Origin of the sequence: Tenacibaculum finnmarkense genomovar ulcerans, assembly GCF_900239495.1 — a bacterium.
GTDB classification, from domain to species: Bacteria; Bacteroidota; Bacteroidia; order Flavobacteriales; family Flavobacteriaceae; genus Polaribacter; species Polaribacter ulcerans.
Genome location: NZ_OENE01000015.1, coordinates 283,313 through 398,655 on the forward strand (window position 1 = coordinate 283,313; position 115,343 = coordinate 398,655).

Annotated in this window: 104 protein-coding genes and 3 tRNA genes (2 of these 107 running past the window's edge); 55 read left to right on the top strand and 52 right to left on the bottom strand. The window is 31.4% G+C overall.

The window, feature by feature from the left end; all coding sequences use genetic code 11:
- Nucleotides 1–903, bottom strand: partial view of an endonuclease/exonuclease/phosphatase family protein gene (locus DPIF8902391_RS06355; protein ID WP_172505348.1) — the 5' portion only. It extends 84 nt beyond the left edge of the window; only the first 903 of its 987 coding nucleotides appear in the window; its start codon is at nt 901–903; the stop codon falls past the left edge of the window.
- Between the two features lie 96 nt (nt 904–999).
- On the opposite strand from DPIF8902391_RS06355, the gene DPIF8902391_RS06360 reads away from it, so the two are divergent.
- Entirely contained in the window at nt 1,000–1,464 is a 465-nt protein-coding gene (locus DPIF8902391_RS06360) for a hypothetical protein (protein ID WP_172505349.1), read from the top strand.
- Nucleotides 1,465–1,590: 126 nt separating this feature from the next.
- Here DPIF8902391_RS06360 and DPIF8902391_RS06365 read toward each other — a convergent pair whose 3' ends face one another.
- The 3 genes from DPIF8902391_RS06365 to DPIF8902391_RS06375 form a co-directional block, all read right to left on the bottom strand.
- Nucleotides 1,591–2,112 (bottom strand): gamma carbonic anhydrase family protein, encoded by a 522-nt coding sequence (locus DPIF8902391_RS06365; protein WP_172505350.1) that lies wholly within the window; start codon nt 2,110–2,112, stop codon nt 1,591–1,593.
- 133 nt (nt 2,113–2,245) lie between these two features.
- A complete protein-coding gene (locus DPIF8902391_RS06370) occupies nt 2,246–3,055 on the bottom strand; it encodes a glucosaminidase domain-containing protein (protein WP_058885755.1) in 810 nt (269 codons plus the stop codon).
- Complete coding sequence (locus DPIF8902391_RS06375; RefSeq protein WP_172505351.1) at nt 3,055–4,014, bottom strand: 1-aminocyclopropane-1-carboxylate deaminase/D-cysteine desulfhydrase; 960 nt, start codon at nt 4,012–4,014, stop codon at nt 3,055–3,057. The genes DPIF8902391_RS06370 and DPIF8902391_RS06375 overlap by 1 nt, the downstream gene beginning before the upstream one ends.
- 129 nt (nt 4,015–4,143) lie before the next feature.
- Between DPIF8902391_RS06375 and DPIF8902391_RS06380 the strand changes: the two genes are divergently transcribed.
- Nucleotides 4,144–4,920, top strand: coding sequence for an NYN domain-containing protein (locus DPIF8902391_RS06380; RefSeq protein WP_058885757.1), 777 nt, complete (start codon nt 4,144–4,146; stop codon nt 4,918–4,920).
- Between the two features lie 78 nt (nt 4,921–4,998).
- Here DPIF8902391_RS06380 and DPIF8902391_RS06385 read toward each other — a convergent pair whose 3' ends face one another.
- The 4 genes from DPIF8902391_RS06385 to DPIF8902391_RS06400 form a co-directional block, all read right to left on the bottom strand.
- Nucleotides 4,999–5,379 (bottom strand): protein-export chaperone SecB, encoded by a 381-nt coding sequence (locus DPIF8902391_RS06385; RefSeq protein ID WP_101914798.1) that lies wholly within the window; start codon nt 5,377–5,379, stop codon nt 4,999–5,001.
- Between the two features lies 1 nt (nt 5,380).
- Nucleotides 5,381–5,605: a hypothetical protein gene (locus DPIF8902391_RS06390; RefSeq protein WP_172505352.1), complete on the bottom strand. Its 225-nt coding sequence runs from the start codon at nt 5,603–5,605 to the stop codon at nt 5,381–5,383.
- Nucleotides 5,592–6,161, bottom strand: a complete 570-nt coding sequence (locus DPIF8902391_RS06395; RefSeq protein WP_101914796.1) for a hypothetical protein — start codon at nt 6,159–6,161, stop codon at nt 5,592–5,594. The genes DPIF8902391_RS06390 and DPIF8902391_RS06395 overlap by 14 nt, the downstream gene beginning before the upstream one ends.
- Before the next feature lie 72 nt (nt 6,162–6,233).
- A complete protein-coding gene (locus DPIF8902391_RS06400; protein WP_058885758.1) occupies nt 6,234–8,150 on the bottom strand; it encodes an ABC-F family ATP-binding cassette domain-containing protein in 1,917 nt (638 codons plus the stop codon).
- Nucleotides 8,151–8,225: 75 nt separating this feature from the next.
- Here DPIF8902391_RS06400 and DPIF8902391_RS06405 point away from each other — a divergent pair, with 75 nt between their 5' ends.
- A complete protein-coding gene (locus DPIF8902391_RS06405; RefSeq protein ID WP_058885759.1) occupies nt 8,226–8,618 on the top strand; it encodes a DUF983 domain-containing protein in 393 nt (130 codons plus the stop codon).
- On the opposite strand, the gene DPIF8902391_RS06410 is transcribed toward DPIF8902391_RS06405, so the two are convergent.
- The 7 genes from DPIF8902391_RS06410 to topA all read right to left on the bottom strand — a co-directional run bounded on the left by DPIF8902391_RS06410 (nt 8,619) and on the right by topA (nt 18,145).
- On the bottom strand, nt 8,619–9,662 hold the full coding sequence (locus DPIF8902391_RS06410; protein ID WP_058886304.1) for an NAD(P)/FAD-dependent oxidoreductase: 1,044 nt from the start codon (nt 9,660–9,662) through the stop codon (nt 8,619–8,621). It abuts the gene before it with no gap.
- Nucleotides 9,663–9,748: 86 nt separating this feature from the next.
- Nucleotides 9,749–10,612 carry a type IX secretion system ring subunit PorN/GldN gene (gene porN, locus DPIF8902391_RS06415; RefSeq protein ID WP_172505353.1) on the bottom strand — a complete coding sequence of 288 codons (864 nt, stop codon included), beginning with the start codon at nt 10,610–10,612 and terminating at the stop codon, nt 9,749–9,751.
- A 19-nt stretch (nt 10,613–10,631) separates the two neighbouring features.
- A complete protein-coding gene (gene porM, locus DPIF8902391_RS06420; RefSeq protein WP_172505354.1) occupies nt 10,632–12,176 on the bottom strand; it encodes a type IX secretion system motor protein PorM/GldM in 1,545 nt (514 codons plus the stop codon).
- Nucleotides 12,177–12,220: 44 nt separating this feature from the next.
- Nucleotides 12,221–12,874, bottom strand: a complete 654-nt coding sequence (gene porL / locus DPIF8902391_RS06425; RefSeq protein ID WP_058885762.1) for a type IX secretion system motor protein PorL/GldL — start codon at nt 12,872–12,874, stop codon at nt 12,221–12,223.
- 52 nt (nt 12,875–12,926) lie between these two features.
- A complete protein-coding gene (gene porK, locus DPIF8902391_RS06430; RefSeq protein WP_058885763.1) occupies nt 12,927–14,303 on the bottom strand; it encodes a T9SS ring complex lipoprotein PorK/GldK in 1,377 nt (458 codons plus the stop codon).
- A 98-nt stretch (nt 14,304–14,401) separates the two neighbouring features.
- Nucleotides 14,402–15,562, bottom strand: a complete 1,161-nt coding sequence (locus DPIF8902391_RS06435) for a formimidoylglutamase (RefSeq protein ID WP_172505355.1) — start codon at nt 15,560–15,562, stop codon at nt 14,402–14,404.
- A gap of 72 nt (nt 15,563–15,634) precedes the next feature.
- Nucleotides 15,635–18,145: a type I DNA topoisomerase gene (gene topA, locus DPIF8902391_RS06440; protein WP_058885765.1), complete on the bottom strand. Its 2,511-nt coding sequence runs from the start codon at nt 18,143–18,145 to the stop codon at nt 15,635–15,637.
- Nucleotides 18,146–18,344: 199 nt separating this feature from the next.
- On the opposite strand from topA, the gene miaB reads away from it, so the two are divergent.
- From miaB to groL, 6 genes are all read left to right on the top strand, one after another.
- A complete protein-coding gene (gene miaB / locus DPIF8902391_RS06445; protein WP_172505356.1) occupies nt 18,345–19,799 on the top strand; it encodes a tRNA (N6-isopentenyl adenosine(37)-C2)-methylthiotransferase MiaB in 1,455 nt (484 codons plus the stop codon).
- 115 nt (nt 19,800–19,914) lie between these two features.
- Nucleotides 19,915–21,159 carry a sigma-54 interaction domain-containing protein gene (locus DPIF8902391_RS06450; protein ID WP_172505357.1) on the top strand — a complete coding sequence of 415 codons (1,245 nt, stop codon included), beginning with the start codon at nt 19,915–19,917 and terminating at the stop codon, nt 21,157–21,159.
- 30 nt (nt 21,160–21,189) lie between these two features.
- Entirely contained in the window at nt 21,190–21,699 is a 510-nt protein-coding gene (locus tag DPIF8902391_RS06455) for an LptE family protein (RefSeq protein WP_172505358.1), read from the top strand.
- Between the two features lie 102 nt (nt 21,700–21,801).
- Entirely contained in the window at nt 21,802–22,146 is a 345-nt protein-coding gene (gene secG / locus DPIF8902391_RS06460) for a preprotein translocase subunit SecG (protein WP_058885768.1), read from the top strand.
- Between the two features lie 166 nt (nt 22,147–22,312).
- The gene (locus tag DPIF8902391_RS06465) at nt 22,313–22,588 is read left to right on the top strand and encodes a co-chaperone GroES (RefSeq protein ID WP_058885769.1); all 276 of its coding nucleotides are present in this window, start codon (nt 22,313–22,315) and stop codon (nt 22,586–22,588) included.
- 43 nt (nt 22,589–22,631) lie between these two features.
- Nucleotides 22,632–24,260 (top strand): chaperonin GroEL, encoded by a 1,629-nt coding sequence (gene groL, locus DPIF8902391_RS06470; protein WP_058885770.1) that lies wholly within the window; start codon nt 22,632–22,634, stop codon nt 24,258–24,260.
- A gap of 470 nt (nt 24,261–24,730) precedes the next feature.
- Here groL and DPIF8902391_RS06475 read toward each other — a convergent pair whose 3' ends face one another.
- On the bottom strand, nt 24,731–25,708 hold the full coding sequence (locus DPIF8902391_RS06475; protein WP_058885771.1) for a polyprenyl synthetase family protein: 978 nt from the start codon (nt 25,706–25,708) through the stop codon (nt 24,731–24,733).
- Nucleotides 25,709–25,810: 102 nt separating this feature from the next.
- Here DPIF8902391_RS06475 and DPIF8902391_RS06480 point away from each other — a divergent pair, with 102 nt between their 5' ends.
- The gene (locus DPIF8902391_RS06480) at nt 25,811–27,343 is read left to right on the top strand and encodes a toxin-antitoxin system YwqK family antitoxin (protein WP_172505359.1); all 1,533 of its coding nucleotides are present in this window, start codon (nt 25,811–25,813) and stop codon (nt 27,341–27,343) included.
- Nucleotides 27,344–27,418: 75 nt separating this feature from the next.
- Here the strand turns inward: DPIF8902391_RS06480 and rlmN are convergent, their stop codons facing one another.
- From rlmN to DPIF8902391_RS06545, 13 genes are all read right to left on the bottom strand, one after another.
- Entirely contained in the window at nt 27,419–28,459 is a 1,041-nt protein-coding gene (gene rlmN / locus DPIF8902391_RS06485; protein WP_058885773.1) for a 23S rRNA (adenine(2503)-C(2))-methyltransferase RlmN, read from the bottom strand.
- Nucleotides 28,460–28,529: 70 nt separating this feature from the next.
- Nucleotides 28,530–29,579: a tRNA preQ1(34) S-adenosylmethionine ribosyltransferase-isomerase QueA gene (gene queA / locus DPIF8902391_RS06490; protein ID WP_058885774.1), complete on the bottom strand. Its 1,050-nt coding sequence runs from the start codon at nt 29,577–29,579 to the stop codon at nt 28,530–28,532.
- A gap of 66 nt (nt 29,580–29,645) precedes the next feature.
- Nucleotides 29,646–30,887 (bottom strand): 3-phosphoshikimate 1-carboxyvinyltransferase, encoded by a 1,242-nt coding sequence (locus tag DPIF8902391_RS06495; protein ID WP_058885775.1) that lies wholly within the window; start codon nt 30,885–30,887, stop codon nt 29,646–29,648.
- Nucleotides 30,888–30,918: 31 nt separating this feature from the next.
- Nucleotides 30,919–31,167 (bottom strand): hypothetical protein, encoded by a 249-nt coding sequence (locus DPIF8902391_RS06500; RefSeq protein WP_058885776.1) that lies wholly within the window; start codon nt 31,165–31,167, stop codon nt 30,919–30,921.
- Between the two features lie 10 nt (nt 31,168–31,177).
- Entirely contained in the window at nt 31,178–31,504 is a 327-nt protein-coding gene (locus DPIF8902391_RS06505) for a nucleotide pyrophosphohydrolase (protein ID WP_058885777.1), read from the bottom strand.
- Between the two features lie 306 nt (nt 31,505–31,810).
- Nucleotides 31,811–33,016 (bottom strand): MDR family MFS transporter, encoded by a 1,206-nt coding sequence (locus DPIF8902391_RS06510; RefSeq protein ID WP_058885778.1) that lies wholly within the window; start codon nt 33,014–33,016, stop codon nt 31,811–31,813.
- A gap of 267 nt (nt 33,017–33,283) precedes the next feature.
- Nucleotides 33,284–34,036 carry a cyclase family protein gene (locus tag DPIF8902391_RS06515; RefSeq protein ID WP_058885779.1) on the bottom strand — a complete coding sequence of 251 codons (753 nt, stop codon included), beginning with the start codon at nt 34,034–34,036 and terminating at the stop codon, nt 33,284–33,286.
- A gap of 5 nt (nt 34,037–34,041) precedes the next feature.
- The gene (gene hemW / locus DPIF8902391_RS06520; protein WP_172505360.1) at nt 34,042–35,169 is read right to left on the bottom strand and encodes a radical SAM family heme chaperone HemW; all 1,128 of its coding nucleotides are present in this window, start codon (nt 35,167–35,169) and stop codon (nt 34,042–34,044) included.
- Nucleotide 35,170: 1 nt separating this feature from the next.
- The gene (locus DPIF8902391_RS06525; protein ID WP_172505361.1) at nt 35,171–37,240 is read right to left on the bottom strand and encodes a KAP family P-loop NTPase fold protein; all 2,070 of its coding nucleotides are present in this window, start codon (nt 37,238–37,240) and stop codon (nt 35,171–35,173) included.
- Nucleotides 37,241–37,247: 7 nt separating this feature from the next.
- The gene (ruvC, locus tag DPIF8902391_RS06530) at nt 37,248–37,802 is read right to left on the bottom strand and encodes a crossover junction endodeoxyribonuclease RuvC (protein WP_058885782.1); all 555 of its coding nucleotides are present in this window, start codon (nt 37,800–37,802) and stop codon (nt 37,248–37,250) included.
- Between the two features lie 95 nt (nt 37,803–37,897).
- Complete coding sequence (ade, locus tag DPIF8902391_RS06535) at nt 37,898–39,520, bottom strand: adenine deaminase (protein ID WP_172505362.1); 1,623 nt, start codon at nt 39,518–39,520, stop codon at nt 37,898–37,900.
- Nucleotides 39,521–39,663: 143 nt separating this feature from the next.
- Nucleotides 39,664–41,265 carry a phosphoenolpyruvate carboxykinase (ATP) gene (pckA, locus tag DPIF8902391_RS06540; protein WP_058885784.1) on the bottom strand — a complete coding sequence of 534 codons (1,602 nt, stop codon included), beginning with the start codon at nt 41,263–41,265 and terminating at the stop codon, nt 39,664–39,666.
- An 83-nt stretch (nt 41,266–41,348) separates the two neighbouring features.
- Nucleotides 41,349–41,735, bottom strand: coding sequence for a DUF423 domain-containing protein (locus DPIF8902391_RS06545; RefSeq protein WP_172505363.1), 387 nt, complete (start codon nt 41,733–41,735; stop codon nt 41,349–41,351).
- An 87-nt stretch (nt 41,736–41,822) separates the two neighbouring features.
- Between DPIF8902391_RS06545 and DPIF8902391_RS06550 the strand changes: the two genes are divergently transcribed.
- Nucleotides 41,823–43,193 carry a saccharopine dehydrogenase family protein gene (locus DPIF8902391_RS06550; protein WP_172505364.1) on the top strand — a complete coding sequence of 457 codons (1,371 nt, stop codon included), beginning with the start codon at nt 41,823–41,825 and terminating at the stop codon, nt 43,191–43,193.
- Nucleotides 43,194–43,331: 138 nt separating this feature from the next.
- Entirely contained in the window at nt 43,332–43,970 is a 639-nt protein-coding gene (locus DPIF8902391_RS06555) for a WG repeat-containing protein (RefSeq protein ID WP_172505365.1), read from the top strand.
- An 85-nt stretch (nt 43,971–44,055) separates the two neighbouring features.
- On the opposite strand, the gene DPIF8902391_RS06560 is transcribed toward DPIF8902391_RS06555, so the two are convergent.
- Nucleotides 44,056–45,939, bottom strand: coding sequence for a B12-binding domain-containing radical SAM protein (locus DPIF8902391_RS06560; RefSeq protein WP_172505366.1), 1,884 nt, complete (start codon nt 45,937–45,939; stop codon nt 44,056–44,058).
- Between the two features lie 223 nt (nt 45,940–46,162).
- Here DPIF8902391_RS06560 and DPIF8902391_RS06565 point away from each other — a divergent pair, with 223 nt between their 5' ends.
- The 5 genes from DPIF8902391_RS06565 (at nt 46,163) to DPIF8902391_RS06585 (ending at nt 50,648) form a co-directional block, all read left to right on the top strand.
- Complete coding sequence (locus DPIF8902391_RS06565; RefSeq protein ID WP_172505367.1) at nt 46,163–46,699, top strand: transposase; 537 nt, start codon at nt 46,163–46,165, stop codon at nt 46,697–46,699.
- A 144-nt stretch (nt 46,700–46,843) separates the two neighbouring features.
- Nucleotides 46,844–48,175, top strand: a complete 1,332-nt coding sequence (locus tag DPIF8902391_RS06570) for a cytochrome ubiquinol oxidase subunit I (protein WP_172505413.1) — start codon at nt 46,844–46,846, stop codon at nt 48,173–48,175.
- 2 nt (nt 48,176–48,177) lie between these two features.
- Nucleotides 48,178–49,251 (top strand): cytochrome d ubiquinol oxidase subunit II, encoded by a 1,074-nt coding sequence (gene cydB / locus DPIF8902391_RS06575; RefSeq protein ID WP_172505368.1) that lies wholly within the window; start codon nt 48,178–48,180, stop codon nt 49,249–49,251.
- Nucleotides 49,252–49,277: 26 nt separating this feature from the next.
- Nucleotides 49,278–49,583, top strand: a complete 306-nt coding sequence (locus DPIF8902391_RS06580) for a hypothetical protein (RefSeq protein ID WP_172505369.1) — start codon at nt 49,278–49,280, stop codon at nt 49,581–49,583.
- A gap of 213 nt (nt 49,584–49,796) precedes the next feature.
- The gene (locus tag DPIF8902391_RS06585) at nt 49,797–50,648 is read left to right on the top strand and encodes an alpha/beta fold hydrolase (protein WP_058885793.1); all 852 of its coding nucleotides are present in this window, start codon (nt 49,797–49,799) and stop codon (nt 50,646–50,648) included.
- Nucleotides 50,649–50,690: 42 nt separating this feature from the next.
- Here DPIF8902391_RS06585 and DPIF8902391_RS06590 read toward each other — a convergent pair whose 3' ends face one another.
- Genes DPIF8902391_RS06590 through mnmD form a run of 3 tightly spaced genes read right to left on the bottom strand, consistent with a single transcriptional unit; the run spans nt 50,691 to nt 52,273 of the window.
- The gene (locus DPIF8902391_RS06590; protein ID WP_172505370.1) at nt 50,691–51,449 is read right to left on the bottom strand and encodes a tRNA1(Val) (adenine(37)-N6)-methyltransferase; all 759 of its coding nucleotides are present in this window, start codon (nt 51,447–51,449) and stop codon (nt 50,691–50,693) included.
- Nucleotides 51,450–51,581, bottom strand: coding sequence for a hypothetical protein (locus tag DPIF8902391_RS12550; protein WP_256444444.1), 132 nt, complete (start codon nt 51,579–51,581; stop codon nt 51,450–51,452).
- Nucleotides 51,582–51,601: 20 nt separating this feature from the next.
- Nucleotides 51,602–52,273, bottom strand: coding sequence for a tRNA (5-methylaminomethyl-2-thiouridine)(34)-methyltransferase MnmD (mnmD, locus tag DPIF8902391_RS06595; RefSeq protein WP_058885795.1), 672 nt, complete (start codon nt 52,271–52,273; stop codon nt 51,602–51,604).
- Nucleotides 52,274–52,418: 145 nt separating this feature from the next.
- On the opposite strand from mnmD, the gene DPIF8902391_RS06600 reads away from it, so the two are divergent.
- Both DPIF8902391_RS06600 and DPIF8902391_RS06605 read left to right on the top strand, forming a co-directional pair.
- Nucleotides 52,419–53,474: a branched-chain amino acid aminotransferase gene (locus DPIF8902391_RS06600; protein ID WP_101955603.1), complete on the top strand. Its 1,056-nt coding sequence runs from the start codon at nt 52,419–52,421 to the stop codon at nt 53,472–53,474.
- 131 nt (nt 53,475–53,605) lie between these two features.
- Nucleotides 53,606–54,478 carry a TlpA family protein disulfide reductase gene (locus tag DPIF8902391_RS06605; RefSeq protein WP_172505371.1) on the top strand — a complete coding sequence of 291 codons (873 nt, stop codon included), beginning with the start codon at nt 53,606–53,608 and terminating at the stop codon, nt 54,476–54,478.
- Nucleotides 54,479–54,535: 57 nt separating this feature from the next.
- Here DPIF8902391_RS06605 and DPIF8902391_RS06610 read toward each other — a convergent pair whose 3' ends face one another.
- Entirely contained in the window at nt 54,536–54,922 is a 387-nt protein-coding gene (locus tag DPIF8902391_RS06610) for a pyrophosphohydrolase domain-containing protein (protein WP_058885798.1), read from the bottom strand.
- Between the two features lie 118 nt (nt 54,923–55,040).
- Here DPIF8902391_RS06610 and DPIF8902391_RS06615 point away from each other — a divergent pair, with 118 nt between their 5' ends.
- Together DPIF8902391_RS06615 and DPIF8902391_RS06620 are read left to right on the top strand one after the other, a co-directional pair.
- Complete coding sequence (locus DPIF8902391_RS06615; RefSeq protein WP_232119078.1) at nt 55,041–55,274, top strand: hypothetical protein; 234 nt, start codon at nt 55,041–55,043, stop codon at nt 55,272–55,274.
- A gap of 132 nt (nt 55,275–55,406) precedes the next feature.
- Complete coding sequence (locus DPIF8902391_RS06620; RefSeq protein ID WP_058885800.1) at nt 55,407–56,405, top strand: metal-dependent hydrolase; 999 nt, start codon at nt 55,407–55,409, stop codon at nt 56,403–56,405.
- A gap of 144 nt (nt 56,406–56,549) precedes the next feature.
- Here DPIF8902391_RS06620 and DPIF8902391_RS06625 read toward each other — a convergent pair whose 3' ends face one another.
- Together DPIF8902391_RS06625 and DPIF8902391_RS06630 are read right to left on the bottom strand one after the other, a co-directional pair.
- Complete coding sequence (locus tag DPIF8902391_RS06625) at nt 56,550–58,610, bottom strand: dipeptidyl-peptidase 3 family protein (RefSeq protein WP_172505372.1); 2,061 nt, start codon at nt 58,608–58,610, stop codon at nt 56,550–56,552.
- Nucleotides 58,611–58,654: 44 nt separating this feature from the next.
- Nucleotides 58,655–59,215: a DNA-3-methyladenine glycosylase I gene (locus DPIF8902391_RS06630; RefSeq protein WP_172505373.1), complete on the bottom strand. Its 561-nt coding sequence runs from the start codon at nt 59,213–59,215 to the stop codon at nt 58,655–58,657.
- 301 nt (nt 59,216–59,516) lie between these two features.
- Here DPIF8902391_RS06630 and sppA point away from each other — a divergent pair, with 301 nt between their 5' ends.
- Nucleotides 59,517–61,274: a signal peptide peptidase SppA gene (sppA, locus tag DPIF8902391_RS06635; protein WP_172505374.1), complete on the top strand. Its 1,758-nt coding sequence runs from the start codon at nt 59,517–59,519 to the stop codon at nt 61,272–61,274.
- A 77-nt stretch (nt 61,275–61,351) separates the two neighbouring features.
- On the opposite strand, the gene DPIF8902391_RS06640 is transcribed toward sppA, so the two are convergent.
- Together DPIF8902391_RS06640 and metK are read right to left on the bottom strand one after the other, a co-directional pair.
- Entirely contained in the window at nt 61,352–62,137 is a 786-nt protein-coding gene (locus tag DPIF8902391_RS06640) for a hypothetical protein (protein ID WP_172505375.1), read from the bottom strand.
- Between the two features lie 152 nt (nt 62,138–62,289).
- A complete protein-coding gene (gene metK / locus DPIF8902391_RS06645; RefSeq protein ID WP_172505376.1) occupies nt 62,290–63,546 on the bottom strand; it encodes a methionine adenosyltransferase in 1,257 nt (418 codons plus the stop codon).
- A 354-nt stretch (nt 63,547–63,900) separates the two neighbouring features.
- Between metK and trxA the strand changes: the two genes are divergently transcribed.
- The 13 genes from trxA to DPIF8902391_RS06710 all read left to right on the top strand — a co-directional run bounded on the left by trxA (nt 63,901) and on the right by DPIF8902391_RS06710 (nt 71,023).
- Nucleotides 63,901–64,218 carry a thioredoxin gene (trxA, locus tag DPIF8902391_RS06650; RefSeq protein WP_058885805.1) on the top strand — a complete coding sequence of 106 codons (318 nt, stop codon included), beginning with the start codon at nt 63,901–63,903 and terminating at the stop codon, nt 64,216–64,218.
- Nucleotides 64,219–64,298: 80 nt separating this feature from the next.
- Nucleotides 64,299–65,222, top strand: coding sequence for a DUF58 domain-containing protein (locus DPIF8902391_RS06655; protein WP_172505377.1), 924 nt, complete (start codon nt 64,299–64,301; stop codon nt 65,220–65,222).
- Between the two features lie 58 nt (nt 65,223–65,280).
- Nucleotides 65,281–65,354 (top strand) — tRNA-Asp (locus tag DPIF8902391_RS06660).
- A 41-nt stretch (nt 65,355–65,395) separates the two neighbouring features.
- Nucleotides 65,396–65,469, top strand: a tRNA-Asp gene (locus DPIF8902391_RS06665).
- Between the two features lie 38 nt (nt 65,470–65,507).
- A tRNA-Asp gene (locus tag DPIF8902391_RS06670) sits at nt 65,508–65,581 on the top strand.
- A 258-nt stretch (nt 65,582–65,839) separates the two neighbouring features.
- A complete protein-coding gene (locus tag DPIF8902391_RS06675) occupies nt 65,840–66,175 on the top strand; it encodes a hypothetical protein (RefSeq protein WP_172505378.1) in 336 nt (111 codons plus the stop codon).
- Nucleotides 66,176–66,185: 10 nt separating this feature from the next.
- Nucleotides 66,186–66,560 carry a hypothetical protein gene (locus tag DPIF8902391_RS06680; protein WP_172505379.1) on the top strand — a complete coding sequence of 125 codons (375 nt, stop codon included), beginning with the start codon at nt 66,186–66,188 and terminating at the stop codon, nt 66,558–66,560.
- Entirely contained in the window at nt 66,550–66,780 is a 231-nt protein-coding gene (locus DPIF8902391_RS06685; protein ID WP_058885808.1) for a hypothetical protein, read from the top strand. Before DPIF8902391_RS06680 ends, DPIF8902391_RS06685 begins: the two co-directional genes overlap by 11 nt.
- A gap of 290 nt (nt 66,781–67,070) precedes the next feature.
- Nucleotides 67,071–69,017, top strand: coding sequence for a threonine--tRNA ligase (thrS, locus tag DPIF8902391_RS06690; protein WP_058885809.1), 1,947 nt, complete (start codon nt 67,071–67,073; stop codon nt 69,015–69,017).
- 96 nt (nt 69,018–69,113) lie between these two features.
- Nucleotides 69,114–69,632 (top strand): translation initiation factor IF-3, encoded by a 519-nt coding sequence (infC, locus tag DPIF8902391_RS06695; protein WP_083501091.1) that lies wholly within the window; start codon nt 69,114–69,116, stop codon nt 69,630–69,632.
- A gap of 48 nt (nt 69,633–69,680) precedes the next feature.
- On the top strand, nt 69,681–69,878 hold the full coding sequence (rpmI, locus tag DPIF8902391_RS06700; protein WP_058885811.1) for a 50S ribosomal protein L35: 198 nt from the start codon (nt 69,681–69,683) through the stop codon (nt 69,876–69,878).
- A 109-nt stretch (nt 69,879–69,987) separates the two neighbouring features.
- Nucleotides 69,988–70,332 (top strand): 50S ribosomal protein L20, encoded by a 345-nt coding sequence (rplT, locus tag DPIF8902391_RS06705; protein WP_058885812.1) that lies wholly within the window; start codon nt 69,988–69,990, stop codon nt 70,330–70,332.
- Between the two features lie 94 nt (nt 70,333–70,426).
- Complete coding sequence (locus tag DPIF8902391_RS06710; RefSeq protein WP_058885813.1) at nt 70,427–71,023, top strand: hypothetical protein; 597 nt, start codon at nt 70,427–70,429, stop codon at nt 71,021–71,023.
- 262 nt (nt 71,024–71,285) lie between these two features.
- Here the strand turns inward: DPIF8902391_RS06710 and DPIF8902391_RS06715 are convergent, their stop codons facing one another.
- The gene (locus DPIF8902391_RS06715; protein WP_172505380.1) at nt 71,286–72,962 is read right to left on the bottom strand and encodes a formate--tetrahydrofolate ligase; all 1,677 of its coding nucleotides are present in this window, start codon (nt 72,960–72,962) and stop codon (nt 71,286–71,288) included.
- A 207-nt stretch (nt 72,963–73,169) separates the two neighbouring features.
- Here DPIF8902391_RS06715 and secDF point away from each other — a divergent pair, with 207 nt between their 5' ends.
- The 3 genes from secDF (at nt 73,170) to obgE (ending at nt 78,524) form a co-directional block, all read left to right on the top strand.
- Nucleotides 73,170–76,187, top strand: a complete 3,018-nt coding sequence (secDF, locus tag DPIF8902391_RS06720) for a protein translocase subunit SecDF (RefSeq protein ID WP_058885815.1) — start codon at nt 73,170–73,172, stop codon at nt 76,185–76,187.
- Nucleotides 76,188–76,286: 99 nt separating this feature from the next.
- Nucleotides 76,287–77,405 (top strand): adenylate kinase, encoded by a 1,119-nt coding sequence (locus DPIF8902391_RS06725; RefSeq protein WP_083501092.1) that lies wholly within the window; start codon nt 76,287–76,289, stop codon nt 77,403–77,405.
- Nucleotides 77,406–77,534: 129 nt separating this feature from the next.
- Entirely contained in the window at nt 77,535–78,524 is a 990-nt protein-coding gene (gene obgE, locus DPIF8902391_RS06730; RefSeq protein WP_058885816.1) for a GTPase ObgE, read from the top strand.
- Between the two features lie 310 nt (nt 78,525–78,834).
- Here the strand turns inward: obgE and DPIF8902391_RS06735 are convergent, their stop codons facing one another.
- From DPIF8902391_RS06735 to surE, 4 genes are read right to left on the bottom strand one after another with little or no spacing between them, the layout of a single operon-like run.
- Nucleotides 78,835–79,419 carry a C40 family peptidase gene (locus DPIF8902391_RS06735; RefSeq protein WP_172505381.1) on the bottom strand — a complete coding sequence of 195 codons (585 nt, stop codon included), beginning with the start codon at nt 79,417–79,419 and terminating at the stop codon, nt 78,835–78,837.
- Between the two features lie 31 nt (nt 79,420–79,450).
- On the bottom strand, nt 79,451–80,563 hold the full coding sequence (gene lpxB, locus DPIF8902391_RS06740) for a lipid-A-disaccharide synthase (RefSeq protein ID WP_172505382.1): 1,113 nt from the start codon (nt 80,561–80,563) through the stop codon (nt 79,451–79,453).
- Between the two features lie 3 nt (nt 80,564–80,566).
- The gene (locus DPIF8902391_RS06745) at nt 80,567–80,854 is read right to left on the bottom strand and encodes a hypothetical protein (protein ID WP_058885819.1); all 288 of its coding nucleotides are present in this window, start codon (nt 80,852–80,854) and stop codon (nt 80,567–80,569) included.
- Nucleotides 80,842–81,612, bottom strand: a complete 771-nt coding sequence (surE, locus tag DPIF8902391_RS06750) for a 5'/3'-nucleotidase SurE (RefSeq protein ID WP_058885820.1) — start codon at nt 81,610–81,612, stop codon at nt 80,842–80,844. Before surE ends, DPIF8902391_RS06745 begins: the two co-directional genes overlap by 13 nt.
- A gap of 286 nt (nt 81,613–81,898) precedes the next feature.
- Between surE and DPIF8902391_RS06755 the strand changes: the two genes are divergently transcribed.
- Nucleotides 81,899–84,031, top strand: a complete 2,133-nt coding sequence (locus tag DPIF8902391_RS06755; RefSeq protein ID WP_172505383.1) for a carboxy terminal-processing peptidase — start codon at nt 81,899–81,901, stop codon at nt 84,029–84,031.
- A 156-nt stretch (nt 84,032–84,187) separates the two neighbouring features.
- Here DPIF8902391_RS06755 and DPIF8902391_RS06760 read toward each other — a convergent pair whose 3' ends face one another.
- Complete coding sequence (locus tag DPIF8902391_RS06760) at nt 84,188–84,988, bottom strand: DUF2797 domain-containing protein (RefSeq protein ID WP_101903142.1); 801 nt, start codon at nt 84,986–84,988, stop codon at nt 84,188–84,190.
- Between the two features lie 76 nt (nt 84,989–85,064).
- On the opposite strand from DPIF8902391_RS06760, the gene DPIF8902391_RS06765 reads away from it, so the two are divergent.
- From DPIF8902391_RS06765 to DPIF8902391_RS06780, 4 genes are all read left to right on the top strand, one after another.
- Nucleotides 85,065–86,573 carry a GH3 auxin-responsive promoter family protein gene (locus tag DPIF8902391_RS06765; RefSeq protein WP_058885823.1) on the top strand — a complete coding sequence of 503 codons (1,509 nt, stop codon included), beginning with the start codon at nt 85,065–85,067 and terminating at the stop codon, nt 86,571–86,573.
- Between the two features lie 369 nt (nt 86,574–86,942).
- Nucleotides 86,943–88,637, top strand: coding sequence for a lysine--tRNA ligase (gene lysS / locus DPIF8902391_RS06770; protein ID WP_058886308.1), 1,695 nt, complete (start codon nt 86,943–86,945; stop codon nt 88,635–88,637).
- A 505-nt stretch (nt 88,638–89,142) separates the two neighbouring features.
- Nucleotides 89,143–90,207, top strand: a complete 1,065-nt coding sequence (locus DPIF8902391_RS06775) for a type I restriction endonuclease (RefSeq protein WP_172505384.1) — start codon at nt 89,143–89,145, stop codon at nt 90,205–90,207.
- A gap of 497 nt (nt 90,208–90,704) precedes the next feature.
- Nucleotides 90,705–92,729: a ComEC/Rec2 family competence protein gene (locus tag DPIF8902391_RS06780; protein ID WP_172505385.1), complete on the top strand. Its 2,025-nt coding sequence runs from the start codon at nt 90,705–90,707 to the stop codon at nt 92,727–92,729.
- Nucleotides 92,730–92,746: 17 nt separating this feature from the next.
- Here DPIF8902391_RS06780 and DPIF8902391_RS06785 read toward each other — a convergent pair whose 3' ends face one another.
- The 4 genes from DPIF8902391_RS06785 to DPIF8902391_RS06800 form a co-directional block, all read right to left on the bottom strand.
- Nucleotides 92,747–93,265 (bottom strand): thioredoxin family protein, encoded by a 519-nt coding sequence (locus DPIF8902391_RS06785; RefSeq protein WP_058885825.1) that lies wholly within the window; start codon nt 93,263–93,265, stop codon nt 92,747–92,749.
- Between the two features lie 98 nt (nt 93,266–93,363).
- Nucleotides 93,364–95,478, bottom strand: coding sequence for a peptide MFS transporter (locus DPIF8902391_RS06790; protein WP_172505386.1), 2,115 nt, complete (start codon nt 95,476–95,478; stop codon nt 93,364–93,366).
- Between the two features lie 17 nt (nt 95,479–95,495).
- Nucleotides 95,496–96,866: a peptide MFS transporter gene (locus DPIF8902391_RS06795; RefSeq protein ID WP_172505387.1), complete on the bottom strand. Its 1,371-nt coding sequence runs from the start codon at nt 96,864–96,866 to the stop codon at nt 95,496–95,498.
- Between the two features lie 12 nt (nt 96,867–96,878).
- Nucleotides 96,879–99,023, bottom strand: coding sequence for a S9 family peptidase (locus tag DPIF8902391_RS06800; protein ID WP_058886309.1), 2,145 nt, complete (start codon nt 99,021–99,023; stop codon nt 96,879–96,881).
- A 142-nt stretch (nt 99,024–99,165) separates the two neighbouring features.
- Here DPIF8902391_RS06800 and DPIF8902391_RS06805 point away from each other — a divergent pair, with 142 nt between their 5' ends.
- From DPIF8902391_RS06805 to DPIF8902391_RS06815, 3 genes are read left to right on the top strand one after another with little or no spacing between them, the layout of a single operon-like run.
- Nucleotides 99,166–100,437: a hydroxymethylglutaryl-CoA reductase, degradative gene (locus DPIF8902391_RS06805; RefSeq protein ID WP_172505388.1), complete on the top strand. Its 1,272-nt coding sequence runs from the start codon at nt 99,166–99,168 to the stop codon at nt 100,435–100,437.
- Nucleotides 100,438–100,441: 4 nt separating this feature from the next.
- On the top strand, nt 100,442–101,371 hold the full coding sequence (locus tag DPIF8902391_RS06810; protein ID WP_172505389.1) for a GYDIA family GHMP kinase: 930 nt from the start codon (nt 100,442–100,444) through the stop codon (nt 101,369–101,371).
- 48 nt (nt 101,372–101,419) lie between these two features.
- Nucleotides 101,420–102,640, top strand: coding sequence for a BaiN/RdsA family NAD(P)/FAD-dependent oxidoreductase (locus tag DPIF8902391_RS06815; protein WP_172505390.1), 1,221 nt, complete (start codon nt 101,420–101,422; stop codon nt 102,638–102,640).
- Between the two features lie 359 nt (nt 102,641–102,999).
- On the opposite strand, the gene DPIF8902391_RS06820 is transcribed toward DPIF8902391_RS06815, so the two are convergent.
- From DPIF8902391_RS06820 to DPIF8902391_RS06835, 4 genes are all read right to left on the bottom strand, one after another.
- Entirely contained in the window at nt 103,000–103,446 is a 447-nt protein-coding gene (locus tag DPIF8902391_RS06820; protein ID WP_058885831.1) for a KTSC domain-containing protein, read from the bottom strand.
- 131 nt (nt 103,447–103,577) lie between these two features.
- On the bottom strand, nt 103,578–104,198 hold the full coding sequence (locus DPIF8902391_RS06825) for a hypothetical protein (protein ID WP_058885832.1): 621 nt from the start codon (nt 104,196–104,198) through the stop codon (nt 103,578–103,580).
- Between the two features lie 87 nt (nt 104,199–104,285).
- Nucleotides 104,286–104,588: a hypothetical protein gene (locus DPIF8902391_RS06830; RefSeq protein WP_058885833.1), complete on the bottom strand. Its 303-nt coding sequence runs from the start codon at nt 104,586–104,588 to the stop codon at nt 104,286–104,288.
- 21 nt (nt 104,589–104,609) lie between these two features.
- Entirely contained in the window at nt 104,610–104,843 is a 234-nt protein-coding gene (locus tag DPIF8902391_RS06835) for a hypothetical protein (protein WP_058885834.1), read from the bottom strand.
- 438 nt (nt 104,844–105,281) lie between these two features.
- On the opposite strand from DPIF8902391_RS06835, the gene DPIF8902391_RS06840 reads away from it, so the two are divergent.
- The 9 genes from DPIF8902391_RS06840 to DPIF8902391_RS06880 all read left to right on the top strand — a co-directional run.
- Nucleotides 105,282–108,371 (top strand): SusC/RagA family TonB-linked outer membrane protein, encoded by a 3,090-nt coding sequence (locus DPIF8902391_RS06840; RefSeq protein WP_172505391.1) that lies wholly within the window; start codon nt 105,282–105,284, stop codon nt 108,369–108,371.
- A 9-nt stretch (nt 108,372–108,380) separates the two neighbouring features.
- Entirely contained in the window at nt 108,381–109,952 is a 1,572-nt protein-coding gene (locus DPIF8902391_RS06845) for a SusD/RagB family nutrient-binding outer membrane lipoprotein (protein WP_172505392.1), read from the top strand.
- A 21-nt stretch (nt 109,953–109,973) separates the two neighbouring features.
- A complete protein-coding gene (locus DPIF8902391_RS06850) occupies nt 109,974–110,837 on the top strand; it encodes a hypothetical protein (protein ID WP_058885837.1) in 864 nt (287 codons plus the stop codon).
- A 9-nt stretch (nt 110,838–110,846) separates the two neighbouring features.
- Entirely contained in the window at nt 110,847–111,779 is a 933-nt protein-coding gene (locus DPIF8902391_RS06855) for a hypothetical protein (protein WP_172505393.1), read from the top strand.
- A 126-nt stretch (nt 111,780–111,905) separates the two neighbouring features.
- Nucleotides 111,906–112,991 carry a diphosphomevalonate/mevalonate 3,5-bisphosphate decarboxylase family protein gene (locus DPIF8902391_RS06860; protein WP_172505394.1) on the top strand — a complete coding sequence of 362 codons (1,086 nt, stop codon included), beginning with the start codon at nt 111,906–111,908 and terminating at the stop codon, nt 112,989–112,991.
- Nucleotides 112,992–113,004: 13 nt separating this feature from the next.
- Nucleotides 113,005–113,328, top strand: coding sequence for a toxin-antitoxin system YwqK family antitoxin (locus DPIF8902391_RS06865; protein ID WP_058885840.1), 324 nt, complete (start codon nt 113,005–113,007; stop codon nt 113,326–113,328).
- Between the two features lie 51 nt (nt 113,329–113,379).
- Nucleotides 113,380–114,306 (top strand): mevalonate kinase family protein, encoded by a 927-nt coding sequence (locus DPIF8902391_RS06870; RefSeq protein WP_058885841.1) that lies wholly within the window; start codon nt 113,380–113,382, stop codon nt 114,304–114,306.
- Nucleotides 114,307–114,317: 11 nt separating this feature from the next.
- Nucleotides 114,318–115,235 (top strand): geranylgeranylglycerol-phosphate geranylgeranyltransferase, encoded by a 918-nt coding sequence (locus DPIF8902391_RS06875; RefSeq protein ID WP_058885842.1) that lies wholly within the window; start codon nt 114,318–114,320, stop codon nt 115,233–115,235.
- A gap of 44 nt (nt 115,236–115,279) precedes the next feature.
- Nucleotides 115,280–115,343, top strand: partial view of a pseudouridine synthase gene (locus DPIF8902391_RS06880; RefSeq protein WP_172505414.1) — the start only. Its footprint extends 959 nt past the window's final position; 64 of the gene's 1,023 nt are visible here — the first part of the coding sequence; the start codon lies at nt 115,280–115,282; its stop codon lies beyond the right edge, outside the window.

Below are 115,343 nucleotides of genomic sequence, written 5' to 3' on the forward strand. Positions count from 1 at the left end.
TATGGTTTTTTCGGTATAAAAAATATAATCGATGCGTTCGTATAAATCTTTGGTATCGAAAGTATTTTCAGGGTTATTTGCCGTAAAAGCAGCGTTTCCAATTCCTTTCATTGTAATTAATTGCTGAATAATTGCCGTATTATCTCTTGCTTTCGAATTAAAATCGCCCAATAAAATAGTTGGATATTTGTCTTTATAAGAATTAAAAACAGCTAAAACCTGTTCAAATTGTGCTATACGAGTTTTGGTGTCAAACGCCTCTAAATGTACATTTAAAACAACCGCTTCTTTGCCGTTAATTAGCACTTTTACAACTTGTAAAAGCCTGTCTAAATACAGGGCGTCTCTATAAAAAGGGCTGTCAGGAACACGTGCTAAAACGATACGTTCATAATTTTTTAATTCATATTTACTAAGAATCGACTGCCCTGAAACAATCTGCCCAAAGTGCATGCTTGGCGGCCAATATGGAAACGGCACGTAGGTTTCGTCCCAATTAACGCCTCTTGCGGCATATTTATAGCCTAATTTCATAAATTCGGCTTCTTGATTTACTTTGTAAGACCTTGAAGCCTTGTAATCAATTTCTTGAAAAGCGATAATATCAGGGGTTATTTTTTGAAGCTCAGTTTTAACTTTATTGAAATTATCGTCAAATAATTTTTTTGATTTTGCTACGGGTAAATTATTGGTCATTCCGCTTAAATACCCAACATTATAGGTAATAATGCTATGTATAGAGTCGTTATTTTGATTCGTATTTACATTATTATTTTCTAATCTGATCAATTTAGCATACTCTTCTTTATTAATTGTTGGGGATGATGCCCAGTAAAAAAACAAGAAAAAAGCGACTATTAATACCGATATTAGCTTAAAAAAAAGGGATATTATATTTTTCATAAAACGTTAAAGAATGTTAAAATTATAATCAAATTTAAACTTTTTAAAAGAAGCGCAGTCATAGATGTATAATTAAAAACTTAAATTTTTATGAAGATGAAAAAAATAATAACCGTATTGGTTTTAGCCCTTGGATTTACTTTAACAACTCATGCTCAAAAAGGAAAGCATCATAATTTAGAACAATTTACCACAGCACAACAAACAGAACTTGCAGTTAAAAAAATGACTTTAAAGCTAGATTTAACCACTACGCAGCAAGGTCAAATAAAGCCTTTATTAGCTGATAAAATTGCAAAACGTAAAGTGATGCATCAAAAGAGAAAAGCAATGAAAGAAGCTGGTAAAAAGAAAGGTAAATTATCAGCAAACGAACGTTTTGATAGAGAAATGAAAATACTAGATGCTAAAATTGCTTTTAAAGCCAACATGAAACGTATTTTAAATGAAAAACAATACGAGCGTTTTGAAAAAATGAGTGATAGAATGATGCAAAAAAAGCATAAAAAACATAGTAAAAATGGCAAAAAAGAAAAAAGAGACAAGAAAAGAAGAAAGTAAACAGCAAGAAAAATAATGGTTTTATATAAGAAAATCCTGATTCTAAAAATAGAATCAGGATTTTTTACGGCTATTATTTAGCGAAATATCTAGTATTTAAAATACGTATTAAAAGCTATAAATTAACTATTCATCCTCTTTAAACCAACTAGAATACTCTACATAATTATTAGCGATTCTATCAATTTCACCTGAAATTAATTCTTTCGAAATATCTTTTACTTTTTTAGCAGGAACACCCGCATAAATACTTCCACTTTCTACGCGTGTATTTTTAGTAACTACAGCACCCGCAGCAATAATTGAGTTTGATTCGACAACACAATCATCCATAATAATACTTCCCATACCGATTAAAACATTGTCGTGAATTGTACAGCCGTGTACAATCGCATTATGCCCAACCGATACATTATTACCAATAGTTGTTGGCGATTTTTTGTAGGTTGCATGCACTATTGCACCATCTTGAATATTCACTTTATCGCCCATTTTAATATAATGCACATCGCCTCTAATAACGGCGTTAAACCAGACACTACACTCTTTACCCATTTGCACATCGCCCACAATTGTAGCATTTTCGGCAACATAACAATCGGCAGGGATTTGAGGTGTTTTTCCGTTTATCGTTTTTATAATTTTCATCTGTTTATCTTATTTTAAAAAACATAATTTTACAGCTTTTTGATTAAATAACAATCAAAAAAAGTCGTTATTCTGAGAAATATCCCGAATAACGACTTTTTAAAGCACTCTAAAATACTAAAAAACAGTATTTTTAATTCACTATTAATTTTTCACCAATACTAATGCTGTTGTTAATAAGGCTGTTAAATTTTTTCAAATCACCTACCGATATTTGATATTTTCTTGCAATTGAATACAAAGTATCGCCTTTTTGTACTTGGTGATGCAGCGTTTTAGTACTTGCTATACTTGTTTGTTTTTTAGGCTTAATTCGATCGTATTTCGTTAAATTATATTTATTGATAATCGAAATTAATTTCTGCGGATAGCGTTTATCGGTTGCATAACCGGCCTTTCTTAATCCGTACGCCCAACCTTTATAATTGGTATGTCCTAGTTTAAATAAACTCGCATAACGACTTCTCGAAATTAAAAACTGCGAATGATCTTCGTACGAGGTTTGCGGATATTTATATTTTCTGAAACACTCTCCTATTTCGTCATCGTCGTGGGTTACACTTTTTCCTTGCCAACCTTTATGACATTTAATTCCGAAGTGATTATTCGAACGAATTGCCAAGGCACTTCTTCCACTACCCGATTCTAAAACACCTTGCGCCAAGGTAATACTAGCCGGAATTTTATGTTCGTGCATTTTTGTAACGGCAATAGGTGCAAATTTTTGAATATAGGCTTCGGTATGATTTTTAGTTGTTTTACTTGTTGTTTTTACCTGCTCTAACTGATAAACTTCAGGAGCAACTTCTTCTTCTTGCTCAAGAATTACTTTTTGTTTAACAAGCACTTTTTTTCGAGGCTTAGAAACGATATTTTTATTTGAACCACAACTTATTAAAAAAGTGGCACTTAGTACGATGTAAAAAACAGACTGTATTCTCATTAAAGTATAATTAATTCTTGGTTTTTATGTTTTAATTTTTTGTTAACCCCAGTAATTCCTTGTAAACCTCCGGTGTGAATTGCTAAAATACGGCTGTTTTTTTCAAAATAATCTTCTTGAATCATTGCTAAAATTCCGAACAGCATTTTCCCGGTATAAATAGGATCTAACGGGATATTTGTTACGGCTTTAAACTCGTTTATAAAACGAATTAATTCTTGATTATATTTTGCGTAACCTCCAAAATGATAGTCGGTTATTAACTGCCATTTTTTGTTGGTATTAGCAATTAAATTGTCTATTTCTTTTTGTAAAAAATCACCTTTTAAGGCAGGGAAACCAAGTGTTTTTTGATGTTTTTCTGCTGAATTTATCAATCCTGAAATTGTTCCTCCCGTTCCTATAGCGCTGCAAATATAATCGAATTTATGGTCTTGTTCACTTAGTATTTCTTGACAGCCTTTAATTGCCAAATTATTTGTGCCGCCTTCGGGGATTAAATAAAAATTTCCAAACTCCTCTTTCAAGCTTTCTATAAATGCTTCGGATGTTTTATTTCGATAAACCTCTCTTGAAACAAACTTAAATTCCATGCCATTTTGATGCGCTTCTCTTAAGCTTGTATTTCCTGCTAATGTTTTTTCAAAATCTTTTGCTAATTCATCGCCTCGGATAACTCCAATGGTTTTAAAACCTGTCAAATTACCTGCTACAGCAGTGGCTACAATATGATTTGAAAATGCACCTCCAAAAGTTAACAAAGTATTTTTTTGCTGATTTTTGGCTTCAATAATATTGTGTTTTAATTTTCTAAATTTATTTCCTGATACAAATGGATGAATTTTATCTTCTCGTTTAATATATAATTCAATATTTTTTTCCTTTAAAATAGGAAGCTGTATTTGTTGGTTTTCGGCAACAAAAACCTGATTAAAAAAAGAAGTATCTTTCGTATTCAAAACCGTAAAATTATTTCGGCAAAAATACTAGAATTATCTAGTAAGTAGCTTGTATTTTAAACTTGATTTTACAATTAAAAAACACGAACTTGTTTGCTTTATAATTCAAATTGCTAAAGATCTTAATATATGGAAAATAAATTTAATATTGCAGTACTTATAGATGGTGACAACGCGCAACCAAAGTTATTAAAAGAAATTATTGAAGAAGTTTCTAAATACGGAAAGGCGACTATCCGAAGAATTTATGGTGATTGGACAACGCCACAAATGAATAGTTGGAAGGCAATTATCAATCAACATTCGATCAGCCCGATTCAAAAATTTTCATATACCACAGGAAAAAATTCTACAGATGGCTCCTTAATTATTGATGCTATGGATATTTTACACGGAAAAAATACCCAAGGTTTTTGCATTGTTTCAAGCGATAGCGATTATACTGGGCTTGCAAAACGAATTAGAGAAGAAGGACTTTTTGTAATGGGAATTGGGGAGAAAAAAACACCCGAAGCTTTTGTAAAATCGTGCGAAGTTTTCACGTTTACCGAAAACTTAAGAAATGAGCAACTAACTCAAAACCAATTAAATAATCAAAACGAAACAGTAAAATCAAAATCTGTAAAACCATATCAGAATCAAAGAAATAAAGAGGTTGTTGAAAAAGTAAGATTATCAAGAGCAGATTTAAAAACAATTGATAAGGCTTTTGATATTTCTACAAACGAAGAAGAAAACGCCTATATTTCTACCTTAGGATTAAATATTAGAAAAATTGATCCAAGTTTTGATCCTCGAAGTTACGGTTTTAAAAACCTTACCAGACTTTTTGAAAATATTGATAAATATGAAGTGATCAAAAATGAAGTTGGTGGTTTAAATCATCCGTTGTTGCGAATTAGGTAGGTTAGTTTTTATATTTTTAAACTAAAAAAAATCCTACATATTAAACTCATTGCTGATTTCAATACGTAGGATTTTTAATTATTTTTTATCTTCCGCTAAATTTACAAAATTTATAGACGGTAACATTATTGGTTCAAAACCAGATTGTAATGTTAAATTAGATATATATGCTCTCAAATAAGGAAAAGCAATTGCTGGAGCATTTATTTTAGGAAAATTTGATAATTTAAACTCTTCTGAAATATTTTTATCTAATTTAAACATAAAAACAGTTTCAATATTTAAATCAAACCTTTTATCATTTATTTCGATTTCAAAACCTATACCAAAAGTATCAAGTTCATCTTCAGGATAAAAATGACCTGTCTTTAAATCAAAAGAATTTTCTTTTGTATTAACTTCTTCATTAGAAGTGAAATTCAATTTAAGGACTTTCCAATTTTCTAACTGTATTTTCATATTACGCAGCTAAAGATATTGAATTAATACTATTTACCTCCATGCTATTGTCATTACTAGAGGTATAGCTTATTTTTTTAACTATATCAAAAGATTGATTATCAATATTAATATCAATATTTTCTTTAAATCCATATTTATTAACAACAACACGACAAAGCTCTTCAGCTGTAATGTTTTGAAAATAATTATCAATTTTATCTTTTATTTTTTTATTTAGTTTCATCTTTTATATCTCCTGTTATTATTATAGTAGAATCTACTATATTTTCATTAGGTTTAAAAACTGTACAAATAGTACAATTAGGAGTTCTTAAGTTAATTCTTTTTTTTCTTTCTTTTGCAAATTTAATGTAAAAATTACCTTTTACTACATCAATAGGTAAAATACCTTCTCCTCTAGCTAAATTAATCAATAAGCCATCAATAAAATCAAAATTTTTATTAAGTTTTTTAATTTTCTCTTCAAAACATTCAAGAAAATATGCTAAAATTTCAACGCCTTCCTCTTTTGTTAAGTCTAATAAATTATCTTCATTTACGTCAAAATTAGATTTTATAACACAATATTCTTTATATTTATGCTCCTGTTTTATATTATCCCAAGATTGTGTAATAGCCCAATTTTTAGCTTGCTCATTAGGTTTTGAACTGATACCTTCAATAAAAAAATAAACTCCGTTTCCCAACCATTCTTTATCTCCTATAGATAAATCATAATTCGATTTAATTATTTCTTTAGCTGAAGAAATACTTGTTCCGTGATATCCCTTAATTCTCATCAATAACTTTTAAATAAACTTAAAAAACAAAAACTACTATTAACTAAAATAGTAGTTTATAATAACTAATTTTTAAAAATTAGAAACCTGTTCTTCTATTTTTTCCCAATTAGCCATTAAAGTATCTAAACTTGCTTTTTTTGCTTTATATTTTTCAAAGAAATTAGGACGCGCCGAAACTTCATCATAATTATTTGCTAATTCTAAATCTATTTTAGCAATTTCAGTTTCTAAATCAGCAATTTCAGTTTCTGTTTTAGATAACTTATTTTTAAGTTTTTTCAACTCTTTTTCTTGCTCTCTCGATAATTGATATGCTTCTTTTTTAGCCGTTGGTTTTTCAGTTTTAACAACTGTTCTTTTTTCAGCTTCTCTAAGATTTTCCATCTTATGTTGTTCTAAGAAATAATCAATATCTCCTAAATACTCTTTAATTACCTTGTCTTTAAATCCGTAAACTGTTGATGTTAATCCTTGTAAGAAATCTCTATCGTGAGATACAACGATTAGCGTTCCTTCAAAGTTTTTTAAAGCAGTTTTTAATACTGTTTTAGAGGCTATATCCAAGTGATTTGTAGGCTCATCCATTACCAACACGTTAAATGGTGATAATAATAATTTACATAACGCTAATCGGTTACGCTCGCCTCCTGATAATACTTTTGCTTTTTTATCAACAGCATCTCCGCCAAATAAGAAAGAACCTAACATATCTCTAACACGCATTCTGTTCGTGTCAGACGCGGCATCTTCCATAATTTCTAACACTGTTTTTTCTGGCGGTAATTCTTCGGATTGATTTTGAGCAAAATATCCTATTTCAACATTATGCCCTAATTTTAGGTTTCCTTCAAACGGAATTTCACCAACCATCATTTTTGCCAACGTAGATTTCCCTTGTCCGTTCTGCCCAACAAAAGCAATTTTACTGTTACGTTCAATCATTAAATCAACGTCTTGTAAAACATGCTTATCGCCATAACTTTTACATAAACTATCCGCTTCAACAATAATTCTACCTGGTTCTTTTGATATGGCAAACTTTACATTCATTGCTGCGTTATCATCGCCATCAACCTCAATAAGTTGTACTTTATCAAGTTGCTTCATTAACGATTGCGCCATCGAAGCTTTACTTGCTTTTGCCTTAAATTTATTGATTAAGTGTTGTTTTTGCTTAATCTCTTTTTCTTGATTTTTCTGAGCTTGTAACTGCTTTTCCTTAATTTCGGCTCTTAAAACTAAAAATTGAGAATAGGGTTTTTTATAATCGTAAATCTGCCCTAATGAAATTTCAATAGTTCTGTTCGTTACGTTATCTAAAAACATTTTATCATGCGAAACCAATACAATTGCACCAGAATATGAACGTAAAAAGTTCTCTAACCAAATAATAGATTCAATATCTAAGTGATTGGTAGGCTCATCTAACAACAAAATGTCATTGTCTTGCAATAATAATTTAGCTAACTCAATACGCATTCTCCATCCTCCTGAAAACGTACTGGTTAATTTGTCGAAATCTTCACGCTGAAATCCTAAACCTTGTAAAATTTTCTCGGTATCACCTTGATAATTATATCCTCCTAAAAGCTCATAACGTTCGGTTAAATCGGTTAAATCAATAATTAATTGACTATATTCTTCACTTTCATAATCGGTTCTAGTAGCTAGTTGCTCGTTAATTTCATCTAACTTTACTTCAATTTCTTTAATTTCAACAAAAGCTTGATATGCTTCTTCTAAAATGGTTCTTCCTTCAACAAAATCGATATCTTGACGTAAAAATCCCATGCGGATATCTTTATCAAAAGCCATCGTACCTCCGCTGGTTTCAATATCTTTAGAAAGTACTTTTAATAAGGTTGATTTTCCTGCCCCATTTTTTCCTATCAGTCCAATTCTATCTCCCTTATTTAACTTAAAAGTAATTCCTGAAAACAAATCAGTTCCCATAAAAGAAACCGATAAATTGTGTACGTTTAACATATATGTAATAATTGTTACTTATGGTGAATGATAAAAAAATTATCTTTGCAAAAGTATATAAATTTATAATTGATTATGTTTAAAAAAGGAAGCAAATTATATAGTATTTTTAAAGGGAAATGTCCACAATGTCATCAAGGTGAATTCTTCAAATATAAAATGACACTTAATCCTAAAAAAATCACTAAATTACACGATAATTGCCCAAAATGTGATTTAAAATACATGATGGAACCTTCTTTTTTCTTTGGAGCGATGTATGTAAATTATGGATTAGCAGTTGCCTTATTTGTAGCTATTTTTATTATTTCAAAAGTATTTATCGGTTTAACGATTTTACAAAGTTTTATTGCAATTATAGTTGTTTCATTACTTCTTACGCCATTTACCTTGCGTTTATCTAGAATTATTTGGATAAATATTTTTATTTCTTATGATAAAAATATTAAGAAAATTTCAAAGAAATAATTATTCGTCAAATCGTTTAATATCAATATCAGCATCTAATTCACTTCCATTTTCTAGGTGATTAAATAAATTGTTAGCAATCGTTGGTCCAATCATAACGCCACGTGTTCCTAAACCGTTTAAAACCACTAATGATTTGTGCTTTGGATGTACTCCTACCATAGGTCTTCTATCATTTACTGTGGGTCTAATTCCTGCGGTGTGTCCTGTTATGGTGTAAGGAACTGTAAGTACTTTTTTTAGTTTTTCTACTAATTCTTGTTTTGCTTCTTCTGTTGGATTACAAGTTTTGTCTGTCCAATTAAAAGTAGCGCCTACTTTATAATAATCATTTCCTAAAGGCATTACAAAAGCGCTTGATTTTAATAAAAAATCAATTTTTAAATCGGGTGCGTGTATTGTTATGGTTTCTCCTTTTGCTTCATTTAAAGGTAAGTGATTAAAAAATGGATTTTCAGTAATACCAAAACCTTCGCAAAAAACTATTTTTTTAGCCGTTATATTTTGATATTGAATCCCATCTTCTAAAATAGTTATTGCTGAATAATCAAAAGAAGCAGTTATTAATCTATTTGAATTTTGAATATAATCTCTATATGATTTTACTAGCAAAGCAGTATCTATACGCCCTGTTCCTGTTAACTCTCCAAAACCAAAATCACCAAGAAGCCCTGCAACTTTTTCTTTAATAATTGTAGGATTCATGTAATTTAATAATGTTGGTTTATCTAAAGCTAAAAACCAATTATTTTCATCACCAATACTGGTAAATGCTTTTTTAATAGAAAATTTATAATCTAATTTTATATTTAATTTCTCTTCTATATTCTTATAAAAAGGTAAAGCTGTTTGTATTTGTTGATGCCCATTCCAAACGGCATTAAAACGTTTTAAAATAACGGGATTATAAACCCCTCCTGCAACCAAAGAAGAAGTTTGTGAGTTGTCTTCAAAAATTACAAATGATTTATTTGCCTTTAACAATTCTTCTGTAAAAGCAATCCCTGCTAAGCCTAAACCTACTATAATATAATCTACATTAATATCCATACTACAAAAATAGTACTATTTATTGCAAAAAAAAAGAGCTTACAAATGTAAGCTCTTTTTAATTTTTATGAAATATGAATTTAATAATTCCACATATCCATTTCACGATTACGAATACCTTCTTTAATTCTGTCGGCTTCTAATAATTGAAATAATGAGTTTCCTCGAACATAGTCTTTAATATTTCTATCTCCGTAAATATTCTCTTCTTTTATTATTGTTGAATTAAACCTTCTAGCATTTAATAAGTTATCGTACGATAATGGTTTCGAAGAATTTACAGGATTAAATACCTTAGATTTATGCAATGTTTCTCTTGCGTCTGGGAAAAATACCCAAAACAATTCATACGCACTATCTTTGTCATCAATTCCTTCCACTCCAAGAACCTGAACATCAGGACCCATTGGCGCTAAAGCCAACATACGGTACTTTAATTCACCACCTCGCTTATCGAAATACCAAATCCCTTTTAACATATAACCTTTAATATCAGAAGATTGCACTGAATAAGGATCCATATTTCCGTAACCATCGTCACGTTCGTTATAGGTCATTGATTTAATTTCCTCCATTCCTACTTTTGTTGTAAAGTAAGAATCACTGTATACTTCTGTAATTTCGCCATTACTAATACCTTTTAGTAAGCTATCAAATAATGAACGTCTTGTTAAACCTGCATTTGTAGTATCAACTGGATAATAATAAGGTAAATTGATCTTTTGATTTATATCTACATATTCCCATACCACTTTAGACCACAATACATCTCTATCGCTAATATAGCCATAAGGAAGTGGTTTGTCATCTTCCGAAGCAATTTGGGCTTCAGATTTAAATCCAATCTCTTCGACCTTTTTAGAATTTAAAAGGTTCGCCTGTGCAGCTACATAACTTGTAGTTGCAAGGGCAAATAAAACCATATAAAAACGCTTCCAATTCATACTTTAAATTTTTTACTTATTAATTAGTAATCTCAATACTTACAGGTAACACTTTTTTAAGCTTGTAATTAGACCCAGAAACAGATGCTTTAATGTCATAAATAACAATGATATCATTTCTTCTGGCTTTAGCAAGTGCCTTTTTTGCTCTAGCATTTAATTGTCTTCCGTTTACAGGAATAGTTACCTGTCCTGGAACTTTAACTTTAAAACTAGATACATTTAATTTTAAATCGAATAAGAAGTCAGGTAAACCAGCAGCTACGTTAATTCTAGCTAAACTTGCTTTTGGCATTTTTACCGTACCATATTGATTTCTTACCATACCAACAGCTGGTGGTATATCTTTAATTCTATATTTCTTAGGAGTACTAATTTTTCCTCCTCCTGGTAATGTTGCAGAAACTCTAATAGTTACTTCACTTCCTTTACCTGGGTTCATTACGTATTTATCTCCTTTAATTCTTCTTAAACCTGGTGCCGATGCAGAAACTTTATTTCCTGATACTCCTGGTACAGATATCGTTAATGGATTTGATAAACCACGGTACACAACATTCATTTTATCAGCAGAAACAACTGCTTCATTTGGTTTAGGAATTACTGAATACCCTCCTAAAATAGGAATAGTAACGATAGAATCTCCTTGTTTAAATTGAAATTCTCCTTTTAATTCTTTATCACCTACCGAACCTGCTGGCCCGTCTAAAATAACCTGTCCTGCTTTGATCTTATCAGCAGCCATTACTTTACCATTTAAGATAACTTTTTCAGCTGTTAAATTTGGATCATTTTTACCTAAAACGATTTTCCCTGATAATTTCTCACCTGGGTAATATGCGTTTTTATCAAAAACAACCATCGCATCATAGTTACTCATAGATACAGCACTTTCTAACTCACCTTGTAATAAAGCTGTTAAAGCATCTGCTTCCGTATTTTTAATATCTGCCTGAATCTGTGTTAATTTAGTTAAAGATGCAATTAAAGGAAATCCTTCGTAATTGTATTTTAACCAATTTTTAACCAATCCGTCTTTAGCACTTTTAACATCTTTTGTACTAAAACGAACTGCTATCACTTTAGATAAATCTGGTTGATTTTTCAATACAAGTAATGACTCCTCTCTAAATTGGTTCATTTTATCCATGAACTCCTTTCCTTTTGGAGAAATTTTTCCACTAGCAAAAAAGTACTGATCTAAAAACCCTGATTTGTCCATAGACTCATAGTTTCTGATATCTTCTTTTTTTACCTCACTAGTCATCTTTGTTTTCAAATCTGATATGTAAGTAAAAAGACCGTCTGCCATTACTCTAAGCTTGTCAGTATCTTCCTTAGCTTTACCGTATTGCTTTGCTTGTTCCGTTGCTTTTTGAGCTAAGGTTGCATATGCTGCGGTATTTTTCTCGGTTGCTCTAACATTAGATTCCGATAACTTTTCATTCATTAATCCAAATGCTGATAAAACTTCTTTACTCATATTCATCGCTAACATCGATATGAATACAAGATACATTAAGTTTACCATCATTTGCCTTGGTGACTGTTTTCCTCCTGCCATTTTAATTAGTTTGTTTAGTTAATAAAATTAGTTAAACTAATTAATTATTTAGACATTGCTGTTAACATACCTCCATATACTCCGTTTAAAGAAGATAAGTTGGTTGCTAATGATTGCATTTGCTCTTGTAAACGTTGAGAATTTTCAACTAAAGAAGAATTTAATTCTGATTGCTTTGCAGCGTTTTCAACCTGTGTAGTATATAATCCGTTTAAAGATTCTAATTTAGCAGCAGCCATTGACATTTGCTCGTTATACTGATTTGTTGAAGATACTGTTGTTGAAGTAGCTGTTAAACCTTCAGCAGCTCCTTGAAATCCTTTAATACTCTCTCCTAAGCTTGAGATTAAATTTGCATCTAACTTCGCTTCTTTTAAAATAGTATCTAATTTTTCAGATAACATACTTTGTGCTTGATCAGATCCAGCTTCAACATTCTTGGTTTTTTTACCTAAAGCTTGTCCTCCTGCTAATTCTGGATACACTTTTGACCAGTCTAATTCTTCTTCAATTGGTTCAAATGCCGACATTGCAAAAATAAGTGCCTCTACAACTAAACCAGCTGTTAACATTACTCCACCTGTTAATGGTCCGATTTTAAAGTGCATAATTTTGAATAAAGCTCCTAATATTACTACAGATGCTCCTAAACCATACGCCATGTTGGTTAATTTCTTTTTTGTTCTTGACTGTGCCATAATTGTTTGTTTGTTGGGGATTATTATATTTATTACTGTTATTAATTCTTGTTTACTTGCTTTTGTTTGTACCTAAATAATCTTGTACTGTTCTAAAGCCGATGTAACTTCTTGCTGTATCGGCATATTCCCAATCACGAGAACCTACTTCTAAGAAATACGCTACATCTTTCCATGAACCACCACGAATAATTTTTCTTCGGTTTTCTTTAATTTCTACATTAGGATTCATTGTTGATCCCATGTAGTAAGACATTTGATTATACGCAGTGTTTGTCCATTCTGAAACATTACCTGACATATTAAACAAACCATACTCGTTAGCATTATACGAGTTTGCTTCTACTGTATATAAAGCGCCATCGGCAGCATAATCTCCACGTACAGGTTTAAAGTTTGCTAAAAAACAACCTCTATCACTTGTTGTACTAGGACCACCCCATGGATATTTCCCAAAGTTCAATCCACCACGAGCAGCATATTCCCATTCTGCTTCTGTAGGTAATCTAAAAGAAGGAACTAATCCTAATTTCTTTTTAGATCGTTGGAAATTATTTTTAGTTTGTGTTCTCCAGTGACAAAAAGCTTTTGCTTGATTCCAAGTAACTCCAACTACAGGATAGTCTTCATATGCCTTGTGTGCAAAATATTCCTGGTGCATTGGGTCATTATAAGAATAATTAAAATCTTTAATCCAAACCGTGGTATCAGGATATACATCAACAACCTCATCTTTCAAAAAGTCTTTTCTATTTTTACCTGTTTTAGCTGCTTGCTCATTATCAAACCAATAATACCTATATTTTAAAAACTTGGTATTAAAAGTTCTTATTCCATTTAAAGATTCATCTTTTTTAAGATATAATGAATCCATAACCTCCACATAATCAGCATCAGGATATTCTTGCTGTTCCCAAGCAAGATCTTCTTGCCAATTTAAAGGCTTTAAAGAATCTAATCCTTCACCTAATTCGTAGTAATTTTCACGCATATATTTTGCATATGGTGATTCATTCAACGTATCTGTTGATGCAAAAGCGTACAATTGAATACCTTCAGCATTTTTACTTCCTCCTTCTTCACTTTCTCCTCCTGATGCAAACTCAGCCTGATACGCTAATTTTGTTCTAGTAACAGAATCACGTACCCAAAACACAAACTGCTTATACTCGCTATTTGTTATTTCAGTTTCATCCATATAAAATGGTTGTACTGTTACTGTTTTTGTTGGTGCATTCATAGCTCCTAAAGGATCTTCGTCTTGCTTACCCATTGTAAAAGAGCCTCCTGGAATTTTAGCCATTCCAAATGGTTTTTCTGCAAACCATTTTCTGTTAGATTTATCTCCAACTAACTCTCCTCTATCACTACTTGAACCACAAGCGTAAATTAGAGACACTAACAATGCAAATATTACTACTTTTTTCATATTATATCTTTCTTATAATGGGGATGGTAAACCTATTATTTTTTTCATTAAAAAACAATAACGTATTCTACTTTTTTATATACAAATGCAACTTATTCTTAAACAAGTTTTTGCAACGCTTTATACCATCTGTCTGGCATCTTTCCTTTTAATGCTTGTTCATAATCTTTATAGTTACACGGTACTAACGCATGCCTTTTGTGTTTAGTATTCGAAATCATGTTTATTTCCATCCACCAACGACTAGTTTTATCACTTTTGTAAAAATTTATAGGATCATCATCTGCTAATAATACGGTGAACTTATGGTAATTATCTTTAGATACAAACGGGTAATCTTTCGCTCTAGCATTAACCCCTTCAATAAAAAACCAAATCATTTGCGCTATTAAACTTGCCGTTTGATTATCTGAATCAAATAGGCTGTTATATTCATAGACACCAAAAGAGGTTACTTTGTCACTTATTCCTGCATATCTTGTAATAGCACAAATTTCTTCACCATAAAAACCATTAGGTGAAGCATTCTTATTTGCCGGTGCCTCGCTTTGACGCACAGCACCAATATCTATACTAACAATATCAGCATCTCTCATTATAGGCTCTACAAGCTTTACGTCTTTAACCTCACCTAATCTAAAGGCATCAAAATAGAGTTTGTCTAGCAATTCTATTTCTTCTTGAGAGTTAAAATAAGTTTGGTACCCAATATTACTATAGTTAAATAAATTATTAGGCTGATCCATAATAATTTTACTTAAAAAAGAACTAGAACGAAAACTTTCATTCATTGCACCTAAATCAAACTTACTATCTACCGATACCAAATTAACTGTTTGTCCCAAAGAATCATACCCACGGTAATTTGCGTAGGTCATATCTTGACTGCCGCCTATTAATATAGGAATTATTTTTTTACTAAGCAAATACTCAATAGAAGAACTTACAGCAAAATAAGTATCTTTAAGTGTATTGCCTTGCGCTATATTTCCTAAATCAGCTATTTTAGTTTGCCAATTACCAGGAAATAATTTATATAATTTTTCACGAATAGCCTCTAAACCTTCTCCACAACCTTCGTTATCGGGTGCTCCTCTACCGTCTTTTATCCCTATAATAGCAATAGTTACGCCCGATAAATCAGGTAAACCATTTGCCTTTGTATGTATTGCAATATTTCTACCTAAAGACTTCATAGACTGCGACATTAAATGCGCTACTAAGGTGTCTTTTATGGGGATAAAAAAATTAAAATCCATTATTATTATAATTATTATTAGGGGTCTTTAATAGGCTTGCAATATACTAAACTATTTTTTTTGAGCGCTGTTTTATTTCTTTTTCACTACTTTCTTTTTTACCACCTTTTTTACAGCCTTCTTTTTTGCTACTTTCTTTTTTGGTGTTTTTGCTTCAATGATTTTTACAGCCTCTTCTTTGGTCATGTTTTCAATATCAGTAGTTTTAGGCATTTCTACCTTAATTTTACCTTTAATAACATTAAAACGACCCCAGCGTGCTTTTTCTACTCTAATTTCAACATCTTCCCAGTTATGTAGTACCTTATCGATTTCTTTCTGTTTTTTAACCTCAATTAATTCAATAATATCGGCATCAGTCAAGTTGTCAAAATCGTACTTTTTATTCACATTGATAAAAATTGAATTCCATTTTAAGTATGGACCGAAACGACCTACACCTTTTTGTACAGGTAATTCTTCATAAAAATAAATTGGCGCATCTGCTTTTTGCTTTGCTACAATTAATTCTTCAGCTCTTGGTAAATCTACTTCCATCGGATTCTCTCCTTTATCTAAAGAAACAAACATTGCTCCAAATTTGATATAAGGTCCAAAACGTCCGTTAGAAACAATTACCTCTTCATCTTCATAAGTCCCTAAAGTTTTTGGTAGCAAGAACAATTCTAATGCTTCTTCGATTGTTATAGTTCCTAAGTTTTGATCTTTATTTAAGCTAGCAAACTGCTTTTCTTCATCTTCAGGGGCACCAATTTGTGCAATTGGTCCAAACTTTCCTAAACGAACTAACACTGTTTTTCCTGATTCAGGATGTTTTCCTAAAATACGTTCACCACTTTCTCTTTCAGCATTTTCTTGTACATCTACTACCGTTTTATGAAAATCACCATAAAAACCTTTAATCATTTCTATCCAATCTTCATTTCCTTCTGAAATATCATCAAAAGAATTTTCAACTCTAGCTGTAAAGCCAAAATCTAAAATATTTGAAAAATTTGCCACTAAAAAATCATTGACAATATTTCCAATATCAGTAGGCACTAACTTATTTTTATTTGACCCTGTTTTTTCGGTCAATAATTCACTTTCAATAACGCTATTAGACAGAATCATCTGTTCATAATTTCGTTCTAAACCTTCATTTTCTCCTTTTTCTACATAACCTCTACGCTGTACAGTAGAAATTGTTGGTGCATAAGTTGATGGTCTTCCGATACCTAACTCCTCTAATTGTTTTACTAAAGATGCTTCTGTAAAACGGTATGGCGGACTTGTAAAACGCTGTGTTGCATTGATGAAATTATAGTTTAAAGTTTCGCCAGTAGTTAAGTTTGGTAACATTCCTGCCTGCTCTTCCTCTTCATTATCTGTTCCTTCTAAATATACTTTTAAGAAACCATCAAACTTAATCATTTCACCGTTTGCCGTAAATATTTTGGTGTTTTCAGAATTGGCTATTTTCACATTGGTACGCTCTAATTGCGCATCACTCATTTGCGAAGCTAAGGTTCTTTTCCAAATTAAATCGTACAATCTGGTTTGATCGTATTCGGTATCAATAGCGTGCATTTTCATGCTTGTAGGACGAATTGCCTCATGCGCCTCCTGTGCACCTTTTGCTTTGGTTTTAAAAACACGTTGTTTACTATATTCTTTTCCGTAATAATTACTAATTTCTTCTTCGGCTGCATTTCTTGCATCTTCGGATAAATTAACACTATCGGTTCTCATGTAGGTTATTAAACCTGCTTCGTATAAACGCTGTGCAACCTGCATTGTTTTACCTACCGGAAAGCCTAATTTACGAGAAGCTTCCTGTTGTAAAGTTGATGTTGTAAATGGTGCTGCTGGCGATTTTTTTGCTGGTTTTGTAGTTAAATCAGCAATAGAAAAACTAGCATCTGCACATGATTTCAAGAAATTTTCAGCTGTTTTTTTAGTAGGAAAATTCTTCGGAATCGTTGCTTTAAATGTTTTTCCGCTAGTATTCGAAAACTTTGCAATAACCTTATAATGTGTTTCTGATGTAAAATCAAGAATACTTCGTTCTCTTTCTACAATTAAACGAACCGCTACCGATTGCACTCTTCCTGCCGATAAACCTCCTTTTACTTTACGCCATAAAACTGGTGATAATTCATAACCAACAAGCCTATCTAAAACTCTACGAGCTTGTTGTGCATTGACCATATTGTAGTCAATATCTCTTGGATTATCAACCGCTTTTAAAATAGCGTTTTTGGTAATTTCATGAAAAACAATACGTTTTGTATTGTCGTCATTCAATTTTAATTGCTCTTTTAAATGCCAAGCAATTGCTTCTCCTTCTCTATCTTCATCACTTGCTAACCAAACAGTTTCTGCTTTTTTCACCAATGCTTTTAATTTCTTAACAACTGGTTTTTTATCATCAGAAACAATGTATTTTGGGCTAAAATCGCCATCAACATTAATCCCTAATTCCTTCGATGGCAAATCTGCAATATGACCATAACTAGATTCTACTTGAAAATCTTTTCCTAGGAATTTTTCAATCGTTTTTGCCTTTGCAGGTGACTCAACTATAACTAAATTCTTTGCCATATATCTGTTAGATTATCTCTTTTTGCATCACACATTATAACGATGCTTTGAGTTTGCAAAAGTAGAATGTTTTTTTTAAAAAAAAACTATTTGTTGAACTTTCCCGCTAAAAATAGCTATGAACCAATAATAAATTTCTGCCAATTTGTCATAAAACTTATATTTTGGTTGTATCTTTGCCATCATTTTTATTATGAATATGGAGCACACAGAGAAGGTTATCGATGAAAAAGTACAAGGAAAATCACTTGTAACAACACATAAAAAAGAAAACTCAAAAAAATTATTTATAGAAAGCTACGGTTGTCAAATGAACATGAACGACAGCGAAATTGTAGCTGCTATTTTAGCCGAACAAGGTTTTAACACTACACAAACCTTAGAAGAAGCCGATTTAGTTTTAGTAAATACCTGTTCTATTAGAGAAAAAGCAGAAACAACTATTCGCAAACGTTTGCAAAAATACAACGCTGTTAAAAAAGTAAATCCAACCATGAAAGTGGGGGTTTTAGGCTGTATGGCAGAACGTTTAAAAGAAAAGTTTTTAGAAGAAGAAAAAATAGTTGATTTAGTTGTAGGACCAGATGCTTACAGAGATTTACCTAATTTATTAGATGAAATTGATGCTGGTAGAGATGCTATAAATGTTATTTTATCTAAAGAAGAAACCTATGGTGATGTTGCTCCTGTGCGTTTAAATTCAAACGGAGTATCGGCATTTGTATCAATTACACGTGGTTGCGATAATATGTGTACTTTTTGCGTAGTTCCTTTTACTCGTGGACGCGAAAGAAGTAGAGATCCGAAGAGTGTTTTAGAAGAAATTAGATCAATGCACGATCAGAATTTTAAAGAAATTACCTTATTAGGACAGAACGTAGATAGTTATTTATGGTACGGTGGCGGATTGAAAAAAGATTTCAAAAAATCTTCAGAAATGGCGCAAGCTACTGCCGTAGATTTTGCTCAATTATTAGACATGGCAGCTACTGAATTTCCTAAAATGAGATTCCGTTTTGCAACATCGAACCCTCAAGATATGAGCTTAGATGTAATTCATGTTATGGCAAAACATAAAAACATTTGTAAATACCTTCACTTGCCAGTACAAAGTGGAAGTAACAATATGTTAAAAGCCATGAACCGTCAGCATACTAGAGAAGAATATATGGAGCTTGTTGATAATATCTTCAGGATAATTCCTGAAATGTCTTTATCGCAAGATATGATTGTTGGCTTTTGTGGCGAAACAGAACAAGATCATCAAGATACGTTAGAATTAATGCGCTATGTAAAATATGACTTCGGTTTTATGTTTGCATATTCTGAAAGACCAGGAACTTTGGCTGCTAAAAAAATGCCAGATGATGTTCCTTTTGATGTAAAGAAAAGACGTTTACAAGAAATTATCGATTTACAACAAGAACACGCCTTATACAGAACACAACAACATTTAGGTAAAATTGAAGAATTTTTAATTGAAGGAACTTCTAAGAAAAACCCGAATGAATGGAAGGCTAGAAATACACAAAATACCGTAGCTGTTTTTCCTAAGGAAAATTACAAGCTAGGTGAATTTGTAATGATTAAAATAGAAGATTGTACCTCAGCAACCTTAAAAGGAACTGTTATTGGATATTCTGATAACAATTAATAAAATATATTTAAAAAGTTTTAAGGTTGATAAAAAATCATCAACCTTAAAGCTTCCAATAATCAAACCACCAAAAAACCTTCAAATTAAAAACTTTGCAACTACATCATAAAATATGGAAAACTTACAAGCTATAAAACAACGTTTTGGAATTATTGGTAACGATACCCAGCTAAATCGTGCTATTGAAAAAGCTATTCGAGTTGCGCCTACTGATATTTCTGTGTTGGTTATAGGTGAAAGTGGTGTTGGTAAAGAAAGTATTCCTAAAATAATACATCAATTATCACACCGAAAACACGCAAAATATATTGCGGTAAACTGTGGTGCAATTCCTGAAGGAACTATTGATAGTGAATTATTTGGTCATGAAAAAGGTGCTTTTACAGGTGCCACAACTTCTCGTAAAGGATATTTTGAAGTTGCCGACGGAGGAACTATTTTTTTAGATGAGGTTGGTGAATTGCCACTAACCACTCAAGTGCGTTTGTTACGTGTTTTAGAAAATGGTGAATTTATAAAAGTAGGTTCATCGCAAGTGCAAAAAACAAATGTGCGTATTGTTGCTGCTACCAACATAAATATGCAACAGGCAATAGCTAAAGAAAAATTTAGAGAAGATTTATATTACCGATTAAGTACTATTGAAATTGAATTACCGCCTTTGCGAGAACGAGAAGATGATATTCACTTATTATTTAGAAAATTTGCTTCAGATTTTGCTCAAAAATATCGAATGCCAACCATTCGTTTAGAAGACAATGCTGTCAAAATTTTATTAAACTACCGTTTTCCAGGTAATATTCGTCAGTTAAGAAACTTAGCAGAACAAATTTCTGTAGTTGAAGAAAGTCGTTTAATTACTTCAGAAAAATTAATTCAATATCTTCCAAAAAACAAAGGAAATTTACCTGCAGTAATTGGATCACAATCTAATAATTCTGATTTTGCCAACGAACGAGATATTATGTACAAAATATTGTTTGATATGCGTAACGATATCAACGATTTGAAAAAATTGACATTAGATTTAATGCAAAGTGGCGATACAGAACAAGTAAAAGAAGAAAATCACGGCTTAATAGAACGTATTTATCAAGATAAAAAACAACCCGAAACAGAAAATATAGAAGTTGTTCAAATTGCACAATCAGCACCTTCTCCTTCAACAGCAAATCAGAATAATTACGAATACGCCGAAACTATTGAAGAAGATGAGAATTTATCATTACAAGAAAAAGAAATTGAAATGATTCGAAAATCTTTAGAAAAAAACAGCAATAAACGAAAGTTAGCCGCTAAAGAATTAGGGATTTCTGAACGAACTTTATACCGTAAAATAAAACAATACGATTTATAAAATATTAGCAACAACAATATTCTTAAAATTATGAAAAACTGTATAAACATCTTTTTAGTTTCTATCGGCATACTATTTATACTAATAGGTTGCGGTGCATATTCATTTACAGGAGGAAACACAGGAGAAGCGAAAACAATTCAAATTGATTTCTTTCAAAATCAAGCACCTTTAATTGAACCAACTTTAAGCCAAAAATTCACCCAAGACTTACAAGAGTTATTTACCCGTCAAACAAACTTAACTTTAGTAAATAATAACGGTCAATTGCATTTTTCTGGCGAAATTGTAGATTACAGAATTAATCCGATGAGTGCTACCGCCGATCAAAAAGCCGCACAAAACAGGTTAACAATTACCGTGAATGTTATTTTTGAAAATAGCTTAAATGAAAAAGATAATTTTGAAAAACGTTTTTCTTTTTATCATGATTATCAGGCTACTCAACAATTAACAGGCGGTGTATTAGAAACTGCTTTAAATAAAACTTTAGAAAGAATAACACAAGATATTTTTAATGCTTCTGTAGCTAAATGGTAAAATTTCAAAAAAATTAACTGAAAATTTCAAAAAAAAGTAGTTACTTTGCAGACCATTAAAGAATGCGAAATCAAGAAAAAATAAATTAAAAAAAAATAAATAATGACAACATATACTTTACTTTTAGTATTAATATTGATTGTTGCAATAGCATTAATCTTAATTGTAATGGTGCAAAACCCTAAAGGTGGCGGATTATCTTCTTCTCTTGGTGGTGGTAGCGCTCAAAACATTGGTGGTGTACAAAATACCAATACTTTTTTAGATAAAAGTACTTGGACTTTATCAATTGCAATGTTTGCTTTAATTTTAATTTCAAATTTTGCAATCCCTAGAGGAACAGCAACCGATGCTCCACAATTAGAGAGTACTTTAAAAGGTATCGAAGCTACAATTCCTGCTGCACCTGCAACTACTACTAATACTACAAAAGATAGCGTAAAGTAATCTTATAAAACATACAAAAAAAATGCCAACGTTAATGACACGTTGGCATTTTTTTTGTACGCAATTTTCAAGGATTTAGAAAAAGTGGCATACATTTTTTAATGGCATAATTTCTGCCTATTTTTAACGCATAGAAACAAAAATACTTAATCATAATTTATATAAAATGGGATTAAAAATAAAACCTTTAGCAGATAGAGTTCTTATAAAACCTGCTGCTGCAGAAACGACTACCGCATCTGGACTTATCATACCTGATAACGCAAAAGAAAAACCTCAAAAAGGAACTGTTGTTGCCGTTGGAAAGGGAACAAAAAAAGAACCTTTAACGGTTAAAGTTGGTGATACTGTTTTATACGGAAAGTATGCTGGTACCGATTTAAAACACAAAGAAAAAGATTATTTAATTATGAGAGAAAGCGACATTTTCGCAATCATTTAATTTTCTCTTACACTTTAAAAATTCATAAAAAATAGATCTAAAAATGGCAAAAGATATAAAATTTGATGTAGACGCTCGTAACGGTTTAAAACGTGGAGTTGATGCATTAGCAAATGCAGTAAAAGTAACTTTAGGTCCTAAAGGACGTAACGTAATTATTTCTAAAGCTTTCGGTGCGCCTCACGTTACAAAAGATGGTGTTACTGTTGCTAAAGAAATTGAATTAGAGGATCCTTTAGAAAATATGGGAGCTCAAATGGTAAAAGAAGTAGCCTCTAAAACCAACGATTTAGCTGGTGATGGAACTACAACTGCTACTGTATTAGCACAAGCTATTGTACAAGAAGGTTTAAAAAATGTTGCTGCGGGTGCAAATCCAATGGATTTAAAACGTGGTATTGATAAAGCTGTAAAGGCTATTACTGAAGATTTAGCCAAACAAGCGAAAGAAGTTGGTGATTCATCAGAAAAAATACAACAAGTAGCTTCTATTTCTGCTAATAACGATAAAGTTATTGGAGATTTAATTGCAACTGCTTTTGGTAAAGTTGGTAAAGAAGGGGTTATTACTGTTGAAGAAGCTAAAGGAATGGAAACGTATGTTGACGTTGTGGAAGGTATGCAATTCGATAGAGGTTATTTATCGCCTTATTTTGTTACCAATGCTGATAAAATGATTGCTACTTTAGAGAATCCTTATATCTTATTATTTGATAAAAAGATTTCTAACTTACAAGAAATTCTTCCAATATTAGAGCCTGTTTCTCAAGCTGGAAGACCTTTATTAATTATTGCTGAAGATGTTGACGGACAAGCATTAGCTACTTTAGTGGTTAATAAATTACGTGGTGGTTTAAAAATTGCTGCTGTAAAAGCGCCAGGTTTTGGTGACCGTAGAAAAGCAATGTTAGAAGATATTGCTATTTTAACTGGTGGAACTGTTATTTCTGAAGAAAGAGGTTTTTCATTAGAAAACGCTACTTTAGATTTATTAGGTACTGCTGAAACAGTTACTATTGATAAAGATAATACGACTGTTGTTAATGGTGCTGGTGATGATACACAAATTAAAGCGCGTGTAAATCAAGTTAAAGCTCAAATTGAAACTACTACTTCTGATTACGATAAAGAAAAATTACAAGAACGTTTAGCGAAGTTAGCTGGTGGTGTTGCAGTTTTATATGTTGGTGCTGCTTCTGAAGTAGAAATGAAAGAAAAGAAAGACCGTGTTGATGATGCTTTACATGCAACTCGTGCTGCTGTAGAAGAAGGTATTGTTGCCGGTGGTGGTGTTGCTTTAGTTCGTGCTAAAAAGGTTTTAAAAGCTATTACTACTGAAAACTTAGACGAAACTACAGGTATACAAATTGTTTACAAAGCAATTGAAGCACCTTTAAGAACCATTGTTGAAAATGCAGGTGGTGAAGGATCAGTTGTTATTAACAAAGTTTTAGAAGGTAAAAAAGGATTTGGTTATGATGCTAAATCTGAAGCTTATGTTGATATGCTTGAAGCTGGTATTATTGACCCTAAAAAAGTAACTCGTGTTGCTTTAGAAAACGCAGCATCGGTTGCAGGGATGATTTTAACTACCGAATGTGCTTTAATTGATATTAAAGAAGATGCGGCTCCTATGCCTCCAATGGGTGGTGGTATGCCAGGAATGATGTAGTGACAAGTTGTTACAACTAAATTATTCTTATTAAATTTATAAAAAACCTCGAAAATTTTTCGAGGTTTTTGCTTTTATATGATTTCTGACGTAATTTTTGTCAATTCGAGTAAATCTTATCGAATCCGTCAACCTGAATTTAGTTCAGGTTCACATCCTGATTTGCCGTAGTTTTTAGCTTTTTTTGATGATTATTGTCAATTCGAGTGATTTTAATGACTAAAAGGAATTAAAATTGTATCGAGAATTTGAATTGTTTTATGTTGATGAATTTTATACAAAAAAGTTCTCGATACAATTTTTTTGAAGGAAAAAAATCACTCGAACTGACAGTTTATTTAATTTTAAACAGGCTCTTAGTTTAGCTGTAAATACCTAGCCCCGATTGAAGCATCTGTTTGAGCTCTTTTTTTGATTTTTCTTCAAAAAAAAGCGAGTGCGGAAAGCGGGAAATAGCTTCTAATAAAAATTTATATTTTTCGTTCAACAACGTAATCAATCATTAATTTTAATGATTTTTTATAGTCCGATTCTGGAAAATTTTCAAGTATTGCCAAGGCTTTATTTTTATAACCGTGCATTTTAGCTGTGGCATATTCCAAACCTCCGTTCGTGTTTACAAAAGCAATTACTTCTTTTACTCGTTTTTTATTAGTGTTATGCTTTTTAACCGAATTTATTAACCACGATTTTTCCTTTTTCGAACAGTTGTTTAAGGTATAAATTAACGGAAGCGTCATTTTTTGCTCTTTAATATCGATTCCTGTCGGTTTTCCTATTTTATCTTGGGTATAATCAAATAAATCATCTTTAATTTGAAAAGCAATTCCAATATACTCGCCAAATTTTCGCATTTTTTGAACAACTTCATTGCTTGCTCCTACCGATGCCGCTCCAATTCCACAACAAGCCGCAATTAAAGTAGCGGTTTTTTGACGGATAATATCAAAATAAATATCTTCGGTAATATCTAATTTTCGGGCTTTTTCTATTTGTAATAATTCCCCTTCGCTCATTTCACGAACAGCGATAGAAATCAATTTTAAAATATCAAAATCTTCATTATCAATAGAAAGTAACAATCCTTTTGATAATAAAAAATCGCCTACTAAAACGGCAATTTTATTTTTCCAAAGGGCATTAACCGAGAAAAATCCACGGCGGCGATTGCTATCATCTACCACATCATCATGTACCAAAGTAGCCGTGTGAATTAATTCGACAACAGATGCACCTCTGTAAGTTCGCTCATCAAATCCGCCATCAGAAACCATTTTAGCTACCAAAAAAACAAACATAGGACGCATTTGTTTTCCTTTTCTTCTAACTATATAATAGGTAATTCTATTCAATAAGGGAACTTTTGATAACATGGAATCTTTGAATTTTTTTTCAAAAAGTTCCATTTCATTTTGAATAGGAAGTTTAATTTGTTCTACTGGCTTCATGTTCAACAAAAAAATTAATTTAAAGGTAAAAGTACTAGATTATTAATAATAAAAACAATAATTTTACTATCAATAATTTATTTTTTTTATCACTAAAACGCTATGAATAAAGCATTCAACCTCTTACTTATTTTTTTCATCTATCAAAATGTAGTTTTTTCTCAAGAAACAATGCTTTGGAGAGATGTTGATATTCAAAAATTTGGAAAAGAAACTATTTATAAAAATTTAAAAGGCGAAAAATTAACAGGATTATTTAAAATAGCAGACCGTAATGGTGCTTATTCTAAAATTACATTTTCGGATGGTTTAATTTCAAAAACAAAATTTAATTATGATTCTGACGGTATTTTATATTCGAAAATAAACTATAAAAACGGACTTAAAAATGGTGAATTTACAGTTTATTATACTGATGAATCAATCAAAAGAAAGGGTTTTTATATTACTGGAAAAAAAAATGAAAAATGGAGTACCTACAATAAAGAAGGTGATGAAATTGCAGTAGAAAATTATAAAAATGGTATTAAAGATGGACTGTTTTGGGAACATTCTAAATCTAGAATAGATCAAGATAAAATTATTGTAACTCAAAAAGAATATAAAGATGGACTTCCTAAAGGAACTTGGTTTTCTAAAGATAATGGCAATTTTATTTGGAAGAAAAAATATATAACACCTAAAACATATACACTAAAAAATTACCATAAAAATGGTGCTATTAAAAACCGTAAAGAATATAAAAATGGTAACTATTTTGGTTCTTGGTTTCAAAAAGGTGAAGAAGGTAATTTAAAATGGGAAAAAGAATATTACTCAAATAACGATTATACCGAAAAAAGATACCACGAAAACAACACTATAAAGTATCAAAAAAACTATAAAAATGGACGTATTGATGGCGACTATATTCGATATAATAAAGAAGGTGAAAAAACAATCGTAGAATTTTATAAAGACAATAAAAAACACGGTAAATGGTTTCGAAAATATAGTGATGGAAATATTGTGTTAGAAGAGTATAATACAGGTAAACCTAGCGGAAACTGGTATAAAAAAGATAAAAATGGAAGTGTATTTTTTGAAAAATCATATGTAAACTCAGAAAAATATAATTACAAAAAATACTATATAAACGAAAACATTAAAGAATCTGGAACGTATAATAAAGGTAAATTAGATGGAAATTATCTTAAATATAATTTAAATAAAGTCCTTTTAGTAAAGCAATTTTATGAAAATGGAGAACTGATTAATTCAGCATTATATTTTGAAAATGGCAATAAAAAAGAAATTATCAAACAAATTGGAAAAACAAACAATGCCACTGTTGAAATATATAGCAAAGATGGTTTTTTAATTAAAAAAGGGCGTTATTTAAAAAGATATAAAAATGGTTTATGGCAATTTTTTGAACCTAAAAAAGGACGTTTAGTAGAGGAAATAACCTATGCTAACAATGCTAAACACGGACTTTACAAAAAATACAACGCTGCTAATATCATTTCAATAAAAGGTAATTACAGTAATAATAACAAAGATGGTGTTTGGAAACACTACCATTTAGACGGCAGTATTAATAAAGAAATTGAGTATAAATTGGGTAAAAAAATAGCAACTAAAACTTTTGATTAACATAAAAAAACGTCTTAGTTATTATAAATAATAAGACGTTTTTATTAAATTTTCAACTAAAAACTGTAGTATTTACTATTCTTTATTTGCTAATTGACCACAAGCGGCATCAATATCTTTTCCTCGTGAACGACGAACGTTTACGTTAATATCGTGCATTTCTAAATTTGAAATATAATTATTAATTGCCTCTGGGCTTGCTTGCTTAAAATTCGGATCGCCAATAGGATTATATTCAATTAAATTCACCTTACAAGGTACATGTTTGCAAAACTGAATTAATGCCTTAATATCTTCTTTTTTATCATTAACACCTCCCCAAACTACATATTCATAAGTAATTACACGTTGGGTTTTTTCATACCAATACTCCAAAGCTTCTTTTAAATCTTTTAAAGGAAAGGTAGCATTAAAAGGCATTATTGAGGTACGAACTTCATCAATTGCTGAGTGTAAAGAAACTGCTAAATTGAATTTCACTTCATCATCAGCCATTTTTTTGATGATTTTTGGCACTCCTGATGTAGAAACTGTAATACGCTTAGGAGACATTCCTAAACCCTCTGGAGATGTAATTTTTTCTATCGATTTAATTACGTTTTTATAATTCATTAAAGGCTCTCCCATCCCCATAAAAACAACATTTGAAAGCTTTTTATTGTAATACAATAAACTTTCTTTGTTGATAGCCGCTACCTGATCAAAAATTTCATCAGGATTTAAATTACGCATTCTTTTTAAACGTGCTGTTGCACAAAACAAACAATCTAAACTACAACCTACCTGACTTGAAACGCAAGCAGTCGTTCTTGTTTTTGTAGGTATTAAAACCGATTCTACTACCAAACCATCGTGTAAACGTACCGCATTTTTTACCGTTCCGTCTTTACTACGTTGCATGGTATCTACTTTAATGTGATTAATCACAAAGTTTTCTTCCAGCATTTGACGCGTTTTTTTTGACAAACTCGTCATGTCATCAAAACAATGTGCCGATTTACTCCACAACCATTCATATACTTGATTTCCTCTAAATGATTTATCTCCGTTGCTTACAAAAAAATCACGAAGTTCTTCTTTTGATAATGCGCGTATATCTTTCTTCTTTACTTCCATCGGGTGCAAAAATACATAAAACCTCACAAGTATCCTTGTGAGGTTTTATATTAATAAAATTTATGTGTTATTATAAAATTAACATCGCATCTCCGTACGAGTGAAATTTATATTTTTCTTTAATTGCTTCTTCATAAGCTTCCATCATAAAATCATGACCAGCAAAGGCTGAAACTGTCATCATTAAGGTCGATTTTGGTGAATGAAAATTAGTAACCATACAGTTTGCTACGCTAAAATCAAAAGGAGGAAAAATAAATTTATTAGTCCAACCATCAAATTCTTTTAACTTTCGTTTAGAGGTAATTGCCGACTCTACAGTTCTCATTACCGTAGTACCAACAGCACAAACTCTTTTCTTTTTAGCAATGGCATTGTTTACCATTTCCGCAGTTTCTTTAGTTACCTTAATTTTTTCAGAATCCATTTTATGTTTCGATAAGTCTTCTACCTCAACTGGATTAAAAGTACCTAAACCTACATGTAAAGTAGTTTCTGCAAAATCAACACCTTTAATTTCTAAACGCTTCATTAAATGCTTCGAAAAGTGTAAACCTGCCGCTGGAGCTGCTACTGCACCTTCATGCTTTGCGTAAATTGTTTGGTAACGGTCTTCATCAGAACTTTCAACGTCACGTTTAATATACTTAGGCAATGGTGTTTCTCCTAACTTTACTAATTTTTCTCTAAACTCTTGGTAAGGACCATCATATAAGAAACGTAATGTTCTACCGCGCGATGTTGTGTTATCAATAACCTCAGCTACTAAGCTTTCATCCTCACCGAAAAACAACTTGTTTCCAATACGGATTTTCCTTGCAGGGTCTACTAATACATCCCACAAACGATTTTCAGCATTTAGCTCACGTAATAAAAATACTTCAATACGCGCACCCGTTTTTTCTTTATTCCCGTACATACGAGCAGGAAAAACTTTGGTATTGTTTAACATCAATACATCGCCTTCATCAAAATAATTGATTAAATCTTTAAATAGCTTATGTTCAATCTTCTGAGTATCTCTATGTAACACCATTAAACGTGCTTCATCTCTATGCTCTGAAGGATATTCAGCTAATAATTCTTCTGGTAATTCAAAACTAAAATTTGATAATTTCATTTATATTTTTTTCTTACGTTGGCAAATATACAATTTCGAGATAGGCCTTGTCAAGTGATTTGCCTTTTATTTTACTTTAATCGTTTCTAAACCTACTTGTTGCATGTCTTCCCAAAAATTAAGGTACGATTTACTTACCACTTGGGCATCGGCAATAATAATGGTCGTTTTTAATGCTAAAGGCGCAAAAGACATTGCCATTCGGTGGTCGTTATAGGTCGCAATTGTAATATTTCTATTAATACTATTTGCTACCTTTAAATGTAAACTTTGGCTGGTAATACTAATATTTGCACCAAGTTTTGTCAGCTCTTTTTTTAATGCTTCTAACCGATCGGTTTCTTTAATTTTTAAAGTGTGAAGCCCTGTTAAATCACACGCAATTCCTAATCCAAAGCAAGTAACAGCAATGGTTTGAGCAATATCGGGCGCATTTTTTAAATCTTCGGATAAAATAGCCGTACTATGCTTTTCTTGCTTGGTTAAAACAATCGTATTATCTTTAAAAACAGTCGAAACACCAAAATTCTTGTAAATAGTCGCCAAGCAACTATCTCCCTGTAAACTATCTTTTTGATAAGCCGTTAAAGTTACCGTAGCTCCTATTTTACTCAGGGCAATTAATGAATAAAAATAAGAAGCAGAACTCCAGTCAGACTCTACAATAATATTTTTAGAAGCAACCTCTTTTAAGGCTTCAATTTTTATACTATCTTTTATAAAAGTAGCAGAAACGCCTGCTTTATGCAATAAAGATAGCGTCATTTCAATATATGAAACCGAAGTAACAATACCATTTAATTGAATTGTTAACCCATTTTTTAAACTAGGTGCAATTAACATTAATGCCGAAATATACTGACTGCTTACATTTCCATCAATAGCAACTGTATTTTTTACGATATTTTTACCCGTAATTTTTATGGGTGGATACCCTTGTTTTTCTAAATATTCAATACTAACATCTAAATCACGAAGCGCATTTACTAAAATTTCAATAGGACGATTGTGCATACGTTCAGACCCTTGTAAAATTTTTGTAACACCTTCTTGGGTAGCAAAAAAAGCCGTTAAAAAACGCATTGCCGTACCTGCATGACCAATATCTGCTATTTCATTTTTTTTATTTTCTTCCGATAAAGCTTCCTGTAAATGATGCGTATCATCAGAATCTGATAAATTTTGAATAGTTATGCTTGGAAATAATTGTTGTAAAATTAACAATCGATTCGATTCACTTTTTGATCCAGAAATAACAACCTCCGAACTAATTGTTTGATCTCTACGACTCGCTAGTTGTAAGTTCATTCTTTATATTCTTTTTTTTTAAAAATACTATTTATTTTGTTTTTTTATTCACTACATAAATAGCATATAAAACACTAACAGTCACTTTGGTTAACCAAAAACGCTGCCATTTTCCTTCTGAAAAATTAATCGTATTAACAGCTTCAAAATCAGCAGAAAATAACGCACTTCCACTATTTACCAATAACGAAAAGATGGTTACAAAAATTAAATATGGCACACTAACTTTTAGCACGTTAATCCAAAAACTCCCTTGCTGTATATTTTTACTAAAACTCATTTATATTACCTTATTTTAATTTTTCGTTATTGTGATGACGGTCATGATCTCGCTTTGTTTTGATGTCTAATTTTTTATCAAAAGCATCCTGTAAATTAATCCCTGTTTGATTTGCCAAACACAATACCACAAACATTACATCGGCTAATTCTTCGCCTAAATCTTTATTTTTATCACTTTCTTTTTCGCTTTGTTCACCATAACGACGGGCAATAATTCGAGCCACCTCTCCTACTTCTTCGGTTAATTGCGCCATGTTTGTTAGCTCGTTAAAATAACGAACTCCATGATTTTTAATCCAATTATCTACTTCCTTTTGGGCGTTTTGTATATCCATTTTTACATTAATCTTTTAAAACTTCAAATATAAATATTTCTTTTCGGCTAAGTAATTTGCAAAGGCAGGTTTTTGCTATTCATATCAACTTTAAACAACTTTTAAACACCTTAAAATTATTTTTTTGTTGAAGCTATTTCCCGCTTTGCGCACTCGCTTTTTTTATTTTTTTAAAAAGAAAAAACAAAAAAGAGCTCAAACAATTGCTACAATCGGGGCTAGAATTACTTGCGCCATTTTAACTAGTGTACCATTGCTACTTTGTTCTTACTTACATATTCAACTAAAAAAAGCCCTATTTAAACATTATGCTTTTTCTTTTTTCACCATACGCATCAACAGTAAAAAAATAACCAATCCAACAACTGCGGTAATCGTTGTAATACTCCAAGTGGTATCAAAACCATAGGCATCAATTAATCGCATTCCTGAATTGTGTCCAAAAATATGTGCCAACGAAAATGCGATGCTATAATATGCCATATATTCTCCTTGATTTCCTTTTTTAGCCCTATTAATTACAAAAGCGTTCGAAAACGGAAGCGCAATCATTTCGCCAAAAGTCATAAAAAACATTCCTAGAATTAAAATACCTGACCAACTTGTTAAATTTAGTACAAAAAAACTTAATCCCATTAAAAATAAGCCTATAAATATTAAAAATTCTTTCGAATACTTACTTTCTTCTAGCCATTTAATTAGTGGCATTTCTAAAGCAAAAATAATAAAGCCATTCATTGCCATTAACAAACCAATTTGTAATTCCGACAAATGATGCGCCTGTTTATAATACAACGGAATTGTTGAAAACAACTGCAAAAATACCAATGCAAAAATAAACATCCCTACAAAAAACAGCCAAAAAGCAGTATCTTTAAAAATAGATATTGGATTTGCGACTTTTAGTTCATCTAAAGTTCTTGCTTTCTTCGGATTTAAAACATTCATCAATAAAAAAGTGGCAGAAATACAGGTAATTCCATCTACCCAAAACAAACCGCTGTAACTTAACGAAGTAATAATTAACCCGCCTAAAGCAGGCCCTGCGGAAAATCCTAAATTAATTGCCAAACGAATTAAAGTTACCGAACGGGTTTTGTTTTCGGGTTTGCTATAGGTACTTAACGCCACAAACATAGCGGGTCTAAAAGTATCAGCAACCAACATTACTAAAAAAATACCGATGCAAAACCCCACAAAAGACGTTACAAATTGCAAGGCTATAAATAACAAACCTGTTAAAAACAAACTTGCTTTGATCACTTTATAAAAGCCTATTTTATCGGTTAATTTTCCGCCAATCCAAGATCCAAGCACAGAACCTAGCCCAAAACAGGTCATAATCCAGCCGACATCTTTCAAAGTAAAATTTAAACTTTTAATTAAATACAACGATAAAAACGGAATTACCATCGTACCCGCCCTATTAATTAAGGTAATTAAAGCCAACCACCAAACCTCTCTCGAGAGTCCTTTAAAAGTATTCAGATACTTAAAATATAATTTTTTCATAAATGCTAATTTTGTTTTTTTGAATTTGATATAAAAACAAAAAATCCGACGGTAAGGTCGGACTTTTTATTATTGATCTATTTTATACTTAAATAATCACACAACACAAAAAGTCCTAAACACACCAATAGTATCAGCATATTCATAGGCTTTATAAGTTGTATAAATTTTCATATTTGTAGGAATTCTATTCTTAATTAAGACTGTAAATCTATAAAAAAAAGAATACTTTTTCTAATAACACTTGTTTAATTATTGTTAAAAAAATTAATGTTTAATTTTATACAAAATAGGCTTGCTTGGCGTAGCATCGTTTTCAAAAGGCGCAATCATTAAATTTAAAAAGTAAGCGCCATCTTTTATGGAATCTTCTACATAAATAAACTCTGTAATTGTGGCATCAAAACGAATTTCACTTGCTGTATTCCAAAAAGCATTATGCGACACTAATTTCCCGTCGTCCTTTTCTTTATCCACCGAAGGCAAATCAATTAATAAATGCTTAATCCCTATTTCTTTTAAATAAGTAGCACCTTCTTCTAATAAATACGGCGGATTTGTATTAGAATATCGGCGGTGTTTTTTATCAGCTACATTTGGCAGCGTTCTAATAACAACCGCTTCGTTATTTTTCGCTTTTAAAGCCGTTTTTAACTGCTTTTTTGTAATAGCAAAATCACCATTTTCTAATTTCTTTGGATTTATAGTAATTACCTCAGCCAAAAAGAAAAAGTTGTTTAAATGTTTGTTTACAGAATGTACTTTTTTAGTAATATGCCCTACACATTCGGTATGTGTAATGTGTGAATGCGGGTTAAAAGAGATATTATTAAAATTCACCACCGCCCCTTTTGCCACACTTCCAACCCAATTTTCAGCCACTACAGGCGTAATTATAGGGTCGTTAATATACCAAGCATTTACACTTTCTTTTGATGTATCAATTGCTATTGAAATATCTAAAGGATTTGCTAAATCTATTTGATATTTCGCTGAATTATGTTGTATTTCTGCAATCATATTTTTTATTTAATTCGAAACAATTCCGAAGCCAAACCATCGGCTAAAAACTTTCCTTTTGGAGTTGTTTTAAGCGTATTATTTTCAATAATTAATAATCCTTCTGCTATAAATTTTTCTGATGATTTTAATAAATCATCTTTAAAACATGCTTTAAAATTTGCTTGAATTTCAGCCAATGAAACGCCCCAAATAGTTCGTAAACCCGTCATTAAATATTCATTAAACTGATCTTCTTCCGATAATTCTTCTTGCTCATTCGGAAGCTTTCCTTCTTGTAATTCCTTTATATATTTTGCATTATTGGCGATATTCCAACTGCGATGCGTTTTACTAAACGAATGTGCCGACGGGCCAATTCCGATATATTTTTTCCCCAACCAATACGAGGTATTATGTTTTGAAAAGTAAGCAGGTTTTCCAAAATTTGATATTTCGTAATGTACAAATCCGTTTTTAGCGGTTTCTGCGACTAAAATATCAAAATGTTCTTTGGCTTCTGTTTCGTCAGGTTCAGGATATTTTCCGTTTTTAACAAAACTATCTAACACTGTTTTTGGCTCAACAGTTAAGGCGTAACTCGAAATATGATTAACACCAAAATCGAAAGAAATTTGCAAATTTTCTTTCCATCGCTCGTTACTCATATCAGGAACGCCATAAATTAAATCAACGGTAATATTATCAAAATAACGAGTTGCTATCGACAAACATTCTTTTGCTTCTTTTGAATTATGCGCCCGATTCATACTTTTTAAATCTTCTTCAAAAAAAGATTGCACACCAATACTTAATCGGTTAATTGGCGAATTTGCGAGTTCTAAAATTTTTTCTTCGGATAAATCATCAGGATTTGCCTCTAGCGTAATTTCAGGATTTTCGATAACTTTATAATGCTTATAAATCGCATTTAGTAAGCTTGTTATTTCTTCGGATGATAATAACGAAGGAGTTCCTCCGCCAAAATAAATAGTTTCAATTAGTTCGTTTTGTAATTCATTTTTTCGGATTTCTAATTCTGTTATTAAACACGAAATTAGCTCGTCTTTCTTTTTTAAAGAAGTCGAAAAATGAAAATCGCAATAAAAACATGATTGTTTACAAAAAGGTATATGTATGTAGATTCCTGCCAAATTAGTTTATTAAATTTTTGTCTTTTTTATACCAATAAATAAATTGTTCTACGTTTTCTAAATCAGAAGATTTATCTTTACTTGATAAAACATAAGTTGAACCTATTTTTTTTATTAAATCAGGATTAAATTCTTCTATTTTTTGATAGATAACCTCTTTTATAATTAAAGACTCAATCTGCTTATAACTCACGATATTAAACACCTCTATTCCCTTATTATTATACTTAAAAATACTTATCATATTTTTAATATCTTCAATGTTTTTTAAATTATTAAAAATATCTTTTTTATAAACTTCTTCATCATGCTCTTTAAAAATAAACATTACTGTTATTTTATTATAATTACTTAAATATGAATAATCTATTAATGATACTTGCTGAATATTTAACTCATTTTTTATTCTTTTAAGAATATCTTTTTCTATTCTATTTTTTAAGTTTGATTTCTTAGTTAACATCAATTTAAAAAGTTCATCTATATTTAATATATCTATAGGTAAATTAATATCTAAACTAGCTTTATCAATAGCTTCTGATATTAATCCAATCAATCTTAAACGATACGTTTCTTCAAAAACATCTTTATCCTTTTCAGGTATCATTTCTAAATTTAAGAAAAAAAAGTTATAGAAAAATTCTTGATTTGACTTTTCTTCTTTTATCAAACTTTCTAAAAGATCATAAAAAAGATAAATTTTCAAATTAACATCTCCTTTAACCTCTAAAAGATTTTGTTTTAACAAAATCTCATTTTCATCTTTTATATTTTGAATTATTAACTTCTTTTTTATTTCAGAAATTTTTCTGACTGTATGATAAGAAAAATATTTATCAAAATGATTAATTGAGTTTATTCTTAAAGTTTTATTTATTTTTGTTATGTATTGTTCTTTTTTATCTAAGTAACGGTTATTATTATCTTTTTCAGGAAAAAGCATAAAAATAATTGTAGAAGAGCTTCCTTTAGGTAATTCTACGTTAGTACTTAATGTACTTGAGTCTCTAAAAAAATCAAATATTGTATAATTTTTCATTAAATCCCAATTACGGAAACTTTTATTTTTTATTACACAATAACTCTCATTATCCGTAACCTTCAAATATTCAATCCAAAATAAATCTTTTAAATTAACTTCTTCGCCAATAGCAAAAGCTCCTACAAAAAAACTATTAAGAACTCGTATTATTTCTCTAGCATTTTTGAAATAATGGAATTTAAATTCATTTCTTATTTCATTTATTTCTTCTTTTCTATTCGAAAAACCCAAATTATCAATTACTTCTTTAAGTTTTAAATCAAAAAATTGTTTAAAATCTGCTGATTCAATTTTTGGTAAATGAATTGGAATATTAATAATTTTTTCTAAAAATAATTTTCCATCATCACTTGTTTCTCCATAACGTTGCCCTATTGCTTTGGCTACATGATTTTCATCTAAAGCAACGATATATACAAAATTATCAAAATTCGCATTTAATTTTATCAGCTTTAAAATAGTATATATTTCATCTTTATCAAGGCGGTCAATATCATCAATAAATACAACTATTTTATAGCTTAACCCTTTTAATTTATCATTAATAGATTTTATTATTTTATCTAAAGTTACTTTATCTTTCTTAGAAATTTCAGCAAAAAAATTAAGTATTTTTAAAAAGAATCCAACTTTTCCCTTTAATTTTATTTTTTCGATGTAATTATAATATTCTGTTATTTTTTTTGATATTTTTTGAAGTTCAGTTTCTTGTTCTACAAACATAATTTTAGAAAGTCCATCAAAAAAATCAAATAACATTTCTTCTTCGGTGCTATATCTCCAAGGATTAAAATGATATTTTAAAATACCTTTCTGCCCTTTTTCTTTATCTTTCCAAATATCAATTTCATCGTTAATTAAATTTAGAAATGATGTTTTTCCTTCTCCCCATTTTCCATAAATCCCGATAGTTAAAGGTTCAGAATTATTGGAATTATTTTGAATTATCTTTTGAACCTTTTTAGCATAATGTTTAAAATTAAAAAGGTCTATTCCATTATTTTTTGAAATCGGGGAATTACTAATCATAATTTAATTACTTTTTAACACGTTTTTCATTCTGACTCACAAACGATGCCCAGCCTGTATAATTTTTACCGCCTACCACTCTTCCTGAATTATAATGATGACAAACTGCGGCAGCTAAACCATCGGTTGCATCTAAATTTTTGGGTAACGTTTTTAAATTTAATAAAGATTTTAACATTAAAGCAACCTGCTCTTTACTTGCTTTTCCACTTCCTGTAACTGCCATTTTTATTTTCAAAGGCGCATATTCTGTTACGGGAATATCTCGTGATAATGCTGCCGCCATTGCCACACCTTGCGCACGTCCTAATTTTAACATCGATTGTACATTTTTACCAAAAAAAGGTGCTTCCAAAGCAATTTCATCAGGATGATACGTGTCTATTAATTCGAGGGTTCGCTCAAAAATTAATTTTAATTTGATATAATGATTATCGTATTTTTTTAAAATCAATTCATTCATTTGAACAAATTCCATCTTTTTTCCTACCACTTTTATAATTCCAAAACCCATGATACTCGTTCCGGGATCAACTCCTAATATTATTTTTTCTGTCTTCAAATTTTATAGCGATTTCTGTAAATACAAAACTAATCAATTATTACTAGGGTACAGACGCGATTTATCGCGTCTCTACAGATACCAATACGGGAGATTTACCCAACTTCCAACGACGTAAATTGAAAGGTATTTCCATCAAAAAGTCCTTTGTCTGATAATTTTAACGACGGAATAACCAACAATGCCATAAACGATAAACTCATATAAGGCGCTCTTAGTTTACTTCCCATTTGTTTTGCCATCGCATCTAATTCGGCATACGATTTTCCAATTTCTACGGCTGATTTATCTGACATAATTCCTGCCACAGGTAAGGAAACTATTTTTTCTTCGGATGCTGTTACCGCACAAATTCCGCCTTTATTTTCGATTAATAAATTTACTGCGTTGCAAATAGCTTGATCAGAAACTCCAACAGCAATAATATTATGCGAATCGTGCCCTACCGAACTTGCAATTGCGCCTTCTTTTAATCCGAAGTTTTTAATAAAAGCAATTGATGGCGTTGCATTTTTATAACGATTTACAACCGTCATTTTTAACACATCATTTTGAGTATTCGAAACTAAATTCCCATTTTTAATTAACGAATTTGCTTCAATTTGATTGGTTACCAATTCGCCATCTAAAGCTTCAATAACTCTAATTTTTTCTGCGGATGATTTAAACTTAAAATCAGCAATATTTTTTTTATCAGTATTAAAATTATTCAACACATCAAAAGCTACTGACTCAACAAACGATTTTCCGTTTTCAGCAACTAATTCACCATTTATATAGGTTTGTAAAACTTTAAATTGCTCTAAATTTTCAACAACAATAAAATCGGCAGCATCGCCTTTTTGTAATAAACCAACATCTAAATTATAATGCTTGACAGGATTTACACAAGCTGCTTTTAATACTTTAAAAACATCGATTCCTTTTGAAACGGCACGCTCACATAATTCATTTATATGTCCTACTAATAAATCATCAGGGTGTTTATCATCAGAACAAAACATCATATTTTCAAAATGATTTGGTAATAAATCAATTAAAGCCTCAAAATTTTTAGCAGCACTTCCTTCACGGATAATTACTTTCATTCCTTTTTGAAGTTTTTCTAAAGCTTCATCATAAGAAAAACATTCGTGGTCGGTTGAAATTCCTGCTGAAATATATTTTGAAATATCATCACCTCGCAAACCAGGCGCATGACCATCAACAGGTTTATTATTATCTTTAGCATGCTGAATTTTTTTCAAAACCTCAGCATCATCAAATAAAACGCCTGGATAATTCATCATTTCAGCCAAATATTTGATGTCGGGGTTTTGCATCATCAATTTAATATCTTCCGAATCGATAATTGCTCCTGCACTTTCAAAAGATGTTGCAGGTACACAACTTGGCGCTCCGAAATTAAATTTAAACGGTACTTTTTTTCCGTTTTCAATCATAAAATCAACACCTTTTACACCCAATACATTGGCGATTTCATGCGGATCTGAAACTGTTGCAACCGTTCCATGTATCACTGCAATTTTAGCAAATTCTGAAGGCACTAACATCGAGCTTTCAATATGAATATGAGCATCTACAAAACCAGGAATAATATAATTTTCTACCGTATTATTTACCTCTCGAATACTTTTAATTTTACCATTTACAATGGCAACTTCTCCTTTATAGATTCGTTTATTTTCTATATCAACAATATTTCCTTGTACCTTCATGTGTATGCTCGTTGTTTTAAGGCTACAAAAGTAGGCAGTTTTACACAAAAAAAAAGCATCCTTTCAGATGCTTTTTTCAATATTATTCAATATTCCTAAATATTATTTTAGAAATATTTTAGTGTTTTTTAACCTAAAAAGGATTAAACTGTTGGTCCTCCTGCTAAAATTTCAGCATTGGCATTTTCTTCAAACTGTTTAAAGTTTTTACGGAAAGAAGCCGCTAATTTATTAGCTGTTTTATAATATTCTTCATCATTATTCCACGCTTGACGTTGGCTTAATAATTCAGAAGGAACTCCTGGACATTTTCTTGGCTGTGCCAATCCAAATACAGAATGTGTATGGTAGTTTTCTTCATTTACCTCACCTAATTCACCGTTTAAAGCTGCGTTAATCATCGCACGAGTGTATTTAAGCTTCATTCTATGACCAACTCCGTAAGGACCTGCTGTCCAACCGGTGTTTATCAACCAAACATTTACCCCTGTTTCTTTCATTTTTTCGCTTAACATTTCTGCGTAACGAGTTGGGTGTAATGGCATAAATGGTGCTCCAAAACATGCCGAAAAACTTGGTAATGGCTCGGTAACTCCTGCTTCAGTTCCTGCAACTTTTGCAGTATACCCTGAAATAAAGTGGTATGCAGCCTGACCTGGCGTTAATTTAGATATTGGAGGCAATACTCCAAAAGCATCTGCCGTTAAGAAAAATACATTCTTAGGATTTTTTCCTGCTGATGGTGTTTGAATATTTTCAATATGATGTATCGGGTAACTTACACGAGTATTTTGTGTAATAGAGGTATCATTAAAATCTACATCACCTTTAGCATCTGTAACAATGTTTTCAAGAATTGCGCCTCTTTTAATAGCTGCGTAAATTTCTGGTTCTTTATCTTTCGATAAGTCAATTACTTTTGCGTAACAACCTCCTTCAAAGTTAAAAACAGTGTTTTCAGCTGTCCAACCATGCTCGTCATCTCCAATTAAACTACGGTTAGGATCGGTAGATAATGTTGTTTTACCTGTTCCTGATAATCCGAAGAAAATAGCCGTATCACCTTCTTTACCTACGTTTGCAGAACAGTGCATTGGTAAGGTATTTTTAAATACAGGTAAAATAAAGTTTAAAGCAGAAAAAATTCCTTTTTTAATTTCACCAGTATAACCAGTTCCACCAATTAAAGCAATTTTTTTCTCGAAGTTTAAAATAGCAAAGTTGTGCTGACGAGTTCCGTCAACCGCAGGATCTGCCATAAAACCTGGTGCATTTACAACCGTCCATTCTGGAGAAAAACCTTTCAATTCTTCAACTGTTGGGCGTAAAAACATATTGTAAGCAAACATGTTGCTCCAAGGATATTCGTTTACAACTCTAATATTTAATTTGTAATCTTCATCTGCACATGCATAGCTATCACGTACAAAAACCTCTTTTTCTGAAAGGTAATCAGTTACTTTATCATATAATTTGTCAAATTTTTCTGAATCGAAAGGTAAGTTTATATCTCCCCACCAGATTTCATCTTTTGTAATATCGTCTTTAACGATAAAGCGATCCATTGGCGAACGCCCAGTAAACTCACCTGTTTTCACAGCTAATGCTCCTGAACTTGTATTTTCTCCTTGTCCTTTTTCAATAGTTATATCGTGTAACTCGTCTGAAGTTAATTGATAGCGAACCGTAGCATTCTTAATACCTAAGTTTTCTATCGATATCGTTTTTGTATCAAGATTTGTCATCTTAAAATATTTTAGTTGTGTTAAGTTCACACAAAAATAGGGATTTTTGACCTTAACAGGTTAATTATTGATTTTTTTTATAACTAATTCTTTTTATTTGATAACTTTTTAATAAACTCAAAAGCCATTACAGACCAACCCGTTATTAGTAAAACACCTCCTAAAGGCGTTACAAACCAAATGTTTTTTGCAAGCACTTCTGCTAACTCAATGGCATAAATTGACCCCGAAAAAAGTACAATTCCTGCTATAAAAAGAAAACTTATCCTGTTTTTTTGCTTCAAATTAAACTCATTAAACATATTCACAAAAAGTAAAACAAATACGTGTAAAAATTGATATCTGACCGCTGTTTCAAAACTTTGCAAGGCCTCTGGGCTCAATTTTGGTTTTAAAGCATGTGCGCCAAAGGCTCCTAAAATAACTCCGAGTGCTCCTAACACCGATGTGATTGTTAAATTTCTATACATTTTTACTGATTTTGTTTAATTTTAAACTTTATTTTGATTTTTTTTAACGATATTGTGCTTTAAATAGAAAACAAAAGTACACTATATATGAGAAAAATATTAATTATTGGCGCTGGTAGATCTTGTTCATCTCTTATAAAATATTTATTAGATAAATCAACAGTAGAAAATTTACACATAACAATTGGTGATGTTTCGCTTAAAAATGCGCAATCAATTATCAATAATCATAAAAATGCAACTGCTGTAGAATTAGACATTTTTAACCAAACGCAACGTGCTACTGCTATTCAAAATGCCGATATTGTTATTTCAATGTTGCCTGCTCGTTTTCATATTGAAGTTGCCAAAGATTGTGTTACCTACGCAAAACACATGGTAACGGCTTCTTATATTTCTGATGAAATGAAAGCTTTAGATGCTGATGTAAAAGCAAAAGGCTTGGTGTTTATGAATGAAATTGGTTTAGACCCAGGGATTGATCATATGAGCGCTATGCAAGTAATTGATAAAATCCATGAAAAAGATGCTAAAATGTTACTTTTCGAATCGTTTTGTGGTGGTTTAGTTGCCCCAGAGAGTGATACAAATTTATGGAACTATAAATTTACTTGGAACCCTAGAAACGTAGTGTTAGCGGGGCAAGGTGGTGCTGCAATGTTTATTCAAGAAAACACCTCTAAATATATTCCATATCATAAATTATTTAGAAGAACAGAGTTTTTAACTATTGATGGGCATGGTAAATTTGAAGCCTACGCAAACCGTGATTCTTTACAATATCGAAGCATTTATAATTTAGAAAATGTGCCAACAATGTACCGTGGAACGGTTAGAAAAGTTGGTTTTTCAAGAGCATGGAATGTATTTGTTCAATTAGGAATGACCGACGATTCTTATGCTATCGAAAATTCTGAAAACCTAACATACCGTGATTTCACCAATTTATTTTTACCCTATTCTCCTTCAGATTCTGTTGAATTAAAATTCCGTTCTTATTTAAAAATAGAACAAGATGATGTAATGTGGGATAAATTTTTAGAGTTAGATATTTTTAATCCGACGAAAAAAACAGGGTTAAAAAACGCCACACCTGCGCAAATATTACAAAGCATACTTTCTGAAAAATGGACGCTTGAATCCGATGATAAAGACATGATTGTTATGCAACATAAATTCGGATATGAGCTTGATAATCAAAAACATCAGATAGAAAGCAGTATGGTTATTAAAGGTGATGATCAAACGTATACTGCAATGGCAAAAACCGTAGGATTACCCGTAGCAATGGCTACTTTACATATTTTAAACGGTAATATTACAAGCCCTGGTGTACAATTACCAATCAAAAAAGAAGTCTACGAACCTATTTTAAAAGAACTAGAAGAGTACGGAATTATATTCGTAGAAAAAGACGTTCCTTATTTAGGCTATAATCCTGAAACTATAAAAGGATAAAATTTTAGCACTATTTAACTAAATTTTTATACAAAAGACATCCGTAAAATGGTGTCTTTTTTTTTGGCAGATAAAACACTTAAAAATTAATTAAATGACCTTATATTTACACTTTTTAATCCCCTAAATTAGTACGTAATGAAATTAAAATTAGCATTATCTTTTATCATTTTTTCAAGTTTTTACGCAACTTCTCAAAATTTTTTTATTGTCAAAAACAACAACCTTTACGGAGTTGTTAATAATAAAGGAATAGAAATTGCTGCCCCAAAATACAATAGTATCGAACCTTATAATGCTGTAAGAAAAGGATGGGCTAAGGTAAACCTTAAAAATAAAGTAGGGTTTATTGATAAACTTGGAAACGAAGTTGTAGAGGCTGTTTATGACTCTATTGGTAACTTTGGTATGTTTCAAAAAAAATGGGCTCTTATAAAAGAAAATAATCAATTAGGATTTATTGACAATAAGGGGCAGAAAGTAATAAATACCAAGTTTGACAAAATATATGATTTTGACTTATACAAAAAAGGTTGGGCTTTAGTAAAAATTAAAGATAAATTTGGTTTTATCAACAAAAAAGGAAACACTATTGTTAAAATAAAATACACCGAAATTGACGCATTTGACACCTATAAAAAAGGCTGGGCTAAAGTTTGTGTTAACAAAGTAAAATATGGTTTTATTGATACCTCAGGAAAGGAAATAATTCCTGCTGTTTATGACAATATTGATGCGTTTTTTAAAACAAAAGACAGCGAAGAAGTCGAAGAATAAAACACGATACTCTTTTATAAAAAAATCATGTTACCCTAAAAGTAACATGATTTTTTTTGTTTATGATTTTATCAAAATTAAACTTTTACACATTCAAAAAACCTTCAATTAAATTCGGTTTTTGCGTTGTTTTTGGTACTTTAAAGTCGAAATAATCATATAACGGAATTTCAAAACCTTTGTAATTTAAGTAATTATTTAACGCCGTATTTAATCCTTGACTATACAAATGATGCTCCGCCCCTGTTGGATCTTCATGATACAAATCATTTTCGGCAAATCCTTTAAATTCTGGTCCTGTAATTTTAATTTCAAAAGCATCAGGATTTTTTCCTACAGGGCTATGACTCGTACAAGCAAACATATGCCAAAAAGCAGATTGAATACAATTATGTTGAAATAACTGACGTACAACCTCTAGCGAATCGATAGTTTCTTGATCGGTTTCAGTAGGAAAACCAAACATTAAATAGGCATGCACCATAATATTTTCATCAGAAAAAGCTTTGGTAACTCGTGCCACTTGCCCAATATCTACGCCTTTTTTCATTCTAGCAAGTAATCTATCAGAAGCCACTTCTAAACCGCCTGTTACCGCAATACATCCTGATTTTGATAACAACGAACAAAGCTCAGGTGTAAAGGTTTTTTCAAAACGAATATTTGTCCACCAGGTAATAAATATTTTTCGTTCTAGTAATTTATTTGCTAGAGCTCTTAGCATTTTTGGCGGTGCTGCTTCATCTACAAAATGAAATCCTGTAACGCCTGTTTCTGATATTATTTTTTCAATTTTATTTACCAAATCATCGGCGGTGGTGTTTTCGTAATTACCGATATAATCTAACGTAACATCACAAAAAGAACACTGTTTCCAATAACATCCGTGGGAAATGGTGAGTTTATTCCACTTTCCATCCGACCACATTCTGTGCATCGGATTCATTACATCTAAAAACGATAAATATTTATTAGTCGGCAAGCCGATGTAACTCGGAGCGGGTAAATTTCGATGATGAAATATCGTATTCGGAATTTTATTGGCATAAATAACTTCATTATTTCTACAGATAAAAGTTCTTTCTAAAGCATCTTCATTTATTTTTCCATCTAAAAATTCGGTAATTCTTAACAATGGAGCTTCACCATCATCTAGGCTTATAAAATCGACAAAATTAAAAATTCTTGGGTCAGATAAACGCCTTAATTCTGTATTGCAATAACCGCCGCCCATGGCTATTTTTATCTTTGGATATTGTTGTTTTATAAATTGTGCACATCGCAAAGCGGAGAATAAATTCCCTGGAAATGGCACGGTAAAACAAACTAAATCATATGGTTTTTCGGCTATTTCTGATGTTATTTGCTCCTTTATTTTTTCATCTAAAAGATACAACATTTCATCTTCAATTAAAGTAGTTTCATATTGAAGAAATTCATCAATAGTATCAAAACTAGAAGCCGATCGCCCTAATTGCTCGGCATAACGTGTAAAAGAAAAAAACTCATCGACATTGGCATTTATAAAATCACCCAATTCTTCGATAAACAAGGTTGCAATATGTTTTGCTTTGTCTAAAATTCCTAATTTCCCAAATTCGGTGGTTAAATCTTTCGCTAATTTAATACGTCTATGTCCGTGAGGTAAAAAATCTTTATGTACTATTTGATACGCCGCCGTAACTTCTTGCGCTCTCAAATAATTCATCACAGAATCTACTTTATCAATATAATCTTCCTGCTGATTTCCTACCAACGGAAAATCGTTATTGCCAAGCATTTCCGCCTGTTTGAATATAGCGTCTATAAATTCTTTGGTAAATACAGCGGTAAAAAGCTCGATGCTTAAATCCATTTGCGTAGCGTTTACATCTTTAGAATTTAAAAATCCTTTGATGTACGCCGTTGCCGGATATGCCGTATTTAATTGTGTGAAAGGTGGTGTTATTAAAAGTGTATTAATTGCCATAAATATAAATGAACCGCAAAGATACTATCTGATTTAGGAATAGTGATTAAAAATTTTGGTTGGTTTTTTATGTTGGGGGTTTGGGGTTTAAATTTTATTTGAAATCTATTATATTTGATGTAAAACAGACGTGTTTTTTTATAATATTATCGAAACATAATACACAAACACACAACGTAGAGACGCAATGCATTGCGTCTCTACCACCAATAAATGATATAAAATGACAAAATTCAAAGGAAAATATCGCATAGAATCCAACAGATTAAAAGGTTGGGATTACGGTTCCAATGCTATTTATTTTGTTACGATTTGCTGTAAAAACAAGGAATGCTTTTTTGGTGATATTATCAATGAAAAAATGATCTTATCGGAAATAGGAAAAATTGTTGAAACACAATGGATAAAAACATTTGAAATGCGTCCTGATATGAATTTGCAAACAGGCGAATATATTGTTATGCCGAATCATTTTCATGCCATAATAACCATTGGTGAAAACATTTACAATACCACCAATAAACGCATTGCGAACCCCAGTAATAAATTCGGATCACAATCCAAAAATTTGGCATCCATAATACGTGGATTTAAAACAGGTGTAACGGTAAATGCACGAAAAACAACCGTTAATTTCTCATGGCAACCCAATTATTACGATCATATTATTCGTAACAATAAAGCATACCACAACATTTCAGATTACATTATAAATAACCCTTCAAAATGGAATGAAGACACTTTTCACCAAACAAAATAATAAAATTAAGCATTATTAAAATCCTTTATTCATGCTAAAATATCCTTATTTATTTCTCAGACAGCATACCTAAAAATTTTTGTGACAAATGTCACATAAATATCTAAAAATATGAATTAAATTTGTTTGAAAATTTACTTTCCGATGGAAGATATGCTATTTTACGACCGATTGCAATTTGCATTTACAATCACGTTTCATTATATATTCCCACAATTAACAATGGGATTATCCTTACTAATCGTGTATTTTAAGTGGAAATACTTAAAAAATAATATTGAAAAATATAATAATGCAGCAAAATTTTTAATGAAAATATTTGCTGTGAATTTTACCATGGGCGTGGTTACAGGAATTCCGATGGAATTTCAATTTGGTACTAACTGGGCAAAATTTTCAGAATTAACAGGCGGAATTATCGGGCAAACCTTAGCAATGGAAGGTATGTTTTCGTTCTTTTTAGAATCTTCCTTTTTAGTACTTTTTATTTTTGGTGAAAAATTAATGGGGCAAAAACTCCATCTTTTAACCGCTTTTTTAGTCTTTTTAGGTTCTTGGGCAAGTGGCTGGTTTATTTTAGCCACCAACGCTTGGATGCAACATCCCGTAGGACATGAAGTTTTAGCTAACGGAAAATTCGTCCTAGAAAATTTTGGCGATTTATTTACAAATCCGTGGTTATTGCCCGCTTTTTTACACAATCAAGTTGCTTCTGTTACCACCTCTTCTTTTGTGGTGGCGAGTATTGGTGCTTTTTATATTTTGAGAAATAAAAATGTAGAATACGGGAAATTATTTTTAAAAACAGGCGTTATTTTTGGATTTATTGCCAGTTTATTATTGGCATTCCCTACGGGAGATTTAAACGCTAAAAATGTAGCCAAATATCAGCCTGCATCTTTTGCGGCGATGGAAGGGATTTTTAAAACCGAAGAAGCGGGAGCCGAAATTGTGTTAATCGGGCAGCCAAATATGGTGGAAAAAAAACTCGATAATAAAATTGCAGTTCCTAATATTTTAAGCTTTTTAACCTATCAAGAATGGGACAAACAAGTGCCAGGAATGGATCAATTTAAAAAAGAAGAATTACCCGATAATGTTCCTGCGCTTTATTATTCGTATCATATTATGGTGGGTTTAGGAACGATTTTTATCGGAATTATGGGATTGGCAGTTTTCTTTTTATATCGAAAAAAATTATATACTTTTAAGCCATTATTATGGGTTTTAATGTTTTTAGCTCCCTTTCCTTATATCGCTAATATTACAGGCTGGTACACTGCCGAACTAGGAAGGCAACCGTATTTAGTCTATGGATTATTGAAAACAAGCGACGGAATATCGCCAACGGTTTCATCAGGAAATACCTTATTTACGCTTTTAGGATTTGTAGCCTTATATATGTTACTCGGTATCTTATTTTTACTATTAGTAGGAAAAACAATTCATCAAGGACCTAAACATCAAACACATTAATTATGGAAGTATTTTGGTTTATTATCATCGCAATTGTTTTGGCGGTATTTTTTATTTTAGATGGCTATGATTTTGGTACAGGAATCATTCATTTATTTATGGCGAAAAAAGAAAAAGACAAAGAAGTTATTGCTAAATCGGCAGGTTTGTTTTGGGATTCTAACGAGGTTTGGCTAGTTGCCGCAGGCGGAATGCTTTTTATGGCATTTCCTACATTTTATGCCTCGGTTTTTAGTGGTTTTTACCTGCCTTTAATTATTGTTTTATGGCTGATTATTTTCAGAGCGATTGGGCTAGAATTTAGATCGCAGTTTAACGTTCAAATGTGGAAAGATATTTGGGATACTTCTTTTGGAGTTTCGAGTTTATTGCTTGCCTTATTTTTTGGAATCGCCTTAGGAAATGTAATTAGAGGCGTTAATTTAGGCGGTGTTGAAAACGGAATTTCTGCCTATGAAGCTCATTATTTTTTCTTACCTCTTTGGAATAACAGCTTTAGTCCACTAGCTGAAAACCCTGGCGTTATTGATTGGTTTACCCTTGTTATCGGGATTATTGCGGTGGTTACTTTAGCTATTCACGGTGCAAATTGGATTGTTTTAAAAACCAATTCATCTATTAATGAAAAATTAAAGAAAACCGTTTTTAAATTAAATATTTTACTGATTGGTTTAACGATATTTTCATTAATTATCTGGCAAATTGTAAACCCTAACTCCTTAAATAATTTTATTGAAAATCCTTTTTTATTGGTGTTTCCACTGATTTATATTTCAGGATTAGTTGGCTTATTTTTTGTACAGAAATTCAACAACGAAATATATGCGTTTGCTTTTTCTACCTTACTGATTTTAGGAGGAATAACCGCTTCATTAGCATCACTATTTCCTGTAATTTTACCATCAACAAATACCGTAAACGACTCTTTAACTATTTACAATACAGCTACCACTACCTACGGATTATCGGTAGCAACTTACTGGGGTGCGGTTGGTTTTATCTTACTTTTTGTATATATGATTGTGCAAAAAAAGATTATGGGCGGAAAAATAGACAACATGGATTACGGACATTAACTAGCTAAAAACATTAAAAAAACAGTATGACCGCTACTTTAATTTCGTTAATTAGTATTTTAATAGGAATATTTGGGGCAAATATAATGGGCTATTGTTTCAAAAAATATTCCTTTGGGCTTACAGGAAATACCATCGCTGGAGTTTTTGGGAGTGTTTTTTTAATTAAATCTTTTGGACGATTAGGTTTTAGCCCTAAATTTATAGTTCAAGTTGAATACATTAATTACGCCTTATTTTTCCTGAATAGCATCGTTTCTTTTTTCGGTGGAGCGCTTGCTGTTTTTTTAATTTATCAACTAAAAAATAAACTCGGTAAGAAAAAATACTAATAGGGTACAAATGCCTAGCCCCGATTGTAGCAATTGTTTGAGCTCCTTTTTTTTATTTAAAAAAAAGAGCGAGTGCGGAAAGCGGGAAATTGCTTCAATTAAAAAATAAATATAACTTGATTATCAGCCTATTTCCTACTATTATTGCATTGTTAAATACGATAAATTTAAAAGTTTTTTTCAATACAATTTACTATAAATCAATAAACAACGATGAAAAAGTCAATTTTACTTAATTTTTCTTTCTTATTTTTACTATTTCAGATAAGTATTAGTACTGCCCAAGAAAATTTTAAAACTCCTTACGGAAACAATAAAAAAGCAGGGGAATTCGTAAAAATAAATGGTACAAAAATTTATTATGAAGCCTATGGAAAGGGCGAACCTTTGCTGATAATTCATAGTTGTGGTACCGATATTAAGGCGATGGAATATCAAATTGATTATTTTAAAGCGCATTACAGAGTTATTACTGCCGATAGTCGCGGGCAAGGAAAATCGAAGTTAAAAACGAAAAAATTAACCTACGATTTAATGGCTGAAGATTGGGAAGAATTGGCAAAACATTTAAAATTAGACAGCGTAAATATTCTTGGCTGGAGCGATGGTGGAATTATTGGTTTAAAAATGGGAATCCGCAATAAAATTAAAATCAAAAAAATAGTAACCATGGGTGTAAATTTAAGACTAGACCCTACTGCTGTTAATAAATGGGCTATTCAACAGGTAATTGATATGCACTCTCAATCCATAAAAATGCTGAAAAAAGGCGATACTTCTAAAGACTGGGAAAAAGAATTGCAATTAGACCGTTTGTTGTTAAACCAGCCCAATATAAGCCATGCCGATTTGAAAAAAGTTACTGCTGAAGTTTTGGTAACTATTGGCGATAGAGATATTATTAAAAATGAACATGCCGTGGAAATTTTTAATAATTTACCCAAAGCACAATTGTGTATTATGCCAGGTGCAAACCATGGAATCCCTCGTAATAACGCAACATTTTTTAACGAAATAGCTTTCAAATTTTTAAGCAATACCTTTGATTATTCGATGGATAAATAAAATAAAACAGGCTGTATTTATACAAAATATAGCCTGTTTTTCTTACATTTTTAAATAAAAATCTTTGGTAAGGTTTATATAGGCATCGGTATATTGATGTCTTTGTTTTTCTATAATTAATAGTTCTTTCTCAATTATTATCGCTTTATTTTCCTGATTATTATCTTCTTTTATTTCATCCGAAGAAAAAGAAAATGCTAATAAACTTCTTTTTATTTCTGAATTTTCAGTTCCTTTTACTCGGCATACTTTTTTCAAAAACAACTTGTGTTTTTTTGCTAAATCGACAAAATCAGCTTCTTCTTTAAAAGGAATAATTACCGAAAAAACACCTCTTTTTGATAAAATTTGCGCAACACCTTTTAGCAATTCTTCAAATGATAACGACGATGTAAAACGAGCTTTATTACGAGCTTCATTTTGAGTTTCAAAAGTATCGGTATAAAATGGCGGATTGGAAACAATTACATCGTAAAACTCCTGTTCTTCGGCTATTTCTTGAGCAAAATCGGCAAAAGAAGTATTGTAGCAAAACAAGCGATCGCCCCAAGGTGATTGCTCAAAATTAGCCACAGTTTGCTCGTAAGCATCGGCATCAATTTCAACAGCATCGACCGTCATGGCATCGCTTCGTTGTGCCAACATTAAGCCTATAACTCCTGTACCTGAACCGATGTCTAAAATGGTATCTGGGTATTCTGGTAATAAAGACCAAGCACCTAATAAAACGCCGTCTGTGCCAATTTTCATGGCGGTTTTATCTTGATATACTGAAAATTCTTTAAATTTAAATGGCTTCATTTATAGTATTTTTCCGAGGAAATTATCGGCATTAAAAAATAAGTACAAAACTATAATAAGTACTACGATTAAAAACAATCCTTTTTTTGATTCTGTTCTTTTGCGACTTCCAAAACGTCTTTTAAATTCCATTTTTTTATCTTTTAAATTAATTATGCCAACGTTTTTGTTGCTCGAAGCATTTCTCTTTTCCCTGGAGGTCCTGCCAAGCGTTCTACGGTAAAACCAACGGCTTGCATGGCACGACGCACGCTTCCTTTTGCGCAATAGGTTACTAAAATTCCGTTTTCATTTAAGGCTTCAAACATTTTTTCAAAAATTGCTTCTGTCCATAAATCGGGCTGATGTTCGGCAGCAAAGGCATCAAAATATATCAAATCGAATGCTGCTTTATCATCAATATCTTTAAAAAATTGCTGGCGTTTTGTTAAGCTAAATGTTGGGGTAATCTCGTGTTTTTTATCCCAAGAAAAATCGTGCATTTTATCAAAAACAGCCTGATATTTTTCAGCTTTTAATTCGGCTACGTAATTTAACTTGGCTACTTCTTGAGCTACCACAGGATAGGCTTCTACACCTACATAATTGACCTTTTTAATGCCTTCAGATTTGTTTTCTAAAAAAGTAATAAAACTGTTTAATCCTGTTCCAAAACCGATTTCTAAAATTGAAACTTCTGGTTTTGTTTGTAATGCCAATCCGCTTTTTATAAAAACGTGATATGCCTCTTGTATAGCTCCGTGTTTTGAATGATATTGCTCATCCCAATCTGGTAAATAGATGGTTGTAGAACCATCCGACGTAATAATTATTTCTCTTTTGATAATAAAAAATTTATTTTATGAATATTTCTAGTCGCTGTAATAAAATAGGTCATCCAAAGATATGTTATTTTTAATAATGTCATTTCGGTTTATTGTTAAATGACATAGTATTTTCGTATTTTTGCTGTATAAACACATACCTTTTATGAAATCTAATATTCGCGTTGAACTTGTAGAGAAATCAAAAATTGACACCGTAGACTTTAACAATTTAACATTTGGTAGTATTTTTTCCGACCATATGTTTGTTTGCGATTATATTGACGGAAAATGGAGCAATCCAACCGTTCAACCTTATGCAGAAATATCATTAAATCCTTCTTCGAAAATATTTCATTACGGGCAGTCTATTTTTGAAGGAATGAAAGCCTATAAAGATGCTGATAATAATACCTTATTATTTCGTCCTTTAGACAACTGCAAACGTTTAAACAAATCTGCTGAACGCTTAGTAATTCCTCAAGTTCCTGAAGAGTTATTTATGGCTGGTTTAGAAAAATTATTAGAAATTGACGATCAATGGATTCCTACAAAAGACGGAAGTTCATTATATATTCGTCCTTTTATATTTGCTTCTGGTGAAGGTTTTCACGCCTCGCCTGCGGATGCTTATAAATTAATTATTTGTACCGCGCCTTCTGGTGCTTATTTTGCTGGAGATATTAAGGTTTTAATTGAAGAAAAATACGCACGTGCTGCTAATGGTGGTGTTGGTTTTGCTAAAGCTGGTGGAAATTATGCTGCACAGTTTTATCCTACAAAATTAGCGACTGATAGAGGCTATCAGCAAGTTATTTGGACCGATGATAATACGCATGAATATATTGAGGAAGCTGGTGCGATGAATATTTTTATCCGAATTAACGATACCTTAATTACAAGCCCAACAAGCGATAGAATTTTAGACGGAATTACTCGTAAAAGTATTTTACAAATTGCGGAAGATCAAAAAATTTCGGTTGAAGTTCGTCAAATTACCGTAAATGAAGTGGTTGAAGCGGCTAAAAATGGTTCTTTAAAAGAAATGTTTGGTGCAGGAACAGCGGCAGTTATTTCTCCAATTAATGGTTTTGGATATAAAAATGAAGATTATGACCTTCCAAAAATTGAAAACGGATATGCAGCTCGTTTAAAAAAATACATTACCGATATACAAACAAATAAGGCAGAAGACCCTTACGGTTGGAGCGTTAAACTTTAATAAAATACATTTTTATACAAAGCATCAGGTGTTTACTTGATGCTTTTTTTATTTCATTCTTAAATAAGCTGTTATTTGAGTTCAAAATCAGAAAAAAGATTTTAAAATTACTGAAAAATTACTGAGAAAAAATGAAAAATACCCTTCCAATATTATTGTCAATTATAGTAGGTATTGCCTTGTCTTTACTTTGTTTAAATACTTTTTTAAAACCTACTACAAAAAAAAATACTTCCCCAAAAACCAAGAAAACCAAGGAAATCAAGGAAATCAAGGAAATAAAAGGCGTTAAAAAAACAATAAACGTTAAAAATGAAGCTATAAATACTGATGTGATGCAAAACAGTTACAGCAACTGGAAAGCATATATGAAGGAAAATATTGACTTAATGGCAACCTTTACTCCGATTGATAATCAAGGCGAAGAAATAACTAAAGACCTGTTTTTAACCTTACTACGAACAGGGAATTATGTTGTTATTAAATCTGACAAAGAAGGGCTTTTTCAATATGAATTAACGGAAATAAAAAAACCTGTTAATCAAAAAATAAAGAAAGCTATGATTGGTAAAGCTGGTATGGCGCATCAATATTTTAAAATGGAAGGTCAGAAATTACCAAATTATGATTTTGTTGATTTAGACGGAAAATCGCACAATAAAGAAGTGCGTACTGGTAAAATAACGGTTTTAAAATCGTGGTTTATTAACTGTAAAGTGTGTGTCGAAGAATTTCCTCAGCTAAATACCTTAGTTGACACTTACAAAAGTGATGATGTGCAATTTATCAGTTTGGCTTTTAATGAAAAGGAAAAATTAAAAGAATTCTTAAAAACAAAGTCTTTTAAATATGTTACTGTACCCGACCAAAAAAAATACTTATCTAAGCATTTAAAAGTAAAACAATACCCAACACATATTATTATAAATTCAGAGGGTGTTATTATTAAAATGGTTAACAATGTAAATACTTTAACGACAGAGTTAGAACGTATTTTAGAGTAAAAAAAGAACTCTTTATACAAAATATAAAATGAAGCCTCATATTTAATGAGGCTTTTTTTAAGCTTCTAAAATTGCTTTTATATTGGGTTTAAAATAATTTGATCCTTTTAAAACCTTACCATCTTCACGGTAAATTGGCTTGCCATTTTCATCTAATTTACTCATGTTGCTACGCTGAATTTCATTGAATACTGCTTCAATTTTATCCTGCATTCCATGTTCAATAATTGTTCCGCATAAAATATATAGCATATCGCCAAGAGCATCGGCAACCTCAACTAAATCGTTGTTTTTAGCTGCTTCTAAATACTCCTGATTTTCTTCTTTCATCAACTCAAAACGCAAGTTTTTTCTATCCTCAGTAATCGCAACCGTTGGTTTGTTTTGAATATTTACTTTAAATGCTTCATGAAATTTTTGTACTGCTTTTATTTTATCTTTCATTTTTAGTTGAGTTTTTAGCTGATTTATTAAGCTGTTTTTGTTTTTATCCGATTAATTCTATTTTAAATAGATACAATTACCAATTTGGCTATCTTCATTATAAAATCATTCTTTAACTTTGCCGAAAATACAATTTATGTTTATTCCTTTTGCCACCATAGAATTTACCACAGGTAGAATCATTTTTTCAAGCTTATTTGTGCTCGTTTTTGTTATCGCTATGTGTTATAGCTATATAAAAGATGCTAAAAATAATAAAAAACATTATAAAAATACCGCTTTATTTGTCGCTATAGGTATTGTTACAGCTATTGCCTTTTTATTACTTTCAAAATATTTAATTAACCGTTAAATTATTTTTTATCGATTTTATTTAATTTCTTAGGATAAAAAAATTACAACAGAAAAACATAAAATCGCATCCGTCAACCTGAATTTAGTCTTTATTTAATTTTTAAACAGGCTCTAAATTATTTTTATAAATATGGATTCATTAACACAAATTATTTTAGGTGCCGCTGTTGGCGAAGCTATTCTAGGAAAAAAGATTGGAAACAGGGCGATGTTTTACGGAGCAATTGCAGGTACAATTCCTGATTTAGATGTTTTAGCTTCACTTTTTACCGATAAAGTTACCGCACTTTATTTGCATCGTGGTTTTACACATTCTATTGTATTTTCGGTTGTTTTTGCCCCTATTTTTGCATGGATTGTAACCCGTTACGAAAAACATAAAAATATTAAAGATTGGACGTGGCTTTTCTTTTTAGGATTTATAACCCATCCTATTTTAGATGCTCACACCACTTGGGGAACACAGTTATTTTGGCCTTTTGATATTCGCCTGGCCTTTAAAACCATTTTTGTTGTTGACCCACTTTATACGGTTCCTTTTTTAGTGTTTTTAATTTTTGCGATGACACAAAAGCGGATAAGTGAAAAGCGTCGTTTTTATAATAAAATGGGATTAATCATCAGTTCTTCTTATTTAGTGCTAACTTTTTTATTAAAATGGTTGGCTTTTAATCAGTTTGAAAAAGCTTTAGAAAATCAAAACATCGAATATTTACAAATTGATACCAGACCTTCTGCTTTAAATACCATACTTTGGAGTGCTAATGTGCAAACAGAAGATGCCTTTTTATTGGCTAATTATTCTTTTTTTGATACAAAACCCATCACTTTTACCAAGCATTTAAAAAAGCATCATTTATTAGGAAATCTTTCTAAAAATGAATCGGTTAAACGGATGATTTTTATTTCTGAAGGGTGGTTTACCATCAATAAAAAAAATGAAGAACTTTATTTTAACGATTTAAGATTTGGGCTTTTAAGCATGAATCCAAATGCTGAAAATTTTGTTTTTAAATATAAAATAACAGTTGATAACTCAGGCGAAGTAATTTTTACAGAACAACCCAAAGATAATCGTGATGGAAAAAAATTACTTACTGAATTATGGACGCGTTTAAAAGGAAATTAACCCCCTTTATCAAAATCAAAAAAAACCGATACTAAAATAGCATCGGTTTTTTCATTTTATTAAGAAATCGCATTCTGAATTGCTGTATTTTTCCTGTTGATGTGATGCTGAAATAAATTCAGCATGACCAGAATTTAGTCTTTTTTAATTTTTAACAGGTAAAAAACTATGATTTTTAGCATAAAACTTCATTTGCTCTTCAAAGGTTTTAGGCTGAGTAACTTTTACATCGGTAATACTACCTTTTGCATCGGTTATCGGTACTAAAACAGGGTTTACAAAACCGCTATAAGGCGCAGAAGTAAATTGTTTATTACGCTCTAAAACTTCCTTGTGTAATGCCTGATCTACTTTAACACCATATCCTTCAACCAAGGCTTTTGCCGCATCAAAATCTCCTTCTGATTTAATTCTTTGCGCTTCTTTTAACAAACGACCGAAAATTTCGCGAAGTTTCATATAATCATGTACAACAAAATAGGTTTTACCATCTTTAATTACTTTTTCAATAACATTGTCTTTTTTTCCTTGTTCAAAAGCCCAAGCCGAAACCCATTGACGGTTTACCATGTGGTCTTCTTCAATATCATCACCTAATTTAATACGGATTAATTGCGCCATTAAACCATTTCTAATATACCCATCGTAAGCTGCTTTCCCTACTTCTTTCCAGTCAGAAACCAAGCCTAATTCTTGTAATTTAGGATCCATTAAATAATACAATCCTACTAAATCAGCCCTTCCTTCTTCCATGGTCGATGCGTAATTTTTTAAGGTTTCTTTTGGTTGCCCAATGCCTTTATTTATCTGCCCAGAAGCATGCCCGATTACCTCATGTAAAGCGGTGTGTAATTTATCAGCTAATTTACCGTGTGCAAGCTCTAAAGCTACTTCTTCTTTACTGTAAGCAAATTCTTTTAACCTTCCTGAACCCCCTGCATTTCCATAAGCGCCAATAATATTTCCTAACGAAACTGACTTTGAACCATGCTGCTGACGGATCCAATTATTGTTTGGTAAATTTACCCCGATTGGTGTACTTGGCGAAGCATCTCCTGCCTCTCCCGCTACATTTACGGTTTTATAAGATACTCCTACTACATTTTGTTTTTTATGTGCTGGCGATAACGGCGCATTATCTTCAAACCATTGTGCATTTTCAGATAAAACCTTCATCTTTTTAGACATGTCAAAATCTTTTATTTGCACCACCGTTTCGTACGAACCTCTATATCCTTTTGGGTCATTATATACTTCGATAAAACCATTTATCCAGTCAATATTTCCTTCTGTAGATGTTGCCCAAGCAATGCAATATTCGTCCCAAACATCTAAACTTCCTGTTTTATAATACTCCATTAACAAGCCTAAAGCCTTTGCTTGTTTTTGATTTTCGGCAACTTCTTTTGCTTTGTCTAACCAAAAAATAATAGTGTCAATTGCGCCACCGTACATTCCGCACGATTTCCATACTTTTTCTACTAATTTTCCGTTTTCACGAACTAATTTCGAGTTTAAACCCGCTTCTATTGGCTTACTAGCATCTTTTCCTTTGTACGCTGTTTTGTAAAAAGCTTCAACCTCTTTACTAGTAATATCTGCTCCGTAAAAATTAATTGCCGATGCCAAAACATTATCGACACCTGCTTTTTTATTTACTTTTTTAGCGTCTTTATCGTTAAAAATAACCTCTAAAGCTTCTTCGGATAAGTTTGCTTTTGTTTGCTTTAATAAATCTGCTAAATATTCTTTAGAAAAATCAGGTTTAATTTTATCGTTCGAATAATGATGATGAATTCCGTTCGAAAACCAAACACGTTTTAAATAGGTGGTAAATTTTTTAAAATCTTCACTGTTTTTATCGCCTGAAAAATTAGTATTAATATGCTCTAAAGCTTTTCTAATTTCAAGATTGTGACGGTAATTTTGATCCCACATAATATCTCGCCCTGCCAAACCTGCTTGGGTTAAATAATACACCAACTTTTTTTCTTTTAAGGTTAGTGCTTCAAATCCTGGAATTTGATACCTCAACACTTTAATGTCGGCAAATTGCTCTACCTCATAGTTAAATTTTAAAACATCAGAAACTTCTTTGTTTACTTCTTTACTTACTGCTTGTTTCGCGTCTTTTTTAGTGTCTAGCCCACAAGAAACTAATACGCTAACTGCAGCGGCAGTACAAAGTATTTGTTTGATTTTCATTTTTATGATTTTAAATTGTTTTTCTGCCGATAAAGATACAAATTTTAAAATTTAGGATGCTTAAAACAGCTTGTTGTATGGTCATTAACCATGCCTATTGCCTGCATATAAGCATACATTATTGTGTCGCCTACAAACTTAAATCCGCGCTTTTTTAAATTCGTTGAAATTTGTGTTGACAAAACCGTTTTAGCAGGTATTTCGGCAGTTGTTTTAAAGTTATTATAAATCGGTTTCCCTTGTACAAAACTCCAAATATAGGTTGAAAAAGACCCAAATTCTTTTTGAATTTCCATAAAAAGTTTAGCGTTTAAAATAGCCGATTTAATTTTTAACTTATGCCTTATAATTCCTTTATTTTGAAGTAATTCTTGGTATTTATCTTCATCGTAATTGGCAATTTTAGTGTAATCAAAATTATCAAAAGCGAGGCGAAAATTTTCTCGTTTCTTTAATATAGTAACCCAACTTAAACCTGCTTGAAAACTTTCTAAAATTAAGAATTCAAATAAAACAGCATCATCATATACGGGAACTCCCCACTCGGTATCGTGGTATTTTATATACGATAAATCATCCGTAACCCATAAACATCTTTTTTTCATTTTTGAATTTTTTGATTTTTTTAATTCTGAAATGTACTATTTAAATAGCTTAAAAAAATATGCTTGTTCTACTTTTTTTTATCAAAACTAAAAATATGATGATAAGCCTAGCCCCGATTGAGCAATTGTTTGAGCTCCTTTTTTGATTTTTTTCAAAAAAGAGCGAGTGCGGAAAGCGGGAAATAGCTCCAAATAATTTTTATTTTTATACGGATAGAAAAGATAATGTTAATTCGGTTTTTTGTTAGACACTAAACTTGGTGTAAAACTGTATATTTGCTTAAAAAATTAATACTATTATATGAAATTTTTACGAAATTTACTCGCATCAATTACAGGCTTTTTTATCGCCATATTTTTACTATTTTTCTTCTTTATCGCCATTGCCGCCGTTGTAGGCTCAGGGATGGGTTCTGATGAAAAAATCGTGGTAAAATCGAATTCTGTTTTACAGTTAGACTTGGCAATGCCTATAAAAGATTATGCGCCAAAAGATGATAATCCGTTAGCAGAAATCTTAGAATTAGCCGATGAAAAATTAGCCTTAAATAAGATTATAAATGCTATTGAAAATGCTAAAACCGATACTAAAATTAAAGGAATTAGCATTAAAACAATAGGTGTAAATGCTGGTATTGCACAAACACAAGCGATTCGAAATAAAATTGAAGAATTTAAAGAAAGTGGAAAATTTGTATATGCTTATAATGATGTTTATACGCAAAAAAACTACTATTTAAGTTCGGTTGCCGATAGTATATTTTTAAATCCTGTGGGCGCTATCGATTTTAAAGGATTATCAACAGAAATTTTATATTATAAAGATTTTGAAGATAAATTTGGTGTTAAAATGGAGGTAATTCGTCACGGGAAATACAAAAGTGCCGTAGAGCCGTATTTATTAAACGAAATGAGTGATGCCAACCGTGAGCAAACTACGTCTCTTTTAAAATCTATTTGGTCGGAAATTACGGCGGATGTTTCTAAAAGTAGAAATATTTCTGTTGAAAAATTAAATATTATTGCCGATAGTGCCAATGGTAGAAATGCCGAATTAGCTAAAGAAAATAAGTTAATTGATGCCATTATTTATGAAGATCAGTACAAAGAAAAATTAGCTATTAATACTGATAAAAAAGTACATACTATTTCTTTGGCTGATTATATAAAATCGGGAAAAGGACGCATTTCTTCTTCGGCTAAAAATAAAATTGCGGTTATTTATGCGCAGGGAGAAATTAGATATGCCAAAGGAAATGAAAATATTATTGGGCAAGAGGTTACCAATAAGGCCATTCGAAAAGCTCGTAAAGATAAAAATGTAAAAGCGATTGTATTGCGTGTAAATTCTCCTGGTGGAAGCGCCTTAGCTTCTGAACTTATTTGGCGTGAATTAGAATTGGCGAAAAAAGAAAAACCTTTAGTGGTTTCTATGGGGAATTTAGCCGCTTCGGGTGGTTATTATATTGCTTGTAATGCCGATAAAATTATTGCCGAGCCTACAACTATTACAGGTTCTATTGGTGTTTTTGGAGCAGTTCCGAACTTTCATAAATTAGCAGGTTTTATGGGGATTAACGCTGAGCAGGTATCTACAAATAGCAACCCTAATTACAGTGTTTTTGAGCCGATAAATGACAAGTTTTATAATGTTACCAAACAAGGTGTTGAGCATATTTATACCGTTTTTGTAAACCGTGTTGCCACAGGAAGAAACATGACTTTTGAGCAAGTAAATAACGTGGCTCAAGGACGTGTTTGGACAGGTAAACAAGCTATTGAAAATGGTTTGGTTGACCAACTTGGTAACTTAAATGATGCCATTGCTGTTGCTGCAAATTTAGCCGAAATTGAAAGCTATAGAGTACGTAATTACCCTGTTTACAAAAAAGATTTTAAAGAAGCTTTTAACCTTTCTCTTTTTGCAAAAGCATCAAAAGAAGATATTTTAAAAGAAGCTTTAGGTGATGAAAATTATGAGTTATATAACAACATTAATGCGCTAAAAAAATTAGAAGGAATTCAGGCTAGAATGCCATATATTCTTCAGATAAAATAAGTTTTTAGTAAATTTTATAAAAAAATCCTTGATACAAATTGTATCAAGGATTTTTTTTATGATAAATATTTTAAAATTTAGTTATAACTATAAACAACATCAACACGAATAGGTTCGTTGTTTTCATTTTTATTATTGCTTGTTGCAACACCTGTTCCTTTTACAGGATATCCGTCGGCATCATAGGTGTACTCAATATTTAACGTTCCTACAATGTTCTGATCAGCATCTTTATAGACTATTTTTGTTACATTATTTGTAGGCAATAACGCTCTTGCTTTTAAAACTTCTGACGCTTGCGTATTGATTCCAAAATCTAAAGAAACGCCATCTAAAATTTCAATAAGACCTGCTGATTCTAAAGTACCAAAGTATAAATTTGGGTTGGTATCGTAGGTTAATTCTGCTGTTTGAGTTTCCATAATATATTCGCCTGTTTCGTAATTATAAACCATATCACGAAAAGCAATTTTACTTGGATTTTTATTAGCGTCATATTCTAAAACATCTCCTGTTTCATATACATTATAAGGGGCTTTATATAAATTTTGAATCGCAAAATTTTCAGAATTACCGTTACCATCTCCTGCTTTTATAACACTTCCGTCGTTTAAATAGCTTACCGAAGCAGCTTCAGAACCTTCTGTTGCTGAAACATTTACTAATTTATTGTTTACATCATAAGTAAAACTAGAAGATGCCGACTCTTTACTATTCGCTTGGTTTATAGCTGTAATCGTTTTTAATGTTTTTCTCTTTGCTAACTCGTTTGCCTCTTTAAAATCGTCCGTAGCAGAACTCGTACAAGCAGTCATTAATCCGACTAGTAAACCGATTGCAAATACACTTTTTAACTTTTTCATTGGTTTTGAATTTTTAAATTAATTTTGCACGAAAATAGCGCATAAAAAAATACCTACAATATAAATTGCAGGTATTTTTGTGTTATTATTTTACTTTATAAAGCTTAAAATCAAATCGTAAGATTATTTCACAAGCTATTTTAAAGGCTATTTTACAAACCGAAATTTTCTTTAATTACATCAACATAATCTAATTTTTCCCAAGTAAATGTTTCTACTTCTTGCGAAACAGTTTCGCCCATCGGGTTTGAAAAAGTTACTGTTTTAACTTCTGATTTTCTTCCCATATGCCCGTAAGCAGCAGTTTCAGAATAAATTGGCGTTCTTAATTTTAAACGTTGCTCGATAAAATAAGGACGCATATCAAAAATGCTTTCTACTATTTTACTGATTTCTCCGTCTGTTTTATCAACTGTTGAAGTTCCGTAAGTTTCTACATTAATACTCGTTGGTTTTGCAACTCCAATAGCGTATGAAACTTGTACTAAAACTTCTTTACACAATCCTGAAGCTACTAAATTCTTGGCAATATGACGTGTTGCATAGGCTCCAGAACGATCTACTTTCGATGGATCTTTTCCTGAAAATGCGCCACCTCCGTGTGCTCCTTTTCCTCCGTAAGTATCAACAATAATTTTACGCCCTGTTAAACCTGTATCTCCGTGAGGTCCTCCAATTACGAAAACTCCCGTTGGATTAATATGATAGGTAATATTATCGGTAAATAATTTTTGAATATTCGCTGGTAATTTTGCTACTACTCTAGGTATTAAAACCGAAACAATGTCTTTTTTAATTTTTGCTAACATTACCGCATCATCGGCATTAAAATCATCGTGCTGTGTAGAAATTACAATCGCATCGATTCTTTGTGGCACGTTATCGTCAGAATATTCAATAGTTACTTGCGATTTTGCATCGGGGCGTAAATAGGTAATATCCGAATTTTCTCTACGTAATTCGGCTAATTCAATTAACAAACGGTGCGATAAATCTAAGGCTAACGGCATGTAATTTTCCGTTTCATCGGTGGCATAACCAAACATCATTCCTTGGTCTCCCGCTCCTTGATCTTCAGGGTTTGCTCTTACTACTCCTTGATTTATATCAGGAGATTGCTCATGAATTGCCGAAAAAACACCACAAGAACTACCATCAAACATATATTCGCTTTTGGTGTATCCTATTTTGTTAATTACATCACGTGCAATTTTTTGAACATCTAAATATGTTTTAGATTTTACTTCACCTGCTAAAACTACCTGTCCTGTGGTTACTAAAGTTTCACAAGCTACTTTTGATGCTGCATCAAAAGCTAAAAAATTATCTATTAAAGCATCAGAAATTTGATCTGCTACTTTATCTGGATGTCCTTCAGAAACACTTTCCGAAGTAAATAAATATGACATAAAACTGCTATTTTTTTAGATTAGAAAAAAAGAAAAACTTGAGATTGCTTAAATAACTTAAAAGGAGTAGATATTTACTGCTTTAGCTTTTTAGTATGAACTTTTTGTTCAATGAGGTTGCAATCAGTCAAATTTTTCCTCGAAAATTATGGGGCTAAGTTATTGATTATTTTACACACACAAAAACAAACTGACATCGAACTTGCATCGAAATAAAAATCAGTTAAAAAATAAAATAGAAACTATTGATATAATCATAATAAAAAGTAATTTTTGTAGAATTGCATTGCTAAAATATTTGATTACTTTTGTAGTATTATAAACAAGAAAATAACCTAATTAAACTATAAAAAAATGGCATTAGAAATTACAGACGCAAACTTCGAAGAGTTAGTATTAAAATCAGACAAACCAGTATTAGTTGATTTCTGGGCAGCATGGTGTGGTCCTTGTAGAATGGTAGGTCCTATTGTTGACGAAATTGGTAACGAATATGAAGGAAAAGCTGTTGTTGGTAAGGTTGATGTTGACAATAACCAAGAATTTGCGGCTAAATATGGTGTAAGAAATATTCCTACTGTATTAGTATTTAAAAACGGTGAAGTTGTAGACAAACAAGTTGGTGCAGCTCCTAAAAAAGCATATACTGATAAAATTGATGCTGCTTTATAAGCCGTATCTTTTTATAAGATATCATTAATATATTAAAAGGTTTGGCTATTTGTCAAACCTTTTTTTTATTTTCGAAAGATATGATTGATATCAAAACAATTTCTTCGGATATTAAAAACCTTGAATTACTAGCCAAACAAGTAGTTGAAGGTTTTATTACAGGCATACACAAAAGCCCTTTTCATGGGTTTTCGGTAGAGTTTTCGGAACATAAACTCTATAATAAAGGCGAAAGTACCCGTCATATAGATTGGAAGCTATTTGCTAAAACCGAAAAACTCTACATCAAAAAGTACGAAGAGGAAACGAATTTAAGGTGTCATATTATTATTGACAATTCGGCATCGATGCACTACCCTATTATTAAAAACCAAACAATCAACCACTTAAATAAAATTGGTTTTTCGGCAGTTGCCACAGCCTGCTTGATGGAAATTTTAAAAAAGCAACGAGATGCTGTTGGTTTGAGTATTTATTCGGATAGCTACGAATATTATGCCCCCGAAAAAGGAAGTGAACGACATCGAAAAATGTTATTGAATCAATTAGATAATTTATTAGTATCAACAAGTAAGACGAGTACAGAAACCTATCAATATTTACATGAAATAGCCGAAAATATTCATCGGCGTTCTTTGATCTTTTTATTTACCGATATGTTTCAGACTACAAAAAATGAAGAAGAATTATTTGACGCTTTACGACATTTAAAATTCAATAAACATGAAGTAATTTTGTTTCATACCTATGATAAAAAGACGGAATTGCTATTTAATTTTGATAATAGCCCCAAAAAATTTGTAGATATTGAAACTGGGGAAGAAATAAATTTACATCCTGATAACATTCAAAAACAATATACAGAACAAAGCAGTTTATTTTTCAAAAACCTAAAAAACAAATGCTTACAATACAAAATAGATTACATCCCTGTTGATATAAACGAAGGTTTTGACAAAATATTAACCGCTTATTTAATAAGTAGGCAAAAAAAACATCAATAATCTTTTTTCAATTAAGAAAAAGGTCTTATATTTGCACTCGCTTAGAGTAATTAGCAACGGTCTGGTAGTTCAGCTGGTTAGAATACCTGCCTGTCACGCAGGGGGTCGCGGGTTCGAGTCCCGTCCAGACCGCAATATTATTTTAAGTAAACAAGTACAAAGCTAAAAGCAACGGTCTGGTAGTTCAGCTGGTTAGAATACCTGCCTGTCACGCAGGGGGTCGCGGGTTCGAGTCCCGTCCAGACCGCAATTAGTTAAGTAAGTTAAAGTATTGCTACAAGCAACGGTCTGGTAGTTCAGCTGGTTAGAATACCTGCCTGTCACGCAGGGGGTCGCGGGTTCGAGTCCCGTCCAGACCGCAAAAGCTTCTCATTTATTTGAGAGGCTTTTTCTTTTTTATACCCTACTCTCTTTTTTAAATCTAAAATTACTTCGCTATACATTTCAAGTCGTATTTTTTAGTATTCCAAAAACAGCTTTTTTATATTTCTCCACCATTAATATTTACTATCAAACCACCAAAATATCACCAAACACTATTTATTTTTTTAAAAAAAAATAAAAACAACTAATAAAACTACTTATATTTGTCTTTTTATTTAGATTAAATAAATATAATGGATTTTAAAAAAATAATTTCGGAAACAAATACCAACGCTATTTACCTTATTAATGAAGATGGTAACATACTCGATTTTTATTCCGAAGAAAATCAATCTGATACGCTAAAAGAAAAAACAGCTACTTTTAACACCGCTATTTTTAATATGAGTAGTCATTTTTTAAGCACTTTTTACAATGCAGAATTAAAGGAACTTATATTAAAATCTAATACTCAAAATATACTGCTAATTAAACACGAGCAACATGTAATAGCACTTCTATCAAATGAAAATTTCAATATTTCATTAATAGAATTAATTTTAAAAAAGAATTTAACACCACCAACATAAAATAAGTAAAATGCAAAAAATTTTAGATGACTTAGTCAATAATGTAAAAGAAAACATCCCTGGTTACATCGCTATTAGTGTAGCTGAAATAGCTTCTGGTGAATGTCTTGTGTCAAACTCAAGCGTTCCTGAGTTTGACACAACATTAGCTGCCGCATATAATGTTGAAATAATAAATGCCAAACGAAAAGCCATAAAAACATTAGGTTTAGAGGAGAATTTAAGAGACATACACTTTAACCTTGATAAACAAATACATATAATTGATATTGCTCCTTCTGGGGAGTATTTTGTGTATTTAGCTATCGATTCTAAAAAAGCGAACATAGCACTTAGTAGAAAATTGTTAAACAAATACACTAAAGAACTAAACGATGAATTATAATGAGCTAATTTTAAAAGAGTGTAATTTTGATACTGAATTTATCGATTTTATTGATTTGTATCAAAATTTTTATAAAAATAGCATACTTGAAATTACCCCCAATCAAGTAGCTGAAAAAGTTGAAGTTTCTAAAAAACGTACTATTAAAGACTCCTTAGAGGATTTCTTTTTCACCCCAAAGTACAATATTTTAGATATTCTTAAATTAAGCAAGGCCTAAAATTATTATGTATACATTTTAAAAAGCTTCTCATTTATTTGAGAGGCTTTTTTTAATGGATTTGTTGGAAAACTTCTAAAAATTTCGCCCTGACAGATTTGTACTATACTTAAAAAAGGCGTTAATAATATATTAACTGAAGATTTTTCATTGTATAAATTTACTGATTTTTGTTTAAAAAAACCTCAAATTTAAAATACCATATATATATTGTATAAAAAAGGCTTTTACAATATCTTTGCAATTCTAAAATTCCCACTTGTAAGGGAATTAAACATAACACATATATAATGATTAAAATCACACTACCCGACGGAACGGTTAAAGAATTTGAAGTAAACAGCACGCCAATGGACGTTGCTAAAAGTATTAGTGAAGGTTTTGCTAGAAATGTAATTTCGGCAAATTTTAACGGCACAACTGTTGAAACCACTACCCCACTAACTACTGACGGTGCTTTAATATTGTACACTTTTAATGACAATGACGGAAAAAAAGCGTTTTGGCATTCATCGGCACACGTATTAGCTCAAGCTATTTTAACCTTTCATCCTGATGCTAAATTAACCATTGGTCCTGCAATTGACAACGGTTTTTATTATGATATTGATTTAGGTGACCGTGTTATTTCTGAAAAAGATTTTACGGCTATTGAGAAGAAATTCTTAGATTTAGCACGTGGAAAACATGAATTTAAATTGCGTTCTATTTCAAAAGCGGATGCTTTAGCGTATTATAAAGAAGCAGGAAATCAATACAAAGTTGAGTTAATTGAAAATTTAACCGATGGCGATATTACTTTTTGTGATCATAGTGATTTTACAGATTTATGTAGAGGAGGTCATGTTCCTAATACTGGAATTATCAAGGCCATTAAAGTGATGAACGTTGCTGGTGCGTATTGGCGAGGTGATGAAAAAAATAATCAATTAACACGTATTTACGGAATTAGCTTCCCGAAACAAAAAATGCTTACCGAGTATTTAGCGTTATTAGAAGAGGCTAAAAAACGTGATCATAGGAAATTAGGAAAAGAATTAGAGCTTTTTACGTTTTCACAAAAAGTGGGTGCTGGTTTGCCTTTATGGTTGCCAAAAGGTGCTGCACTTAGAGGTCGTTTAGAAGATTTCTTAAAGAAAGCACAAAAGAAAGCTGGATATGAAATGGTGATGACACCACATATTGGGCAAAAAGAATTATATGTTACCTCTGGTCATTATGAAAAATATGGCGCAGATAGTTTTCAGGCGATAAAAACTCCTAAAATGGAGGAAGAATTTTTATTAAAGCCGATGAACTGCCCACATCACTGTGAGGTGTATAACTTTAAACCACATTCATATAAAGATTTACCAAAACGTTTTGCGGAATTCGGAACGGTTTACAGATATGAACAAAGTGGTGAATTACACGGATTAACACGTGTAAGAGGTTTTACACAAGATGATGCTCATATTTTCTGTACACCAGAACAGTTAGATCAAGAATTTAAAGAGGTGATTGATTTGGTACTTTATGTATTTAAATCGTTAGGCTTTAAAGATTTTACAGCTCAAGTTTCTGTTAGAGACATGAACAACCCTGATAAGTATATTGGAGATGTTAAAACATGGGAAATTGCAGAGCAGGCTATTATTAATGCCGCTACCGATAAAGGCTTAGATTTTATAGTAGAACAAGGCGAAGCTGCATTTTACGGTCCTAAATTAGACTTTATGGTCAAGGATGCTTTAGGCAGAAGTTGGCAGTTAGGAACTATACAAGTAGACTATAATTTACCAAAAAGGTTCGAATTAAGCTATAAAGGAGCCGATAACCAACTACACGAGCCTGTAATGATTCACAGAGCCCCTTTTGGGTCTATGGAACGTTTCATAGCAGTGTTATTAGAGCATACAGGCGGAAATTTCCCGCTTTGGTTAACTCCAGAACAGGTTATCTTATTGCCAATCAGTGATAAATATGAAAAATACACGAAAAAAGTTTTAACTTTGTTAGAAAATTCCGAAATTCGCGCCCTGGTAGATAGCCGAAGTGAAAAGACAGGAAGAAAGATTCGTGATGCAGAAGTGAGCAAAATACCATTTATGGTGATTGTAGGCGAAAAAGAAGAGCAAGACGGAACAGTATCTGTAAGAAAACACGGTGAAGGAGATATTGGAACATTCACTATCGCTGAATTTATTGAGTTAATACAAAACGAAGTTAACAAAACATTAGTTCCTTTTGGAAACTAGAAACTAGCAATCTAAAAGACACTAAATAATAGTAATAACCTAAAATCATGAGTCATAGCAATTAGAAGAAGGGGCGGACGTAGACCGCTAAGGGTAATTAAAGAAGATCAACATAGAATTAATGAAAAAATTAAATATGTTGATGAAGTTCGTCTTGTAGGCGAAAACATCGAAGTTGGTGTTTATCCTTTAGAAAAAGCCAAAGAAATGGCCATTGAACAAGAGTTAGACTTAGTTGAAATTTCACCTAAAGCTGTTCCTCCTGTTTGTAAAATTATTGATTATAAAAAGTTTTTATACGAACAAAAAAAACGTGATAAAGCTTTAAAATCAAAGGCAACAAAAGTTATTGTAAAAGAGATCCGTTTTGGACCTCAAACTGACGAGCATGATTACGAGTTTAAAAAGAAACATGCTATTAAGTTTTTACAAGACGGTGCAAAATTAAAAGCATTTGTTTTCTTCAAAGGACGTTCTATTGTTTTTAAAGAACAAGGGCAAATTTTATTATTAAAATTAGCGCAAGAACTAGAAGAGTACGGTAAAGTAGAACAAATGCCAAAATTAGAAGGGAAACGTATGATTATGTTTATTGCGCCTAAAAAGGCTAAATAAACTAAAAATCGTTCACAATATATAAGCAAGATAAACTAAAACACAGAAATGCCTAAAATTAAAACAAAATCTAGTGCCAAGAAACGTTTCAAAGTAACTGGTTCTGGTAAGATAAAAAGAAAGCACGCGTTTAAAAGCCACATCTTAACAAAGAAGTCAAAAAAACGTAAACTTAAATTAAGACATGCAACATTGGTTCACAAGGCTGATTTAGCAAACATTAAGCAGCAATTAGTTTTAAGATAATTGTTAGCACAGGGAATTTAATTAACCATGGAGTTAGGCTTAAAAGAATTATCATCAAAATAATTTATTAATTATTGATAATCGCCTACTACAAAAAAACATTTGAATTATGCCAAGATCAGTAAATTCAGTAGCCTCAAGAAGAAGAAGAAAAAAAATCTTGAAGGCAGCAAAAGGGTACTTTGGAAGACGTAAAAACGTTTACACAGTAGCAAAAAATGCGGTAGAAAAAGCGATGACATATGCTTATCGTGACCGTAAAAATAATAAGAGAAACTTCCGTGCATTATGGATTCAGCGTATTAATGCTGGAGCTCGTCAGTATGGAATGTCTTACTCTCAGTTTATGGGTAAAGTAAAAGCTAATAGTATCGAATTAAACCGTAAGGTTTTAGCTGATTTAGCGATGAACAATCCAGAAGCTTTTAAGGCCATTGTAGAAAAAGTAAAATAAGTTTCATATACTTGCTTATACTAAAAACCCAAACTTAAACGTTTGGGTTTTTTTAAATCCCTTAGATTCCCATATTTACATAAAATTCTAACCAATGAAAATTCTAAGAATCCTATTACTAATTCTTATAACGCAAAACATTACTGCACAAAAGCGTTTATCTAAAGCACAAGTAGATTCATTACCAAACACTATTGAAAATCAATTTATTAAAGCGTATCGATTATCTAATAATTGGCAAGAATATAAGTTGATTAAACGTACACATTTTATCAATTTTCAAAAAAATATTTTAGATAGTGTTACTGCTATTAAAAAAGACGTGCTTGCTAAACAACTTCTGCTAGATACGCAATTAAAAAACACCAATACTTTAAAAGAAGAAATAGCTACTTTAAAAAATAGTTTATCTGTTTCTCTTGAAAAAGAAGATGCAATTTCAATTGCAGGCTTCTATTTAAACAAAACAACCTACAATACCATTCTTTGGAGTATTATTTGTGGGCTATTAATAGGCTTAGGTTTTTTCATTTTTAAATTTAACAGCAGTCATTCAATAACCAAAGAAACAAAAGGTTTACTCGTTGATGTTGAAGAAGAATTAGAACAGTATAAAAGAAGCTCAATTGATAAAGAACAGAAATTAAGACGTCAATTACAGGACGAAATTAATAAACAACGTGGTGTTTAATTAATTATTTTAATGTATTAAGATTTAAAAATTAAATAAAGACTAGATTCTCGTCATGCTGAATTTAGTTTAGCATCACATCAACAAGAGAACTACGGCAAATCAGGATGCAAACCTGAAATAAATTCAGGTTGACCGATGCGGTTTTTTATTTTTCTGTTATATTTTTTTTCAGATGAAATTTAAACAGGCTCTAAGAATACAAAAAACCTCAAGAAACAAATCTTGAGGTTTTTATGGTAAAATACTATTATTTTAAGATTTAAGATAATCCTGAAATTACACCATTATTATCAATACTCATATTTTCTGATGCTGGTACCGCTGGCAAACCTGGCATACGCATCATTTTTCCTAAAATAGGAATAACAAACTGTGCTCCTGCTGCAATTTCTATTTCACGTACATTTACCGTAAAACCTGTTGGTCTTCCAATTAATTTGTCATCATCTGAAAAAGATTTTTGCGTTTTTGCCATACAAACAGCAAAATCGTTAAATCCTAATCTGTCAATTCTACGTAAATTTAATTCGGCTTTTTTATCATAGGTTACTCCGTCGGCACCGTAAATTTCTTTGGCAATTACTTCAATTTTATCTTTAATTGGGCTTTTAAAATCGTATAAAGGTTTAAATTGTGTTGCTTTATTTTCAACAACATTTACAACGGCTTTGGCTAAGTTTTTAGTTCCTTCACCTCCTTTTGCCCAACCTTCTGAAACCACTGCTTCAACACCTAATTTGGCACAGGCTTCAATAACAAAACTCACTTCTTCTGCTGAATCAGAAATAAATGAATTGATCGCTACTACTGGCTCAATATTAAATTTACGAATGTTTTCAATATGCTTTTCTAAGTTTTTAAATCCGTTTTGAACACGTTCTAAACTTGGCGTATTATATTCCTCTTTTTTTGCACCTCCATGATGACGCAATGCTCTAATGGTCGCTACTAAAACAACACATTTAGGATTTAATCCTGCGTATTGCGATTTGATATTTAAAAACTTTTCTGCGCCTAAATCGGCTCCAAAACCTGCTTCGGTTACTACGTAATTAGATAATGATAATCCCATTTTTGTAGCGATAATCGTGTTGGTTCCTTGGGCTATATTTGCAAAAGGACCTCCATGAATAATTGCGGGGTTTTCTTCTAATGTTTGTACTAAATTCGGCTTAATAGCATCTTTTAATAAAATTGCCATCGCATCTTGTGCGTTTAAATCACGGGCAAAAACAGGTTTTTTATCAAAAGTAAATCCAATAAAAATACTTCCTAAACGCTTTTTTAAATCATCAAAATTACTTGCCATACAAAGTATCGCCATTACTTCGGATGCTGGGGTAATATTAAAACCGTCTTCACGAGGAATTCCGTTTCCTGTACCACCTAAACCAATGGTAATTTGACGCAATGCGCGGTCGTTCATATCAATTACTCGTTTCCATAAAATGGTACGAGGATCAATATTTAAGTTATTCACTTTACTTTGAATATTATTATCAATTAAAGCAGCTAATAAATTATTTGCCTTTTCAATAGCGTTAAAATCACCTGTAAAATGCAAGTTAATATCTTCCATAGGAACTACCTGTGAATTTCCACCACCAGCAGCACCTCCTTTAATACCAAAAACAGGCCCTAATGAAGGCTCACGTAACACAACAGTTGCTTGTTTATCTATTTTATTTAACCCTTCGGTTAAACCGATTGAAACCGTTGTTTTTCCTTCCCCTGCTGGAGTTGGCGTTAAAGCGGTTACTAAAATTAAGTTGTTTTTTGCAATTTTAGCTTCATCAATTAAATTTAAAGGTAATTTTGCTTTGTACTTTCCGTACATTTCTAAATCGTCTTCTTTTACATTAAGTTTCGTAGCAATATGCTTAATGTGTTGTAATTCTTTTGCTTGTGCAATTTCAATATCTGATAAATGTGCCATCGCTAATTATATGATTTTATGTTATTAATTTACACTTTTAAAACATAGTAAATATACAAAATCTAATTCTTTTAGAAACTCATAACCAAGCCATTTATTTTAGTCAAACACAGATGAACCATATAAATATGGCAAAATAATTGGCAAACCTTTTTCGAAATACTATATTTGCTCGTTTTAAAAAAGAATTCGTTTAAATTAAAATAGATGCAAAACAAAGGTCTTATTAAATTATTTGCTGTCCTTTTCGGACTAGTAAGCTTGTACCAATTGTCGTTTACATTTTTTGCTAATAAAGTAGAAGATAGCGCTAAGGTATATGCAAAGGAGAACGCTAAGGGTAACAGCGGTAGAGAGTTAGCTAAATTTGAAAGAAAATATTTAGATAGCGTTGCAAACGATCAGGTTGTAAACTTAGGTATTGGTAAATATAGCTATAACGACATCAAGGAGCGTGAAATGAACCTTGGTTTAGACTTAAAAGGTGGTATTAATGCTATTTTACAAGTATCTGTAAAAGATATTTTAATTGCTTTAGCAAACAATTCTGAAAACACTGTTTTTAGATCAGCGTTAGCAAAAGCGAATGAAGCTCAAAAAGACAGTCAAGAAAACTACTTAGACTTATTTTTAACACAATTCGAAACCTTAAGTAACGGAAGTATTAAATTAAGTGATCCTGCAATTTTTGGTACAAAATCTTTACGTGAAAAGATTGATTTTAATAAAACCAATGCGCAAGTAAAAGAAGTTTTACAACAAGAAATTAATAGTTCTATTAATACTTCTTTTGAAGTATTACGTAGCCGTATTGATAAATTTGGTGTAACTCAACCAAATATTCAGCGTATCGGAAACTCTGGAAGAATTCAAATTGAATTACCAGGTGCTAAAGATATTGAGCGTGTTACAAAATTAATTACAAGTACTGCCGAATTACAATTTTGGGAAGTATATACAAATGCTGAAGTTCAAAACTTTTTCTTTAGTGCAAATGCTAAAGTTGCTGAATTATTAAAAGATGATTCAATAACTGCAACCACGCAAGTTAAAGATTCTGCAAAAGCAGATGATATTGATGATTTATTAGGAACATCGACCGATGCAGCTGTAAAAGCAAATACTCAAAAGAACTTATTTACTTATTTATATCCTAATGTAGCTCAAAATCAACAACAAATGAGCTCTTTAGTGGCACAGGCTAAAGTTCAAGATACGGCACAGGTAAATAGCTTACTTGCTCATAAAAGTGTACAAGCTTTATTACCTGCAAATTTAAAATATGTTAAATTTTTATGGGATTATAAAGCACAGAAAAGTGCAGATGGTACTGCTGAAATTATTGGTTTATATGCCATAAAATCAAACAGAAATGACAAAGCGACTATTGATGGTGATGTAATTTCAGATGCTAATCAAGATTTTGATCAGTTAAGCAAGCCAGTTGTATCAATGACAATGAATGCTAGTGGAACTAAAAAATGGGCAAAAATGACTGGCGATAATGTTGGTAAATTCGTTGCCGTTGTTTTAGATAACTACGTATATACAGCGCCTGTGGTAAACGGAGCAATTACAGGAGGAAGTACTCAAATTTCAGGAGGAACCATGACTGTTGAAGAAGCTCAAGATATTTCAACAGTATTAAAAGCGGGTAAATTACCTGCTCCTGCTAGAATTATTCAGGCAGAAGTTGTTGGACCATCATTAGGGCAAGAATCTATTAACGCAAGTATTTGGTCATTCGGATTAGCGATTTTATTAATTTTAGTTTGGATGTTTTTATACTACGGTAAAGCGGGTATTTACGCCAACATTGCTTTATTAGTAAACATTTTATTTATCTTCGGATGGTTAGCCTCATATAATGCAGTTTTAACCTTACCTGGAATTGCAGGTATTATTTTAACAATCGGTATGTCGGTTGATGCGAATGTTATTATTTTCGAAAGAATTAAAGAAGCCTTAAGAGGTGGACAAACTTTAGAAACTGCCGTTGATGAAGGATTTAGTTTTAAAGGAGCTTTATCGGCAATTATTGATGCAAATATTACTACATTCTTAACGGGTGTTATTTTATTTATCTTCGGAACAGGACCTATTAAAGGTTTTGCTTATACATTAATGCTAGGTATTGCAACTTCATTATTTACAGCAATTTTTATCACTCGTTTATTTATTGATAAATCTATTGAAAAAGGAACTGGATTACCTTTCAATACAAGTATTTCTAAAAACTGGTTTCAAAATATCAATATCGAATTTTTAAAGAAACGTAAGTTAGCTTATATTGTTTCTGGATTCTTTATTTTAGCTGGATTGGTATCAATCTTTACCTTAGGATTAAAACAAGGTGTTGATTTTAAAGGAGGTCGTTCTTACGTTGTACGTTTTGATCAGCCAATGAATGCAACACAAGTTGCAACGAGCTTAAAAGATGCTTTCAAATCGGCTCCTGAAGTAAAAACTTACGGATCTGATCATCAATTAAAAATAACTACTGCTTTTAAAATTGATGAAGATGGTAGCGAAGTTGATGAAATAGTTCAAAAATCATTATTTACAGGATTAAAAGCGTATTTAGGAACTACTTCTTACGAAGACTTTAAACCAGGATTCGAAAAAGCAGGTAGCGGAATTATGAGCTACATGAAAGTAGAACCAACCATTGCTGATGATATTAAAAAATCAGCATTATGGGCAGTAATCGGTTCATTAATTGTAGTTTTCTTATATATTTTATTACGTTTTAGAAAAATAGCCTTCTCTATCGGTGCAGTTGTTGCCGTATTCCACGATGTATTAGTGGTATTAGGTGTATTTTCTATCTGCTACAAATTCATGCCTTTTGACATGGAAATTGGGCAATCATTTATTGCTGCTATTTTAACAGTAGTTGGATATTCATTAAATGATACCGTAGTAATTTTTGATAGAATTAGAGAATTTACTCAAGAAAAAACAACCATATCGGCAAGTTTAGTAAACAAAGCTTTAAACAGTACCTTAGGTAGAACCATAAATACTTCTTTAACAACATTATTAGTAATGTTAGCAATTTTCTTCTTTGGAGGAGATAGTATTAAAGGATTTATGTTTGCCTTAATTGTAGGAGTTGTTGTAGGTACGTATTCATCATTATTCGTAGCAACACCAATTATGTTCGATGCTTCTAAAAAAGCAGAAGCTGTAAAAGAGCAAGAAGAAAACCAAGAAATAGCATAACAACAATATCTATTTTACAAAAACCGTTTTGAATTTTATTCAAAACGGTTTTTTCATTTACTATCAAGCAACTATCTTTGTAAAATTATTTGTACTATTATGAAAATTACAAAACTTCACGATTTATATTTTAAAGAATTCATTTCTCCAAATGAAATAACTACGATTGTTAAAAGATTAGCAAAACAAGTAAAGGCTGATTTGCCCAAAAATGAAGTTCCTATTTTTATTGGAATTTTAAATGGGTGCATTGTTTTTGCTGCCGATTTTTTACGTGAATATAAAGGCGATTGTGAAATTAGTTTTGTAAAATTAGCTTCTTACCAAGGAACAACATCAACCCAAAAAGTAAAAAATCTAATCGGTATTAATGAAGATTTAACCAATAGAACGGTTATTATTTTAGAAGATATTATTGATACAGGAACAACATTACAGGAGATTTACGAAATCTTCAAAACAAAAAATATTAAAGAATTAAAAATAGCAACACTTTTTTTCAAACCTGATGTTTACAGAAAAGAACTGCCTATAAATTATATCGGAAAAAGTATTGAAGATAAATTTATAGTTGGTTACGGCTTAGACTATAAAAATTACGGTAGAAATTTACCCGCTATTTACCAATTAACAACAGCACCCAAAATGAAAAATATCGTATTATTTGGCCCTCCAGGCGCAGGAAAAGGAACACAGGCAGATTTATTAAAAGAAAAATATAATTTAGTACATATTTCTACTGGTGACGTTTTTCGTTTTAATATTAAAAATAAAACTGAATTAGGTTTGCTTGCTAAAACCTATATGGATGATGGAAATTTAGTTCCTGATCAAGTAACCATTAATATGCTAAAAGCAGAAGTTGAAAGAAATGCTGATGCTAACGGGTTTATTTTTGATGGTTTTCCAAGAACACAATCGCAAGCGGAAGCTTTAGATGCTTTTTTAGGTGAAAAAAACGAACGTATTAACGGAATGGTAGCTTTAGAAGTATCTGAAGATTTATTAGTGAATCGTTTATTAGAAAGAGGAAAAACAAGCGGAAGAACTGATGATACTGACGAGAGTAAAATCAGAAATCGTTTTAATGAGTACAATACTAAAACCGCTATTTTAAAAGAATTTTACCAAGATCAAGGTAATTATTATGGTGTAAATGGTGTTGGAAATATTCAAGAAATTACACAACGTTTATCAGAAGTATTTGATACATTATAAAAATTACTATTTTTAAACGAAGAGCGATAATTTTAAAGAAATATAAAAAAACTTCTTTATCTTGCTCAAAACCATAGTAGTTATAACGATTACTGCTGTTTAAATAAAACAGCCAATAACTTAGAAAAAATGACTGAAGGAAATTTTGTTGACTATATAAAAATCTACGCATCTTCTGGTAAAGGAGGTCGAGGATCTGTGCATTTACATCGTGAAAAGTATATTACTAAAGGTGGTCCTGACGGAGGTGACGGTGGTCGTGGAGGGCACATCATTTTACGTGGTGATAAAAGTATGTGGACACTTTTTCATTTAAAATTTAAACGTCATTTTAGAGCTGAACCAGGTGGTGACGGTAGTGCAAGTCGTAGTACAGGGCACGATGCAAAAGACATTATTGTACCTGTTCCATTAGGTACTATTATTCGTGATGCCGATACCGATGAAATTTTACACGAAATTACACACCACGATCAAGATATTATTTTATTACCTGGTGGAAAAGGTGGTTTAGGAAACTGGCACTTTAAATCGTCAACAAACCAAGCACCTCGTTACGCACAACCAGGTATTGACGGTACAGATGGATGGTTCCGTATTGAACTTAAATTATTAGCTGATGTTGGTTTAGTTGGTTTCCCGAATGCAGGAAAATCTACTTTATTATCGGTAATTACAGCAGCAAAACCGAAAATTGCAGATTACGCTTTTACCACCCTAAAACCCAACTTAGGTATTGTAGAACATCGTAATCACAAGAGTTTTGTGGTAGCAGATATTCCTGGAATTATTGAAGGAGCTGCCGAAGGAAAAGGATTAGGACATTATTTTTTACGTCATATTGAACGTAATTCTACCTTATTATTTTTAATTCCTGCCGATAGTGATGATATCAAAAAAGAATATGAAATTCTATTAAACGAATTGCGTAAGCACAATCCTGAATTGTTAGACAAAGACCGTTTATTAGCAATTTCGAAAGCGGATATGCTAGATGACGAACTAAAAGAAGAAATTAAAAAAGATTTACCAGAAGGTATTGATGCTTTATTTATTTCGTCTGTAGCCCAATTAGGTTTACAAGAATTGAAAGATAAATTATGGGATATGTTGAATTAATTTTCAACCTTAATTTATTTCAAATAATTTTATATAAAAACCCTGAACAGTAATTGTTCAGGGTTTTTAGTTTTTTATCAAACCGAATCCGTCATGCTGAGTTTAGTTCAGCATCACACCCTGATTTTGCGGTATTTTTTAACTTTTTTTGATGATTATTTGTCAATTCGAGTAATTTTAATGACTAAAAGTAATTAAAAGTGTATCGATAATTTGAATCTTTTATCTTCATTTCTTTTGATGATAAATACCTTCTCGATACTATTTTTTTGAAGAAAAAAAATCACTCGAACTGACAATTTATCTAATTTTACAAAACTCTTTTAGCTTTTACAAAGGTTTTTCGCCAGTAATTATCTTGCAAAGAGCTAATCATTACACCACTTGAGGTGCTTGCATGTATAAAACGAATATTTCTATTTTTAACAGAAGTAACCAAACCAACATGATTTACACGCCCACTTCTTCTTGCGGTTTTAAAAAATAATAAATCGCCACGTTTTACTTTTTTAAGTGAAACCTGATAGCCTTTGGCATACATTTGACCCGACGACCTTGGTATTTGTACCTTCCGATGTTTAAAAGAGGTATAAATTAAACCAGAACAATCCATACCTCGTTTGGTTGTTCCGCCGTATTTATAGGGAGCGCCTTTGTAACTTACCGCTGTCCAAATAATTTTATCGGCAAGGCTTGCTGTTTTTGTCGATTTTACAACAACTTTTTTAGGCGCTTTTTTGGGGGTCTTTTTAGGATATTTTTTGGTTGATTTTACCAATCGAACCGATCTATGTATCGATTTTGACGCTTTATGATATTTGCTTATATTTTTTGATGATCCACAAGAAATCATTAAAAAAGAAGCTATTAAAACATATATTATTTTTTTAATCATAAAGCTATGTATTCTTTTTTATCACTAGTTATTACTTTTTTAATCCGTTTACAATTAATTTTGCTGTTTTTGCAGATGCTCCTTTTCCTCCTAGCATTTCTTCTAAATCAAAATAAGCTAAAAACAGTTCTTTTCGGTCTTCAGGTTGTAAAATACGTTGTAATTCTTTCGATAAATTTTCTTTGGTAAAATCGTCTTGAATTAGTTCTTTAACTACCTCTTTATTCATAATCAAATTAACCAACGAAATATATTTTAAGGTAATAATTCGCTTTGCAATTTGATATGAAATGTTACTTCCTTTATAACAAACCACCTGGGGAACTTTAAACAAAGCAGTTTCTAGCGTTGCCGTACCCGAACCCACCAAAGCCGTGTTTGAAATACTTAATAAATCGTAGGTTTTATTGTTGATAAACTTCACATTTTTACTACCAATAATCGTTTTATAAAACTCATACGGCTGACTAGGAGCACCGCCAATCACAAACTGATACTCAGAAAAATCATCGACTAAAGATAACATAACCGATAACATTTTTGTAATTTCTTGCTTTCTACTTCCTGGCAATAAAGCGATAATATCTTTATCTCCTAAATTATGCGTGGTTCTAAAAAGCGCTTCATCGATTTGTTTTCTGCCTTCAATACCATCAATTAACGGATGCCCAACAAAAGTTACCTGGTAATCATATTTTTGATAAAATTCTTTTTCAAACGGAAGAATTACAAACATCGCATCAACATCGCGTTTAATATCGGCTACCCTACCCGCTCTACTTGCCCAAACTTGTGGCGAAATATAATAATTCGTTTTAAAACCTTGTTGTTTTGCCCATTTAGCAATACGCAAATTAAAGCCTGAATTATCTATAAAAAGAATTACATCGGGCTTAAAACTAGCGATATCTTTTTTACAAAAAGACATCATACCTAGTATTTTAGGTAAATTTAACAACACCTCAACAAAGCCCATAAAAGCACGCTCTTTGTAATGTTTTACAAGTGTTCCGCCTACTTCTTGCATTAAATCACCACCCCAAAAACGAATGTCTGCTTTTGGATCTTCTTTTAATAAAGATTTCATCAAATTGGCTCCGTGTAAATCACCCGAAGCCTCGCCTACAAGAATGTAATATTTCATATATTATACAAATTTTAAAATAAGTGTCGCTACTGCTATTGCAACAGTTGTTATTAAAACACCTCTAGCTCTATAATCTTGTTTCTTTTTTAAAAATACCCAAAAAACGAATAAATTAGGAAGTGCCGCCAACGCCAGTACAGCCCCTAAAACACCCCCTTGTTTTACTTTTTTTAAAGTTTCGATAATTGTAGCATCCGAAATAAATTCTAAATACACAAAAAGACCACAAGCCGTAGCTAGTAAACCAGTTAAAACACCGATTAATACTTCTTTATTTATATGTCCCATGAGTTTAATTTTTGAATTGCATGATGTGCCGTCATATCAAATTGCACAGGAACTACTGAAATAAAATTATTTTCTAGCGCCCAAATATCCGTATCTTGTCCTTTGTCTCTATTTACAAATTCGCCCGATAACCAATAATATTCTTTACCCGTTGGATTTTTACGTTTGTCAAAACTCTCTTTCCAATAGCCATTTGCCTGACGACAAACACGAATCCCTTTAATTTCTTCTTCTTTTAATTTTGGAATATTTACATTTAAAACCACCCCATCAGGCAAGCCATTTTCCAGTACATTTACCACTATTTTTTCTATGAATTTTTTAGCAGCTCTAAAATCGGCATGCCAGTCAAAATCTAATAACGAAAAACCAATTGCAGGAATTCCTTCAATACCCGCTTCAACAGCAGCACTCATAGTTCCTGAATAAATAACATTTATAGAGGAATTTGCACCGTGGTTGATTCCTGAAACACATAAATCGGGCGTGCGATTTAAAATTTCATTTTTAGCCATTTTAACACAATCGGCAGGCGTACCAGAACAACTGTATTCTATTTGCGGACCTTGGTCAATTGTAATAGGATTACAATGCAATACATTATTTACGGTAATGGCATGCCCCATACCACTTTGTGGGCTATCGGGTGCTACTACAACTACATCGCCTATTTTATTCATTATTTCAATAAGCATACGAATACCTGGTGCGGTAATTCCGTCATCATTGGTCACCAAAATTAAGGGTCTTTCTTGCATAGTGTGTTAGTTTTACAACAAATGTAACATAAAAAAAGCACTCTTATTTTAACATTTTATAAAGATAAAAACCTGTATTTTATACGTAAAATTGTAAGAATCAAAGCCCAACAAAATGCTACAATTAATTATATATGTATCTATTTATATTCTTAACACGTTTTTTTGATCATAATTCCTTTAAATAAAGGAAAGAAGTTGTTATAAAAAACATCAAAATTAATAAATTGGCATTATTTTAGTAGATTAGCAATGCTAAGTACATCATTAAAAATATAGAAGAGATATGAAGAAGAAATTTATCATTCCATTTTTAGCCGTTATTGTATTTTTTTCAAACACCATTTATTCAAATACAACTTCAGATAAAAACCCCAACAAAGACCCTGAAAAAGATCGGGTAATTGTATATGTTTTAAAAAATATTTTAAGTCGATATCATTATGTTCAAAAAGAATTAAATGATGAATTTTCCGAACATGTTTACACCTCTTTCATAGACGGTTTAGACCCTAATAAACGGTATTTTACTCAAGAAGATTTAACCGAATTTTCGCAATTTAAGTATCAGATAGACGATCAATTAAAAAACACAGAAATTCATTTTTACAAATTGGTTTACAATCGGTTTTTAGAAAAATTAACTGCCGCAAAAAATAATTACCGTGCTTTATTAGCCCAACCTTTTAATTACAAAAAAAATGAAGTAATTAATGTTGATTACGAAAAAATTCCGTTTGCTAAAAATGAAAGCGAATTGGTTGATTATTGGAGAAAACAGCTTAAATTATCAATATTAAGCAGAATTGAAGACGCCGATGATACACAAAATAAAAAAGCTAAAAAAGATAAGAAATTAAAGCTTAAAAAATTCTATCAGCTAGAAATTGAGGCTCGAAAAGAAGTTTTAAAAAACATGAACGAATTATATGAGCGTATTGATGAGCTTGAAAATTCTGATTGGTATTCTACCTTTTTAAACAGTGTGGTTAGCGGTTTTGACCCTCATACTACGTATATGTCGCCAAGAATAAAATCTCGTTTTGACCAAGAAATGTCGGGTAAACTAGAAGGAATTGGCGCTCGTTTACAAAAAAAAGGAATGTACACACATATTGTAGAGCTAATTTCAGGCGGTCCGGCATGGAAACAAGGCGAATTAGAACCTGAAGATATTATTTTAAAAGTAGCCCAAGGCGATGCTGAACCTTTAGATATTGTAGGAATGCGCTTAGACGATGCCATTAAATTTATCAAAGGAAAAAAAGGAACAGAAGTTCGTTTAACGGTTAAGAAAAAAATTGACGGATCAACCAAAATTATTCCAATTATTAGAGATGTTGTTGAATTAGATGAAACCTTTGTAAAATCGAGTATTGTTGAAAAAAATGGTCAAAAATATGGCGTTATCGACCTGCCACGATTTTATATTGATTTCAATGATTTAAGCCGTAGAGATGCTGCTAAAGATATGGAGCAAGAAATTGAGCGTTTAAAGAGTGAAAACGTAAAAGGAATTATTGTTGATTTGCGTGACAACGGCGGAGGATCGTTAAAAACAGCCATCGAAATTGGCGGATTATTTATTAAAAAAGGTCCTATTGTACAAGTAAAATACCGTGGAGAAGATCCTTTAATTAAAAACGATACCGATTCAAAAATACAGTGGAACGGTCCTTTGGTAGTTATGGTGAATGAGTTTTCGGCTTCGGCTTCTGAAATTTTTGCCGCTGCAATGCAAGACTATAAACGTGGTGTTATTATTGGCGGAAAACAAACTTACGGAAAAGGAACTGTTCAAAATGTGATGCCAATTAATCGTTTTTATGAAAAATATCCAAGCGATTTAGGCGCCTTAAAAATGACCATTCAAAAATTTTATAGAATTAACGGTGGTTCTACTCAAATTGAAGGTGTTTATTCTGATATTTCATTACCTACCAGATATAGCTATATGAAATTTGGCGAACGTGATTTAGACGGTGCCTTGCCTTGGGATAAAGTGCTACAAGCCGATTATAACCCAACAAATTCGTATAGTAATTTTAACGATGCTGTTTATAATAGCAAGCAACGTGTATTAGAAAATGACCATTTTAATAAAATTAATAAATACGCAAAATGGCTAAAGAAAAATCAGGAAGAAAGAGTCTATTCATTAAAATATAGTACTTTTAAAAAGGAAAGCACTAAAAAAATTAAAGAAGGTGAATTATTTAAAGACATCTTTAAATTCGATTCTAACTTAACTTTTAATTCGCCTAAATACGAAGTAAATCTTTTTACAAAAGACACTGTTTTAAAAGAAAAACGTGTGGTTTGGCATAAAAATTTAAAGAAAGATATTTATTTAAACGAAGCTTTAAATGTTTTAAGTGAATTAAAAATGAATCGAAATTACACGCTTGTAAAACAATAATTAAATAAAAAAGAGACTGCTAAAAAGTAGTCTCTTTTTTAATATTTTAAATTCTTATTTTTTTTGAAGCAACTTCCCGCTTTACGCACTCGCTTTTTTTATTTTTTAAAAATAAAAAAGAGCTCAAACAATTGCTTCAATCGGGGCTAGGCATTTTTACTCACTTAACACTTCTAGTTTAACCACCAAACCTTCGTTAGAACGTACATTAAAAACAGTATCGTCTTCAAAAATTAAATACTGCCCTTTTACTCCAACTAAAACTCCCGTATAAGTTTCTGATTTTACAATATTTAAACTCTTTGGTTTTAAAGGATATTTATCAACAGGAAAATTAATTGCCGTTTCTTTATTATTTTCAATAATATATTGCTGTGCTTGTTCAGGAATAAATTCTTTTAATTTCTCTTTCCAAGATAGCAAACTTTCATCTTCAATATCGTTTTTTAGCATTTTTCGCCAATTGGTTTTATCGGCAACATGTGCTTTTAAAGCAACCTCTGTAATTCCTGCTAAATACCTGTTTGGCACTTCAACGATTTCAATAGCTTCGTGTGCTCCTTGATCTATCCAACGAGTTGGCACTTGTGTTTTTCTAGTAACCCCCACTTTTACATTGCTAGAATTGGCTAAATACACAATATGTGGTTTTAATTGTACACTTTTTTCATAAGCTAAATCTCTATCTTGAATATCTAAATGAGCTTTACTTAATTCAGGGCGCATAATCCAATCGCCAGCATTTGGCGTTTCAAAAAAACACTTTTTACAAAACCCTTGACGATATATTTCTTTTTCTAAATGACAATTTAAACATTCATACCCTGCAAAACTTAGCGTTATTTTGTTCTGTAACAACTGATTCATATTTATAAAATCAGTTTTCATATCTAAATAATACTGAACTGTATCTAAATTTTCAGTGCGCATTTTTTTTAAAACTCCTTGGTATTCCATGTCTTAAATTTTATTACTTTTAACCTTACAAAATTACAGTAAAAAAACTGAATTAAATCGAATTAAGTTGTAACCTATGTCGTTTCCATTTATAAATTCAATCATTTCTTGGTTTTTAAAAAAGCGTAAACACCAAGTAGAATTATTTTTAAAATATCCTATTGATGTTCAAAATGAATTGCTTCTAAAATTAATAAACACAGCTAAAAATACCGAATTTGGAGCTTCACATAATTTTTTATCCATAGAAAACTATGCTGATTTTTCAAAAAATGTGCCGATACAAAAATATGAAAGCATCGAACCGCTTATTGAACGCTGCCGAAAAGGAGAACAAAACCTATTTTGGCCTACGCCTATTCGTTGGTTTGCAAAAAGTAGTGGAACAACCAATGCGAAAAGTAAATTTATTCCTGTTAGCAATCAGGCAATTGAAGATTGTCATTTAAAGGCAGGGAAAGACATGTTGTGTTTGTATGTTTCGAACAATGAAAATTCGAAAATGTTTAAAGGAAAAGGCTTAAAATTAGGCGGTAGCACGGCTATTTACGAAAACAACAATTCATCTTTTGGTGATTTATCGGCAATTTTAACTAAAAACCTACCTTTTTGGGCCGATTTTAGCTCCGCTCCTAGCCACGAAGTTTCTTTAATGGCAGAATGGGAAACCAAAATGGAGGCTATTATTGATGAAACTATTGATGAAGATATTACCAGCTTAGTAGGCGTTCCTAGTTGGATGTTAGTGCTTTTAAATAGGGTTTTAGAAAAAACAGGAAAAGATAATATATTGGAGGTTTGGCCTAATTTGGAGGTTTATTTTCATGGTGGCGTAAATTTTAGCCCTTACCGTGAGCAGTATCAAAAATTAATTCCTAAAAAAGAGTTTAAATACTACGAAACCTATAATGCTTCGGAAGGTTTTTTTGCTATTCAGGATGTAAATAATTCAGATGAATTACTACTAATGCTAGACTATGGTATTTTTTATGAATTTATTCCAATGACACAATATGACGGCGAAAATTCTACTGCAATTCCGTTATCGGAAGTAAAAACAGGTGTTAATTACGCCATTATAATTACCACAAATAGCGGTTTATGGCGTTATTTAATTGGTGATACTGTTCGTTTTACCAACACAAATCCGTATCGTATAAAAATTACAGGACGCACCAAACATCATATTAATGTTTTTGGCGAAGAGTTAATTATTGAAAATGCCGAAGATGCCTTAAAAATTGCCTGCAAAAAAACAAAAGCAAGTATTAAAGAATATACGGTTGGTCCTATTTTTATGGTTGATAAAAAAAGTGGCGGACATCAATGGATTATCGAGTTTGATAATTTACCTGAAAATATGGCGTATTTTACCGAATTATTAGACGATAATTTAAAGAAGATAAATTCTGATTACGAGGCTAAACGCTATAATAATATGACTTTAGCAATGCCAATAATACACATAGCGCGTAAAAATTTATTTTACGATTGGTTTACTAAAAAAGGAAAGTTAGGCGGGCAACATAAAGTGCCTCGTTTGTCTAATTCTCGTAATTTTGTAGAAGAATTACTCGAATTATAATTAAAAAACTAAATGCCTAGCCCCGATTGAAGCAATTGTTTGAGCTCCTTTTTTTGATTTTTCTTCAAAAAAAGAGCGAGTGCGGAAAGCGGGAAATTGCTTCAAAAATTAAAGTTTAGCACAAAAAAAAGCGACCCATCTCAGGGAAGCTTTCCATTGGTTAACAAAACCATGACACTATTTAAAGTGCCTAACAACACAACTAAATTGCTGACCTTTAAAAAAAAATCAGCCTGCAAATATACACTTTTTTATACATTTACCAAAATTTTTTCGTTTTTTAACAAAAAAGGTGATTTTGTTAATCATTGTGTACTATTTCAATTGATTGTATCTTTGCTCCTTCATTAAAAATAAAAAAAACAAGCCATGCAATTATCAGAACAAGAAGTTGTACGTAGAGAAAAATTAGGGAAATTACGTGAATTAGGTATCAACCCATATCCTGCTGATTTATTCCCATTAGATTCTAATTCTAAAGAAATAAAAGAAAACTTTGCGCAAGATAAACAGGTAGTTATTGCTGGGCGATTAATGGCTATCAATATACAAGGAAAAGCTTCTTTTGCACAATTACAAGATAGTGAAGGTAGAATTCAACTTTATTTTAATAGAGATGAAATTTGTACTGGAGAAGATAAAACTTTATATAATGATGTTTTTAAAAAATTATTAGATTTAGGTGATTTTATCGGTGTTGAAGGTGAGTTATTTACCACAAAAGTTGGTGAAAAAACAGTAAAAGTAAAATCTTTTAAATTATTGAGCAAATCTTTAAAACCTTTGCCAATGCCAAAGGTAAAAGATGGTGTTACTTATGATGCTTTTACAGATCCTGAGATGCGTTACCGTCAGCGTTATGCTGATTTAGTGGTAAATCCGCATGTAAAAGAAGTGTTTGTAAAGCGTACAAAGTTATTTACTGCAATGCGTAACTTTTTTAACGATTCTGGTTATTTTGAAGTTGAAACGCCAATTTTACAGCCTATTGCTGGTGGTGCTTCTGCAAGACCTTTTATGACACATCACAATGCTTTAGATGTGCCTTTATATATGCGTATTGCGAACGAATTATATTTAAAACGTTTAATTGTTGGTGGTTTTGATGGTGTTTATGAGTTTTCTAAAAACTTCAGAAATGAAGGGATGGACAGAACGCATAATCCTGAATTTACTGCTATGGAAATTTATGTAGCTTATAAAGACTACAATTGGATGATGGACTTTACCGAAAAGTTATTAGAACATTGTGCGATTGCGGTAAACGGAACGAGTGAAGCAACTTTTGGAGAGCATAAGATTGATTTTAAAGCGCCATACGCAAGAGTTACTATGGCGGATTCTATCAAACATTTTACTGGTTTTGATATTAACGGAAAATCGGAAACGGAGCTTTTTGAGGCTGCCAAAGAAATGGGTATCGAAGTGGATGCAACCATGGGTAAAGGAAAATTAATTGATGAAATGTTCGGTGAAAAATGTGAAGGAAATTACATTCAGCCTACTTTTATTACTGATTATCCGAAGGAAATGTCTCCTTTATGTAAGGAACATAGAGATAATCCTGAATTAACAGAGCGTTTTGAATTAATGGTTTGTGGTAAAGAAATTGCAAATGCATATTCTGAATTAAACGACCCGATTGACCAACGTGAACGTTTTGAAGCGCAGTTAAAATTAGCCGAACGTGGTGATGATGAAGCTTCGGAATTTATCGATAATGACTTTTTACGTGCTTTAGAATACGGAATGCCTCCTACTTCTGGTTTAGGAATCGGAATGGACAGGTTAATTATGTATTTAACCAATAATGCGTCTATTCAAGAAGTGTTGTTTTTTCCTCAAATGAGACCTGAGAAAAAAGCACCTTCTGTTGAATTAAGTGACGATGAAAAAGCGGTTTTAGCGATTATTGAAAAATCTGAAAGAATAGATTTGAATAATTTAAAGATACAATCGAGTTTGTCTAACAAAAAATGGGATAAAACAATTAAAGGTTTAACTAAAAATAAATTAGCGAAAGTTGAAAAAACTGAAGAAGGTTTATTTGTTGAATTAGTGTAATTTTTTCTTACATATACTATAAAAAAGCAATCTCATTTGAGGTTGCTTTTTTTGTTTGATAATCTATCAAAGCTTGTTTGAAAATTAAATAAATTGTCAGTTCGAGTGATTTTTTCCCTTCAAAAAATGGTATCGAGAACTTGTTTGAAAATAAAGCACCTAAATTATTTAGTTAAACTTAGACCTCACAGGTTTTAAAAACCTATGAGGTTTGTTGCTATTCGAAGACTATTTTAATTTTATTGTGAAAATTTCGGCTATCTTTATTCAAAACTGAATTTATTTTATCAAAAAGCTAAAAACTACGGAAAATAAAGATGCGAAGCTGAACTAAATTCAGCTTGACGGATTCGGTTTTCTGTTGTAAAAATCAATCTGAAAAAGGGTTGTTTTTTTTGTTTGATTCTTATTTTATTTTATCCTAACTTGGCTAAACAGAATGTAAGTAACTGATAATGACTTGCATTTATCTATTATTGCTAATAAATGGAACTAAATAAAAACTATGGAACTACACAATCAACTAAAAGAACTCGCTGAAAAAGTTTTACTATTAAAAGATAAAATTGAAACAGAAGAAAGCACAAAACATGCTTTCACTTTGCCTTTCATAAATATTTTAGGCTATGACGCTTTTAATCCGCTGGAAGTTGTTCCTGAATTTACAGCAGATTTAGGGCTTAAAAAAGGTGAAAAAGTAGATTATGCTATTTTTCAAAATGGAGAACCTATTTTAATTGTAGAGTGTAAAAATTGGAAACAAGATTTAAACGTTCACAATTCTCAATTGTTTAGGTATTTTCATGTAACAAAAACACGATTTGCACTTCTTACAAACGGAATTATTTACCGATTTTATACCGATTTAGATGCTTCTAATAAAATGGATGAAAAACCATTTTTAGAATTTGACATCACCAATATAAAAGAAAGTACCTCGAAAGAAATTGAAAAATTTCACAAATCAAAATTTGATGTTTCAAAAATTGTTAGCAATGCTAGTAATTTAAAATATACTAGAGAAATAAAAAATTTAATTGATATTGAGTTAAAAGCTCCTTCAAATGAATTTGTTAAATTATTTGCTAACAAAGCCTACAGCGGTAGGTTACACGCAAGTATTATGGAAGAATTTAAAGAAATAGTTGGTAAAGCTTTTACACAAATAATTAGCGAAAAAGTAAACGACCGTTTAAATTCAGCTTTAACCAAAGAGGTTGAAAAACAAAAAATTGAGGAAGAGGAAATCGAAGAAGAGCCTAAAAGCAAAATTGAAACTACCGAAGAAGAAATGGAGGCTTATCGAATAGTGGTTGCTATTCTTCGCCGAAAACTAAAAACAAGTAGAATTGTATTTAGAGATACCCAATCTTATTTTGGTATTTTGTTAGATGATAATAATAGAAAACCGATTTGCAGACTCCATCTTAACGGAATAAATAAATACATTAGTGTTTTTAATGAAGATAAAAAAGGAACAAAAATACCTATCGAAACTATTGATGCTATTTATGACTTTGAAAAACAATTATTAAAAACCGTAGAAAATTATGATGTTGAATTAGTATAATTTTTTTCTTACATATAGTATAAAAAAGCAATCTCATTTGAGGTTGCTTTTTTTGTTTGATAATCTATCAAAGCTTGTTTGAAAATTAAAGAAATTGTCAGTTCGAGTGATTTTTCCCTTCAAAAAATGGTATCGAGAACTTGTTTAAAAATAAAGCACCTAAATTATTTAGTTAAACTTAGACCTCACTAGTTTTAAAAACCTGTGAGGTTTGTTGCTACTCGAAGACTATTTTAATTTTATTGTGAAAATTTCGGCTATCTTTATTCAAAACTAAATTTATTTTATCAAAAAGCTAAAAACTACGGAAAATAAAGATGCGAAGCTGAACTAAATTTAGCTTGACGGATTCGGTTTTCTGTTGTAAAAATCAATCTGAAAAAGGGTTGTTTTTTTTGCTCCTTTAAAACATTTTTAAACATTTAAAAATCAATAAGATAAATTAAACATGCAACTAATTTATTTTTCATAACTTTAAAGAATAACTTTAAAGAGCTATGAAAAAACTACTGCAATACCTGCCTTTTCATTTTCTGATTTGTATTATTATTGGAATTCTATTGCAATTTCATACCGCTATTTGGTGCTATGATTTTAGCTTTTTAGTGCTTTTTATGTTGGCTTTTATAGGTGTTTTATTTCTTCTAAAAAAAAACGCTGTAAAGAAACTTTATTTTACACTAACAAGTCTTTTGTTTTTTATTTTCATAGGCATTTCAACTACTTTTTTACACAATCCTAAAAATTATGATTCTTATTACGAGCAACATATTACGGACAATTCAAACATCATCATACAAATACACAAAGTTTTAAAAACGAGTAATTATGCGCATAAATATATTGCCGATGTTATTCAAATTGATACTAAAAAAACAATCGGAAACGTTTTAATCAACCTTAAAAAAGATAGTATTTCAACGCTTTTAAATGTGGATGATTTAATTGTTACAACCGCTGAATTTAAAAATTTAACAGGCGCTTTAAACCCATATCAATTTGATTATCGAGAATATTTAGCTAAAAAATATGTGTATCAACAGGTTTTTATAAATCCTACTAATTATCAGAAATTAGCGGAAGGAAAAACATCCATTTATGGTGTGTCTGAACAATTTAGAAACAATATTCAAACTTCTTTAAAAGAGAAAGGCTTTAAAAAAGAGGAATTATCGGTAATTAACGCCCTGCTTTTAGGGCAACGAAAAAACATCTCCAAAAATTTACTTCAAAATTATACTAATGCGGGAGCGGTTCATATTTTGGCTATTTCAGGCTTACATATTGGAATTTTATTCCTGTTATTAAACAGCCTATTCAAACCGATAGAGCGGCTTAAAAATGGGCTGCTTTTTAAAACAATTATTATTTTAATATTGTTGTGGATGTTCGCTTTTATCGCAGGATTATCGGCTTCGGTGGTTCGGGCGGTTACCATGTTTACCTTTGTTGCCGTTGGTGCTTCTTTCAAAAGAAAAAAAGTGGTAGAGTATTCGTTAATTAGTTCGATGCTTTTTTTGTTATTGCTAAAACCCTTATTTCTATTTGATGTTGGTTTTCAACTAAGTTATTTGGCGGTTTTTGGAATTATTTGGACGCAACCACTACTCTACAATTTATGGATTTCTAAGTTTTGGCTGTTAGATAAATTTTGGCGTTTATTAACCGTTTCTATTGCTGCACAAATAGGAATATTACCCATAAGTTTGTATTATTTTCATCAATTTCCTGGCTTATTTTTTATTGCAAACCTATTAATTATTCCTTTTTTAGGAAGTATTTTAATCGGTGGGATTTTAATTATAGTTCTTGCTCTTTTAAAAATACCCTTACAAATTTTGTTCGATTTCTACGGATGGATTATTTTATTAATGAATAAAATGGTGGCTTTAATTGCCAATCAAGAACAGTTTTTATTTCAAGAAATATCCATGTCTTTTTATAAGATGATACTTTGGTATGTTGTTATTATTTTTACGTATCAATTTATTATCAACAAAAAAGCCAAACAATTTATGTTATTGCTTGGCTCGATAATGCTGTTACAAATAACCTTTATTTTTGAAAAAAACAAGCAACAAACAACCTGTGAATTGATTGTTTTTAATAAAGGAATAAAAAATATGATAGGAATACGAAATGGCAGTAATTTTAACGTTTTACACAATTTAGATTCTTCTAAAATAACCACTGAAAGAAGTATTAAAAGCTATCGAATTCACGAAAATATAAATAGTGATTTTTTAAATAAAATACCTAATATTATTGCTTTTAAAAACGATACTATTTTAATTGTTGATGATTTAGGTATTTATAATATAGAACTTCAAAACGCAATTGTAATCTTACAAAAATCACCTAAAATAAACCTCGAAAGATTGATAAAAAAGTTAAATCCGAAGAAAATAATTGCCGATGCTAGTAATTACAAAAGTGATGTAAATCTTTGGAAAACTATTTGTAAAAAACAAAAAATGCCGTTTTACGATACTCGAAAAAACGGCGCTTTTATCCTTAAATAAATAAGATGTAAAACCTTTTAAATAGTACTTTTAAATTCTTTTTCAAAAGTTGTCCATTCAGTGGTCTTGTAAGTGTCTTTTGTAAAAAAGTTAATTATTTTTTCAAAGCGTTGCTTTTCTAAATAACCTGGAATTGTTTGAATTAATCTTTTTTCAGGATCAAAAAATGCCGTAGAAGGATAACTCATTTGTCCTTTCATAATTTGAGCGGCTAACTCGTGGTATTTCATACCATCTTGCTTTATATATTTATAGGTTGTTCCATTAAAACTGATGTCGTCTTTACCTTCGCCATCCATTTTTACGGCGTAATAATGCTTGTTAATATAGCTAACTAGCACATTATTTTTATAGGTTGTTTTGTCCATCTTTTTACACCAACCGCACCAATCGGTATATAAACTAACTAAAATAGGCTTCGGATTTGCGGTGTTTTTTTCAATAGCTTCTTCAAAAGTAAGCCAATTTACGTCTTCTTGGGCGTTTACATTAACTGAAATAATCGCTAAAAATAATACTAAAAATAAGTTTTTCATATCTGTTAAGTGTCAATAAGTATTCCAAATTTACAAAAAAACCTGTCAATTATTAAAAATTGACAGGTTTTTGAATTGTTTATGTTTTAATATTTTAATTATTTAACACCGTGCATTAATTTTTTTAACACCGGGTTTAACGAAAGTACTAGTAATCCTGCTACAAAAGGAACTATCGTAAATATTAAAAAGAAGGTAGATAAATCATAGGCTTCTGTTATTTTTTCTATACTTCCACCAAGTACTGCCGCTAGTTTATTACCAATAGCAATTGCAAGATACCACATACCAAACATTAATGCAATCATACGTGCTGGTACTAATTTAGATACATACGACAACCCTACTGGCGACAAGCATAATTCACCTAAAGTGTGAAATAAATAGGCTAATATTAACCAAACCATACTTACTTTTACTCCTGCTTTTACTCCGTATGCTCCGTAAGCTAGTAAACCAAAACCAATAGCCATAATAATTAAACCTAAGGCATATTTACTTGCTGCTGAAGGATTGTATTTACTTTCCCACCATTTAGAAAACATTGACGCAAAGGCAATAATAAAAAATGAGTTTAAAATACTAAACCATGAAACTGTTATTTCAATTTCACTATCGTTTATTGATGCTACGGTTGCTTTTACAATACCGTTATCTTTATGTAATTCTTCAGCTCTTTCTTTTGCATGTTTTAATCTATCAGCATCTAAATATCCGAAGTTTTCTCCAAATTTATCTTTAGGAATCATTAAAATATTAGCGCCTACTTCTAATTTTACAGGCTCACCTATTGAGGTCGTTTTATCAACAACAACATCAGTATCTGCTAATTTAGTACTTTCTGTTATTGCCTTATAAGCATACATCACGTTACCTTTTTCATCTTTTAAACTATTACCTTTTTTATCGGTTTTAACAGTTTTCACAGCTTTATAAACCACATCGTATGAGGTAGTGTCGTGATCTCTTTTAAGCATCCATCCTGCTACAGCCCAAACACCAGTAAAACAAATGATTAAAACAATATTTGATCCTGGTATAATTTTAAAAGTACGCTTACCTAATAAGTATAATACGTAGGTAATAATACATAACGGAACAACTGTTAACAAGGTATTTAAAACATTAAATAGCACTGCATAATTACCCGTTAACACTCTATTAACATTATCTCTTGCAAAAATTACTAATGATGACGCTCCTTGTTCAAAAGACATCCAAAAGAATACGGTAAAAAAAGCAAATATAATTACAGCAAACATTTGATCTCTTACCACGGTAGAGTATCTTAATATTCTTGAAATTACTAGGTATAAAAATAATATTAATCCGAATATTGCCACAGCATATTGCCCTGATAACCCTGCTACTTCGAAAGGAAATAAATTAAGGTTTCCTATTTTGTCTAAAGGATCATTAAACGCATACGCAACACCAATTACCGATGTAACAGCAATTAATATTTTATCAACTAAGGTATAAGGGTTTGGCTTTTCTTCTGTTTCAAGTACTGTTTCACTTTGCTTTTTAGCAGTTTCTTTTACAGTATTAACTTCCTTTTTTACTTTAGATGGCACATCTCCTATTGTTCCAAACAAAGGTTTTGCTAACCAAAATTGTAGTGTTCCTAAAAGCATAAAAATTCCTGCTAATCCGAAACCGTAAGCCCATCCTACTTTTTCGGCAACATAACCACAAAGCATCATTCCAAAAAAAGCTCCTGCATTTACTCCCATATAAAATATGGTGTAAGCGCCATCTTTCTTTTCTGGTAATTCTTTGTACATCTCAGAAATGATAGAACTAATATTTGGCTTAAAAAAACCAGTTCCTAATACTAGCAATCCTAAACCTAAATAAAGTGAAAATTCAGTTTCAAAAGCCATAGAAACGTGTCCTAGTGTCATAATTACAGATCCTATTACAACTGCCCAACGATATCCTGTTAATCTATCGGCAATAACTCCACCTAAAATTGGTGTTAAATATAAAGACATCGCATAAGTACCAAATAAAGCTGCTGCGTTTTCAACCGACCACTCCCAACCTGGGTTAAAGCCGATAAGACTCATGGTTAAAAAGTTAATTAATAGCACTCGCATACCATAAAAAGAGAAACGCTCCCACATTTCGGTAAAAAACAGCACAAATAATCCTGCTGGATGTCCTAAGACAGTAGTATCAAAAAAACTTTGTTTTTTAGTATCACTCATTATTATATATTTTAATTTTAATTATTTACATTTAACTGAGCATCTTCTGCACCGTGAGTTAATCTTTTTAATGGTTTTAATATTAAAAGGATAAGGATTCCAAAAAGAGTACAGAAAACTGCAATTCCTGTAAATATTTGAAATTCTCCTGCTCCTTCAGACATTGAACCTACTAAACCTGCAACTTTATTTCCTAAACCTGTAGCGGCAAAATAAGCTCCCATCATAAATGAAGCATACTTTACAGGTGCTAATTTTGTAATAAATGATAAGGCTACTGGAGAGGCACATAGTTCACCAATGGTGTGAAATAAATAGGCTAACACTAACCAAATCATTGCTGATTTTTCAATTACTTGATCACCATTCATTACCACTTCGGTACTTGCTTTACTCATAAAGAAAAAACCAAAAGCCATAATAATTACACCAATCGCCATTTTAAATAATGATGATGATTCTTTTCCTTTTTTACCCCATTTATACCAGAAACCACCAACAGCAGTACCAAATACAATGATAAAAAATGCGTTGATTGACTGAAAAGTTGCCGAAGGAACTTCATATCCTATAAATGACAACAATCTATCTGTTTTTTGTTCGGTATATAAACTCATTAAACCTCCTGCTTGCTCAAAAGCTCCCCAGAAAACAATGATGATTAAAAATGATAAAAACATCACTAACATTCTATCTTTTTCAATAGCGGTTAATGGTTTTTTCATTAATTCTTTATTTGGCGAATCTTGTGTTCCCATAAAATCACCAACACCTTCTAAATGTTTAATTCCATACATGTAAACAACCTGTCCTAAAGCCATACCAATACCTGCCAATCCGAAACCAGCATGCCATCCGTAGGCTGCAGCAACAATACCAACTGCTAAAGCACCTATAAATGCTCCTAAATTAATTCCGGTATAAAAAATATAAAAAGCTTTATCTCTTCTATCATCTCCTTTAGGATATAATCCCCCTACCATTGTTGAAATATTTGGTTTTAAAAAACCAACACCCGTTACAATAAAAAATAAGCCTGTAAAAAACGCCCATTGTGCATCTACTGCTAAAATACCATGCCCAATACACAGTAATATTCCACCTAGCATTACGGCTTTTTTCTGTCCTATATATTTATCGGCAATCCAACCACCAGGTATTGAGGTGATATAAGCAAGCATTGTATAAGTTCCATAAAAAGAAATTGTTTCGGCGTTTGACCAACCAAAACCAGATTGTGGATTTCCTAACAATATCGGTGCCGCTAAATACAATGTTAAAATTGCTCTCATACCATAATACGAAAAACGCTCCCACATTTCCACGAAAAATAATACATATAAACCTTTAGGATGTCCTAAAAACTCATCTTGTTTTACAGTGTTCATATTTTATTTATTTTATAAATTATTTTTAATAAAGTTTGTCATTTTCGTGTATAAATGCAAACGAGTATTACCACCGTAAATTCCGTGATCTTTATCAGGATACATTCCCCATTCAAATTGCTTATTAGCTTGAATTAAAGCTTCCGCCATTCTGTATGCATTTTGAACGTGTACATTATCATCGCCTGTTCCATGGATTAATAAGTACTTTCCTTTTAATAATTCTGGGTAATTTAAAGGAGAATTTGCATCATAACCTGTAGGATTTTCTTCAGGAGTACGCATGTAACGCTCGGTATAAATAGAATCGTAAAAACGCCAAGTAGTAACAGGTGCTACTGCGATTGCTGTTGAAAAAACATCATTTCCTTTTAAAATACAATTCGTACTCATGTGTCCACCGAATGACCAACCCCAAATACCTACTCTTTTTTCGTCAACATACGGTAAATTAGCTAATTTTTTAGCGACTGCTATTTGGTCTTCCGTTTCGTATTTTACCAAGTTTAAATAGGTAACTTTTTTGAAATCTCTACCTTTAAAACCAGTTCCTCTACCATCAACGCAAACAACTATGTAACCGCTTTGTGCTAACATTTGATGCCAATAATCGTTTGAATTATTCCAGCTATTTTTTACACTTTGAGAACCAGGTCCTGAATATTGATACATTAATACAGGATATTTTTTATTTGCATCAAAATTAGCAGGCTTAATCGTGTACATATTTAAGTCGTTTCCGTTTACATTAATGGTCGAAAACTCTTTTTTACTTAAATTATATGTTGAAACTATTTGCTTTAAAGCAGCGTTGTCTTTAATTGTTTTTAATACTTTTCCTGCATCGTTTCTTAAAGAATAAACTCTTGGCGTAGTTGCATCCGAAAAAGTATTGATAAAATACTTCATGTTTTTACTAAAAGAAGCATTATTTGTTCCTGAAGGATTACTTAATATTTTTTTATTTTCACCCGATAAAGAAACACTATAAACACCTCTATTTATTGATCCATTTTCAACCGATTGGTAATAAATTGTTTTTTTATCAGCATTAAAACCATAGTAATTTGTTACCTCCCAATTTCCTTTAGTTACTTGGTTTATTAACTTCCCTTTTTTATTATAATGATACATATGATTGTAACCATCTTTTTCACTAGACCAAATAAAGCTATTATCATCTAAAAAAGTTAAATCATCATTTACCGCTACATAAGCAGCATCTTTTTCATTTAAAATTAATGAAGTATTGTAGGTTTTAGCATTGATAAAATACATTTTTAAATCATTCTGATGACGATTTAAAGTACGAACTGCTAAAATATTATCGTCTTTTGTCCAGTTGATTCTTGGAATATATTCATAATCACCAAAAATCATTTTTGCTGTTCCGTTAGTACTTAGCGTATAAATATGTAAGGTTACTTTGGCGTTATCTTCCCCAGCTTTCGGGTATTTAAAAACGTGTTGCGTAGGATATTTCTCTTTTCCGTACACATCCATTGAAAATGTTTTAACAGCACTTTCATCAAAACGTAAAAAAGCAAGATGATTACCATTCGCACTCCAATCGAAAGCTCTTACGAAAGCAAATTCTTCTTCGTAAACCCAATCGGTAATACCGTTGATAATTTTATTTTTTTCACCATCGTTTGTAACCTGAACAAGCGTATTGTTTGAAAAATCTCTAATAAATAAATTGTTGTTTTTTGCATACGCTACTCTTTTACTATCTGGCGAAAAAGTAGGACGTTGAATATCTTCTCCAATTAACTTCAATGTTTTTGAAGCAATATCATACATATAGAATGTTCCTAGAAAAGAATGACGAAAAATAGGCTTAAAATTAGTTCCTAAAATAAGTTTTGTTTCATCGCTATTAAAGCTATAAGAGTCAAATCTTTTTAAACCGTTTAAATTAGCACCGTTTACGATAGTTTCAACCTTTTCTAAAGTTTTGTAACTGTATTTATCTACGGTTGAATTTCCATTTTCAGTATTCAATAAGGAATAAAAATCATCATTCATTGAATTTAATGAATTCATGTAATCAGCTCTAAACGTGCCTTTTCTCCATATATCTTCTAAGGAAATATCTTTTTTTTGCGCTTGCAATAATGTAGATAATCCTATAAAAAGTAGTAGTATTTTTTTCATGTTAGATTGTTGTTTATCTGAAAAGTTTGCCAAGTTTACGGAAAAATCAGCGAAAAACGTGTCAAAAAAATCATAAATACTAAATAAGCAGCCTATTTTAATAGGATTCATTTATCTTTGAAGCACCTAAAATTAAATGAGAATGTCTAAAATTATTGCTGGATTTTCTAAACTTACCAAAGAAGAAAAAATAGCTTGGTTAACAGAAAATTATTTTTCTAACCAACCTGAAATTACACAAACATTAAAACAATATTGGAATGTAGATCAAAAGCTACAACAACTACATGACGATTTTATAGAAAACACCATTTCTAACTTTTATATGCCCTACGGAATTGCGCCAAATTTCATCATCAATGGGCAAGATTATGTAATTCCGATGGTCGTTGAAGAAAGTTCTGTTGTTGCGGCGGCATCGTTAGTTGCAAAATATTGGAGTACTCGTGGTGGTTTTAAAACCCAGGTTATTTCTACCACAAAAATCGGGCAGGTACATTTTATGTATCAAGGCGATAAAAAAGCGTTGACAACTTATTTTGAGCAACAAAAACAAGCTTTATATAGCGCAACGGCTTCGATCACCAAAAACATGGAAAAGCGTGGTGGCGGTATTTTAGATATTCAATTGATTGATAAAACCGATAAACTTGCTAATTACTACCAACTTCATGTCGCTTTTGAAACAAAAGATAGCATGGGTGCAAACTTTATCAATTCTTGTTTGGAAGCTATTGCAAAAACTTTTCAAAAAGATGATATAGAAATTGTAATGAGTATTTTATCGAATTATGTTCCACAGTGTTTGGTTCGAGCTGAAGTTTCTTGTAAAATTGAAGATTTAGGCGGAGAAAACCCTCAGAAATTTGCTCAAAAATTTGAACAAGCTGTTAAAATTGCTGAAATAGAACCTTACAGAGCCGTTACGCATAATAAAGGAATTATGAATGGTATCGATTCGGTGGTTTTAGCCACAGGAAACGATTTTAGAGCTATTGAAGCGGGCGCACATGCCTATGCTTCAAAAGATGGACAATACCGAAGTTTAACACATTGCGAAACTAAAAACGGAATCTTTAAATTTTGGATTGAAATTCCGCTTGCTCTTGGAACTGTTGGCGGTTTAACGGGCTTGCATCCGATGGCAAAATTATCGTTAGATATGATGCAAAAACCTTCAGCAAAACAATTAATGGAAATTGTTGCAACTGCAGGATTAGCTCAAAATTTTGCCGCTTTACGTGCTTTAACAACCAAAGGAATTCAGCACGGACACATGAAAATGCACTTGCAGAATATTTTAAATCAGTTAGAAGCAACATCCGAAGAAAAAGAAATTGTTAGCACTTATTTTGATAACAAAACTGTTTCTCATAGCGCGGTAGTTGCTAAAGTTAACGAATTAAGAAACTAAAATTTTGGATACATTTTACAGCAACGGAAAATTATTATTAACAGGTGAATATCTTGTTTTAGACGGCGCAACATCGTTGGCTGTTCCTACTAAATTTGGGCAAGATTTAACCGTTGAACCCATTAAAGAACCACAGCTTATTTGGGGAAGTTTTACCAATACTGGCGAATGCTGGTTTGAAGCTACTTTCGATTTGCCAAAATTACGACTAACCTCTGCCACTTTTCATTCTGATAAACAAGGAAGTGCCGAATTTATTGCCGAAACTTTATCAGATATTTTACAAGAAGCTAAAAAATTAAATCCTGATTTTCTAAGCGATAAAAACGGTTATCTTGTAAAAACAAACTTAACTTTTCCTCAAAATTGGGGATTAGGAAGTTCATCAACGTTGATAAATAATATAGCAACTTGGGCAAAAGTAAATCCGTTTATTTTGTTGCAAAATGCCTTTTCAGGAAGTGGTTATGATATTGCTTGTGCAAGTAATAATACACCGATTTTATATCAATTATTAGCAAAAAAACCTGTTGTATCAAAAGTGGAATTCAATCCTCGTTTTGCAGATGAATTATTTTTTATCTATTTAAATCAAAAACAAAATAGCCGAGAAGGAATTGCACAATATAAAGAACACAGAGAAAGTGCTAAAAAATTAATTCCTGAAATAAACGATTTAACAGAAGCATTTTTAAAGGCAGATTCTACTAAAAACATCAATAAAATAATCGTTGAACACGAACAAATAATCAGTTCAATTATTAAACAAACACCTGTAAAAAAACGACTTTTCCCAGATTATTTTGGCGAAATAAAAAGCTTAGGTGCTTGGGGTGGCGATTTTGTTTTAGCTACAGGAAATGAAAACACAGTAAATTATTTCGAAGATAAAGGATATGATACAATTGTTCCTTATCAAAAAATGGTTTTATAATAGTTTTCAGAAAAATATCAAAATTATTCAAACGGATAAAAATAAATAATGAAAAAAGTAATTATTATAGGTGGCGGTGCTGCAGGACATTTTACAGCAATTAATGCAAAAGAACAAAATCCTGATTTAGATATTACCATTCTTGAAAAAGGAAAAGAGGTTTTACAAAAAGTAAAAATTTCTGGTGGCGGACGCTGTAATGTTACACACGCTTGTTTTGAACCCAAAGAATTAGTAAAATTTTATCCAAGAGGAGAAAAAGAACTTTTAGGTCCTTTTCATCAATTTATGACAGGCGATACTTTTCAGTGGTTTGACGACAGAGGCGTTCCGTTGAAAATTGAAGATGATAACAGAGTTTTTCCTGAAGAAAATACTTCGCAAGCAATTATTGATTGTTTTCAAAATTCTATTGATAAATTAGGAATTAAAGTCTTAAAAAATCACGGTGTAAATTCTGTTGAAAAACAAACCGAACAAGAGGGTGGAAAATGGCTGATAAACACAAAAGAACAACAATTTGAAGCCGATTATTTAGTAATTGCGGCTGGTAGTTCTAAAAAAGTTTGGGATTTATGTAAAACTTTAGAGCATACAGTTGTTGAACCTGTGCCTTCATTATTTACTTTTAATATCAAAGATAAAAGAATTATAGATTTAGGCGGAATATCTGTTCCAAATGCTGATGTAAAATTAGTAGGAACAAATTTAGAAAACTCAGGACCTTTATTAATTACACATTGGGGATTAAGTGGTCCTGCAATTTTAAAACTATCAGCTTTTGGAGCACGTATTTTAGCTGATAAAAATTATCAATATAATGTTTTAGTAAATTGGTTAGGACAAGATTTTGAGGATGTTTTAGACGAATTATCTGCTTTAAAAAGTTCTCAAGCAAGAAAACAAATACATTTAAAATCGCCATTTGCTGATATACCTCGTCGTTTATGGGAACGTTTTGTAAGCGCATCCGAAGTAAAAACAACCCAAAACTGGGGAGATTTAAGCAATAAGCAGTTAGAGAATTTAGCAACGCAATTAACAAAAGGATTGTTTAACGCCAACGGGCGAACCACTTTTAAAGATGAATTTGTAACTGCTGGAGGCGTTGATTTGAAAGAAATTAACTTTAAACGTTTTGAAAGTAAACTACATAAAAACTTATTTATGGTTGGTGAAGTTTTAAATATTGATGCTGTTACTGGCGGATTTAATTTTCAAAATGCGTGGACAGGTGCTTATATTTGTGCCAAAAGTATTGCGGAATAATTAGAGCCTGTTTAAAAATTAAATAAACTGTCAGTTCGAGTTATTTTTTCCTTCAAAAAAATTGTATCGAGAACTTTTTTAGTATAAAATTTATCAACATATAAAAATCCAAATTCTCGATACAATTTTAATTCTTTTTAGTCATTAAAATCACTCGAATTGACAGGAGTCATCAAAAAAAGGCTAATAACTGTGGCAAATTAGGATGCGATGCTGAAATAAATTCAGTTTGACGTTTATCTCTTTTGAAAAACACTTTTTTAAAACTTAAACAAGCTATAAAACAATAAAAAAGCCTTTTTCAAATTTGAAAAAGGCTTTTTTTATATAAATTAACAACGAAGTGTTAAAGCAAATTTTTAAGCGTTCGCCATTGCTTTTTTCGATTTTCTGTAAGTAAAAGAATTAAAAATATTTCTTTTTCCAAAGTTATTTATCGATTTTGCGTTTACAAATTTGATAAATAATTTCTTACTAACACCAAAGTATTCATACGTATTACCATCAGTAAAAGTAACCTCTAAAGACATACTTTTATGTTGATAATCAGCAACTCTTGATTCTGTAATAGTCGCTTTATATTCTTCAGCATGAGCCTCTTTCGTTTCAGGAGCAATACTTACTAAAAAATGATACCCATCAATAATTTGAGTACTTACTTCTTCTGCTTCTAATTTCTTTTCTTCGTCTAGAAATTTATCTGGATGCCACTCTTTTACCAATCCACGGTAAGTGGTTTTTAATTCTTTTAAAACTATAGGACCTTCTACCTTAAAAAGCTTCTTATATTCTTTTATACGTTTCATCTGTATGAAATAATTTAGCCCGCGAAATTACTCAAATTATCTGAATATGAGGCGCAAAGCTGTTAAAATTTAAAATTTTTTATTTTTTTTAGGAAAAATTCATGCTAAATACTTCAAAAACAATTCCTAATTTAATAACTCATAACCGTACCGTAATACAATAACTGAAATGTTTTCACCTCTAAAAGCAAGCAATTTAATGCCATCATAATACCATAATTAGATCTATCGGTAAAATGATACTCAAAATAATTTAATTGATTTTCTTCAAAATCATAATAAATGGTATCTGTTTTAAAATAATCTTTATAAAAATTGTCTAATTGCGATAATTTGTGCCCATTCATTTTTACTGCAAAGGCATATAAATCATCTATTTTTAATTTTAGTTTCCTTCCTTTAAAACTCAACTCATTATTACTTGTAAAAAGTATTTTTTTATATGCATCTTCAGCCAACATATTGTATAAAATTTGCTCTGTATTTATTTCTTTCTGAAGCGTTTCTATGTATTTTGATAAAATATTAGATACTTTATTTAGCCCAGCAATTTTCAGTTTCGTATGCTGAAACATCAATGGTTTTTCTTGTGATTGTTTTTCAAAAAAAGCCGTTCTGCCAGCAATAATTTCATTGTTTATACGAATTGCCGTTGTGATTGATCTATGTGCCGAATAGCTAGTAAATTTATGCTGACTAAACCCACTAATCGATAGCAAAAAAAGAACCCTAAAAATAACACTACGCTTCATAAATATACAACTTAATTAAGCAGCTAATAAAAGAAGATTATTTTGGTTCGCTTGCGGTTATAAAACACAAACGAACCAAAGCAAAAATTATTCTTCTTCCTCTTCTCCTTCTTCCTGGTAACAGTTAAATACAATTGTATAGCCGTATTCTACCGCTTCTTCGTATAATTCTTTTTGTTCTTGATCAACATCATTTATCGAATCGAGTGTAAAATACTCCTCCTCTATTTCTGTTAATTTCCATCCTTCATCTTTTATATAATATTTTGCAAGTTCAAGAGCGCCTGAAATATCTTTATAATCGATATACAAACTTACATAAGCCCCTACAACTTTATCATAATGTTCTGATGATTTCTTTGGTTTTGCTAAAGCATTTATTAAAAACATATTTTTATTTTTTAAGTTAAATTAAGCGATTTCTCCTCGGTGAGGCTTTAAAGCATCTCTAAAAATTTTCATATCATTTTCAGCGACAACAATAAAAGCAATACTGTGCATAGGATTCAATTCTTGGTGATTTACCTGATCATACTCCAAACCATCTATTTGCGCAAATTCTTTTAAATGAATGCAATGATGCTTTGCCGTGGCTAAGCCATCTGGTCCTTTAAAATCCCAAAGTAGTTTTATTTTCCTGCTCATATATCTTGTACTATTGTTACAAAACAAAAATACTTATTTAGATGCTAGAAACCGATTAAAAAATAATTTTATTGTTTAAATTTAATAATTTTTTGAAGCTATTTCCCGCTTTTCGCACTCGCTTTTTTTATTTTTCAAAAGAAAAAAATAAAAAAGAGCTCAAACAATTGCTACAATCGGGGCTAGGAATTTTAGTTAATTTTCAAAAATTAAACACTACTATTTTAATCAAAAAAAAGAAAGTCAAGCTTTAAAAAAATAATTTTAAAATAACACTAACTACTTTTTTTTATTAAGTCACAAGGAAACTGTTAAATTTTTCTCAAAAATGCTCATTAATATATACATTTTTACCTCATACAGGTACTTTATTGATATTAATTAGGTAACAGCTATATTATTTAAGTTATTTGAGTAAATAATTTAAATTTTTTTAACATGAGAGTAACATTATTATGGCTACTTTTTCTTGTATCGCAGTTTACATTTGCGCAAGAAAAAACGATATCTGGGGTAGTCTCAGATGAATCTGGAGGACTTCCAGGAGTTAGTATTATTATTAAAGGAACCACTACTGGTGTAGAAACTGATTTTGATGGTAATTATTCAATTAACGCTAAACAAAATGACATCCTTGTTTTTAGTTTTGTAGGTAAAGCTACACAGGTAAAAACAGTAGGAGCTTCTAACAAAATTAATGTCGTACTAGCTGATGATGCAAACTTATTAAACGAAGTTGTAGTTACTGCTTTAGGGATTAAAAGAAAATCAGATGAAATTACTACGGCAAATCAAGTAGTAAAAGCAGACGAAATTACCAAAGCTGAAGTACCTACGGTTACTCAAGGTTTAGTTGGTAAAGTATCTGGTTTACAAATTAACACAACAAGTCAAGGTGCAAAACCAACTTTTGATTTAAGATTACGTGGTAATAGATCTTTAACTGGTAACAACAGTGCTTTAATCGTAATTGATGGTGCTATTTCTTCTAGTGTTGTATTAAACGCTTTAGATCCTAAATCTATCGAAAGTGTAAACGTTATAAAAGGTGCAAATGGTGCTGCTTTATACGGTTCTGACGGAAGTAACGGGGTATTAATCGTTACTACTAAAAAAGGAAATAATGACGGTAAATTTAGAGTAACAATTGGTACTTCTGTACAAATTCAAGAATTAGCATATTTACCAGAAAGACAAACTACTTACGGTCAAGGTTGGGGTCAAGGAATTAACTTAGGTGAAAATGGTGGATGGGGTCCTGCATTTGATGGTTCTATACAACCAGTTGGTGTAGCTGCTCCTGGATTTGAGCAAATGTATGCGCCATACGTAGGAAACCCTGATAACATTAACGATTTTTTTAACACAGGTTTTCAAAGACAACATAATATTGGTCTTTCAACGGGTAGTTTAGCAGATGGTTATGTAAACTTTTCAGCTGGTTTATTAGATGTAACTTCTATTATACCTAATGAAAAATATAAGCGTAGTTCTTTTAATTTTAAAGCTGGTAAAAAAGTAGGGAAACTTACCGTAGATGGTGCTGTTTCTTATATTGTTGATAGTGAAAAAGTAGCAAGTTCAGAAACTGCTCGTGGTGATAACTCTGTGTATGGAGCTTTATTACAAACACCTACAAATATAGATGTTAATCGTTTTAAAGATCTTCAAGGTGATGAAAGAAATACACGTCACTGGAACTCTTATTATTTAAGCCCTTCTTGGGTATTAGACAATGTAAGATCTACCACTAAAAGTGATATTATTAATACCTCTATAAACTTAGGTTATGAAATTAATGATAATATTAACTTTAGTGTTTTAGGAAATGCTGTTTTCCGTCAAACAAATAAAGAGTACAAAAGAAACGCTTTTAACGAGCCAACAGTACAAGTAGGTGACAGAACAGCTTCTTCAACTTTTTCTACTCGTAACAGAACAACAAGAGAAGTTTATAGTAACTATAAATTTAATTTTGACTATAACTTAACAGAAGATATTACTTTTAAAGCAAATATTGGTGGTGATATTAGAGAATTTAACCGTAAATATTTATATTCATCAGTTGATAATTTAGCTATTGAATCTTTAGCAAATATCGCTTCTGGTGCTTCTGCTCCTTCAGTTACTGATGCTAAATATTTAAGAAGAGCTTTTGGTGTTTTTGGAAACTTTGATTTCGGTTTTAGAGATTATTTATTTTTAAACCTTACAGGTAGAAATGATTGGACATCTAAATTATCGAAAGATAACAATTCATTCTTTTATCCATCAGCAGGGGTATCTTTTGTACCAACAAAAGCATTTCCTAGTTTAAAAAATGATGTATTAAACAAAATGAAATTATCATACTCTTTCGTAAAAGTTGGTAATGACGCTGCAGGTACTTATGCTATTAATGCTATTTATGAAAAGCCAGATGCTTTTCCTTATGGAACTGTTACTTCTTTTCGTCCTGACAGAACTATTACAGACCCTAACTTAACACCTGAGTTTACAGCTTCTCATGAATTTGGATTAAATGTAGATTTATATAGAAGTCGTATTACTTTAGATGCAAGTGTGTTTTCATCTAAAAATACTGATCAAGTTGTTCAGGTTGCTGCATCTAGAGCGAGTGGTCTTACAACCGCAGGTATTAATATTGGACAAACTTCTTCTACTGGTTTTGAAATTGATTTAGGTTTCGTTCCTGTTAAAACTGAAGATTTCCGTTGGGATCTTAGAGCTAGTTACTCAACAAATAAAACTGTCGTTGATAAAATTTCAGATTCATTAGACGAAGTTGTAATTTCTAACGATAATTCTGTTGATATTGTAGCCCAAAAAGGACAAGAATTCCCTTTAATTAAAGGTATTGCTTACCAAAGAGACGACAAAGGAAGAGTTATTATAGATGCTAATACAGGAAACCCTTTACAAACAGATGCTAAAGTAGTATTAGGAAAAGTTACTCCTGATTATGTTTTAGGATTATCTTCTAGTTTTAACTATAAAAACTTTTCTTTATCAACAACACTTGATTATAGAACAGGACATAGTATTTACAGTAGTGTAAAACAAGAATTATCAAGAAACGGTTTAGCTGTTGAAACAATTCAATCGGGTCGTAAAGGTTTTATATACCCTAACTCTGTAATAAAAGGTGCCGACGGAAAATTCACTCCTAATACAAACGTTATTACTGGAGGAACAACTTCAAATTCTATTACAAATTACTACACAGGTAGTTTTAACGATACACAAGAGAACTTTGTTTTAGATGCAACTGCTTTAAAAGTACGTGAAATTTCATTAAGCTATGATATGCCAAAAGACTTCTTAAAAAACACAGGAGTTAGTACTTTACAGATAGGTTTAAGCGCAAGAAATCCTTTTGTTATCTTATCTAAAGAAAACAGAGGTTTTACAGATCCTGAGTATAATTCTACAGGTGGTGATAATTCAGCAAATGCTGGTGGAGCTGCAAGGTATGATTTATTACCTCCTACAAGGTATTATGGGCTTAGTGTTAACTTATCTTTATAAAATTAAATTATGAAATTATTTAGAAATATATTATTAGGAACCGCCGTTCTTTCATTAGGGGCATGTTCTGATTACTTAGATGTAAATACGGATTTAAACAATCCTACACAAGTAACAAAAGGAATTCAATTACCAGCTGCTTTACTTGATTCTTATTCAGGAAAAGTTGTAAATGGAAACATTTACGGAAACGTATTAATGGGGAGTTGGTCTGGTAACATTCTTAACTTTACAGGAGCTTATGACCCATGGACTAAGTTAGATATTAAAACTGGTGATGTTTCTTGGTTATGGAACTCTATGTATTTAGGAGTTTCTGAATTAGACAATATTATTCAAACAAGTACGCCTGGTGTAGATGATTATTATAAAGCAATTGCTTTAATTAATAAATCTTTTTACATGCAAACAATTGTTGATTTATGGGGTAACGTACCTTATTCTGAAGCTTTTAAAGGAGGTAAAAACTTATCGCCAGCTTACGATGATCAGAAAGAAATTTATCGTGCATTAGTTGCTAACTTAAACCAAGCGATTTCTTTAATTAATAATGCAGACCCTGTTCTTTCTAACATTCCTAGTACAGCAGAAGAAACAGATAAAGAAACTGGTGTTGTAATAACCCCAAGTATATCTCAAGATATTGTATATCAAGGAGACATGACCAAGTGGGTTAAATTAGCAAACACCGTTAAATTACGTCTTTTAGTAAGACAGTCTGATTTAACGGATGCTGAAACAGTAGCTTATATCAATAAAGAAAAGGCTAGTTTAACTCAAAATGGAGGTTTAATTGGTGCAGGAGAAACTGTTACTATAAACCCAGGATTTAACAATTCTAACGAAGACAAAAACAGCCCGTTTTATAATCGTTTTCACGATTCTGAAGGAAAAACCAACAGTTGGTACGCACAGTCTGCTGCTGCTGAGCATGCTATTAATTTTTTAAATGGAAATTTAACAGGAGTTGCTGACCCTCGATTAAAAACACTTTATAATAGTTTTAAAAATGATGCTGGAGATGACGAATATGCAGGTATTAAGCAAGGTGCGTTAAAAGCAGAGTCGCCTAAAAAAGTATCTAGTATTGGAGCAATTCCTTTTAAAGGAGGCGCTGAAGCTAATGGTATTTTAATTAGTTCGGCACAATCATTATTCTTACAATCAGAAGCTGCCTTTAAAGGATTAATTTCAGGAGATGCTAAGGCATTATTTGAAAGTGGTGTTAGAGAATCACTTAGTCACCACGGTATTACTAGTGACGAAATTGAAGCTTACATGTCTCAAATTAGCACAATTAATAAATTAGGTTGGGATGCTTCTACGAATAAAATAGAAGCAATTATGACTCAAAAATGGATTGCTTTAAATAGTGTAAATGCTATTGAATCTTTTATTGAGTATAGCCGTACCGGATTTCCTGTTACACCAATGCCTTTAAGAGCAACTAGTAATAAAAAACCAAATCGTTTTCCTTATCCAGATTCGGAATACTCAGGTAACACTGCTAATGTAACTGATCAAGGGGTGTCTCAAAATGATATTTTTACCAAAACGATATTCTGGGATACTACAAAATAATTTTTTAAAATTAGAAAAAAAATGAAAACAATTAAAATAACACTATTTTTTATAGTAGCGCTACTTGCTTTTTCTGCATGTCAAGAAGATCAAGAGTTTACTAGTGTAGATAAAAACGGAGCCTACATCGTAGGTTTTGAAGGAGCTAAAACAATTTCTCATTTTGAAGATAAAGGACCTGTAGTATCAGTAGTTCCCGTTAAATTCTTAGGAGGAGGAGATGGTCAATTCTTGAAAGAAGATTTAGAGGTAACAATTAAGGTTCTTGCAGATAAATCTTCAGCAACAGAAGGTACTGAATTTTCTTTAGAGACTAAAAAAGTTACACTTAAAGCAGGTGATGATTTTGCGCTAATCCCTTTAACCGTAAATACAGGTTCTTTAAATTTATCTGTTCCTTCTAAAGTAGTTTTAGAAATTAGCATTGAACAAGGTAATAATGTTGTAATAGGATCTAATAACAACCAAATTGCAATAACTTTTGTTGGATGTAAAGCTACTCTTGAAGATTTTACTTACGATAATAAAATGGTAGGTGCTGAATACGACGGATCTCCAACATTAAGAGATTACCCTAATGAGCCTATTGTTTTACACGATGGAACTCCTAACTTATACAGAACTGCAACAACTTTTAGATGGGGAGTAGGTGATTTAAGCCCTCCTGCTAATTATGATGGTTATGTATTTGAAGTTATTTGTGGTGAAGTATTTATTAAAGACCAACAACTAGGGGGTTACTGGGGTAATGTAGTTCAATCTTTAGATGGTGATGAATCAACACCTGCAGGTAAAGTTGATGCAGATGGAAATATTACTATTGAATACAAAGTTGTTTTTGATGGGAAATTTCGTAAGGTAAAAAGTACATATACTAAAAAATAAATTAAAATAATGATGAAACATATTTTATATAAAACAGCCTCGCTAGCACTTATTGCACTAGCTATGGCGTCATGTGATCCAGAATTCACAGAAACAGGCATGTTAACAACAGAAGATAGAAGACCTATTGCTACTGCTTCTGTATCTTCTTTACAGATAGAAGAAGGGAAAGATGCTACTATTAAATTTACCCTTGATAAAGCAATTATTGAACCTTCTATCTTATTAGTTTCTTTAGTAGGGGCTGAAAATGATGAAGAAAACAACCAAGTTTTAGAAGATTTTTCTTTAAACATTCAAGATCAAACATCTTCATCTCTTGAGCAGGGTCGAGGTTTTGAATTAAGAATTCCTGCTTATGCTACAGAAGTAGAGCTTAATATTTCAGCTCTTGTAGATAGTTATAGTGAAGGTAATGAGAAACATGTATTACGTATTGAAGATCACACATACAATCGTGTGAAAACAAGCAAAGAAGGAAATCCTATTTTTATACCTATTACAATTAAAGATATTCCTACTTTAGATTTAGCTATAAACCACGAAAGTGTATTAGGACCAAACGGAACTGATTTATGTGAAGCAGGAGTTGAATTTTACTTATACTTAGTAAGTGCTGATGGTACTTATATTGATCCTGTTCAAGATGACTGTTCTTCAAAATTCACGTTAAATGCAAACACTTTAAAAAGTGGTGAATATACTATTGAAGGATACATTGGAGGTTATGGTGATTTTCCTAGAGATCCAGTTGTTAATTTAACTGTTCCTTTTAGTATGGGTGTAGCGAAGAAAGCATCTAATTCTGTAAATTTAACTTTTAGTACTGCAAACGGTGCTTGGGATCAAATGGTAGATGCAGGAACTGTAACTGTAAACGACGATTCTACTTATATCGTAAAAGATGCTAATGGAAAAGTTTTAGTAGATACTACTAAATAATAGTATATAATTATTTGAATTAATATATTTTATTTATTACTAAAAAGGCTGTCTTTAAAAAGACAGCCTTTTTTTATTTTCAAATAACTGCTACAAAACATATCTTTGTTATAAATAGCAACAAAATTGAATACAGCAGATTTTATTTCAAAAAAAGTAACAGAAACAATTCAAAAAGCCACTTACACTTGGCAAACACCTAGTAATATTGCTCTGGTAAAATATTGGGGAAAAAGCGAACCGCAAATTCCTAAAAATGCGTCTATCAGTTTTACGCTAAATAATTGCCATACCATTACAACTATTGAGTTTGAAAAAATAGCAAAAAGCAATACCCCTACTTTTGAGTTATTTTTCGAAGGAAAAAAGAAAGAAGATTTCAAACCGAAAATCGCTAAATTTTTTGAAAGAATACAAGAATACTGCCCGTATATTTTAGACTATAAAATGATTATCTCTTCTGAAAATTCATTTCCTCACAGTAGCGGAATTGCATCATCAGCAAGTGGAATGTCGGCAATTGCCATGTGTTTATTGAGCTTAGAAAAAGCCTTAAACCCTGCTTTAACTGCCAGTTTCATCCATAAAAAAGCCTCTTTTTTAGCCCGTTTAGGCTCAGGAAGCGCTAGTAGAAGCATCGAAGGAAAATTAGTAGTTTGGGGAAAACATCCTCAAATTGAAGGAAGTTCTGATTTATTTGCCGTTAAATTTCCTTACAAAGTACATCCTATTTTTGAAAATTATTGCGACACCATTTTATTGGTCGATAAAGGCGAAAAACAAGTTTCATCTACTGTTGGGCATAATTTAATGCACGAGCATCCCTACGCCGAACAGCGTTTTATACAAGCAAATGAAAACCTGTCGAAATTATCTGAAATTCTTCAAAACGGTAAGACCAACGAATTTATCACTTTAGTAGAAAGCGAGGCGTTAACCTTGCACGCAATGATGCTTACTAGCAACCCGTATTTTATATTGATGAAACCAAATACGCTTGAAGTTATCAATAAAATTTGGGAATATAGAGCCCAAAATAATAGCAATATCTGTTTTACTTTAGATGCTGGGGCAAATGTTCATATATTATATCCTGAAAACGAAAAGAAAAATGTGGAGCTGTTTATCAAAAATAAGCTAGCCGATTATTGCCAAAAAAATCAGTATATTACAGATTATGTAGGTTTGGGAGCTAAGGAAATACATGCTTAATTGATCAAAAAACATGAAAAAATCAACAATAATAATCCTGTTATTTTTGAGCTTATTAAGCACTGCTGTTAGCGCTCAAAAAACAATTTGGCTCGATAAAAACAAGCAAGAAACCGTTAAAGGAAATCATGAATATTACAGTATTCAAGAATTTAAAGGCACGCTAAAAACATTTTATAAAACAGGTCAGCTTTTAGAGCAAGGAAAATATAACAACAATCAAAAACAAGGCGTTTGGAAAACCTTTTACAAAAACGGCAAAATAAAAACCAAAGGAAAGTACCGAAACAACAAAAAAATAGGGGTTTGGAAAACTTTTTACAAAAACGTGTACTAGTTTGTAAACTAACCGTTTTACCTGTACTTTTGCAAAGTAATTAAAACAGCTATGAAAGGACCTTTATTTTACGCAAAAATATTACTTTTTGGAGAATACGGAATTATTAAAGACTCAAAAGGCTTGGCAATTCCTTTTAATTCTTATAAAGGCGTATTAAAATCAGCCAATACCTTAACAGGGGAAGCTCAAAAATCAAACGCTAATTTAGCAAAGTTTCAAGAATATTTAAGTACGCTAAATTCTGATATTGTTTGTTTTGACACAGCATCGTTTAAAAATGATATTGACAAAGGAATGTATTTTGATTCGTCTATTCCTCAAGGCTATGGCGTTGGAAGTTCTGGTGCTTTAGTTGCCGCTATTTACGATAAATATGCCGCTGATAAAATTACCGTTTTAGAAAACTTAACCCGTGATAAATTATTAGTTTTAAAACAAGTTTTTTCATTAATGGAATCTTTTTTCCACGGAAAAAGCTCTGGTTTAGACCCGTTAAACTCGTATTTAAGTTTGCCAATTTTAATCAACTCGAAAGAACATATTGAAGCTGCCGGGATTCCTTCTCAAAAACAAGGAAAAGGCGCTGTTTTCTTATTAGATTCTGAGCAAGCAGGAAAAACCGAACCGATGGTTAACATCTTTATGAACAAGATGAAAAACGAAGGATTTCGAAAAATGCTAAGTGAAGAATTTTCATTACATACCGATGCTTGTATTGATGATTTTTTACAAGGAAACGTAAAATCGTTATTTGGCAATGTTAAAAAATTATCAAAAGTTGTTTTAACAAATTTCAAACCGATGATTCCTACGGCATTTCATAAAATTTGGGAAAAAGGAATTCAAAGCAACGAATACTACTTAAAACTTTGCGGTTCTGGTGGCGGTGGTTATATTTTAGGATTTACCGAAGATTATGAAAAAGCAAAAACAAGCTTAAAAGACTATAAATTAGAATTAGTGTATCGATTTTAAGATGTATTTTTATGGATAGGCTATCAGCAAAAATAATTGTAAAAAAACTATTCAGCCTTCTATCAGTAGTTAGAGGTTATAATATATTAGTACTAATAGCAGCCCAGTATTTGGCTGCTATTTTTATTTTTTCTGATCAAAAATCAATCAAACCCGTACTTTTTGACTGGCATTTATTATACCTAGTTATTGCCACTATTTGTGTGGTTGCGGCAGGCTATATTATCAATAATTTTTATGATAAAAATGCTGATAAAATAAATCGCCCCATAAAAACAAGCTTAGATTCTTACGTAAAACAAGAAACGAAATTATCGCTCTATTTTTTTTTAAATTTTACAGGTTTTGGCTTCGGATTATTAGTTTCTTGGAGAGCCGCCTTCTTTTTTGCTGTTTATATATTTAGTATTTGGCTATATTCTCATAAGCTTAAAAAACATCCTTTTACAGGCTTAATAAGCGTTACTACCTTAACCATACTTCCTTTTTTTGTGCTTTTTGTACATTATAAAAATTTTTCAAAAGTAATTTTTGTACATGCTATTTTTTTATTTTTAATTATATTAATTCGTGAATTGATTAAAAATTTAGAAAACATTAAAGGCGCTATTATTAATAATTACAACACATTTCCTGTAAAATATGGCGAAAAAAACACCAAAAAATTAATCATTTTATTAATGTTTTTAACCCTTGCCCCTATTTGTATTTTATTTAATTATCCCGCTATTGAATACATGAAATATTATTTCTATTTAGCCGCATTTGTTTTAATATTTATTGGTTTTTACACCTGGAAGGCAAGCAAAACAAACCAATACCGTCTGTTACACAACATATTAAAAGTATTATTATTAATAGGCGTATTTAGTTTACTTTTTATTGATAAGACTTTAATTTTAGATAAAGTAGTTACTGCTTTAGATTAAAAAATCATATAATTAACCTATATTTGCACCCTTTTTAAAAATACATTATGAACTCAAAAAACTCGTCGAGAGGACGACAGGCTGACAAGAACAGCAATCCTCGTGAAA

Excerpts from the sequence above, each read along its gene's own strand:
- DPIF8902391_RS06580 (WP_172505369.1), top strand. The coding sequence starts at position 49,278 with ATGACCGCTACTTTAATTTCGTTAATTAGTATTTTAATAGGAATATTT.
- DPIF8902391_RS06780 (WP_172505385.1), top strand. The coding sequence starts at position 90,705 with ATGAAAAAACTACTGCAATACCTGCCTTTTCATTTTCTGATTTGTATT.
- DPIF8902391_RS06755 (WP_172505383.1), top strand. The coding sequence starts at position 81,899 with ATGAAGAAGAAATTTATCATTCCATTTTTAGCCGTTATTGTATTTTTT.
- ade (WP_172505362.1), bottom strand. The coding sequence starts at position 39,520 with ATGAAGGTACAAGGAAATATTGTTGATATAGAAAATAAACGAATCTAT.
- DPIF8902391_RS06630 (WP_172505373.1), bottom strand. The coding sequence starts at position 59,215 with ATGAAAAAAAGATGTTTATGGGTTACGGATGATTTATCGTATATAAAA.
- DPIF8902391_RS06825 (WP_058885832.1), bottom strand. The coding sequence starts at position 104,198 with ATGAAGCGTAGTGTTATTTTTAGGGTTCTTTTTTTGCTATCGATTAGT.
- DPIF8902391_RS06850 (WP_058885837.1), top strand. The coding sequence starts at position 109,974 with ATGAAAACAATTAAAATAACACTATTTTTTATAGTAGCGCTACTTGCT.
- topA (WP_058885765.1), bottom strand. The coding sequence starts at position 18,145 with ATGGCAAAGAATTTAGTTATAGTTGAGTCACCTGCAAAGGCAAAAACG.
- DPIF8902391_RS06835 (WP_058885834.1), bottom strand. The coding sequence starts at position 104,843 with ATGAGCAGGAAAATAAAACTACTTTGGGATTTTAAAGGACCAGATGGC.
- pckA (WP_058885784.1), bottom strand. The coding sequence starts at position 41,265 with ATGACAAATCTTGATACAAAAACGATATCGATAGAAAACTTAGGTATT.
- DPIF8902391_RS06545 (WP_172505363.1), bottom strand. The coding sequence starts at position 41,735 with ATGTATAGAAATTTAACAATCACATCGGTGTTAGGAGCACTCGGAGTT.
- DPIF8902391_RS06870 (WP_058885841.1), top strand. The coding sequence starts at position 113,380 with ATGAAAGGACCTTTATTTTACGCAAAAATATTACTTTTTGGAGAATAC.
- DPIF8902391_RS06510 (WP_058885778.1), bottom strand. The coding sequence starts at position 33,016 with ATGAAAAAATTATATTTTAAGTATCTGAATACTTTTAAAGGACTCTCG.
- DPIF8902391_RS06550 (WP_172505364.1), top strand. The coding sequence starts at position 41,823 with ATGAGAAAAATATTAATTATTGGCGCTGGTAGATCTTGTTCATCTCTT.
- rplT (WP_058885812.1), top strand. The coding sequence starts at position 69,988 with ATGCCAAGATCAGTAAATTCAGTAGCCTCAAGAAGAAGAAGAAAAAAA.
- DPIF8902391_RS06800 (WP_058886309.1), bottom strand. The coding sequence starts at position 99,023 with ATGAAAAAAATACTACTACTTTTTATAGGATTATCTACATTATTGCAA.
- groL (WP_058885770.1), top strand. The coding sequence starts at position 22,632 with ATGGCAAAAGATATAAAATTTGATGTAGACGCTCGTAACGGTTTAAAA.
- rlmN (WP_058885773.1), bottom strand. The coding sequence starts at position 28,459 with ATGGAAGTAAAGAAGAAAGATATACGCGCATTATCAAAAGAAGAACTT.
- DPIF8902391_RS06610 (WP_058885798.1), bottom strand. The coding sequence starts at position 54,922 with ATGAAAGATAAAATAAAAGCAGTACAAAAATTTCATGAAGCATTTAAA.
- DPIF8902391_RS06625 (WP_172505372.1), bottom strand. The coding sequence starts at position 58,610 with ATGAAAATCAAACAAATACTTTGTACTGCCGCTGCAGTTAGCGTATTA.
- DPIF8902391_RS06790 (WP_172505386.1), bottom strand. The coding sequence starts at position 95,478 with ATGAGTGATACTAAAAAACAAAGTTTTTTTGATACTACTGTCTTAGGA.
- DPIF8902391_RS06465 (WP_058885769.1), top strand. The coding sequence starts at position 22,313 with ATGGGATTAAAAATAAAACCTTTAGCAGATAGAGTTCTTATAAAACCT.
- DPIF8902391_RS06865 (WP_058885840.1), top strand. The coding sequence starts at position 113,005 with ATGAAAAAATCAACAATAATAATCCTGTTATTTTTGAGCTTATTAAGC.
- porK (WP_058885763.1), bottom strand. The coding sequence starts at position 14,303 with ATGAAAAAAGTAGTAATATTTGCATTGTTAGTGTCTCTAATTTACGCT.
- DPIF8902391_RS06680 (WP_172505379.1), top strand. The coding sequence starts at position 66,186 with ATGCAAAAAATTTTAGATGACTTAGTCAATAATGTAAAAGAAAACATC.
- DPIF8902391_RS06745 (WP_058885819.1), bottom strand. The coding sequence starts at position 80,854 with ATGGGACATATAAATAAAGAAGTATTAATCGGTGTTTTAACTGGTTTA.
- DPIF8902391_RS06725 (WP_083501092.1), top strand. The coding sequence starts at position 76,287 with ATGAAAATTACAAAACTTCACGATTTATATTTTAAAGAATTCATTTCT.
- DPIF8902391_RS06620 (WP_058885800.1), top strand. The coding sequence starts at position 55,407 with ATGGATTCATTAACACAAATTATTTTAGGTGCCGCTGTTGGCGAAGCT.
- rpmI (WP_058885811.1), top strand. The coding sequence starts at position 69,681 with ATGCCTAAAATTAAAACAAAATCTAGTGCCAAGAAACGTTTCAAAGTA.
- DPIF8902391_RS06875 (WP_058885842.1), top strand. The coding sequence starts at position 114,318 with ATGGATAGGCTATCAGCAAAAATAATTGTAAAAAAACTATTCAGCCTT.
- DPIF8902391_RS06405 (WP_058885759.1), top strand. The coding sequence starts at position 8,226 with ATGTTTAAAAAAGGAAGCAAATTATATAGTATTTTTAAAGGGAAATGT.
- DPIF8902391_RS06715 (WP_172505380.1), bottom strand. The coding sequence starts at position 72,962 with ATGGCACATTTATCAGATATTGAAATTGCACAAGCAAAAGAATTACAA.
- DPIF8902391_RS06565 (WP_172505367.1), top strand. The coding sequence starts at position 46,163 with ATGACAAAATTCAAAGGAAAATATCGCATAGAATCCAACAGATTAAAA.
- DPIF8902391_RS06590 (WP_172505370.1), bottom strand. The coding sequence starts at position 51,449 with ATGAAGCCATTTAAATTTAAAGAATTTTCAGTATATCAAGATAAAACC.
- DPIF8902391_RS06390 (WP_172505352.1), bottom strand. The coding sequence starts at position 5,605 with ATGAAACTAAATAAAAAAATAAAAGATAAAATTGATAATTATTTTCAA.
- DPIF8902391_RS06475 (WP_058885771.1), bottom strand. The coding sequence starts at position 25,708 with ATGAAGCCAGTAGAACAAATTAAACTTCCTATTCAAAATGAAATGGAA.
- DPIF8902391_RS06560 (WP_172505366.1), bottom strand. The coding sequence starts at position 45,939 with ATGGCAATTAATACACTTTTAATAACACCACCTTTCACACAATTAAAT.
- DPIF8902391_RS06600 (WP_101955603.1), top strand. The coding sequence starts at position 52,419 with ATGAAATCTAATATTCGCGTTGAACTTGTAGAGAAATCAAAAATTGAC.
- DPIF8902391_RS06370 (WP_058885755.1), bottom strand. The coding sequence starts at position 3,055 with ATGAGAATACAGTCTGTTTTTTACATCGTACTAAGTGCCACTTTTTTA.
- thrS (WP_058885809.1), top strand. The coding sequence starts at position 67,071 with ATGATTAAAATCACACTACCCGACGGAACGGTTAAAGAATTTGAAGTA.
- DPIF8902391_RS06585 (WP_058885793.1), top strand. The coding sequence starts at position 49,797 with ATGAAAAAGTCAATTTTACTTAATTTTTCTTTCTTATTTTTACTATTT.
- DPIF8902391_RS06450 (WP_172505357.1), top strand. The coding sequence starts at position 19,915 with ATGGAAAACTTACAAGCTATAAAACAACGTTTTGGAATTATTGGTAAC.
- DPIF8902391_RS06455 (WP_172505358.1), top strand. The coding sequence starts at position 21,190 with ATGAAAAACTGTATAAACATCTTTTTAGTTTCTATCGGCATACTATTT.
- DPIF8902391_RS06555 (WP_172505365.1), top strand. The coding sequence starts at position 43,332 with ATGAAATTAAAATTAGCATTATCTTTTATCATTTTTTCAAGTTTTTAC.
- DPIF8902391_RS06815 (WP_172505390.1), top strand. The coding sequence starts at position 101,420 with ATGAAAAAAGTAATTATTATAGGTGGCGGTGCTGCAGGACATTTTACA.
- DPIF8902391_RS06710 (WP_058885813.1), top strand. The coding sequence starts at position 70,427 with ATGAAAATTCTAAGAATCCTATTACTAATTCTTATAACGCAAAACATT.
- secG (WP_058885768.1), top strand. The coding sequence starts at position 21,802 with ATGACAACATATACTTTACTTTTAGTATTAATATTGATTGTTGCAATA.
- trxA (WP_058885805.1), top strand. The coding sequence starts at position 63,901 with ATGGCATTAGAAATTACAGACGCAAACTTCGAAGAGTTAGTATTAAAA.
- DPIF8902391_RS06855 (WP_172505393.1), top strand. The coding sequence starts at position 110,847 with ATGATGAAACATATTTTATATAAAACAGCCTCGCTAGCACTTATTGCA.
- DPIF8902391_RS06820 (WP_058885831.1), bottom strand. The coding sequence starts at position 103,446 with ATGAAACGTATAAAAGAATATAAGAAGCTTTTTAAGGTAGAAGGTCCT.
- DPIF8902391_RS06655 (WP_172505377.1), top strand. The coding sequence starts at position 64,299 with ATGATTGATATCAAAACAATTTCTTCGGATATTAAAAACCTTGAATTA.
- DPIF8902391_RS06380 (WP_058885757.1), top strand. The coding sequence starts at position 4,144 with ATGGAAAATAAATTTAATATTGCAGTACTTATAGATGGTGACAACGCG.
- DPIF8902391_RS12550 (WP_256444444.1), bottom strand. The coding sequence starts at position 51,581 with ATGGAATTTAAAAGACGTTTTGGAAGTCGCAAAAGAACAGAATCAAAA.
- DPIF8902391_RS06840 (WP_172505391.1), top strand. The coding sequence starts at position 105,282 with ATGAGAGTAACATTATTATGGCTACTTTTTCTTGTATCGCAGTTTACA.
- DPIF8902391_RS06830 (WP_058885833.1), bottom strand. The coding sequence starts at position 104,588 with ATGTTTTTAATAAATGCTTTAGCAAAACCAAAGAAATCATCAGAACAT.
- porL (WP_058885762.1), bottom strand. The coding sequence starts at position 12,874 with ATGGCACAGTCAAGAACAAAAAAGAAATTAACCAACATGGCGTATGGT.
- DPIF8902391_RS06360 (WP_172505349.1), top strand. The coding sequence starts at position 1,000 with ATGAAAAAAATAATAACCGTATTGGTTTTAGCCCTTGGATTTACTTTA.
- lpxB (WP_172505382.1), bottom strand. The coding sequence starts at position 80,563 with ATGAAATATTACATTCTTGTAGGCGAGGCTTCGGGTGATTTACACGGA.
- DPIF8902391_RS06765 (WP_058885823.1), top strand. The coding sequence starts at position 85,065 with ATGTCGTTTCCATTTATAAATTCAATCATTTCTTGGTTTTTAAAAAAG.
- DPIF8902391_RS06495 (WP_058885775.1), bottom strand. The coding sequence starts at position 30,887 with ATGAACTTACAACTAGCGAGTCGTAGAGATCAAACAATTAGTTCGGAG.
- queA (WP_058885774.1), bottom strand. The coding sequence starts at position 29,579 with ATGAAATTATCAAATTTTAGTTTTGAATTACCAGAAGAATTATTAGCT.
- cydB (WP_172505368.1), top strand. The coding sequence starts at position 48,178 with ATGGAAGTATTTTGGTTTATTATCATCGCAATTGTTTTGGCGGTATTT.
- obgE (WP_058885816.1), top strand. The coding sequence starts at position 77,535 with ATGACTGAAGGAAATTTTGTTGACTATATAAAAATCTACGCATCTTCT.
- DPIF8902391_RS06685 (WP_058885808.1), top strand. The coding sequence starts at position 66,550 with ATGAATTATAATGAGCTAATTTTAAAAGAGTGTAATTTTGATACTGAA.
- metK (WP_172505376.1), bottom strand. The coding sequence starts at position 63,546 with ATGTCATATTTATTTACTTCGGAAAGTGTTTCTGAAGGACATCCAGAT.
- DPIF8902391_RS06775 (WP_172505384.1), top strand. The coding sequence starts at position 89,143 with ATGGAACTACACAATCAACTAAAAGAACTCGCTGAAAAAGTTTTACTA.
- DPIF8902391_RS06400 (WP_058885758.1), bottom strand. The coding sequence starts at position 8,150 with ATGTTAAACGTACACAATTTATCGGTTTCTTTTATGGGAACTGATTTG.
- DPIF8902391_RS06760 (WP_101903142.1), bottom strand. The coding sequence starts at position 84,988 with ATGGAATACCAAGGAGTTTTAAAAAAAATGCGCACTGAAAATTTAGAT.
- DPIF8902391_RS06525 (WP_172505361.1), bottom strand. The coding sequence starts at position 37,240 with ATGATTAGTAATTCCCCGATTTCAAAAAATAATGGAATAGACCTTTTT.
- DPIF8902391_RS06785 (WP_058885825.1), bottom strand. The coding sequence starts at position 93,265 with ATGAAAAACTTATTTTTAGTATTATTTTTAGCGATTATTTCAGTTAAT.
- DPIF8902391_RS06435 (WP_172505355.1), bottom strand. The coding sequence starts at position 15,562 with ATGGATTTTAATTTTTTTATCCCCATAAAAGACACCTTAGTAGCGCAT.
- porM (WP_172505354.1), bottom strand. The coding sequence starts at position 12,176 with ATGGCAGGAGGAAAACAGTCACCAAGGCAAATGATGGTAAACTTAATG.
- sppA (WP_172505374.1), top strand. The coding sequence starts at position 59,517 with ATGAAATTTTTACGAAATTTACTCGCATCAATTACAGGCTTTTTTATC.
- DPIF8902391_RS06385 (WP_101914798.1), bottom strand. The coding sequence starts at position 5,379 with ATGAAAATACAGTTAGAAAATTGGAAAGTCCTTAAATTGAATTTCACT.
- lysS (WP_058886308.1), top strand. The coding sequence starts at position 86,943 with ATGCAATTATCAGAACAAGAAGTTGTACGTAGAGAAAAATTAGGGAAA.
- DPIF8902391_RS06365 (WP_172505350.1), bottom strand. The coding sequence starts at position 2,112 with ATGAAAATTATAAAAACGATAAACGGAAAAACACCTCAAATCCCTGCC.
- DPIF8902391_RS06675 (WP_172505378.1), top strand. The coding sequence starts at position 65,840 with ATGGATTTTAAAAAAATAATTTCGGAAACAAATACCAACGCTATTTAC.
- DPIF8902391_RS06640 (WP_172505375.1), bottom strand. The coding sequence starts at position 62,137 with ATGAAAAAGTTAAAAAGTGTATTTGCAATCGGTTTACTAGTCGGATTA.
- miaB (WP_172505356.1), top strand. The coding sequence starts at position 18,345 with ATGGAGCACACAGAGAAGGTTATCGATGAAAAAGTACAAGGAAAATCA.
- DPIF8902391_RS06805 (WP_172505388.1), top strand. The coding sequence starts at position 99,166 with ATGTCTAAAATTATTGCTGGATTTTCTAAACTTACCAAAGAAGAAAAA.
- DPIF8902391_RS06795 (WP_172505387.1), bottom strand. The coding sequence starts at position 96,866 with ATGAACACTGTAAAACAAGATGAGTTTTTAGGACATCCTAAAGGTTTA.
- DPIF8902391_RS06480 (WP_172505359.1), top strand. The coding sequence starts at position 25,811 with ATGAATAAAGCATTCAACCTCTTACTTATTTTTTTCATCTATCAAAAT.
- DPIF8902391_RS06395 (WP_101914796.1), bottom strand. The coding sequence starts at position 6,161 with ATGAGAATTAAGGGATATCACGGAACAAGTATTTCTTCAGCTAAAGAA.
- DPIF8902391_RS06845 (WP_172505392.1), top strand. The coding sequence starts at position 108,381 with ATGAAATTATTTAGAAATATATTATTAGGAACCGCCGTTCTTTCATTA.
- DPIF8902391_RS06515 (WP_058885779.1), bottom strand. The coding sequence starts at position 34,036 with ATGATTGCAGAAATACAACATAATTCAGCGAAATATCAAATAGATTTA.
- porN (WP_172505353.1), bottom strand. The coding sequence starts at position 10,612 with ATGAATTGGAAGCGTTTTTATATGGTTTTATTTGCCCTTGCAACTACA.
- DPIF8902391_RS06605 (WP_172505371.1), top strand. The coding sequence starts at position 53,606 with ATGAAAAATACCCTTCCAATATTATTGTCAATTATAGTAGGTATTGCC.
- DPIF8902391_RS06500 (WP_058885776.1), bottom strand. The coding sequence starts at position 31,167 with ATGAGTTTTAGTAAAAATATACAGCAAGGGAGTTTTTGGATTAACGTG.
- DPIF8902391_RS06570 (WP_172505413.1), top strand. The coding sequence starts at position 46,844 with ATGGAAGATATGCTATTTTACGACCGATTGCAATTTGCATTTACAATC.
- DPIF8902391_RS06505 (WP_058885777.1), bottom strand. The coding sequence starts at position 31,504 with ATGGATATACAAAACGCCCAAAAGGAAGTAGATAATTGGATTAAAAAT.
- surE (WP_058885820.1), bottom strand. The coding sequence starts at position 81,612 with ATGCAAGAAAGACCCTTAATTTTGGTGACCAATGATGACGGAATTACC.
- DPIF8902391_RS06735 (WP_172505381.1), bottom strand. The coding sequence starts at position 79,419 with ATGATTAAAAAAATAATATATGTTTTAATAGCTTCTTTTTTAATGATT.
- secDF (WP_058885815.1), top strand. The coding sequence starts at position 73,170 with ATGCAAAACAAAGGTCTTATTAAATTATTTGCTGTCCTTTTCGGACTA.